This is a genomic window from Runella sp. SP2 (assembly GCF_003711225.1).
GTDB lineage: Bacteria > Bacteroidota > Bacteroidia > Cytophagales > Spirosomataceae > Runella.
Map to the genome: position 1 here is coordinate 4,032,627 of NZ_CP031030.1, position 115,343 is coordinate 4,147,969.

At 43.5% G+C, this 115,343-nt stretch carries 104 protein-coding genes, 1 other RNA gene and 1 pseudogene (2 of these 106 cut by a window edge); 66 read left to right on the forward strand and 40 right to left on the reverse strand.

Going from position 1 to position 115,343, the window contains the following annotated elements:
* On the forward strand, window positions 1-457 hold the 3' end of the coding sequence (locus tag DTQ70_RS15940; protein ID WP_122931728.1) for an acyl-CoA desaturase. 665 nt of this gene lie to the left of the window's left edge; the window shows 457 of its 1,122 coding nt (coding positions 666-1,122); its start codon lies beyond the left edge, outside the window; its stop codon occupies window positions 455-457.
* Between the two features lie 51 nt (window positions 458-508).
* Here the strand turns inward: DTQ70_RS15940 and DTQ70_RS15945 are convergent, their stop codons facing one another.
* The 3 genes from DTQ70_RS15945 to DTQ70_RS15960 form a co-directional block, all read right to left on the reverse strand.
* A complete protein-coding gene (locus tag DTQ70_RS15945; protein ID WP_122931729.1) occupies window positions 509-1,159 on the reverse strand; it encodes a response regulator transcription factor in 651 nt (216 codons plus the stop codon).
* A gap of 22 nt (window positions 1,160-1,181) precedes the next feature.
* Window positions 1,182-2,012 (reverse strand): sensor histidine kinase, encoded by an 831-nt coding sequence (locus tag DTQ70_RS15950; RefSeq protein ID WP_122931730.1) that lies wholly within the window; start codon window positions 2,010-2,012, stop codon window positions 1,182-1,184.
* Window positions 2,013-2,793: 781 nt separating this feature from the next.
* Window positions 2,794-3,177, reverse strand: coding sequence for a hypothetical protein (locus tag DTQ70_RS15960; RefSeq protein ID WP_122931732.1), 384 nt, complete (start codon window positions 3,175-3,177; stop codon window positions 2,794-2,796).
* A 359-nt stretch (window positions 3,178-3,536) separates the two neighbouring features.
* Here DTQ70_RS15960 and DTQ70_RS15965 point away from each other — a divergent pair, with 359 nt between their 5' ends.
* Window positions 3,537-4,292 carry a hypothetical protein gene (locus DTQ70_RS15965; protein ID WP_122931733.1) on the forward strand — a complete coding sequence of 252 codons (756 nt, stop codon included), beginning with the start codon at window positions 3,537-3,539 and terminating at the stop codon, window positions 4,290-4,292.
* Window positions 4,293-4,349: 57 nt separating this feature from the next.
* On the opposite strand, the gene nadC is transcribed toward DTQ70_RS15965, so the two are convergent.
* Genes nadC through arfB form a run of 3 tightly spaced genes read right to left on the reverse strand, consistent with a single transcriptional unit; the run spans window position 4,350 to window position 6,185 of the window.
* Entirely contained in the window at window positions 4,350-5,183 is an 834-nt protein-coding gene (gene nadC / locus DTQ70_RS15970) for a carboxylating nicotinate-nucleotide diphosphorylase (protein WP_122931734.1), read from the reverse strand.
* A gap of 51 nt (window positions 5,184-5,234) precedes the next feature.
* Window positions 5,235-5,780 (reverse strand): GNAT family N-acetyltransferase, encoded by a 546-nt coding sequence (locus DTQ70_RS15975; protein ID WP_122931735.1) that lies wholly within the window; start codon window positions 5,778-5,780, stop codon window positions 5,235-5,237.
* Window positions 5,781-6,185, reverse strand: coding sequence for an alternative ribosome rescue aminoacyl-tRNA hydrolase ArfB (gene arfB / locus DTQ70_RS15980; RefSeq protein ID WP_122931736.1), 405 nt, complete (start codon window positions 6,183-6,185; stop codon window positions 5,781-5,783).
* A gap of 161 nt (window positions 6,186-6,346) precedes the next feature.
* Here arfB and DTQ70_RS15985 point away from each other — a divergent pair, with 161 nt between their 5' ends.
* The gene (locus tag DTQ70_RS15985) at window positions 6,347-6,901 is read left to right on the forward strand and encodes an HD domain-containing protein (protein WP_164490071.1); all 555 of its coding nucleotides are present in this window, start codon (window positions 6,347-6,349) and stop codon (window positions 6,899-6,901) included.
* A gap of 75 nt (window positions 6,902-6,976) precedes the next feature.
* Window positions 6,977-7,447 (forward strand): Uma2 family endonuclease, encoded by a 471-nt coding sequence (locus tag DTQ70_RS15990; protein ID WP_122931738.1) that lies wholly within the window; start codon window positions 6,977-6,979, stop codon window positions 7,445-7,447.
* 114 nt (window positions 7,448-7,561) lie between these two features.
* Here DTQ70_RS15990 and uvrB read toward each other — a convergent pair whose 3' ends face one another.
* On the reverse strand, window positions 7,562-9,583 hold the full coding sequence (uvrB, locus tag DTQ70_RS15995) for an excinuclease ABC subunit UvrB (protein ID WP_122931739.1): 2,022 nt from the start codon (window positions 9,581-9,583) through the stop codon (window positions 7,562-7,564).
* Window positions 9,584-9,904: 321 nt separating this feature from the next.
* Here uvrB and DTQ70_RS16000 point away from each other — a divergent pair, with 321 nt between their 5' ends.
* The 3 genes from DTQ70_RS16000 (at window position 9,905) to DTQ70_RS16010 (ending at window position 14,326) form a co-directional block, all read left to right on the forward strand.
* Window positions 9,905-10,819 (forward strand): TIGR01777 family oxidoreductase, encoded by a 915-nt coding sequence (locus tag DTQ70_RS16000; protein WP_122931740.1) that lies wholly within the window; start codon window positions 9,905-9,907, stop codon window positions 10,817-10,819.
* Window positions 10,820-10,889: 70 nt separating this feature from the next.
* Window positions 10,890-12,827: a nucleoside-diphosphate sugar epimerase/dehydratase gene (locus tag DTQ70_RS16005; protein WP_122931741.1), complete on the forward strand. Its 1,938-nt coding sequence runs from the start codon at window positions 10,890-10,892 to the stop codon at window positions 12,825-12,827.
* Between the two features lie 8 nt (window positions 12,828-12,835).
* Window positions 12,836-14,326, forward strand: coding sequence for an NAD(P)H-hydrate dehydratase (locus DTQ70_RS16010; protein ID WP_122931742.1), 1,491 nt, complete (start codon window positions 12,836-12,838; stop codon window positions 14,324-14,326).
* Window positions 14,327-14,366: 40 nt separating this feature from the next.
* Here DTQ70_RS16010 and DTQ70_RS16015 read toward each other — a convergent pair whose 3' ends face one another.
* The 12 genes from DTQ70_RS16015 to rbfA all read right to left on the reverse strand — a co-directional run bounded on the left by DTQ70_RS16015 (window position 14,367) and on the right by rbfA (window position 33,407).
* The gene (locus DTQ70_RS16015; protein ID WP_164490072.1) at window positions 14,367-20,402 is read right to left on the reverse strand and encodes a hypothetical protein; all 6,036 of its coding nucleotides are present in this window, start codon (window positions 20,400-20,402) and stop codon (window positions 14,367-14,369) included.
* 112 nt (window positions 20,403-20,514) lie between these two features.
* A complete protein-coding gene (locus DTQ70_RS16020) occupies window positions 20,515-25,062 on the reverse strand; it encodes a collagen-binding domain-containing protein (protein WP_164490073.1) in 4,548 nt (1,515 codons plus the stop codon).
* 364 nt (window positions 25,063-25,426) lie between these two features.
* On the reverse strand, window positions 25,427-26,101 hold the full coding sequence (gene trmD / locus DTQ70_RS16025; RefSeq protein ID WP_122931745.1) for a tRNA (guanosine(37)-N1)-methyltransferase TrmD: 675 nt from the start codon (window positions 26,099-26,101) through the stop codon (window positions 25,427-25,429).
* A 31-nt stretch (window positions 26,102-26,132) separates the two neighbouring features.
* Window positions 26,133-26,705, reverse strand: a complete 573-nt coding sequence (gene rimM / locus DTQ70_RS16030) for a ribosome maturation factor RimM (protein ID WP_122931746.1) — start codon at window positions 26,703-26,705, stop codon at window positions 26,133-26,135.
* A 69-nt stretch (window positions 26,706-26,774) separates the two neighbouring features.
* Window positions 26,775-27,293: a 30S ribosomal protein S16 gene (locus tag DTQ70_RS16035; protein ID WP_122931747.1), complete on the reverse strand. Its 519-nt coding sequence runs from the start codon at window positions 27,291-27,293 to the stop codon at window positions 26,775-26,777.
* 144 nt (window positions 27,294-27,437) lie between these two features.
* Window positions 27,438-29,006 (reverse strand): OmpA family protein, encoded by a 1,569-nt coding sequence (locus tag DTQ70_RS16040; RefSeq protein WP_122931748.1) that lies wholly within the window; start codon window positions 29,004-29,006, stop codon window positions 27,438-27,440.
* Window positions 29,007-29,058: 52 nt separating this feature from the next.
* An RNA gene (rnpB, locus tag DTQ70_RS16045) (RNase P RNA component class A) lies at window positions 29,059-29,466 on the reverse strand.
* Window positions 29,467-29,561: 95 nt separating this feature from the next.
* A complete protein-coding gene (locus DTQ70_RS16050; RefSeq protein WP_122931749.1) occupies window positions 29,562-30,995 on the reverse strand; it encodes a DUF4403 family protein in 1,434 nt (477 codons plus the stop codon).
* A gap of 38 nt (window positions 30,996-31,033) precedes the next feature.
* Window positions 31,034-31,516, reverse strand: coding sequence for a glycoside hydrolase family 20 zincin-like fold domain-containing protein (locus tag DTQ70_RS16055; RefSeq protein WP_164490074.1), 483 nt, complete (start codon window positions 31,514-31,516; stop codon window positions 31,034-31,036).
* A 16-nt stretch (window positions 31,517-31,532) separates the two neighbouring features.
* Window positions 31,533-31,868 carry a tRNA-binding protein gene (locus DTQ70_RS16060; protein WP_122931751.1) on the reverse strand — a complete coding sequence of 112 codons (336 nt, stop codon included), beginning with the start codon at window positions 31,866-31,868 and terminating at the stop codon, window positions 31,533-31,535.
* 12 nt (window positions 31,869-31,880) lie between these two features.
* Window positions 31,881-32,954, reverse strand: a complete 1,074-nt coding sequence (gene pheA, locus DTQ70_RS16065) for a prephenate dehydratase (protein ID WP_122931752.1) — start codon at window positions 32,952-32,954, stop codon at window positions 31,881-31,883.
* A 69-nt stretch (window positions 32,955-33,023) separates the two neighbouring features.
* Window positions 33,024-33,407, reverse strand: coding sequence for a 30S ribosome-binding factor RbfA (rbfA, locus tag DTQ70_RS16070; RefSeq protein ID WP_122931753.1), 384 nt, complete (start codon window positions 33,405-33,407; stop codon window positions 33,024-33,026).
* Window positions 33,408-33,527: 120 nt separating this feature from the next.
* On the opposite strand from rbfA, the gene DTQ70_RS16075 reads away from it, so the two are divergent.
* Window positions 33,528-37,055 (forward strand): CotH kinase family protein, encoded by a 3,528-nt coding sequence (locus DTQ70_RS16075; RefSeq protein ID WP_122931754.1) that lies wholly within the window; start codon window positions 33,528-33,530, stop codon window positions 37,053-37,055.
* Window positions 37,056-37,068: 13 nt separating this feature from the next.
* On the opposite strand, the gene DTQ70_RS16080 is transcribed toward DTQ70_RS16075, so the two are convergent.
* Window positions 37,069-40,506 carry a methylmalonyl-CoA mutase family protein gene (locus tag DTQ70_RS16080; RefSeq protein WP_122931755.1) on the reverse strand — a complete coding sequence of 1,146 codons (3,438 nt, stop codon included), beginning with the start codon at window positions 40,504-40,506 and terminating at the stop codon, window positions 37,069-37,071.
* 77 nt (window positions 40,507-40,583) lie between these two features.
* Here DTQ70_RS16080 and DTQ70_RS31235 point away from each other — a divergent pair, with 77 nt between their 5' ends.
* The 6 genes from DTQ70_RS31235 (at window position 40,584) to DTQ70_RS16115 (ending at window position 46,378) form a co-directional block, all read left to right on the forward strand.
* Window positions 40,584-41,099 carry a tyrosine-type recombinase/integrase gene (locus DTQ70_RS31235; RefSeq protein WP_122931756.1) on the forward strand — a complete coding sequence of 172 codons (516 nt, stop codon included), beginning with the start codon at window positions 40,584-40,586 and terminating at the stop codon, window positions 41,097-41,099.
* A 38-nt stretch (window positions 41,100-41,137) separates the two neighbouring features.
* Entirely contained in the window at window positions 41,138-41,506 is a 369-nt protein-coding gene (locus tag DTQ70_RS16090; protein WP_122931757.1) for a single-stranded DNA-binding protein, read from the forward strand.
* A 99-nt stretch (window positions 41,507-41,605) separates the two neighbouring features.
* Complete coding sequence (locus DTQ70_RS16095; RefSeq protein WP_122931758.1) at window positions 41,606-42,190, forward strand: hypothetical protein; 585 nt, start codon at window positions 41,606-41,608, stop codon at window positions 42,188-42,190.
* Between the two features lie 457 nt (window positions 42,191-42,647).
* A complete protein-coding gene (locus DTQ70_RS16100) occupies window positions 42,648-42,989 on the forward strand; it encodes a hypothetical protein (RefSeq protein WP_122931759.1) in 342 nt (113 codons plus the stop codon).
* Window positions 42,990-43,406: 417 nt separating this feature from the next.
* Window positions 43,407-45,578 carry a TonB-dependent receptor gene (locus tag DTQ70_RS16110; protein WP_122931761.1) on the forward strand — a complete coding sequence of 724 codons (2,172 nt, stop codon included), beginning with the start codon at window positions 43,407-43,409 and terminating at the stop codon, window positions 45,576-45,578.
* Window positions 45,579-45,583: 5 nt separating this feature from the next.
* Window positions 45,584-46,378 carry a cation transporter gene (locus DTQ70_RS16115; protein WP_122931762.1) on the forward strand — a complete coding sequence of 265 codons (795 nt, stop codon included), beginning with the start codon at window positions 45,584-45,586 and terminating at the stop codon, window positions 46,376-46,378.
* A gap of 1,037 nt (window positions 46,379-47,415) precedes the next feature.
* Here the strand turns inward: DTQ70_RS16115 and DTQ70_RS16120 are convergent.
* A complete protein-coding gene (locus DTQ70_RS16120; RefSeq protein ID WP_122934435.1) occupies window positions 47,416-48,426 on the reverse strand; it encodes an IS110 family transposase in 1,011 nt (336 codons plus the stop codon).
* Between the two features lie 258 nt (window positions 48,427-48,684).
* Between DTQ70_RS16120 and DTQ70_RS16125 the strand changes: the two genes are divergently transcribed.
* The gene (locus DTQ70_RS16125) at window positions 48,685-49,395 is read left to right on the forward strand and encodes a hypothetical protein (RefSeq protein WP_206019531.1); all 711 of its coding nucleotides are present in this window, start codon (window positions 48,685-48,687) and stop codon (window positions 49,393-49,395) included.
* A gap of 19 nt (window positions 49,396-49,414) precedes the next feature.
* Here DTQ70_RS16125 and DTQ70_RS30730 read toward each other — a convergent pair whose 3' ends face one another.
* Window positions 49,415-49,660: a hypothetical protein gene (locus DTQ70_RS30730; protein WP_164490075.1), complete on the reverse strand. Its 246-nt coding sequence runs from the start codon at window positions 49,658-49,660 to the stop codon at window positions 49,415-49,417.
* Here DTQ70_RS30730 and DTQ70_RS16130 point away from each other — a divergent pair.
* The 10 genes from DTQ70_RS16130 to DTQ70_RS16175 all read left to right on the forward strand — a co-directional run bounded on the left by DTQ70_RS16130 (window position 49,650) and on the right by DTQ70_RS16175 (window position 60,442).
* Entirely contained in the window at window positions 49,650-50,252 is a 603-nt protein-coding gene (locus DTQ70_RS16130; protein ID WP_164490076.1) for a hypothetical protein, read from the forward strand. The two genes, DTQ70_RS30730 and DTQ70_RS16130, sit on opposite strands and share 11 nt — an antisense overlap.
* A 165-nt stretch (window positions 50,253-50,417) precedes the next feature.
* Window positions 50,418-51,134, forward strand: coding sequence for a phytanoyl-CoA dioxygenase family protein (locus tag DTQ70_RS16135; RefSeq protein ID WP_122931764.1), 717 nt, complete (start codon window positions 50,418-50,420; stop codon window positions 51,132-51,134).
* Between the two features lie 190 nt (window positions 51,135-51,324).
* Window positions 51,325-52,827, forward strand: a complete 1,503-nt coding sequence (locus tag DTQ70_RS16140) for a serine hydrolase (RefSeq protein WP_122931765.1) — start codon at window positions 51,325-51,327, stop codon at window positions 52,825-52,827.
* Window positions 52,828-53,171: 344 nt separating this feature from the next.
* Window positions 53,172-54,047: an AraC family transcriptional regulator gene (locus DTQ70_RS16145; RefSeq protein WP_122931766.1), complete on the forward strand. Its 876-nt coding sequence runs from the start codon at window positions 53,172-53,174 to the stop codon at window positions 54,045-54,047.
* 216 nt (window positions 54,048-54,263) lie between these two features.
* The gene (locus tag DTQ70_RS16150; RefSeq protein ID WP_122931767.1) at window positions 54,264-55,088 is read left to right on the forward strand and encodes a pirin family protein; all 825 of its coding nucleotides are present in this window, start codon (window positions 54,264-54,266) and stop codon (window positions 55,086-55,088) included.
* 457 nt (window positions 55,089-55,545) lie between these two features.
* Window positions 55,546-56,586, forward strand: a complete 1,041-nt coding sequence (locus DTQ70_RS16155) for an aldo/keto reductase (protein ID WP_229599953.1) — start codon at window positions 55,546-55,548, stop codon at window positions 56,584-56,586.
* A 53-nt stretch (window positions 56,587-56,639) separates the two neighbouring features.
* Window positions 56,640-57,548 carry an AraC family transcriptional regulator gene (locus DTQ70_RS16160; protein ID WP_122931769.1) on the forward strand — a complete coding sequence of 303 codons (909 nt, stop codon included), beginning with the start codon at window positions 56,640-56,642 and terminating at the stop codon, window positions 57,546-57,548.
* Between the two features lie 13 nt (window positions 57,549-57,561).
* Window positions 57,562-58,005 (forward strand): nuclear transport factor 2 family protein, encoded by a 444-nt coding sequence (locus DTQ70_RS16165; RefSeq protein ID WP_122931770.1) that lies wholly within the window; start codon window positions 57,562-57,564, stop codon window positions 58,003-58,005.
* A 240-nt stretch (window positions 58,006-58,245) separates the two neighbouring features.
* Complete coding sequence (locus DTQ70_RS16170) at window positions 58,246-59,787, forward strand: prolyl oligopeptidase family serine peptidase (RefSeq protein WP_122931771.1); 1,542 nt, start codon at window positions 58,246-58,248, stop codon at window positions 59,785-59,787.
* A 202-nt stretch (window positions 59,788-59,989) separates the two neighbouring features.
* Window positions 59,990-60,442 carry a GNAT family N-acetyltransferase gene (locus DTQ70_RS16175; protein WP_122931772.1) on the forward strand — a complete coding sequence of 151 codons (453 nt, stop codon included), beginning with the start codon at window positions 59,990-59,992 and terminating at the stop codon, window positions 60,440-60,442.
* Window positions 60,443-60,803: 361 nt separating this feature from the next.
* Here DTQ70_RS16175 and DTQ70_RS16180 read toward each other — a convergent pair whose 3' ends face one another.
* Window positions 60,804-61,727 (reverse strand): NADP-dependent oxidoreductase, encoded by a 924-nt coding sequence (locus tag DTQ70_RS16180; protein WP_122931773.1) that lies wholly within the window; start codon window positions 61,725-61,727, stop codon window positions 60,804-60,806.
* Between the two features lie 100 nt (window positions 61,728-61,827).
* Here DTQ70_RS16180 and DTQ70_RS16185 point away from each other — a divergent pair, with 100 nt between their 5' ends.
* The 13 genes and pseudogenes from DTQ70_RS16185 (at window position 61,828) to DTQ70_RS16245 (ending at window position 70,904) form a co-directional block, all read left to right on the forward strand.
* Window positions 61,828-62,196 carry a helix-turn-helix domain-containing protein gene (locus DTQ70_RS16185; RefSeq protein WP_122931774.1) on the forward strand — a complete coding sequence of 123 codons (369 nt, stop codon included), beginning with the start codon at window positions 61,828-61,830 and terminating at the stop codon, window positions 62,194-62,196.
* A 200-nt stretch (window positions 62,197-62,396) separates the two neighbouring features.
* Window positions 62,397-62,786 carry a VOC family protein gene (locus tag DTQ70_RS16190; protein WP_122934436.1) on the forward strand — a complete coding sequence of 130 codons (390 nt, stop codon included), beginning with the start codon at window positions 62,397-62,399 and terminating at the stop codon, window positions 62,784-62,786.
* 204 nt (window positions 62,787-62,990) lie between these two features.
* Entirely contained in the window at window positions 62,991-63,623 is a 633-nt protein-coding gene (locus tag DTQ70_RS16195; RefSeq protein ID WP_229599954.1) for a hypothetical protein, read from the forward strand.
* 15 nt (window positions 63,624-63,638) lie between these two features.
* Complete coding sequence (locus DTQ70_RS16200) at window positions 63,639-64,553, forward strand: NAD(P)-dependent alcohol dehydrogenase (protein WP_122931775.1); 915 nt, start codon at window positions 63,639-63,641, stop codon at window positions 64,551-64,553.
* Between the two features lie 143 nt (window positions 64,554-64,696).
* Window positions 64,697-65,071, forward strand: coding sequence for an iron chaperone (locus DTQ70_RS16205; protein WP_122931776.1), 375 nt, complete (start codon window positions 64,697-64,699; stop codon window positions 65,069-65,071).
* A gap of 56 nt (window positions 65,072-65,127) precedes the next feature.
* Window positions 65,128-65,748, forward strand: coding sequence for a hypothetical protein (locus tag DTQ70_RS16210; RefSeq protein WP_122931777.1), 621 nt, complete (start codon window positions 65,128-65,130; stop codon window positions 65,746-65,748).
* 48 nt (window positions 65,749-65,796) lie between these two features.
* Entirely contained in the window at window positions 65,797-66,372 is a 576-nt protein-coding gene (locus DTQ70_RS16215; RefSeq protein WP_122931778.1) for a Crp/Fnr family transcriptional regulator, read from the forward strand.
* 81 nt (window positions 66,373-66,453) lie between these two features.
* Complete coding sequence (locus DTQ70_RS16220) at window positions 66,454-67,191, forward strand: SDR family oxidoreductase (protein WP_122931779.1); 738 nt, start codon at window positions 66,454-66,456, stop codon at window positions 67,189-67,191.
* Between the two features lie 138 nt (window positions 67,192-67,329).
* A pseudogene (locus DTQ70_RS16225) lies at window positions 67,330-67,701 on the forward strand (subclass B1 metallo-beta-lactamase); the annotation flags it as partial.
* Window positions 67,702-67,743: 42 nt separating this feature from the next.
* Window positions 67,744-68,088 carry a cupin domain-containing protein gene (locus tag DTQ70_RS16230; RefSeq protein ID WP_122931781.1) on the forward strand — a complete coding sequence of 115 codons (345 nt, stop codon included), beginning with the start codon at window positions 67,744-67,746 and terminating at the stop codon, window positions 68,086-68,088.
* A gap of 414 nt (window positions 68,089-68,502) precedes the next feature.
* Entirely contained in the window at window positions 68,503-68,850 is a 348-nt protein-coding gene (locus DTQ70_RS31320; protein WP_409050430.1) for an NAD(+)--rifampin ADP-ribosyltransferase, read from the forward strand.
* Window positions 68,834-70,399 (forward strand): hypothetical protein, encoded by a 1,566-nt coding sequence (locus tag DTQ70_RS16240; protein WP_122931783.1) that lies wholly within the window; start codon window positions 68,834-68,836, stop codon window positions 70,397-70,399. Before DTQ70_RS31320 ends, DTQ70_RS16240 begins: the two co-directional genes overlap by 17 nt.
* Before the next feature lie 184 nt (window positions 70,400-70,583).
* Window positions 70,584-70,904: a helix-turn-helix transcriptional regulator gene (locus DTQ70_RS16245; protein WP_122934438.1), complete on the forward strand. Its 321-nt coding sequence runs from the start codon at window positions 70,584-70,586 to the stop codon at window positions 70,902-70,904.
* A 12-nt stretch (window positions 70,905-70,916) separates the two neighbouring features.
* On the opposite strand, the gene DTQ70_RS16250 is transcribed toward DTQ70_RS16245, so the two are convergent.
* Window positions 70,917-71,666, reverse strand: coding sequence for a DeoR/GlpR family DNA-binding transcription regulator (locus DTQ70_RS16250; RefSeq protein WP_122931784.1), 750 nt, complete (start codon window positions 71,664-71,666; stop codon window positions 70,917-70,919).
* A 174-nt stretch (window positions 71,667-71,840) separates the two neighbouring features.
* Window positions 71,841-73,022: an MFS transporter gene (locus tag DTQ70_RS16255; RefSeq protein WP_122934439.1), complete on the reverse strand. Its 1,182-nt coding sequence runs from the start codon at window positions 73,020-73,022 to the stop codon at window positions 71,841-71,843.
* An 84-nt stretch (window positions 73,023-73,106) separates the two neighbouring features.
* Between DTQ70_RS16255 and DTQ70_RS16260 the strand changes: the two genes are divergently transcribed.
* A complete protein-coding gene (locus DTQ70_RS16260; protein ID WP_122931785.1) occupies window positions 73,107-73,496 on the forward strand; it encodes a VOC family protein in 390 nt (129 codons plus the stop codon).
* Between the two features lie 67 nt (window positions 73,497-73,563).
* Window positions 73,564-73,767 (forward strand): putative signal transducing protein, encoded by a 204-nt coding sequence (locus DTQ70_RS16265; protein ID WP_122931786.1) that lies wholly within the window; start codon window positions 73,564-73,566, stop codon window positions 73,765-73,767.
* A gap of 20 nt (window positions 73,768-73,787) precedes the next feature.
* On the opposite strand, the gene DTQ70_RS16270 is transcribed toward DTQ70_RS16265, so the two are convergent.
* Window positions 73,788-74,129 (reverse strand): helix-turn-helix domain-containing protein, encoded by a 342-nt coding sequence (locus DTQ70_RS16270; protein ID WP_122931787.1) that lies wholly within the window; start codon window positions 74,127-74,129, stop codon window positions 73,788-73,790.
* 87 nt (window positions 74,130-74,216) lie between these two features.
* On the opposite strand from DTQ70_RS16270, the gene DTQ70_RS16275 reads away from it, so the two are divergent.
* The 8 genes from DTQ70_RS16275 to DTQ70_RS16310 all read left to right on the forward strand — a co-directional run bounded on the left by DTQ70_RS16275 (window position 74,217) and on the right by DTQ70_RS16310 (window position 80,217).
* Window positions 74,217-74,600: a DoxX family protein gene (locus DTQ70_RS16275; RefSeq protein WP_122931788.1), complete on the forward strand. Its 384-nt coding sequence runs from the start codon at window positions 74,217-74,219 to the stop codon at window positions 74,598-74,600.
* A gap of 21 nt (window positions 74,601-74,621) precedes the next feature.
* Window positions 74,622-75,449, forward strand: coding sequence for a pirin family protein (locus tag DTQ70_RS16280; protein ID WP_122931789.1), 828 nt, complete (start codon window positions 74,622-74,624; stop codon window positions 75,447-75,449).
* Entirely contained in the window at window positions 75,439-75,954 is a 516-nt protein-coding gene (locus DTQ70_RS16285; protein WP_122931790.1) for a DUF4269 domain-containing protein, read from the forward strand. The genes DTQ70_RS16280 and DTQ70_RS16285 overlap by 11 nt, the downstream gene beginning before the upstream one ends.
* Window positions 75,955-76,061: 107 nt before the next feature.
* Window positions 76,062-76,622 (forward strand): hypothetical protein, encoded by a 561-nt coding sequence (locus tag DTQ70_RS16290; protein WP_122931791.1) that lies wholly within the window; start codon window positions 76,062-76,064, stop codon window positions 76,620-76,622.
* Between the two features lie 21 nt (window positions 76,623-76,643).
* Complete coding sequence (abc-f, locus tag DTQ70_RS16295) at window positions 76,644-78,380, forward strand: ribosomal protection-like ABC-F family protein (RefSeq protein WP_310587998.1); 1,737 nt, start codon at window positions 76,644-76,646, stop codon at window positions 78,378-78,380.
* Between the two features lie 96 nt (window positions 78,381-78,476).
* Window positions 78,477-79,040 carry a DUF1572 family protein gene (locus DTQ70_RS16300; protein WP_122931793.1) on the forward strand — a complete coding sequence of 188 codons (564 nt, stop codon included), beginning with the start codon at window positions 78,477-78,479 and terminating at the stop codon, window positions 79,038-79,040.
* A 28-nt stretch (window positions 79,041-79,068) separates the two neighbouring features.
* A complete protein-coding gene (locus tag DTQ70_RS16305; RefSeq protein WP_122931794.1) occupies window positions 79,069-79,446 on the forward strand; it encodes a nuclear transport factor 2 family protein in 378 nt (125 codons plus the stop codon).
* Between the two features lie 222 nt (window positions 79,447-79,668).
* Complete coding sequence (locus DTQ70_RS16310) at window positions 79,669-80,217, forward strand: C40 family peptidase (RefSeq protein WP_122931795.1); 549 nt, start codon at window positions 79,669-79,671, stop codon at window positions 80,215-80,217.
* On the opposite strand, the gene DTQ70_RS16315 is transcribed toward DTQ70_RS16310, so the two are convergent.
* On the reverse strand, window positions 80,214-81,440 hold the full coding sequence (locus DTQ70_RS16315) for an NAD(P)/FAD-dependent oxidoreductase (protein WP_122934440.1): 1,227 nt from the start codon (window positions 81,438-81,440) through the stop codon (window positions 80,214-80,216). The two genes, DTQ70_RS16310 and DTQ70_RS16315, sit on opposite strands and share 4 nt — an antisense overlap.
* 130 nt (window positions 81,441-81,570) lie before the next feature.
* Between DTQ70_RS16315 and DTQ70_RS16320 the strand changes: the two genes are divergently transcribed.
* On the forward strand, window positions 81,571-82,644 hold the full coding sequence (locus DTQ70_RS16320) for a DNA/RNA non-specific endonuclease (RefSeq protein ID WP_122931796.1): 1,074 nt from the start codon (window positions 81,571-81,573) through the stop codon (window positions 82,642-82,644).
* Here the strand turns inward: DTQ70_RS16320 and DTQ70_RS16325 are convergent.
* From DTQ70_RS16325 to DTQ70_RS16335, 3 genes are all read right to left on the reverse strand, one after another.
* Window positions 82,634-83,362, reverse strand: a complete 729-nt coding sequence (locus DTQ70_RS16325; protein WP_122931797.1) for a carbon-nitrogen hydrolase family protein — start codon at window positions 83,360-83,362, stop codon at window positions 82,634-82,636. The genes DTQ70_RS16320 and DTQ70_RS16325 overlap by 11 nt on opposite strands.
* Window positions 83,363-83,374: 12 nt before the next feature.
* The gene (locus tag DTQ70_RS16330) at window positions 83,375-84,169 is read right to left on the reverse strand and encodes an N-acetylmuramoyl-L-alanine amidase-like domain-containing protein (RefSeq protein ID WP_122931798.1); all 795 of its coding nucleotides are present in this window, start codon (window positions 84,167-84,169) and stop codon (window positions 83,375-83,377) included.
* A gap of 193 nt (window positions 84,170-84,362) precedes the next feature.
* Window positions 84,363-84,782 (reverse strand): OsmC family protein, encoded by a 420-nt coding sequence (locus DTQ70_RS16335; RefSeq protein ID WP_122931799.1) that lies wholly within the window; start codon window positions 84,780-84,782, stop codon window positions 84,363-84,365.
* A gap of 187 nt (window positions 84,783-84,969) precedes the next feature.
* Between DTQ70_RS16335 and DTQ70_RS16340 the strand changes: the two genes are divergently transcribed.
* Genes DTQ70_RS16340 through DTQ70_RS16360 form a run of 5 tightly spaced genes read left to right on the forward strand, consistent with a single transcriptional unit; the run spans window position 84,970 to window position 89,751 of the window.
* Entirely contained in the window at window positions 84,970-85,731 is a 762-nt protein-coding gene (locus tag DTQ70_RS16340) for a hypothetical protein (protein ID WP_122931800.1), read from the forward strand.
* The gene (locus DTQ70_RS16345) at window positions 85,728-86,774 is read left to right on the forward strand and encodes an SGNH/GDSL hydrolase family protein (RefSeq protein WP_164490078.1); all 1,047 of its coding nucleotides are present in this window, start codon (window positions 85,728-85,730) and stop codon (window positions 86,772-86,774) included. The genes DTQ70_RS16340 and DTQ70_RS16345 overlap by 4 nt, the downstream gene beginning before the upstream one ends.
* Complete coding sequence (gene lipA, locus DTQ70_RS16350) at window positions 86,771-87,649, forward strand: lipoyl synthase (RefSeq protein WP_122931802.1); 879 nt, start codon at window positions 86,771-86,773, stop codon at window positions 87,647-87,649. Before DTQ70_RS16345 ends, lipA begins: the two co-directional genes overlap by 4 nt.
* Before the next feature lie 29 nt (window positions 87,650-87,678).
* Window positions 87,679-88,836, forward strand: a complete 1,158-nt coding sequence (locus DTQ70_RS16355; protein WP_122931803.1) for a lycopene cyclase family protein — start codon at window positions 87,679-87,681, stop codon at window positions 88,834-88,836.
* A 36-nt stretch (window positions 88,837-88,872) separates the two neighbouring features.
* Window positions 88,873-89,751, forward strand: coding sequence for a pirin family protein (locus DTQ70_RS16360; RefSeq protein ID WP_122931804.1), 879 nt, complete (start codon window positions 88,873-88,875; stop codon window positions 89,749-89,751).
* 186 nt (window positions 89,752-89,937) lie between these two features.
* Here DTQ70_RS16360 and DTQ70_RS16370 read toward each other — a convergent pair whose 3' ends face one another.
* Genes DTQ70_RS16370 through DTQ70_RS16380 form a run of 3 tightly spaced genes read right to left on the reverse strand, consistent with a single transcriptional unit; the run spans window position 89,938 to window position 92,554 of the window.
* Complete coding sequence (locus DTQ70_RS16370) at window positions 89,938-90,651, reverse strand: glucosamine-6-phosphate deaminase (protein WP_122931805.1); 714 nt, start codon at window positions 90,649-90,651, stop codon at window positions 89,938-89,940.
* On the reverse strand, window positions 90,632-91,360 hold the full coding sequence (locus tag DTQ70_RS16375; RefSeq protein WP_122931806.1) for a hypothetical protein: 729 nt from the start codon (window positions 91,358-91,360) through the stop codon (window positions 90,632-90,634). Before DTQ70_RS16375 ends, DTQ70_RS16370 begins: the two co-directional genes overlap by 20 nt.
* Window positions 91,361-91,402: 42 nt before the next feature.
* A complete protein-coding gene (locus DTQ70_RS16380) occupies window positions 91,403-92,554 on the reverse strand; it encodes an acyltransferase family protein (protein WP_122931807.1) in 1,152 nt (383 codons plus the stop codon).
* A 196-nt stretch (window positions 92,555-92,750) separates the two neighbouring features.
* Here DTQ70_RS16380 and DTQ70_RS16385 point away from each other — a divergent pair, with 196 nt between their 5' ends.
* Window positions 92,751-95,276, forward strand: a complete 2,526-nt coding sequence (locus tag DTQ70_RS16385) for a heavy metal translocating P-type ATPase metal-binding domain-containing protein (RefSeq protein WP_122931808.1) — start codon at window positions 92,751-92,753, stop codon at window positions 95,274-95,276.
* A gap of 50 nt (window positions 95,277-95,326) precedes the next feature.
* On the opposite strand, the gene DTQ70_RS31275 is transcribed toward DTQ70_RS16385, so the two are convergent.
* Window positions 95,327-96,007 carry a type II toxin-antitoxin system HigB family toxin gene (locus DTQ70_RS31275; RefSeq protein ID WP_310587999.1) on the reverse strand — a complete coding sequence of 227 codons (681 nt, stop codon included), beginning with the start codon at window positions 96,005-96,007 and terminating at the stop codon, window positions 95,327-95,329.
* Between the two features lie 82 nt (window positions 96,008-96,089).
* Window positions 96,090-96,854 carry a hypothetical protein gene (locus DTQ70_RS16400; protein WP_122931809.1) on the reverse strand — a complete coding sequence of 255 codons (765 nt, stop codon included), beginning with the start codon at window positions 96,852-96,854 and terminating at the stop codon, window positions 96,090-96,092.
* 172 nt (window positions 96,855-97,026) lie between these two features.
* Here DTQ70_RS16400 and ccoS point away from each other — a divergent pair, with 172 nt between their 5' ends.
* The 9 genes from ccoS (at window position 97,027) to DTQ70_RS16445 (ending at window position 106,982) form a co-directional block, all read left to right on the forward strand.
* Complete coding sequence (gene ccoS, locus DTQ70_RS16405; protein ID WP_084332276.1) at window positions 97,027-97,173, forward strand: cbb3-type cytochrome oxidase assembly protein CcoS; 147 nt, start codon at window positions 97,027-97,029, stop codon at window positions 97,171-97,173.
* A gap of 36 nt (window positions 97,174-97,209) precedes the next feature.
* Window positions 97,210-99,354 carry a cytochrome-c oxidase, cbb3-type subunit I gene (gene ccoN, locus DTQ70_RS16410; RefSeq protein WP_122931810.1) on the forward strand — a complete coding sequence of 715 codons (2,145 nt, stop codon included), beginning with the start codon at window positions 97,210-97,212 and terminating at the stop codon, window positions 99,352-99,354.
* Window positions 99,355-99,359: 5 nt separating this feature from the next.
* On the forward strand, window positions 99,360-100,421 hold the full coding sequence (locus DTQ70_RS16415) for a cbb3-type cytochrome c oxidase N-terminal domain-containing protein (protein WP_122931811.1): 1,062 nt from the start codon (window positions 99,360-99,362) through the stop codon (window positions 100,419-100,421).
* Window positions 100,422-100,473: 52 nt separating this feature from the next.
* The gene (gene ccoG / locus DTQ70_RS16420) at window positions 100,474-101,886 is read left to right on the forward strand and encodes a cytochrome c oxidase accessory protein CcoG (RefSeq protein ID WP_122931812.1); all 1,413 of its coding nucleotides are present in this window, start codon (window positions 100,474-100,476) and stop codon (window positions 101,884-101,886) included.
* 11 nt (window positions 101,887-101,897) lie between these two features.
* Window positions 101,898-102,332: a FixH family protein gene (locus tag DTQ70_RS16425; RefSeq protein ID WP_122931813.1), complete on the forward strand. Its 435-nt coding sequence runs from the start codon at window positions 101,898-101,900 to the stop codon at window positions 102,330-102,332.
* 53 nt (window positions 102,333-102,385) lie between these two features.
* Window positions 102,386-103,084, forward strand: coding sequence for a sulfite exporter TauE/SafE family protein (locus DTQ70_RS16430; RefSeq protein ID WP_122931814.1), 699 nt, complete (start codon window positions 102,386-102,388; stop codon window positions 103,082-103,084).
* 192 nt (window positions 103,085-103,276) lie between these two features.
* Complete coding sequence (gene hemN, locus DTQ70_RS16435) at window positions 103,277-104,638, forward strand: oxygen-independent coproporphyrinogen III oxidase (protein WP_122931815.1); 1,362 nt, start codon at window positions 103,277-103,279, stop codon at window positions 104,636-104,638.
* 39 nt (window positions 104,639-104,677) lie between these two features.
* The gene (locus DTQ70_RS16440) at window positions 104,678-105,919 is read left to right on the forward strand and encodes a PAS domain-containing sensor histidine kinase (RefSeq protein ID WP_122931816.1); all 1,242 of its coding nucleotides are present in this window, start codon (window positions 104,678-104,680) and stop codon (window positions 105,917-105,919) included.
* 4 nt (window positions 105,920-105,923) lie between these two features.
* Window positions 105,924-106,982 carry a response regulator gene (locus DTQ70_RS16445; RefSeq protein WP_028525340.1) on the forward strand — a complete coding sequence of 353 codons (1,059 nt, stop codon included), beginning with the start codon at window positions 105,924-105,926 and terminating at the stop codon, window positions 106,980-106,982.
* Window positions 106,983-107,115: 133 nt separating this feature from the next.
* Here DTQ70_RS16445 and abc-f (DTQ70_RS16450) read toward each other — a convergent pair whose 3' ends face one another.
* Window positions 107,116-109,029 carry a ribosomal protection-like ABC-F family protein gene (gene abc-f, locus DTQ70_RS16450; RefSeq protein ID WP_122931817.1) on the reverse strand — a complete coding sequence of 638 codons (1,914 nt, stop codon included), beginning with the start codon at window positions 109,027-109,029 and terminating at the stop codon, window positions 107,116-107,118.
* 66 nt (window positions 109,030-109,095) lie between these two features.
* On the opposite strand from abc-f (DTQ70_RS16450), the gene DTQ70_RS16455 reads away from it, so the two are divergent.
* Together DTQ70_RS16455 and DTQ70_RS16460 are read left to right on the forward strand one after the other, a co-directional pair.
* Complete coding sequence (locus DTQ70_RS16455) at window positions 109,096-111,294, forward strand: PQQ-dependent sugar dehydrogenase (RefSeq protein ID WP_122931818.1); 2,199 nt, start codon at window positions 109,096-109,098, stop codon at window positions 111,292-111,294.
* Between the two features lie 32 nt (window positions 111,295-111,326).
* Complete coding sequence (locus DTQ70_RS16460) at window positions 111,327-112,343, forward strand: GNAT family N-acetyltransferase (RefSeq protein ID WP_122931819.1); 1,017 nt, start codon at window positions 111,327-111,329, stop codon at window positions 112,341-112,343.
* Between the two features lie 48 nt (window positions 112,344-112,391).
* Here DTQ70_RS16460 and DTQ70_RS16465 read toward each other — a convergent pair whose 3' ends face one another.
* From DTQ70_RS16465 to DTQ70_RS16480, 4 genes are all read right to left on the reverse strand, one after another.
* Window positions 112,392-112,889: a universal stress protein gene (locus DTQ70_RS16465; RefSeq protein WP_122931820.1), complete on the reverse strand. Its 498-nt coding sequence runs from the start codon at window positions 112,887-112,889 to the stop codon at window positions 112,392-112,394.
* A gap of 93 nt (window positions 112,890-112,982) precedes the next feature.
* Window positions 112,983-114,356 carry a cell wall metabolism sensor histidine kinase WalK gene (locus DTQ70_RS16470; protein WP_122931821.1) on the reverse strand — a complete coding sequence of 458 codons (1,374 nt, stop codon included), beginning with the start codon at window positions 114,354-114,356 and terminating at the stop codon, window positions 112,983-112,985.
* Window positions 114,353-115,045, reverse strand: a complete 693-nt coding sequence (locus DTQ70_RS16475) for a response regulator transcription factor (protein WP_122931822.1) — start codon at window positions 115,043-115,045, stop codon at window positions 114,353-114,355. Before DTQ70_RS16475 ends, DTQ70_RS16470 begins: the two co-directional genes overlap by 4 nt.
* Window positions 115,046-115,153: 108 nt before the next feature.
* Window positions 115,154-115,343 carry the final stretch of a glutamine--tRNA ligase/YqeY domain fusion protein gene (locus DTQ70_RS16480; RefSeq protein WP_122931823.1) on the reverse strand. 1,493 nt of this gene lie beyond the right edge of the window, so the window shows 190 of its 1,683 coding nt (coding positions 1,494-1,683); its start codon lies off the right edge, out of view; the stop codon is at window positions 115,154-115,156.

Consider the following 115,343-nt stretch of genomic DNA (forward strand, 5'->3'; position numbering starts at 1 on the left):
CGTTTTTCTTGGGATTCCCTTGTTCGTATTTGAAGTACCAACCCAAACTTTAATCGCGGGTTTTCTACTTATGCACTTTATTGGCGGGATTATTTTGACGACGATTTTCCAACTAGCCCATTCAGTAGAAGGAACTACACACCCACAACCCAACTCGAAAGGAGAAATTGAAAATGATTGGGCAATTCACCAGATGAATACAACGGTCAATTTTTCACGCGATAATAAGTTGCTCTCGTGGTACGTAGGTGGGCTTAATTTTCAGGTAGAGCACCATCTTTTCCCAAAAATTTCGCACGTACATTACCCTGCCATTTCGCACATTGTCAAAGAAACTGCCGAAGAGTTTGGTATTCCTTACCTTGAAAATCCTACGTTTGCCGTAGCATTACGCTCTCATATCACAACCTTACATCAACTCGGGCATTTACCTGATCTCAACGAAGCATTTGGATAACAACTTTTTGCCACGTCGAACCTGAATTAGGAATTTGACGTGGCATTTTCATTACAATAAGTCGTTTTTGAAGGCATAAGCCACCAAGCCCGCGGTGTTTTTAGTTCCCGTTTTTTCAAGAAGCCGCAAGCGGTGCCCCTCCACTGTACGAGGGCTTACAAAGAGTTTTTCGCTAATTTCTAGCGTAGAAAGCCCCTCACATAGCAGCTGTAACACTTCCATTTCACGGGGCGAAATTTGAATTTTGCTATTGAACAACGGGGCTGGCGGATTGGCACGGGTAATTACTTTGCGGTGCAGCGCTTTTGACACAAAATCACTGTAATAAAAACCATCCGCCATGACGCGCCGTATGGCATTTTCTACTTCCCCTGGCTCCGAGTCTTTCAACAAATACCCATTGACTCCTTTTTCCAACAAATGAATAATAAAGCGATCTTCCTCGTGCATCGACACAATGATTACCCGTAAATTAGGAAAATGTTGTTGAATTTGCTCCGTCGCTTCTACCCCGTCCATGATGGGCATTTGTAAATCCAACAACGCAATATCAGGGGTTACCTTTTCTAAGAGTTCCAACAATTCTTTTCCGTTTGCCGCCTCGCCAATCAACTCAAAATCAGGAATTTGATTCAACATTGCAGTCATTCCCTTACGAAAAAGGTTGTGATCATCGGCAATCACGAGTTTTATCTTATTCATCTGTCCGTGCTGTAAATGTATGTTACTTTGCTGTTATCTTTTCAGGAGAAAGCGGCGAGTTCAAGGGCGTAAACTTAGGTAACCTCACCACCACTCGACATCCTTTATTCAGACCTGTTTCATAGTCAACTTTTCCGTTGATTACCCGCAACCGCCCCTCAATGCTGTCGAGTCCTAAGCCAGGTGACGGGCGCAAACGCACATCACTGAGGTCAAACCCAAGTCCATCGTCTTCCACAACAATGCAAAATTGCCGCGGAGGAAGTTCAATCTGTATGTGAACGTTTCGCCCACTCGAATGCTTGAGGGCGTTGTTTATCAGTTCTTGTACTACCCTATAAAGCATCAACTCAGTACGAGACTCTAAGCGAAATTCTTCATCGCCAAGGCAATCAAACGTTACTTTCAAGGCATGATGGGAATTACTTCTAGCCGCAAACTCCTGAATGGCAGCCGCTAATCCAAATCGTTCTAGAGTAGTGGGGACTAACTCGCGGCTGATACGACGAACGTGGCTAATGGTCTCGTCGAGGGCTTCGCGTACTTGTTGGGCGAGGCGCTCGGCTTGTTCTTTTGAGCCCAACTGGCTGTACAACGCATTGAATGTTAGCTTTGTAACTGACAAAAGCGCCCCAATGTCATCGTGCAAATCTTGGGCGATGCGCCGCCGTTCGGCTTCCGTAGAGGCCATAGAAACCTCTAGGAGTTTCCGTTGAAACTCCGCCTCCATATCTTTGACACGTATTCGCTGTTCAATCTGTTTGCGTTGGTAATACATCACAAACACGACAATGAACATTGCCATGATGAGCATGATACTTGTCCCGATAACAATGGCATAAGACGGCTCCATAGTGAAGGGTCAAAAACGACTGGCGTTATATACAGTCAAAAATACGGAGAAAAACGAGGGAAGCTATATTTTTTTAGTAAACGGCATATATTTCTCTTTAATATAGCCCAAGCCTAACTAGGGCGCGGTTTCATATACCAAACTGAAAACGTCAAGAAGATATTTAACACAACTGATAACAAGGCGTCCACGATCCAATATTGGTCTCTGGATGCCAAATTATTAAAAGTGTTATTTATAAAAATGTATGAAAATATTGTTCCTGAATAATAAAACAACGCCCCCGAACTAAACCAAAACAAAGGAGAAGACCCCAGTTTGGGTTCAGTTAAATATTTTAAAAGCTCAAAGTAATAAATAAGGATTAATAATATGGTAAAACTCCCCGAAGCATGATACGAAAAATTATTAAAACTTACGGTCTTAACGTCCACTAATGACGGTAAATCCAAACAAGCTATAAATATTGAAACGAATAATAACAATAAAGCAAGTCCTTTAAAGTAGCGGTTCTGAAAGGTTAAATAATACAAAACTGCTATCAGAACGAAACTAATTAAATTATACCAATTATAGATATAAATGTTAAAAACGCCTATTTCTGCTAAAATAGACGTTAAAACATTTCTCAATAACGTTAATAGTACAAATCCCAAGATAAGCTTGTTGGCTTTATCCAAATGTGCGATTGTTGATTTTTTTAATATCAACAAAGCAAAAACTACTGGAATTAGCACACTAAAATCTGCTACATAAGAAATAAATCGATGAATCATCCTTATTATGGATTACAGAAATTGGGACAAGGAACTCCCCCACCAGCTCCACCAGGCTCACCTTCTCCATCTTTTTCGCCAGTGGTGTCAATTTTAAATTTCATGTCGCGACCAAGGCCGTCATCGCCAATTTGTACAGGTACCAAGAACAAACGCGGCTGTTCGTTGCCTACAACCGAGAAGTCGATATCTCCTTCTTTGTTTTCGGGTGCGTGGCCATAATAAATCCGAATTCCATCGCAGCCATCTACCTTGAGCAGCGTCTCTAGTATCTCACGGCTAAAGTATTCGGCTTTACGCAAACTTTCTTGACCTTTATGTTTTGCTTCAAAGTTTTTACGACCCAGCGCAATCTCTTTGACAGAGAATATTTTACCAGCTTTTTTCATGAAGTTTGTAGGGCATTAGTTGTGAACAAAGTTGCAAGATATACTGTTGACCAAGGAAGTCCAAACCGTTAAATAAATTTTGACAAGTAGAGTTACGCGACAAAAAAACGCGTATTTCTACGCTAAAATTTATCAGCTCTAGCCGCGACCTTTGTAACGGGTTTGGTTGAATTAGCACTCAAAAGTGCCAACTTTTTCTCATAGGTTAGGTTAGAAGGAAAAAGCCGAAAACACTTGTTTTCGGCTTTTTTAGGTCTAAAGCGAAAAAAACAGCCGCTATTATTGGCCTTTGGCGGAGAAAGATGTTTTTTTGTGCAACTTACGGTTCTATCACGCCGTCACGTCTTTTTCCTCGATTCATGAACAAAAAAATTCTCCTCTATTCGTCATTAAGCGCATTGCTTTTTGCTTTCTCATCCACCACATTTGCCCAAACCACCGCCCGCCTCGTATCTTACGTAGATGTAGCAGGTGCATGGAACACCTCTGCTTGGTCTGCCAATGCTCAATATCATCAATACTTAAAAATTGACCGAAAGGGCTTATTTCAAGTCGGTTGGGGCATACGGGGTACTCATTTTCGTGGCAATGACCTTCCTTTTATCACCGCCTCTGCATCTCAATCTCGTGGAAAAACGGGCTTTAGCGCATTGAGTGCTCCATTACTGCTGCGAAACATTGACACATTGCAAGTATCGGCAGGCATCACTTCCTTTAATTTTAACTTAGGAATACAGCTTTCTGTTTTTGATAAAATAGACATTGGCGTCAATGCCGACATTCTTGGGCTGGCCCTCGGAGGTAAAAAATCGGGTTTTTATTCTTCAACAGTAGGGTATAACAAAGTAGATTCGCTCAATTTGCACCAGACTTATCAGCAAGCAAAGCCGACTTCGCCCAATGTACAACTCCTTGGCGACAATGCCGTTGGCAACCTTACGACCGAAATTTATGCCCGTTTACATATCACCGAACGACTCGGGCTAAAAGCTGGCTATGTCTTTAATACCAACGAGTACCGCACGTCCAACAAACAGCTTGTGGCCGATGTACGCCGTTTTCGGTATCGTTCAGATATGTTGTTGGTAGGAATTACGTTTAAAGTACTTCGGTAATCTACCTTCCCGAAAGCTTAGAGCTTTCGGGAAGTTTTTAACTTTCGGGAAGGTATGTTAATATGCTTTTAGACTCAAGTCCAAGCTTTTGATTTGGTGCGTCAAAGCTCCGCACGAAATATAATCAACGCCCGTTTCGGCAACGGCTCGAAGTGTTTCTTCCCTGATTCCACCCGAGGCTTCGGTCGGGTATTTTCCAGCCACTCGTTGCACAGCCGTGCGAAGGTCGTCGAGGCTAAAGTTGTCGAGCATGATGCGTTGAACCTGTCCAATCTGCAACACTTGTTCTAACTCCGCAAGATTGCGCACTTCAATTTCAATCTGTAGCTGTCGCCCCGTACGTTGCAAATACGCATTGGCTTGGTTAATAGCTGCCTCAATACCTCCTGCATAATCGACGTGGTTATCTTTGATGAGAATCATGTCGTACAACGCATAGCGATGATTCACAGCTCCCCCAATTTTAACCGCCATTTTTTCAAATAGGCGAAAGTTAGGCGTCGTTTTGCGCGTATCAAGTAGTTTAGTTGGCAAGCCGTCCAAAAGGCGTACCAGCGAATGGGTATAAGTAGCAATACCGCTCATTCGTTGCATCGTATTGAGTACCAGTCGTTCTGCTTTCAAAATCGACTGAGCATCTCCACTGACATGAAGCACAATGTCGCCTTTTTTGATGGCTTGCCCGTCGTTGATAAACAGTTCTACCTCCAACAACGGGTCAACTTCTTCAAAAATGATTTTGGCAACCTCAACACCTGCCACAATACCGTCTTCTTTGACGAGCAAACGCGCCCGTCGCTCTGCATCACGGGGGATGGTTGAGAGCGAAGTGTGGTCTCCATCGCCTACGTCTTCGGCAAGGGCCAAACGAATGTAATCACGTATATCCATACCGCAAATGTGCGGGTTTTCGGGAGAATAAAAAAGCGAAGAAGTGGTTTTTCAGTATAGCTCTTTTTGCAACACTACCATGCCTCGAAGCTCCGAGCGTAATCGGCAAAATACTTCATCGTCAAGGCGTGTTGTTGCTATTTTTACAAAACCCGCTTTTTCATAACTCTGAATCGTTTTTAGGGACGAGTCCATGGCCATCAACCAGACCTTATTGATTCCCCATTGGCGCGCTTGTTCATCTACCCACGCCATAGCTTTTTGACCTAAACCAAGCCCCGTTGCTTCTTTGAGGAAATAGATTTTTTCGAGGTACAAAAACGACTCTTTCGGCTGATTTTCAAAGGGTGTTTTGTGTTTTACAAGTTTAAGAAAACCCACGTTTTCGCCGTTGAGCAGCACTGCAAAATACAATAAATCTGGGTTTTCAAAATCCGCCTTGAGCGCATTGTCTCCGAAGCAGCGCTCCATGTACCATTCTATGCCTTGGGTGTCATACCACAAGTGGGTATAATGAGGAAAATACGTTCGAGAACCTAAATCTCGGATGGCCTCAAAATCATTAAGTTGCTGAATATCAAAGCTGTTTTCTATCATTTATTCTGTAATTTTTCTGCGCATGGCTTTGGTGTCTGACTGCCGTTGTTTTTCTTTCAGACGTTTTTCAATCACTGCGGCAGAGGGTTTAGTGGCTTTGCGGGGTTTGGCCACTTCAAAGCACTTTTTGATAAGTTCGTTAAACTTTTTGACTACTTTATCCCGATTAGCCAACTGAGAACGTTCGGTTTGGTGCGTCAACACCAGCACGCCTTCGGTTGTCAGGCGATTGGCTAGTTTTTGTAGCAAAAGCGCACGTTCGGTTTCGGTCAGTAGCAGCGATTGCGAAACGTCAAAACGCAGCTCAACTTTGGTCTCGACTTTATTGACATTTTGCCCTCCTTTGCCTCCACTGCGAGCAGTTTGAAAGACAAGTTCGGAATGGAGTTTTATTGGGTCAAACATGGTTAGTCTCATTGAAATTTTGCACAAAAATAGCAGTTTACGGTGCAAAGATTTGATAGAATACGACTTTTCAGTAATTTGTCGCAACCAACCTTCTTATCAGTGTTATTTTCTTTGAATCAATGGCACCTTTTGAGCGATTTTTAAAACTTAGACGGTTTGTGTTAGCCGAGCTTTCGCAGCAGCTTTCACCCAAACTAACCTACCACGGGATTCACCACGTCCGTGATGTGTTATCGGTTTGTCGTCAGTATATTAAACGGCTTTCGCTCAGAGAGCCCGAAGCCGAACTATTACTCACGGGCGCCCTCATTCACGATATAGGCTTTACAAAAACCTATCAGGGGCATGAAGAGAAAGGCATTGAAATTGCCAAAGAACTACTTCCGAATTTCGGCTTTACCAGTATCGAAATTGTGCTTATTAATGGGCTTATTATATCCACTAAAGTCCCACAACAACCGCTAAATTTAATCGAACAAATCTTGTGCGATGCCGACTTGGACTACTTGGGACGTAGCGATTTTAACCCCATTAGTGAAAGTTTATTTCAAGAACTTCAAAACATGGACATGCTCCACGACCGCAAAAAGTGGGACGAAATTCAAATCAAATTTTTGGAATCACACACCTACCATACTCCCTTTGCCAAAAAATACCGACAACCCAAAAAGGAACAACGAATCAAAGAAATCAAAGAACGGCTTCTGGGTTAAAACGCCAATTGGCAAGGAGTAGAAGCGTTGTGATGTTAGAGAGAATTCATTAAATTTGGAAAAACTATTTTCGTTATGGCTTCAACAACTTTTGACCTTATTGAAGAATTTCAATCCGAAAATATTATATCTGTCAATCACTCACGCCTTATTCACCGAATTGGGGTTGCTCTTGACAAATACGACGCAGAGTATGATATTTTTCCTGAACTGGAATTAGAACTCTCTACTGGCAAGTGTAAACCTGACATTTCGGTTTTCAATAACCTACCCGTTGATTGGCTCAACGACATTATTTTTTACAATCACCCTCCCATTCTAGCCATTGAAATTCTTTCGCCAAAGCAAGCATTAACCGACTTAACCCAAAAAGCTTTTGAGCTGTATTTTCCTGCGGGAGTCAAAAGTGTCTGGCTTGTTTTGCCTTCCGTTCGCATGATTATCGTTCTTACCCCTGATGGTCAAAGAAATACTTACACCGACGATGTACTCCATGACCCTGCGGTCAATTTTACGTTACCTTTAGCTGCTATTTTTCGGAAATAAAACCGTTGGGTGTGCGAAACTTTGCCTACAAATGTTGCGCCTCTACCGAGGCTGATTTGAATGACTTAAAAAATGTGTCGAGCCGCGATTAACAATTAACCTGTGCTTTAGCACTTAATCTTTCTTCAGTTTTTCTCGCAATTGCAACAATTCGTCGCGATAACGGGCAGCTTCCAAGAAATTGAGTTCTTTGGCGGCGGCTTCCATTTTGCGCTGTGTTTCCGCAATTAGCTTTTCCAATTCGGGTTTTGCCATGTATTGTACTACTGGGTCGGCAGCTACTCGAACCTCTTCTGGTTCTACGTAATAACGTTTTGCCGATGGTTTTGAATCGGCCACCGACGTTTGTTCCATGATGGCCTCGCGACTCTTGAAGACCGTCTTGGGCGTAATTCCGTGCTCTGCATTGTACGCCATCTGAATCTCTCGACGGCGATTGGTTTCTTCAATGGCCTTTTGCATCGAGCCTGTCATACGGTCGGCATACATGAGCACTTTTCCGTTTTCGTTTCGCGCCGCCCGCCCAATGGTTTGAATAAGCGAACGAATATCCCGCAAAAAGCCTTCTTTGTCGGCATCCATGATTGCCACCAACGACACTTCGGGCAAGTCCAGCCCTTCCCGCAAAAGGTTTACTCCTACCAGCACATCAAATGCACCTAAACGCAAATCACGCAAGATTTCGACCCGATCAAGGGTTTTTACTTCCGAGTGGATATATCGTCCTTTGATGCCTACCCGCTCCAAATACTTGCTCAACTCTTCCGCCATTCGTTTGGTCAAAGTAGTAACCAAAACGCGTTCATTTCGCTTAACACGTTTATCGATTTCTTCTAACAAATCATCAATCTGATTGAGGCTCGGGCGTACCTGAATTTCGGGATCAAGTAAGCCCGTTGGACGAATAATTTGCTCTACCACCACGCCATCCGTCCGTCGGAGTTCGTAATCAGCAGGAGTTGCACTCACAAAAATCGTTTGGCCTGCCAAGTCCTCAAACTCTTGAAAAGTCAGCGGTCGGTTGTCCATCGCACTTGGTAAACGAAACCCAAAATCGACCAACGACTCTTTACGAGAGCGGTCGCCGCCCCACATTGCACGGATTTGAGGCATTGTCACGTGGCTTTCATCCACCACCAGCAGAAAATCTTCGGGGAAATAATCGAGCAAGCAAAACGGCCGTTCGCCTGGTTTTCGATTGTCAAAATACCTAGAATAGTTTTCGATACCCGAACAGTAGCCCAATTCGCGCATCATTTCTAGGTCAAATTCCGTTCGTTCACGAATTCGTTGGGCTTCTAGCAACCGACCTTCTTTTTCAAAATAACTAATTTGCGCCACTAAATCGTCCTGAATATGGCGAATGGCATTTAGTAAAACGTCCCTTCCTGTCACGAATAAGTTGGCAGGAAAAATGGCCACCATCTTTTCGGACGAGATTTTTTTGCCGTTGGTGGGATTAATACGCTGAATTTCCTCGATTTCATCCCCAAAAAAAATGATACGATAGGCAAAATCAGCATAGCCTGGATAAATATCGACCGTATCGCCCTTTACCCGAAAGTTTCCGCGTGCAAATTCGGCTTCTGTCCGACTGTAAAGAATTTCAACCAAACGAAACAAAAACTGATTGCGGGTGATTTGCTCTCCAACGCCTACCCGCACGATACTTTTGCGGTATTCTTCGGGGTTTCCTGCACCATAGATGCACGACACCGACGCCACCACCAACACATCTCTTCGCCCCGACATCAACGACGAAACCGTCGAAAGCCGAAGTTTATCAATCTCTTGGTTAATGGCTAAATCCTTCTCAATGTAGGTATTGGTCGTTGCAATGTAAGCTTCGGGTTGGTAATAATCGTAGTAGCTAATAAAGTACTCGACCGCATTGTTGGGAAAAAACTGTTTAAACTCTCCGTACAACTGTGCAGCGAGGGTTTTGTTATGACTCAACACCAGCGTAGGGCGGTCGAGCTGCGCTACCACATTGGCAACGGTAAATGTTTTTCCCGAACCCGTTACCCCAAGAAGCGTTTGGGAAGGTTCGCCGTTCTGAATACCTTCCACAAGCTGTGCAATGGCTTGGGGCTGATCTCCAGTAGGCTGGTAGGTAGAAATGATCTCAAATGGCATATTAATAGTAGCAGTATAAACCTAGACAACACCCAAAATAGCCACAAAAGTTCTGTTTTTCAAAGACAACTTACAACCCTAAAAAAAACATGGCCCCGTTCCAATGAAACGGGGCTAATGCCAAATTACCCTACTCTATTATATTAATTCTTCTTGTACAAGCATCGTGCCAAGATTTCATTAAAAAACATTTTGACAACGTAGCTCGCTAAAAAGCATATTTTTATTCAACATATTTAAAATCTACACAACTTTTCTGGCCTTACCGCAACGATTCCCCCTTATTGGCAGTTATGATAGATGTACTTTACTCCTATTATTATGGCGGAAACTGTTTTAATTACTGGTGGTACGGGCTTAATCGGGCGCCGTCTTACCACCTTACTTCTCGAAAAAGGTTATCAAGTAGCTTACCTAAGCCGAAAACAACAAAACATCCCAAACGTCAAAATTTACCGTTGGGATATTGAAAAAAATTTCATTGACGAAAATGCCCTTCGCACTACGGATCACCTGATCCATTTGGCAGGGGCTGGAATCGCCGACCAACGCTGGACTGCCAGTCGTAAGCAAGAGATTATGCAAAGCCGTACCAAAAGCATTGAACTCATTGCGCGCAAACTTCAAGAGCGCCCGTACCACGTTAAATCTTGCGTGTCGGCTTCGGGAATTGGGTTTTATGGAGCCGATACGGGCGATGCCCGCGTATCAGAACACACTCATTCTGGAACTGATTTTGTGGCCCATGTGACGCGGCATTGGGAAAAATCTGTCGAATTGATTGAAAATATTGGGATTCGTACGACCAAACTCCGCACGGGCATCGTTTTAAGTACGCAAGCAGGAGCGCTCCCTAAAATAGCACTACCCGTTCAATGGGGCGTAGGGGCCCCACTTGCTTCTGGCAAACAATGGACTTCGTGGATACACATAGACGATTTGTGCCGAATGTACATTGAAGCCCTTGAAAACCCTACATGGCATGGAGCTTATAACGCCGTAGCCCCCACCCCTGTGACAAACGCCTTCCTCACCCGTCAAATAGCAGAAGTATTGAATCGCCCCCTTTGGTTACCCAACGTACCAAGTTTTGTACTCAAAGCTGTATTTGGAGAAATGGCAAGCTTGGTCATTGGAGGAAATTATGTATTGAATCAACGAATCAAGGCCGAAACCAACTTCACCTACCAATTTGAAGATTTAAAACAAGCCCTTAGCCACCTGTACGAAAAGTAAATTCTGGGTCAGTAAGTGAGGCTTATTGAAAATCATTTTTTACTTTTGAAAAAGTACGCCTTACCCAATTATGATTGAACGTATTCTGACCAAGTATTCTAACCATTTCGTATCCCGTCATCTCATTTTAGCGATTGACGGGGGCGTGGTTATTGGATCCTTCGTCATTGCTTGCATTTTACGATTCAACCTCAATGTTTCCAACATCAATTGGGCATTGTATAAGTACTATTTGGTGGCGTTGTTGGTCAATCGCTTGCTTTGCTTTCTTTATTTTCGGTCTTATACGGGCATCGTTCGGCACAGCAGCGTTGAGGATGCTTCGCTCATTTTTAAAGCCACGACTGCAAGTAGTATCTTGACTATTATTGGTTCCACTTTTTTAAGTCATAGTACCGACAATGCGGTTTTTTACATTCCGATTTCAATACTCATTATTGAGTATTTTATTTCATTATCGGTGATGATTTCGAGCCGTTTTTTGGTTAAAAATATTTACAAGACCCTGATTGCAAATGCCCCTGGCGAAAAAGTCAACGTTCTGATTTATGGAGCGGGTACACTTGGAATTTTGACGAAAAATACCCTCCTCCGCAATCGGCACAAAAAATATACAATTGTCGGATTCATTGATGACAACCCTTCCCTTAGCTTCAAAACCGTTGAAGGTGTGCCCGTTTATCCCGAAAGTGAAGCTATAAAACGCTTTGTGGAAGACGAAACCCCCAGCGACCTAGAAGTTGTTTTGGCCATTCATCAAATAAAACCTCACCGCAAAAATCAAATCATCGAACGGTTTTTGAAAAAAGACATCATCGTCAAAGTCGTTCCTTCCATGTACGAACGACTCAACGGCGACCAGCTTCGTTCGGACGACATTCGTAACATTCGGATTGAAGACTTACTTGAACGTGACCCTATTCTACTTGACAATCAAAACATTATCCGCCAACTATCAGAAAAAACCGCCCTTGTAACTGGCGCGGCGGGGTCAATCGGTAGTGAGATAGTTCGGCAACTCATTCGGTTTAAACCAGAAACCTTAATTCTTATCGACCAATCAGAATCAGGGCTATATGACCTTGAAAACGAACTGAAACAACATTTTCGCCGCTTCCTCGACAATGCCACGCGGGTGATTGTGCAAGTAGCCGACGTCACTGATGAAGTGCGAATGCGGCATATTTTTCGTCAATATACGCCCCAGTTTGTGTTTCATGCTGCCGCGTATAAACACGTTCCGTTGATGGAAGTACATCCTTACGAAGCAGTAAAGGTCAACGTTTTTGGTACAAAAATCATCGCTGATTTATCCGTTGAAACCAACGTCAGAAAGTTTGTGATGATTTCAACGGACAAGGCCGTCAATCCTACCAACGTGATGGGTGCAACCAAGCGACTGGCGGAAATGTACGTCCAAAGTCTCAATCATCGTTTTATCAAAGGCACCCGTTTTATCACAACCCGTTTTGGCAACGTACTTGGTTCCAACGGCTCCGTTGTGCCCCTTTTTCAAAAACAAATACGAGCAGGTGGGCCTATTACGGTGACTCACCCCGACGTCATTCGGTATTTTATGACCATCCCCGAAGCCTGCCAACTGGTGCTGGAAGCGGGTAGTATGGGCAACGGCGGAGAGATTTTTGTGTTTGACATGGGCGAGCCAGTTCGCATCGCAGACTTGGCCCAAAAGATGATAAAATTGTCAGGATTACGGGTCGATAAAGACATTCAAATTACGTACTCGGGATTGCGTCCAGGCGAAAAACTCTACGAAGAACTCCTCAGCGACAAAGAACATACCCTGCCAACCTACCACCCCAAAATTCAGATTGCCCAAGTCGATGAGCAACCATTTGGGGAAATTTCGGCGGCGCTACAAGACCTCAAAAAAGCACTTCGTGAGGGTGATAAAGCCCTGATGGTGACGTACCTTAAAACGGTTGTCCCTGAGTTTATCAGTAACAATTCGGAATACGAAGAGCTTGATGGTTTGGAATTGAGCTAAGTCAATCAATGAAACTATTTACTGTTCCCCAAATTCGGGCATGGGATGCTTACACCATTGCTCACGAGCCTATTTCTTCGCTCCAGCTGATGGAACGCGCCTCTACTGCTTTTGTCAAGTGGTTTTGTGAACGATTTGACGACCGTTGCACCATCAACGTCGTTTGTGGTATGGGCAACAATGGCGGCGATGGCCTCGTCATCGGGCGGTTATTACTCCAAAAATGCTACAACGTCCGCATCTTTGTGGTAAGGCACAGTTCGGGAGGTTCGGCTGATTTTGAAGCGAATTTAGTGCGGCTTCACGCAATGACAACCGTTCATTGGATCACAGAAAGCACGGATATTCCCCATTTTTCTGCCCAATCACTGGTCATTGATGCCCTTTTAGGCTCAGGGTTGTCACGTCCTACGCAAGGAATTTTAGCCGAAGTTATTCAAAAGATTAATGCTTCCTCGGCCACCATCATCGCAGTGGACATTGCCAGTGGGCTTTTTGCAGATACGCCCAACGCGCCATCGGACATCATTATCAAACCCGACTATACGGTTTCGTTTCAGTGCCCCAAATTAGCTTTTGTGCAGCCGCAGTCGGCCGAGTACGTAGGAGAATGGCAGGTAGTGGATATTGGACTGAGTGCTGCGTATGCCGAAGCCACCGCTACCCCTTATTTTTTCAGCACAGCCTCCTTCATTAACGATTTTAAAATCTCAAACCGACGAAAAAAATACGCCCACAAAGGTTCTTTTGGGCACGCGCTGCTTATTGGAGGCAGTTACGGAAAAATAGGCGCCATTGTGTTGTCTTCCAAAGCCTGCTTACGCTCGGGCGTAGGTTTATTGACTGTTCAAACTCCGCGTTGTGGTTACGACATTTTACAAACGAGCTTACCCGAAGCAATGGCCTTGCCCGACTGGCATTGGATGGTCAATACCACCGTACCTAACCTTGAGGGTTATAGCGTCGTAGGAATCGGGCCTGGATTAGGCAAAGACCCACTAACCCTTCAACTCCTGCGCGAACTTTTGCCAAAGCTTACCGCACCTACCGTCTTTGATGCAGATGCACTCAATTTACTCAGCGAAAACCGAGAGCTACTCACATTACTCCCGCCAAATTCCATTTTAACGCCACATCCAAAGGAATTTCAACGCCTCTTAGGGCATTCTTGGCAAGATGATTTTGACAAACTTTCTTTGTTACAAACATTTGCCCAACAACACCAAGTAATTGTCTGCCTCAAAGGGGCGCATACCGTGGTGGCATTTCCCAACGGCACCCTCTATTTTAATTCAACAGGCAACCCTGGCATGGCCATGGGAGGTAGCGGCGACGTTCTTACGGGAATCATCACGGGGTTATTGGCCCAAGGTATTTCTCCTCATCAAGCAGCTATTTTTGGGGTTTATCAGCACGGAGCAGCAGGCGACCGAGCCGCCCAAAAATGCACCCAACCTGGCCTTATTGCCTCCGATATTATAAACGAAATGGGCTGGTAATTACACCAGCCCATTCGCAACGCTCTATTTTTCTATCCTCTTACTTTCTCTTAATTGTCACCGTGTAAGGAATACATTTTGGTGGAGGACAACTACAATCTGGGGCTTTCACCGTCAATTGTGCCTTACAACTATCGCTTGATGTGGCCGTTACCACTGCGTCTTTGTTGATAGGTACTCCTGACACTGTGAATGTACCATTCTGATTGTTGGTTACCTGTCCTGCATCCGCCGTAACCGTTCCGTTCGATGTTACCGTAAAGCTATAGGTCTGACGATCTGCACTACATTTAGGTTGTTCACTTACCACAACTGTTGGGTTGGGGTAAAAAGTCAATGTCAGTGGAATACGCAAGCTAATACAGTTTGAACCGTCATTTTTACGAGCTTCTACCCAATACGTACCAGCCGCAGTAGGTTTAAACTCTAACGTACCATCGGCCAATTTGGTACCGCCTGTTTCACTGCTATACCAGTCAGCAGTTTCACCAGCTCCTACCACAACCGTCAATTTTGTAGCGCTATCGCCTTCGCAGAACGATTGACTAGAACCAATTGGAGGATTCACGGTAGGACAGTTACAATCTGGCGCAGCAATTTCGAGGGTTGTTTTACAATTGCTATTTGTAGCTGTTGCGGTCACTAGCACACTTTGCCCTGCTGGAATACCTGAAATGGTGAACAAACCACCGCCGTTATCTACCACTGCATAAGGAGGAGTTGTAGTGATAATTCCGTTAGAAATTACTTTCACTGAGTATGTTCCAAGGTTCAAGGCACAACTACGTTCTGACACTTCGAGGAGTGGCTTAGTTGTATCAGCACTTACGGTAGTAATACCTGTGCCTTTACAGCCGTTTGTTGTGTTGGTTACTTCAACAGAGTAAGTACCTGCCACACTTACGACAAAATTGGCCACATTACCTGGATTAGCCACCCCTTGTGGCACTTGCCAAGTGTAGGTAGGTGTTGTTCCGCCGTTGTTCACGGTTGCGGTCAATGTTCCAGTAGGAGTAGCACAAGTTAAGTTCAGCGGGTTAAGCGCTACAGTCACACGGTTGGTATCGTTTAACACAATCACACTTGCATTCCCACGGCATCCATTGAGGGTATTGATTACTTCTACTGTGTAAAGCCCCGCTACTGAAGCAACTGCCGTTGGGTTGTTACCAGGGTTGGTAGCACCCGATGGCACGCCCCAAATGTAGGTTGGCGATGTACCTGCATTTACGACCGTAGCAGTCAATGGTTGTGAAGGTGCGATACATGTCAATGTAATTGGGTTCAAGGTTACTGACACTTTTGTTGTATCAAGTACAACCGTTGTGCTCGCCGAAGCGCTACATCCGTTGGCACTATTGGTCACACTCACCGAATAAACGCCTCCTTGGCTTACCACCAAGCTATCAACATTGCCTGGATTGGTTACTCCGCTTGGCACACTCCATACGTACGTCGGGGTCGTACCTTCGTTATCAGCAGTCACTTTCAACGTTTTAGATGGAGTTGCACAAGTTAGTGTCGCACTATTTAACGAAACAGTCACTTTTGCGGTGTCTGCTGTTACGCCAGTACTTGCAGTAGCCTTACATCCATTGACGGTGTTTGTTACTTCAACTGAATAGAAACCTGGAGTTGAAACCACAAAGTTATTGACATTACCTGGGTTAGTTACCCCACTTGGTACCGTCCATGAATACGTAGGATTAGCACCTGCATTGGTAGCAGTTGCGGTTAATGTCTCGTTTAAATTTGTACAAGTCAATTTAATTGTATTGAGCGATACAACCACTTTGGCCGTGTCAGCAAGAACAGTAGTTGATGTCGTTGATTTACAACCGTTTGTGTTATTTGTTACTTCAACCGAATATGTTCCAGTATTGATCACACTAAAACTTGCCACATTTCCTGGATTTGTAGCTCCACTTGGTACTGTCCAAACATACGTAGGATTTGCCCCTGCGTTGGTAGCCGTAGCAGTTAAGGTTTTGCTTGGTGATGCACAAGTTAGCGTCACTGAATTAAGCGAAACTCTTACCGAGGCTGTATCAGCAGCGACGGTTGTTGTAGCCGATGCTTTACATCCGTTGGCGGCACTTGTTACTTCAACAACGTATGTTCCTACACTTGTTACGGCAAAGCTTGCCACATTCCCTGGGTTTGTTACGCCATTGGGCACCGTCCATGCGTAGGTTGGATTTGCTCCTGCATTAGTCACAGTTGCCGTCAATGTCTGACTAGGCGCTGCACACGTCAAGGTAAGCGGGTTCAAAGCGACGGTTGGTTTTAACGTATCTTGCGTCACAAGCGTACTTCCATTAACCGAACATCCATTCACAGGGTTTGTCACTACTACCGAATACGCCCCCGCCGTAGTTACGGCAAAGCTCGCTACATTGCCTGGGCTTGTCACGCCACTTGGTACAGTCCAAGTATAAGTTGGATTTGCGCCTGCATTGGTCGTTGTGGCTGTCAAGGTTTGGCTTGGAGATGCGCAAGTCAATTTAATCGTGTTCAATTCCACCGTTGGTTTCGTAATATCTTCCGTTACAATCGCGGTATCCGAAGCCGTACAACCGTTGATGGTATTTTTAACCGTTACGATATATGAACCAATGGTGTCCACCACAATACTTGCAGTGGTTAATCCATTCACTGACGGGTGGCCACTCCATACGTATGTCACCCCGCTAGACGCCACCGCCGTCAGAGTCAGTTCTGTTTTAATACAAGTGAGCACACCTCCTTCGACCGAAACCGTTGGGTTGGTTTTGTTTTCATCTACCACTACCGCATCCGTAGCCACGCAACCATTAGGCCCTGTTACAGTCAAGGTATAAGTACCTGGTACTGTCACGGTTGGCGTTGGATTTGAAGCATTTGGCGCAAATGTAGCACCCGCAGGTCCCGTCCAGCTATAAGTAACGCCTGGCGTTGTACTGCTGCCGTCCAATTTTACCGAAGTGACTTCACAAGTCAACGTTTTGTTTTGACCAGCGTCCACGTTTGGAAGAGTTTTGTTTTCACTCACTACTGCCGTATCTGATGCCGTACAGCCGTTGTCTGGATTTAAGACCGTTACGGTATAAACACCTACTTGTTGAACGGTAATAGAAGCATTCGTCGATGAAAAGTTGCTAGGCCCAGTCCATGAGTAAGTTACCCCTGGAGGCGCTGCTTCGGCTAAGATTGTCACTGACGATTTAACACAGTTGATTTCTCCACCATTTGCCACCACAATCGGACGGTTGATGTCTTGGGTTACTACAGCGGTATCGCTTGCCGTACAGCCACTTGACAGGTTAGTCACAGTTACTTGATACACACCTGATGACGAAACCGTAACATTTTGGCTTGTTTGGCCATTCACCCCTAAACCTGTCCAAGCATAGCTAACATTTTGTGAAGCATTTGCCGACAATGTTAAGTTTAAGGTTGAACACGTCAATTCACCTCCATCAACTTGAACAGTTGGTACCGTTTTATCTTGAGTTACTGTGGTTGATACATTTCTAGTACATCCGTTAGCTGAGTTTGTAACTACCACCGAATACGTGCCTGCCACTGTCACTGCAAAACTTGCTACGTTGCCAGGGTTGGTTACCCCCGCAGGAACAGTCCAAACATACGAGGCTGTTCCTCCGTTAAGACCACTAACGGTTGCCGTCAAAGTCTGGCTTGGTGCTACGCACGTCAATTTGATGGTGTTCAAACTAACCGTAGGTTGCGTTTTATCTTGCGTTACGGTTGTTGATGCTGATCTTGTACAACCGTTTTTAGAGTTTGTCACAACCACCGAATAAGTACCAACGACTGTCACGGCAAAACTTGCTACGTTGCCAGGGTTGGTCACACCTGCAGGTACTGTCCAAACGTACGAGGCAGTTCCACCCCCCAAATTACCCGCAGTAGCGGTCAAGGTCTGGCTTGGCGATGCACAGGTGAGTTTAAGGGTATTCAAAGAAACAGTTGGCAGTGCTTTGTCCTCTGTGACTGTCGTTGAAGCTGTTCTTGTACAACCATTTTTAGAATTAGTAACCACAACAGAGTATGTTCCTGGGGTAGTCACGGCAAAACTTGCTACGTTGCCAGGGTTGGTCACACCCGCAGGTACTGTCCACACATACGAGGCTGTTCCTCCATTTAAAGCACCTACCGTTGCTGTCAAGGTTTGACTGGCAGACGCACAGGTAAGCACAACTGTATTCAAACTTACCGTTGGAGGCGTTTTATCCTCAGTGACTGTCGTAGTCGCTGTTCTTGTACATCCGTTTTTAGAATTTGTCACTACGACAGAATACGTACCTGGGGTTGTTACGTTAAAACTAGCCACATTGCCTGGGTTAGTCACTCCCGACGGTACTGTCCAAGCATAAGAAGCTGTTCCACCGTTCAGGCCACCCACCGTTGCCGTTAAGGTTTGGCTAGTCGTTACACAAGTTAAAGTAACTGTATTCAATGAAACTGTTGGCTGGGCTTTATCTTCTGTTACTGTCTTAGAGGCAGAAGCAGTACATCCATTTCTTGAGTTAGTAACAGTTACTGAGTAGTTTCCAGCAGTGGTTACGTTAAAACTAGCCACGTTGCCTGGGTTAGTCACTCCCGACGGTACTGTCCAAGCGTAAGAGGCGGTTCCACCGCCTAAGTTCCCTACTGTAGCGGTAAGGGTACCACTTGTTTTTGTACACGTCAACTCTAAAGTATTAAGACTTACGGTAGGCGTAGAAACAATACTTGTAACAATGGCTGTATCAGTAGCAGTACAAGTTACGCCCGACTTCGTTGCCGAATACGTAACAGTATAAGTACCTGCAGCCGAAACCGACGGGTTGGCCGAAGCACTTGTAAAAGAGTTAGGCCCCGTCCAAGCGTAGGCAGAGGTTACACCGCTCGTTGGGCTACCTACTGCCGTAATTTGTACCGTAGATGGAACACACTTCAACAAGCCACCAGTAGCAGAAACGGTCGGCCTCAATACATCTACTTGGTATTTTACCCAAGGTTGGCAGGCAGCTGTTGCCCCCTTCAAACAAGCATACACATAATATGTTTTTACTTGTCCATTTACAGCAGGGAAGTTAGAAGAAGACAATGACGCCGAACCTGAATTGATAGCACCACTGCCTAAAATCGTTTTACCGTTTCCCGTAGCCGTGTATGGATTCGACACTTCTGAATCAAAACGAACCCACTCAATAGTCACAGGACTACGCGCTGTTGTACTGGCAGAAAATGCCACACTCGTACCAGGGCAAATTGTTCTCGCCGCTGATGGGTTCGGGTTGGTAACGGTTGGACAGGTTACTTGCAAACAAGCAAGATCGACCTTAATATAGTCTCCAGTTGCAGTGCCCTCTACTTGTACATACGAGGTATTGGCTGGCGCAGTGCCGCTCAAAAAGTACTGCTGTGTCAAAGGAGTTGGCCCAAAGTCCACATCTTTGTCAACCTGTACTTCCGTGCTACTTAAAAGCGTACTAGCAGAATTAAAAAATTTGAGTTTGATGCGGTGATCTAAGTCTGGACGGTGCGTACCTGCCCAAATAGACAACGATACCGTGCTTCCTGGCGTAATATTAACATTTTGGTAAAAACGAGCGCTAGAAGACGTTGCTTCCAAAAATGCGTTATTGTTTCCACAAACTTGGTAACCCGTACCACTGTAAAAGTTTCCTCCACTGGAACTCCAACCCGATACTCCCCCTTCAAAACTTGGATTGGAAAGTACGTTATTTGGGCAATTACAGCTTACCGTACATGTTAATTGTGCGTTAAGGCTGGAAGTTGGTGAAGTTCCTGTTCTGGTGTAATTTACGCCTGCATACGTAAATTCGATACGGACAGGTGTACCATTGGCTATAGAAGCCACATTATAACTTCCTAATGAATTGGTAGTTGCTGTACCAAGTAAGGCGCCAGTAGAGCTATTGACAACCCGTACGGGGATACTTGTCAATCCCTCACCATCATTGTAGGCATTATTACCGCTTTTATCGCAGTAAATACGACCACCTACATCGGTGGCTAGGGCTGTATGAGCAACAACTAGCATCAACACTCCTACCCACCAAGACACGGTCTTGGAGCTTAACAGGGTGGAGAAAATCTGCCTAGGTTTGACTCGAAATTTGCTTGTAAACGAAGTCATGGGGGGTAAAATTTAGATGTATTATAGAGCAGTAGATTTATTACTTTTTGATGGGCACACCGCCTTTTTTGGTTTGTTTAATCGTGAATGGCACGCACAAATCAGCAGGGCAGCAGTTGTTGCTGGCTTCAACAATGATGGGACAACATCCATCGGCTGGGCAGGCATTTGACGAGGCCGTAAATGTATAAGTACCTATTTCGGTAATAAGAATAGTGTTGCCTGTAGCCACGGGCGTTTGTCCACCATCTTTAAACCATTGTACATTTTGGTATTTTTCGGGAATAGATGCTTGAATCGCATCACCTAAACAAACTTCCAACGGAACCGTAAAGCACTCACTGTCAATATCATCTTCTTCGGTATTGCCATTGCAAGGTGTTGAATCTTGGTCTTTTTCGGTCATGGTACATATCTCAGCGGTATTAAACCACACGCCTTGTGCCACCACTTTGACAACCAATAACAGCACCGCTGTATCTCCTGGCGCGATTGAGCCGATTGTCCATGTTTTACTGTTAAAGTCATAATTTCCAGTTGCAGAAGCATAGGTAACGTACTCCACACCTGCGTTTAGGCTATCTTTAACCGAAACATTGGTAGCCGTTGATTGCCCCTCGTTCCATACCTTTATGGTGTAAGTGAGGTTATCCCCTACTTTGGCTACTTTTTTATCAATGGATTTACTAAGTGCTAGGTCGTATGCCCCTTCGCATGGCTTGAATGATGGCGAAGGCGCTACCGCCGCCGCCGCACATCCATTGGCATCTTGTACAAAAATGATGTTTCCACCCGTCGTTTTTAATTGCAAACTGGTCATTAGACCCCCACCCACTACCCCTGTAAGGGTCTGGGTTACACCTACTGGAATTGGGCCATTTCCGATGCTCGCTATACCAGTAGCCACTGTGACATTATAAGTACCTTGGCTCGAAATCTTGAGCGTAACCGTGTAAGTGGTATCACCCGTACAAGCAGGAATCGAATCCAACTCAAATTTGGGTAATGGCAGCACCGTGTAAACCTTTTCTGCAAACGGGAAACAGTTAGGTTCATTGGTAGGTGGCACACTCAGGATGGCATACATATAGTATTTTACTGGAGCAGTCCCGTTATTTACAGGCAAATTTAACCCAGGCACTCCGTTGGGAGCACTGGCAACAAAGTTCTGCGGTTTCACTTCCTCCAATAGCGTGCCCCCCGAATACATGTTATTTCCTGTTTGTGGCGAAGTGAAATAGACAAATTTTATAAATTTAGAAGTATCTGAAACCTGAACTGTCATACCCTCACCATAATAGCCCGAGCAAAGCGTATCGGTGGCATCAACCGCTGTAATGGTTGGACAGTTGCCGACGCATGGGGTAGGATTTACCACTACCGAGGTGTCTTTGTAACAACCTTCGTTGCTAAACACCCGTACATAGTAGGTAGTTGAGGCGGTTGTATTAGCAATATTTTGGGCAATGGTCGTAGGCAGGCTGCTGATTTCAGTACCTTCCGACGCTGCCGTTGGTAGCGTTGCTGCTCCTGTAGTGTTAAAAGCGAAGAACTGACCCACCGTAGCCAACGTAAGTGCCACACTACCATTATTCAAGGATGTACCACCTTGACAAGTCGGGTTTTGAGCTTGCACCGTAAACGTCGGTTTAGGACTGATGGCCAACGTCACTGGAATGCGCACGCCGTTTACTTCATTGTTACAACCTGAGGCTGTGCTTTTGGCCTGCATATAGTAAGTACCTACCGCTGTAACACTGAATGTGAGCGTATTAGAAGCCAAAAGCGTTCCTCCAGTGGCTGCACTGTACCAATCTACCGTGGTATTTTCACCTACTAATGCGGTGAAAGTCGGGGTAGGAATAGCGACTCCTTCACAAATTCCCACGTTTGCCGCCAATGCTGTCGGAGTCGTTGGAATACAAGCACAGTTAGGGGCAATGATAGTCGTATCCTTTGTACAGCCATTCAAAGTAGAAGTCAAGACCAGGTTCTGCCCTGCGGTTACGTTTGAAATGGTATAAGTCCCTGTTCCTGAAATGGTGGTTCCTGACGGTGAACTTACCGTCACAGTACCCGTAGAGGTAATGGTAATTGAGTAAATTGAATTACCTGCGGCACAATTGGCGATAACACCACTGAAAGTAGGATAAGGTTTCATTGTTACCCCAACCTGTACTCCTGTACTTTTACAGGTGGACGCCGTTGAACTAACACAAGCAACGTAATAATTGCGAGCCTGTGTCAAAGCAGGCGTTGTGAAGCTAATACCACTACCAACTTCTGTCGTTAATGCTGCTGAATCGTACCATTTTGGCACAGTACCCACTGCACAATTGGACGCTGTTAAAGTCGCTGTTGTACCTACACAAATCGCTACACTCGATGCAACAGGGGCTGCTATCGGTGGGCAGTTGGCACTACAAATGGGTTTATTTATCGTGAGACGAGTCCGACAACCGTTTAGGGTTGCCGTGATGGTATATTGTGTTGTATCACTTCCAACGGTGACAGTGAAGGTCGTGCCACTTCCGCTAACAAAGCCTGCGTTTGAGGTAACGACCGCCCCATTGTCAACGGTGACAGTGGTCGTATATTTTGACGTATCTGACGAACAAACGGACGACACCAAAGTAAGTGTTGGCGCAGGAAGTACCGTAACGGTGATTGTATCTTTGCCTGTACATTGGGTCTGCAACGACGTGACAGTGACGTAATAATCGGTTGTCACCAAGGGCTGTACCGTAATGCGCGCGGTGGTTACACCTGTATTCCAAGCGTAGGAGAAATTTGTGCTATCGGTATATCCAAAAGTCAATTGAGTGCCTGGACAAATTGGATTCAGCTGAATTTCGGGCACAACGACCGTCGTTTTTTGAACTCGTATGGTATCTGTACAACCACTGCTGTTGGTCAAAACAAACCGATAGAAACCTCTTTTATCCAAACTTGCGATATTACCCTGTGCGTCAATGGTCGCGACGTCGGTGTTTGAACTATTATTAGGGTCGTTGAAAGACAAAAACGACCATGTTTCACCCGTACCTGCCGCAACTACCTTGGCCGTAGTTTCACAAACGGTGATGTCTTGGCCCGCGTTTGGTTTGGGTGAAACCGCCACTTGAATCGTATCTCTAAATACACAACCCGTTGATGAAGATGTAACTTCCACACGGTAATCGGTAGTTTGGGTTGGGCTTACGGTAATCGTGGCTGTGGTTGCGCCCGTGCTCCATAAGTAACTGACATTCGACAACCCTTGGTAACCAAAAGTCAGGTTTTCTCCTGGGCAAATCGACTTATCAGTGATGGTTGGCAACAAAAAGCTAGATTTTGTCACAACGATTGTATCGTTACAATTGGCGTCTGATTGTCTTCTGAGCACAAATCTATATTGCCCCGAAACCGTCAAACCAGTAGCCAGGCCAGTGGTAAAAATGGTGGCGGCAGTGTTATTATTTGAAGAAAGAAACGCCCAAACTTCGTCCGAAGCTGGCGTTTTCAGCTGAATGGACGTCACACAAATTGTCGTATCTTTTCCTGCGTTGGGCTTTACACAAGTTACAACTCCGCAGTCAACATTCCCTTCAAATGGATAATGGTGCATTTCGCCCCCCGAATGCACAAAAGACTGTCCCACTAACTGTCCCTGAATATTCGATTGGTTGGCCGTTTTCACCACAGCAGCATTAGGCGCTAGGATACTACCTTCAATCGTTGCATTTCCTTCGATGTTGAGCGTTGTTGCACTAGGGAAATTCCAGATAATATACTTCATCGCCCCGCCCACATTCTGGTTTTTCACATTCCAAGTAAAGGAAGCACCGGTCGATACATTAATAACGAGGGGTTCGCTTGCCGTAGGCGTAAAGCGTAAGTTCAGTTCATTAATGGCGTTCAAATCCGCTCCCGATACATTCCAAATACGGGGCTTGCCCGCAATCGGGCTTGCAGGCAAATCTAAATATAGGTTTTGTCCCGAAATACCCGTCAAAACCTCCCCATTGGCATTCTCCGTTACGACATTCGTCCCTTGGCATTCTGCAAGCGACGAGGAATTGGCCTTTAGCGTAGTAAATGCGGATGCAAAATTGATAGAAGTGGTTTCACAAACGGGGTTATTGGTGCTGCTTACTTGGTTAGGTTGGGCATATCCAGCCCAGCCATCCGCTTGCGTATTAATTTGAATCCAGCTACTTGGAGAAGCATACCCTTCCGTATTTTTGGTGATACGTATTGGCGAGAAAGCGTTGTTGTTATCTCTATACCAAACCGTTAACCCTGTGCAATTTCCTATTTTAACGTACCCTTGGGTGTTCATTTGCAACTGCCCCGAAGTCAGCGTTACTCCACCACCTACCACAAGTCCAATCGGGATATTCCCTACTTGTAAATCACCCACATTGACCGTCGTTATTTGGTAATTACCTCCCACGGTCAAATTACCTCCGATGGCAACGGGGCCTTCACTTTCGTTGGTTGTCAATGTGGCATTACCTTGGGTAAAAATGTTAAACTTGCCCACACTGGCAAGTGGATTCTGCGCAGCTGTAAAGAAAGGAAGTGAGCAGAAAAGTACGGATGTCATCCATCCAATACTCAACTTTCTTGCAAGATGTCGAAGAGCAAGGCACGCAACAAAGCAAAGCCTTGAGTGGGGCTTGTAAATAAATAACATAATAGAGTAGAGTAAGTACTGTTAAACAAAGCACTCACGATGAAGCTATACAACAGCAACCAGAAGAAAATTTTTATAAAAAAATGGTTTTCTTTCAGGTGGCATTATACCACTTTAACGTCCCTATTTTTAGGACAAAAACTATACCAAAAAGAGAAAGATTGAAGCAACACCCTATAATACAAGAAGTTACGCATTATACTTTATTTTCACCAAAAATATAAGTATCAAAATCGGATGCCCAGGTATAGTCCACAAATTTTGTGCCATTTATTTAAGGCAGAAGGTCAGGACGCCGCGCTTGTGTGCGTTCTAACGATTGTTGAAAGCGCCAATCAGAAATTTTGGCTTCGTGCCCCGAAAGTAGAATGTCAGGAACTTTCCAACCTTCAAAATCAGCAGGGCGCGTATAAACAGGGGGCGCCAATAAATTGTCTTGAAAAGAATCGGTAAGGGCGGAGGTTTCGTCGTTTAGAACCCCTGGAATAAGGCGAATAATTGAATCGGCAATGACGCAAGCAGCCAACTCGCCACCAGATAGTACATAATCTCCAATGCTAATTTCTTTGGTAATAAAATGCGTTCTCACCCGCTCATCCACCCCCTTGTAGTGCCCACAAAGAATGATTAAATTTTCGGTGAGCGACAGGCGGTTGGATGTTTTTTGGTTGAGGCGCTCGCCATCGGGCGTTACGTAAATCACCTCATCGTAGGTGCGTTCGCTCTGAAGTTTTCGAATACAGCGCGCAATGGGCTCGATGGTGAGCACCATTCCAGCACCACCTCCAAAGGCATAATCATCCACTTGGCGTTGTTTGTTGAGACTATAGTCGCGCAAGTCGTGCACAACCACCTCTACATGCCCACCCTCTTGGGCACGTTTCAAAATAGAGTGTTCAAAAAAACTATCTAACAAACGAGGCAAACAAGTGATGATGTCAATGCGCATAGGTATATTTCTTACAGCTTTTCGTGGGAAATTAATCTTCTATTTCACTATCATCGTCATCAGCGACGGCGTTCGTTCCTTCGGTATAAACATCCACTAAACCTTCAGGAAGAACTACATTCATCACTTTTTCTTGGCGATTTACGCCTTTGATAATATCATCATTGACAGGAATGAGCACTTCTTGTCCCTGATACTCCATCGCAATCAGGTCTTGTGTAGCCATGGTATAGACAGTTGTCACCAAGCCTAGTGCACCCAACGTAGCGTCTAAAACTCTAAAACCAACAATTTCGTGGTAGTAAAACTTTGAACCGTCCAGTTCATCGAGGGTATCTTCTGGCAAGAAAAGTGGACAATTAATCAGCGGAGTAGCCTGTTCAATTGAATGAATATCTTCAAACTTCACGATGGCTTTATTTCCCCGTTGAATATTGATTTGCTGGATAAAATAAGGAATTAACTGCCCTTTTATTTCGACAAAGACAGACTCCATCTGCTCGTAGTCGTCAGGAAAGTCAACGTCCAGGAAGATAACCACCTCTCCTTTCGTCCCATGGGTACGGGTGATGTGGCCGAGTTGAAAACAATCGTTATGCTGCATGATGTCTAAAAAACAAAAAATGGTATGGGACTAACTGGATAGCCCCATACCATTTGTAAAAAGAGAAAATTATTCAGCTGCTCCTTCGGCTGGGGCTGCCTCTTCGGCTGCTGCCTCAACTTCTGCTACTGCTACTGCATTTTTCTGTGCAATAGCGGCCGCACGTGCTTCATTCACTTTGCGTTCTGCATCTAGTTTTGCCAATTTCTCATCTGCTTGTTTTTTGGTCAAGCCTTCAGATTTGGCATCATTACGTGAAGCTTTTTCTTGTTTCCAAGCTTCAAAACGAGCATCAGCAACTTCTTGAGTGATTGCCCCTTTTCTTACCCCTACTTGCAAGTGCTTACGCAACATTACACCTTCGTGGCTCAAAAGCGCACGAGTAGTATCTGTAGGCTGAGCACCATTTAAAAGCCATTTTACCGCTTTGTCAACGTTCAAAACAACTTTTGCAGGGTTAGCAATTGGGTTATACGTACCCAATTTTTCAATGAAACGACCATCACGTGGTGCTTTAGCATCTGCTACGACGATGTCGTACATTGCTCCTTTTTTGCGTCCGCGACGCGCTAAACGAATTCTTACCATTGTTTTTGTTCAGTTTACTATATGAAGGAACACGTCCTTCGTGTGTAACGTGGGCGCAAAAGTACGCGATTTTCCTTAAAAAACAAAATGGGCATTGTTTTTGAAACAATGCCCATTCGTAATTTTTATATGAACCGTTACCGATTATTTCTTCTTTTTAGGCTCTTTGGCTACTTTACTTGGCTCTTGGTCTTTCTTTTTACCCGTACGGAAGCCTGCAGGATAAGAAGAACGAATCGAGTTCATTGGCAAAATACGAATCTCTACCCGACGGTTACGGCTCATACCTTCCACTGACTTATTATCAGATACTGGGCGCAGCTCTCCGTAGTATTCTACCAATACGCGGCTTGGGTCTTGCATACCGTTACGAATCAGATAACGTTTGGCAGCTTCCACCCGGCGCTTCGACAACTGGAAGTTATAATTATCAGACGCACGGGCATCGGTATGGCCTACAATCACCGCGCGGCAGTTTGGACGCACGTTCAAGAGGTCAATTACTTGCTTCAAGATTTGCTGAGATGGGTCTTTGATGATGGCTTTATCAGTATCAAACTCAATATTACCAAACATCGCTTCGCACTCTTCTTTAGGCAAATTTTTCGCAATGATGTCTTTCACGTATTTTTCCAAATCCATCGCAACCCCGCCCCCAGACACGATGCTGTTGGTTGGTGTGTTGGGTTCTTTATCAAACAAATCAGCTACACCATCACCATCTGTATCGGTAAACAAGCGTGGATCAACTGGCTTAGGCATATTTGCTTTAGCAATCGAGTCTGCGTCGTTCATGGTAGGGTTATACGGCGGCGCAATCAAATCCAATGGGTTGGTGTAGCGCAAGTGGTAGCGACCTTTGGCAGGGTCATGTACCCAGTTTCCTTTGGCATCTTTTTTCGCCATCACCGCATTCTTGCCTATTTTATAAGTTAGCGAAAGGCCAACGCTTCCCCACTTATCTAATTTTGAATCGCCTTTTCTAAACAACCAAATATCTTGGCGAGGGTATTGTTCTGAACCACCTCCACCGTAAGTTACGTCTAATTTCTCCGTATTTACGTGATTGAGGGTAAAATCTAAACCAATGTCGATTCGAGGAGATGCTTCAAAATGAATGGCAGAACCAATTGGGAAAACAATTTCACGGGTATAAGTCGAACCGTCGCGTTCCCACTCACCTGCTGTTTTAGAGCTTCGGTTGGTATTGGTACGAATCAATTCAACTGATTTGCCAGTACCTAAGCGATACACCCGCGAGTTGAACCACATGTAGCCATAACCAGCATACACATCCCACTTCCAGCGTTTCAGTTTATTGTATCCAAACAAAATCGGCTTGAGGTTTGCGTGAGCGTTGATTGTGGTTTGTAAAAACCCTTTACTTTCAAAATGGGCGTTGTAAATACGCTCTTTTGAACCATTCAGGTTTCCAGTCCAAAAATTAAGACTAGCGCCAAAAATAGGCGTTACTTGCTTGTGGAGCGCAAGCCCAAGGCCACCCGTCAAATGTTCTTCGGGGCCGAGTTTAAAATCATACTGACGAAGATCCCCATAAAATTGGGTAAGAGCTGGGGTAATTGTAAGTGCCCATGTATTTAACTTGTTTGGACCTTCGTAGCCCGCGTTTTTAGGGCTAGGCGACTGCGCATTGGTCTTTGCGACAGCCAACGATAACAAAAATAGAGTGGACAGTAAATTAATTTTTTTCATGGGCAATGAGTGTTGTTTACTGCAAAATAGTATTACAAAACTTTTTTTTAATAGCGTAATCGGGCCTATAAGCCGGATTCTGTTTATCAATTTAACTTGACAATCTTATCATTTATCTGGCTTCAACGTTGCCGTTGAAATCTATCAACCTACCCATGCCGACACCTCCGAAGAGAATTAGAACGAGTAGCTCTAAAATCGACACTTATTTGGTCTTTCAGCCCGTAAGGTTTACCGTGCCCCGTCTGTCGCCAGCCGAGCGGTGGGCTTTTACTCCACCTTTTCACCTTTTCCATCTCTTATTCAGAAACGGTAGTTTATTTTCTGTTGCACTTGCTGTCAAATAGCCGTCGCCAACTATTTGCCTTCCCGTTAGGAAGTACGGTACTCTGCGCTGTCCGGACTTTCCTTCCTGCCTTCAACATAAAGCGAGAGCAGAACGATAAGACGGCCTCGATAACGCTATCGGGTACAAAGCTATAAAGAGTTCGCCTCTTTAAAAATCAAATAAAAAGAAAAAAATCGTAAATACCATGAATAGGGGCGCTTTTTACCCTACAATAAGCCGTCTATTTTGACGTCAATCTGTCCTTTTGCCACAATTAATGCTACCAAAGAGGTCGGCGTTAGATAGACTTGATCGGGGTCAAGACGGTCTAATCGTCCTCCAAATGCAACTCCTTTTGCCACTTTTCGGTTTGTAAGCTGTTGGCGAATAGCTTTTTGCGCTTCATCCACCTGATCACCTACCGAAAACACAAACTGCTGTTCTATCTGTTTGGCAAATTTTCCTTGTAAGAGCCAGTTGGCCGTTTTCAATAACACATTCTTGGTGTCTAAATCATAATCAACATTTTTCAACGATAACGTTCGTGACGCTGCATCATAATGCGGAATTCCTTTCAAATAAATGACGCCATTGATACTTCCCTTCACGCCTGATTTGATAATCAGCTTATCGTTCTGACCATAAATATCAACACTCGTCACCTCAATTTTGTATTTTCCTTCTTTAAAATCAAACCGTTTTCCTACAAATTGCGTAGCTGCTAGCTTCGACGCTTCTTCGTAAGGCACGACCCCAATCAAGCCAATCTGAAAGCCTTTGGGAATATCTTTCACAATCATCAAATTAGGAATTTCAGTCGCAGGTTTGATGGTTGGTTTTTCCCCCGTGAGGGTTTGGGTAAAGCCCCTGATGCCGATACTTGTACTGATTTTTCCTTTATCTACTTGGAACGGTGTCATTAAAATATCAGTCGGAGTAACAACCAGCCAAGTACGGTATTCTTCCGACAATTGGCGCGGCTCTCTGATAAGGTTCCATGCCTGCACTACGTATGGTTTTACTTCGATGCTCTCTTGAATGTTTTTATCAATGGCCTTGGAAAACGTCTCAAGGTTTTCGGAAATTTTACGGCTGATGATTCCCGTAATTGGGATTTCGATGTTGGCTACTTTAATGCTCGGCTTAGTCACCCAATCAAACCCTGCAGATACCGTCTGAGAACGCACTTTCCAGTCGGGGTCAACGCCAAAGCGCGTCATAAATTTGAGATTGATTTGAAATTCGGTCGCTTGTGCACCCGTAATTCCTAGCACTTGGTACGATTTTTCTCCCCAAATTTTCAGCGGAACAGTATAGTATAACAGCGAATCGCGGGCTTCCGCTGCAATGAGCGCCCTTTTCCACACTTTTATTTTAAATCCTTCTTGGCGGTCGTTATCTTCATAAATCAAGCCTTGCACTTGTGTATTGAGGTGGCGCGTCAGTTCGGCAATCGACAACTCGATGGGAACGTGAACCGTCGATCTATGTTTCTCACTCTGAATATCCATGTTCGTGTGTTTATACGATTCAGTAGGTGCTTTAGGCTGCGTGGTGGTGGATGGCTGGCAACCTGTTACTACTAAAAAACAAACTACGGGTAAAAAAAGCAACGACTTTGAAAAGTGAAAACAAATAACAAATGGCTGTTTTTGTAGCATGGCAGTTAGGTGCAAAAGCACGCGTTATTTGGGTTAAATTAAGGTTGGTCTTCGATGTAACAACAGGGTATTTTCCAATCAACTCCTTGTACGCGCTGAACTCCCATAATGGCCTGTGGCATCAGTTGTTTCAGGGCGTGGATACCCGCAGCAAATCCTTGTGGCTGCTCGGCTGTAATGACGATACGCTGGGGTGAAATGTCCAAAAAATAGCCTTTATGACCCAATTTTAGGTCTTTGCTTGGTACAAGATTGATGCCTTCTTTCACGCGAAAATTGCCCGCAAACACGCGCGTATCATGCCCCGACACCAGCCCAATGGTTTGCGCAAACTCTTCGGCAAAGTGGCGCAAGTGGGGGTCGGTACTAGCGACGGCAATCAGCAAAGTTTTGGGAAAAATAAAATGGCCATTTTTAGGCACTAAATGTGCTGGTTTGGGGACAATCGGGTAGGTTGACTGCGCCAAGGCTGTCCCCCAACTCGCTACGCTTAACCACAGATACAAGCAAACTTTTTTCACCTTTTTCGTTCTTGAATTAGGCCAAACGGGCTCCATTGGGGACGGGGCGCTCGGGCTGAGACAGCACCACTTCGCCATCGGGCAGCACAAATCCCGTCACGAGTATTTCCGACATAAAATCGGCCACTTGTTTTGGGGGAAAGTTGGTCACACAAATCACTTGGCGACCTAGCAGTTCTTCTTTTGTATAAAGCTTCGTTACCTGCGCCGAACTGCGTTTTATCCCAATTTCGGCTCCTAAATCAACCCAAATTTTATAGGCTGGTTTCCGCGCTTTTTGAAAGTCTTCCACCTGCACAATTGTTCCTGCGCGAAGTTCTACTTTTTCAAAGTCTTGCCACGAAATATCCATTGTCGCTGTTTTTTACGTGTTCTTAACGTAGCTACCAAGCAATTTGATATAGCTGCGGTGTTTTTTAAACACTTTCTGCACATTCTCGTCCTTGAAGTACCCCTCTAATTCAATAAAAAACCAAAAATTAAAATCCTCGCTTCCTTTATAAGGGCGGCTTTCGATTTTGGTTAAGTTGATATTAGCTCGTTTAAAATCTTGAAGAAAGCCTGCTAAAATCCCTGGCTTCTCGGTGTCAGGCAAACGCGCAATCAACGTCGTTTTATCATTTTCGCTTGGCTGATTGATAAAATCTTTGGCCAAAATAAAAAAGCGAGTGCGGTTGTTGCTATTGTCTTCGATGTTATCAAAAAGCACAGGTAAGCTAAACAAACGTGCCGCAATCACGGAGCAAATGGCCGCGCTTTCGGGGTCTTCGGAAGCCAATTTAGCCGCTTTCGATGTCGATTCTACCTGAATTTCTTCGGGCTGGGTTTGTTCAAAATACTTGTTTAAAAACCCACGACACTGACGAAAAGCAATGTCTTTTGAGTAAATACGCTTGATTTTAGAAGGGTTTTCACATTCTGTGGCAAGGGCAAAATGCACAGGAATTTTGAGCTCGGCAGCAATACTAATATTGGTTTCGTTTAATAAGTCAACCGTCTCATAAACAATCCCTTCTTGGTTATTTTCGATGGGAATTACCCCAAATTTTGCGCGTCCTGTATCCACAGCCTCAAACACCGACTTAATCGTTGGCAGGGTCATGTACTCGCTCATTGCCCCAAAACGACTTTCAGCCGCTTGGTGCGTGAAGCTCCCTTCAGGTCCCAAATAGGCAATGCGTTCGGGCAATTCAATATTTCTAGCAGTGGCAAAAATCTCCAGATAAATCGCCTCGATTGCCTCGGGCGTCAGCATCCCTTTGTTTTGTTTGTTAAGCCTATCCAAAATTGATTTTTCGCGTTCGGGGCGATAAATCACCGTCTTAGTAGCTCGTTTTAATTCTCCTACTTTATGCACCCACTGCATTCGTTGATTGAGGAGAATAAGTAATTGATCGTCAATGGCATCAATTTCTCGACGGATGTCTTCTAAAGTCATTTTTTGGTTGGGTTAAAAAACAAAACAGCGGTTAGTGGTCAGTGAAGAGTGGCCAACATAAAAAAGCTATTAATCGTTGTCGGGAGTTTCACCATCAACAGGCGGTGGAATGGTCAGTCCCGCAAAGAGTGAGTCCATTTTGGCGGCATACTCAGCAGTATCATCCAAGTAATAATGTAAATCAGGTACAATGCGGAGTTGGTGACGAATTTTCGTTCCTAACAACTGACGAATAGATTTATGACGTTCTTGGATTTGTTCAAGTAATAATCCTTTGTTTTTGGCGGCCAAAAAACTCAAATAGACCCTTGCGACGCTCAAATCAGGCGACATTCGCACGACAGTCACGGTAATAAAGGCATTATCAAACCATGAACGGCCTTCTTTTTGAAATATATCGCTCAAATCTTTTTGGATTTGACGCGCCACTTTTTGTTGTCTTTTCGATTCCATACATATAGGTTGATGAAACGTACATTTCATCTTTTTTGCAAAGGTACAAAATTCTAAAACGCGAAAGTGGTACGGTTTTTGTTCAGGAGCTAAAATAGCAAATCAGATCACTCAGCGACTATGCCTAAATTCTACACCTTTGGAATACTTTTTCTGATAATTGGGTCATTTTCTACTACCCTTGCGCAAACGTTTACCTCTTCCAATCTCCCCATTATCGTCATCACTACAGGTGGTCAAACCATTTCAGATGACCCGAAGGTAAATGTCAATATGGGCATTATTGACAACGGGCCAGGTAATCGAAATTATTACCGAAACCCCGCCAACAATAATCAACCCGACCCTTTCAATAATTTTAATGGAACCGTGGGCATTGAGCACCGTGGCTCATCTTCTCAATTTTTCCCCAAAAAACCCTATGGTTTTGAAACGCGCACTGCAATAGGCGACGACCTCAAGGTGTCTTTATTGGGAATGCCCAAAGAAAGTGACTGGATTCTGAATGCCAGCTACACCGACAAAACCCTCATGCGCGACGTACTGACTTACCATTTGTCAAACCAAATGGGGATGTATGCTACGCGTACCAAATTTGTTGAGTTGGTAGTTGATGGCGATTATAAAGGCGTTTATATATTGATGGAAAAAATAAAACGGGATGCCAATCGGGTCAACATTGCTTCGCTAAAACCCACCGATAATTCGGGCGATGCTCTTACGGGAGGCTACATCCTGAAAGTAGATAAAAATACGGGCAGTGCCGACGCTTATTGGAAATCGCCTTATCCTGCCAACAACCTGATGGAAATCAACATCATGCTTGAATACCCCAAGAAAGATGATATTACCACCGCGCAATTTGAATACATCAAAAACCACTTTACCAATTTTGAGCATACCCTCAACGGACCTAATTTTAAAGATCCAGTTAATGGATATGCCAAGTACATTGACGTCAACACCTTTGTAGATTATTTTTTGCTTACCGAACTCACCTACAACATTGATGCCTACCGCCTGAGTGTCTTTTTCTACAAAGACCGCGATAGCCGCGACTCTAAAATTAAGATGGGGCCAGCTTGGGACTATGACCACTCATACGGCAACGCTAATTATTGCAAAGGCTGGGAAACCAATCACTGGGCGTATGATTTTGTGCGAGAGTTTTGTCCACAAGACGATAAGCAAACCCCGACTTGGTGGGCACGTTTGCTTCAAGACCGTGAGTTTTGTCTCAAAGTCCGTGAACGCTGGCAGCAACTTCGGCAGAGTCAATGGACCAACAGCAACATTACCAATTTTGTGGACCAAAATGTAGCGCTCCTTGGCGAATCTCAAGTGCGCAATTTTCAGCGTTGGCCACTGTTGGGCGAATGGATTTGGCCTAATTACTACTGGGGAAACACCTATCAAGAGGAAATTGATTGGTTTAAAAACTGGACAGAACAACGCCTCAGTTGGCTCGATGCCAACATCCCCCGCGTGGGTGCCTTGGCCAATGAGCCCGCCGATTGCGCCTCGGTGACAAAACCAACCGTGAGTTCACCTGTCAATTATTGTATTGGGCAAACTGCTTCGGCACTTTCCGCAGGTGGCGTAAGCCTAAAATGGTACACCCAAGCAACGGGTGGCACTGGCAATACCTCCGCTCCTACTCCAGCGACGAGCAACGCGGGCACAACGTCTTACTATGTTACCCAAACCATCAATAATTGTGAAAGTACACGGGCGCAAATCGACGTGATAGTCGCCTCTCAAGCCACAGCACCTACGGCTACCACGTCCATCGAATACTGCCAAGGCCAAACGGCATCGGTCCTAACGGCCAATGGCTCAAACCTAAAATGGTACACGGCACCTTTTGGAGGAACAGGCACAACCACCGCACCTACCCCTTCAACTTCATCGGCTACTTTGACCAGCTATTTTGTTTCGCAAACGGTGAATGGCTGTGAAAGTAATCGTACTCAAATCAACGTAAATGTCAAAAATCGGCCAGATGTGCCACAAACAGCAGCAAACCTCAACTATTGCCAAGGCCAAACGGCACTGCAACTCTCGGCGAGCGGTACGGCATTGTTGTGGTACTCTGTAGCCACAGGAGGTACTGGCTCCTCAGGGGCTCCCATTCCATCGACAAGTACTGTTGGAACAAATTCTTATTTTGTCAGCCAAACCCTCAATGGTTGCGAGAGTAATCGCGCCGAAATCAAGGTCAATGTGGGCACAAAAACCACTGCTCCTAGCGCGTCTAATGTTGAATACTGTCAAGGACAAACAGCTTCGCCTCTCACGGCGGCTGGAAATGATTTGTTGTGGTACACTTCCTCTACGGGAGGTGAAAGCAGCACTACGGCTCCTACACCTTCCACTGCAAGTCCCAACATTTTGAGCTATTTTGTTTCACAAACCATCAGCGGATGCGAAAGCAACCGTACGCAAGTGATGGTGACCATTCGCAGCAAACCCAGCCTTCCAGAGGTGGTTAATCCACCAAGCTATTGTCAGGGAGATGCGACCAACCCACTTAGTGCCACTGGCTCAAACCTAAAATGGTACGACATTGCAGTAGGCGGAACGGCAAGTAGTACTGCCCCTAGCCCTTCGTCGGCCACAGCGCGCACTGTTGCGTATTACGTCAGTCAAACCGTTAATTCGTGCGAAAGTAGCCGCGCCATGATACCCGTCACCATCAAAGCCAAACCTGTTCCGCCTTCGGTTTCTGGTTCGGTCAGTTATACCCAAGGACAAGCCCCCGCTGCCCTGAGTGCCACTGGTAGCTCCTTAAAATGGTACAGTTCATCCACTGGTGGAACGGGCAATTTGACAGCCCCAACCCCTTCTACGACCTCCACGGGAAATACCTCTTATTATGTGAGCCAAACCGTAAACGGCTGCGAAAGCGACCGCTCATTGATTACGGTGTTGGTAAGCCCACCGTCTCAAGTAACGGCTTGTATCGAAACCAAAGTATTGTTAGAAGGCGCCATGAATGGAACCATCATGCACACCAAACTCAACCAACTTGGATTACTGCCTGGGCAAACGCCTAAGGATGCGTTGGCAACCAAAACCGCAGCTGGTCAGCCCTACAAAAATGCGCCTTGGAATTATCCTGGCAGCGAAGGTTCTGAAATTTATTCTCCTGATGTCGTTGACTGGGTATTGGTTTCGCTACGGACATCGCCCGAAGAAGCAAGTTCGACTATCTTTAAAACCTCGGGTTTACTTTTTAAAGACGGTACTGTACAAACCACGGGGGCTTGTCCCGTCGTTAATCCTACCCAAACACTGTTTGTAGCCATCGAACACCGCAACCACATCGGAGCGGTATCGCACGACGCCGTAGCGGTCATAAACAATAAAATTAGCTATGACTTCACCAAACGCCAATCGTACGTTCCTGCGGGACTTCCCGCGTCGGGGCAGTTGCAAGTTGGCAGTTTTTTCTGTCTTTTTGCCGCCGATTCCCATAAAACGTCTTTTGCCGAAGTGAATGCCAACGATGCTTCAATTTGGCTCAACGAAAACGGAAAATTTGGACTCTACAAACTCAGCGACTTCAACTTAGACGGTGAAATCAACGCCAACGACAACTCCATTTGGCGACGAAACAACGGCAAGTTTTCGGGAGTGAAGTTTTAGCAATACGCCACCATCACATATTTCGGCGGTACTGGCCACCAACTTGGTACAAGGCCGCCGAAATTTGGCCGAGTGTGCATACTTTCACCGTTTCCATGAGGCATTCAAACAAATTACCACCTTGCAGCGCTACTTGTTGTAGCTTCGCCAATGCCACTTGTGCTTGGGCTTCGTTGCGCTGCTGAAACGCTTTTCTCGACGCTACAGCGTATTGTTTTTCTTCGTCGGTCGAGCGGATGACTTCGGCTGGGAGAGTCGTGGGAGAGCCTTTTTCGTCCAAAAATGTATTGACCCCGATGATTGGCAACGCCCCCGTGTGCTTCTGCATTTCGTAATACATCGACTCCTCTTGGATTTTGCTGCGTTGATACATGCGTTCCATCGCACCCAAAACGCCACCGCGTTCGTTGATACTCAAAAACTCTTGGTAAACGGCTTCTTCCACCAAATCGGTTAATTCTTCTACGATAAATGCTCCTTGCAACGGATTTTCGTTTTTGGTCAACCCAAACTCGCGGTTGATAATCAACTGTATCGCCATCGCCCGACGCACGCTTTCTTCGGTAGGGGTCGTAATGGCCTCGTCGTAAGCGTTGGTATGCAGTGAGTTGCAGTTGTCATAAATCGCCAACAACGCCTGCAAGGTCGTTCGGATGTCGTTGAAAGCAATTTCTTGCGCGTGCAAACTCCGCCCCGACGTCTGAATGTGGTACTTGAGTTTTTGGCTACGGTCGTTGCCTTTGTACTTGTTTTTCATGGCTTTGGCCCAAATCCGACGCGCTACTCGCCCCAAAACGGTATATTCAGGGTCCATTCCGTTGGAGAAGAAAAAGGACAAATTAGGCGCAAAATCGTCGATGTGCATTCCTCGGCTGAGGTAGTATTCCACAAAGGTAAAACCGTTGGACAACGTAAAGGCCAACTGCGAAATGGGGTTCGCCCCCGCCTCGGCAATGTGATAGCCCGAAATCGAAACCGAATAGAAATTTCGTACTTGGTTTTCAATAAAATACTGCTGAATGTCGCCCATGAGTTTGAGAGCAAACTCTGTGCTGAAGATGCAGGTATTCTGCGCTTGGTCTTCTTTCAAAATGTCAGCTTGTACCGTTCCGCGTACTTGACGCAGGGTATCGGCTTTGATTTTTTGATAGACGTCGGTAGGCAGCACTTGGTCGCCCGTCGTGCCGAGGAGCGCCAACCCGAGGCCGTTGTTGCCTTCGGGAACCTCACCTTGGTAGGCAACCTCACCCCTAGCCCCTCTCCTTTCAGGCGAGGGGTATTTTTGTTCCCCTATTACCTCCCTCCCTACAGGGGAGGGACCGAGGGTGGGGTTTTGCAGGTACTTCTCACACTGCTGATCAATGGCCGCATTTAAGAAAAAAGCCAGTACAATGGGTGCGGGGCCGTTGATGGTCATGGACACCGAGGTGTTGGGGTCACACAGGTCAAAGCCGCTGTATAGTTTTTTGGCATCGTCGAGGGTACAGACACTTACGCCCGAGTTTCCGACCTTCCCGTATATGTCAGGGCGTAAGTCGGGGTCTTCGCCGTAGAGCGTCACCGAATCAAAAGCCGTGGAAAGGCGTTTGGCGGGCATTCCTTTGGAGACGTAGTGAAAACGGCGGTTGGTGCGTTCAGGACCACCTTCCCCCGCAAACATCCGCGTGGGGTCTTCGCCCTCGCGTTTGAGCGGAAATACACCAGACGTATATGGGTAAACGCCAGGAACATTTTCGGTCAGCAACCACCGTAAAATATCGCCCCAATCGTGGTACTTGGGCAACGCTATTTTGGGGATTTTGAGGTGCGACAGGGTTTCGTACCAAAGGTCTTGTTCGATGATACGATCACGGACTTTGAACTGGTACTTTTCAGCGCGGTATTGTTTCACCGTCTCGGGCCACTGTTCGAGTAAGCGTTTGCAGTCATAATGCAAACGAGCTTCCAAATCGCCATAGATGGCTTTGAGATCTTCCAATTTGTCAAAATTTGGAAGCGTTGACAACGTTTTTAGCGTACCATCCAACTGGTACAATTGCCGCGCAATGGCGCATTGGTCGTTGACAAACTGCTCATACGCACGGGCATTTTCCACAATTTCGGCCAAATACCGCACACGGTCAGAAGGAATGATGCCTTTGGAGTGATGAGAGATGAGTGATGAGTGATGAGTTTGATCTGTTTTTTTGCCACTTGCCCCTTGCCCTTCCCCCTTTGCCCATTGCCTCTTACCCTTTGCCCCTTGCCCTTCGCCCCTGCTCTCCAGCAACTCCAACACCTTGGCGTAGAGCGTGTTCATTCCTTCGTCGTTGAACTGACTGGCCATAGTTCCAAAGATGGGCAACTGGTCGTCGGGAACATCCCAGAGGTTATGATTGCGACGGTATTGTTTGCGTACGTCGCGCAGGGCGTCAAGCGAGCCGCGTTTGTCGAATTTGTTGATGGCAATGAGGTCGGCGAAATCGAGCATGTCGATTTTTTCCAACTGCGTAGCCGCGCCATACTCCGCCGTCATCACGTACAGCGAAACGTCGGAATGTTCGGTAATTTCGGTATCGGATTGCCCGATGCCCGACGTTTCGACGATAATTAGGTCAAAATGAGCCGCTTTGCAAATATCAATGGCGTCTTGTACGTGCCGACTCAGCGATAAATTGGACTGACGCGTAGCCAACGAACGCATATAAACCCGTCCTTTGGCGATGTCGGGGTGCAGGGAGTTCATCCGAATGCGGTCGCCCAACAAAGCCCCGCCCGTTTTGCGTTTGGAGGGGTCAACTGAGATGACTGCCAAGGTTTTATCTTCAAAATCGAGCAAAAATCGCCGTATCAGTTCGTCCACCAACGACGATTTTCCTGCCCCGCCTGTGCCAGTGATGCCAAGAACCAGCCCCCCGCCCCCCAATGGGGGAGTAAAAACGCCGCTTTCGGCCTGAGAAATCAGGCGTGCAATTGACTGATGATTGGAAGCCCCCTGGCCCCCAATGGGGGTATTCACTGTTCCCCCATTGGGGGTTAGGGGGCGTAACAAGTCATCAATCATTCCTTGCAACCCCATGGCGCGGCCGTCGTCGGGGGAGTAAAGGCGGGTGATGCCGTAAGCGTGCAGCTCGGCGATTTCGGAAGGCAAAATAGTGCCTCCCCCACCTCCAAAAATCTTGATATGCCCTGCCCCTCGTTCTTGCAGGAGGTCGTACATGTATTTAAAAAACTCGACGTGCCCACCTTGGTAACTGGTGATGGCAATGCCGTGCGCGTCTTCTTGGATGGCACACTCCACAATCTCCTGCACCGAACGATTATGCCCCAAATGAATCACCTCTGCCCCAGCGGCTTGCATGAGGCGGCGCATGATGTTGATGGCGGCGTCGTGGCCGTCAAAAAGACTCGCGGCCGTGACGATTCTGATGGGATACGTGAGTGAGATTGGGGGTTGAGTGACTTTTTCCATGTTCTGACGTTTACCGATAAAATTCACTGCGAAGGTAGAAGAAATGAGAGGTTTAAACAAAGTCAATCTATACACCCATGTACAGGGAGCGTTTTGGTCTCAAAACCGAACCCATAGGCAAAAAAGTTTTATTACACATCCATGAAGTAACTGGAGCAGCCGCGACTATTTTGCCATATTGTATCAAAACGCTCAAGCTCTCAGAAAGCACGATACACAGTAGAATCAACGGGGTGAAGTATTTATTGGCATACCCCGACCCAAGAAGTGAGCGAGGTGTGAATCTGAATTTTAAGGAGTATCACCCTCAAGAGTGGCTCTTTGAGGGGCAAATTGCGGGCGAGAAATACTCTGTGCGTAGCATCCAAAATATCTTTGGGGCGGCAGTAGAAAAAGCGGGTATAAAAAAAGACGTAAGCGTACACACCTTACGGCATAGCTTTGCGACCCACCTGCTCGAAAACGGCACCGATTTACGATACATACAGAGCCTTTTGGGACACGAAAGCTCCAAAACGACCGAAATTTACACCCACATTACTACCAAGGGTTTTGACCAAATAAAAAGTCCTTTGGATAAGTTGGATATTTAATTAAAAGTTTTTTTATTTGAGAAACAATTGTGATATGCGTGGACTTAACCGCGTCGGCGGTCCGAAAAGTAACACTCATTGGTAACTTAGGTAAAACCCCTGAGATACAGGCTTTAGAAGGCGGCACAAAGGTAGCTAAGTTGTCGTTGGCAACAACCGAAACTTATAAAGACAGCAAAGGGCAATCTCATACCAATACCGAATGGCACACAGTAGTTTTGTGGCAAAATTTGGCCGAGTTAGCAGCTACTTATTTGCAGAAAGGGAGTTTGATATACGTAGAAGGAAAGCTCAAAACACGGTCTTACGAGGACAAAACGGGCGAAAAGCGATACGTAACCGAGATAATTGCCGACAGTATTATCATGTTAGACAAACCACAACGACCACGCACAAATCGGAAATAGACGCCATAACAGCCGACAACAAACGTTTATAATCGTTTGAAAACGGTAGAGTGGCGTAAATACAATCGTTAGCACCAATTTTGAACAAAAATTAACTTAATGAAAAACATCAGACTTATTTTACTATTATTTATTTTCACAAATTGTGCCAGCTACAGTCGGAAAGAATTTAAAAATGAATTAGTGAAAATTGGAAGAATTGGATATTCAAGCTTAAATGGGAAATATGAATCAAAACCTTTTCGATATTTCGGAGAACAGTCAAACTGGAATACAGAAGACTCTTTGAAAACTAAAAATCTTTTAGGGGTATATGAAAGAATACAAAATAAAGCACCTTATTATGACAAAACGGAAATTTTAGATTACGAATTTATTAAATTAAATTTCAAGCCAAATGGGAAACTATTATATGAATTAATATTAAATGATTCAGTTATAAAAAAGGATTCTGTGAATTATAAAGTGAATAATGGAATGATTAAACTTAAAAACTCATTTTACAAATGTGAAGGTGTTCCTTTTTTATTAGGCGGTTGTAGAAATGGAAGAATTAGATTAGGTATTTCAAAAAATAATAATCTTATTTTAAACAAATCTTATGACCAATATGGAGCATTATTAATTATAATTGGAGCTGGATTAAATAACAACTCAACTTATGAATATAGAAAAATTGAATAAAAACTGGTGCTAACAAGGGTTTTGCGTCAGGCGGGCTGAAGTGCAAAATTCAACGGCAGTTTTTCAATTGAACTTTAGGAATAATACAAGCTTTTGTGCTCCGAAACCCGCCCGAACGCAAAGCCCCAAACCGTTAGCAGCAAGCGTAAAAAGACCGTGCAACCCTGACAGTAACGGACAGACAAACAAGAGAAGCGTAAACCATTTTGACAGATAAACAAAGACATACAGACCATATTACAAACGGACAAGAACTAAGCCGACACACCTTGCCGACTCTTCTGTATTTTTTCTTTTCCCCACCGCACATTTTTTTATTCAATTTTTTGCCACCGCACAATGGCACATTGGCTTTTGCCCCGACACACAAAAGCCCACGCTTCGGCAAAATCCAAAGAGCCATTTTTCCCAACGCTTTTTTAACTTTGCATTTATAAACATCTATATAGAGAACACTATGCTATCAACAGAGAAAACATTATCAGAAGTAATAGAAATACTAAGACAACGTGGTTATACAGAAGACTTTAACTTGTTGGAAGAAAACATATCTTACAAAAAAGGAGGCGAAAAAGTTGATTTGAACGACATCGTTATTGACAAAATATATCGTTTTACAGGACAAAACGACTTGGAAGACGAAGCTATTTTATACGCAATGACAAATCAGAAAGACGGAGCTAAAGGCGTATTTGTCAATGGGTATGGAACTTACACAGACTCAGGAGCAAACGCTGTTATCAGTAAGATAACTGTTAATGAAAATGATAATGATAATGACGATTGGACAATCAAATAATGAATTATACTAACTTTGCAGCGTGAAATATTTCTCCTTCATATTAGCCCTTTATGTTTTGTTGCTGACAGCAGTACCAAATTTGGTGGAGGACAAATGTTTTCAGGAGCAAACAACCGAACAATCACAAGACAATCAAAATGACAAAGATTGCAGCGATTGTTGTTCACCATTTATGAGTTGCAATACCTGTTTAGGTTTCACTTTTCCAATAGCAAATTTTTCAATACACTCTATCCTCACTTATTCAGACAAAAAAGTTTCTATTTACAAGGAAAATACAACGTCTGACTTTTTCTCTTCCATTTGGCAACCGCCCAAAATTAGTTAATGTTTCCGTGCCTTCGGCACAATAACAAATTGCGGTGCTACGCACCGCCAATTCTTATTTTTCAAACATTAATAATCATTTAGGCAATGAAGTTTAAAATCATTTTGCTACTAATGGTAGCATTCAACATAAATACCGTATTCGGACAGAATACATTTAAAGCGGTCATAAAAGACAGCGAAACAAAAGAACCGTTAATCGGTGCGACAGCTATTTTATCAGGAACGGCAACAGGAGCAACCGCAGACATTAACGGAATGATAACCTTAACCAATATCCCAAACGGAAAGCAGATAATTGAATTTCGTTACATCGGTTATGAAACAAGAAAAGACACGTTTGATTTTCCGTTGACAACATCAAACCTGATAGAGATTTTTCTCAAATCAAATGCAGACGAATTGGACGAAATTGTGATTTCATCTACCCGAAGTTCCAGAACCATAAAGGACATTCCGACAAGAATTGAATTTATTGCAGGGGAAGAATTAGAAGAAAAAGGAAATATGAAAGCAGGCGATATTCGTATGCTTTTAAGTGAAAGCACAGGCATACAAACGCAGCAAACTTCCGCAACGTCTGCCAATGCTTCTATTCGTATTCAGGGACTTGACGGACGATATACACAAATTCTTAAAGACGGATTTCCGCTATATGCAGGAGCAGCAAGCGGTTTAGGACTTTTGCAAACGCCACCGCTTGACTTAAAGCAAGTAGAAATTATTAAAGGTTCTTCATCTACACTTTACGGAGGCGGAGCAATAGCAGGATTGGTAAACCTTATTTCCAAAACACCGACAGATGAAAAAGAATTACGTTTTCATTTAAACGGAAGTTCGGGCAGAGGTTTTGACATTAACGGTTTTTACGGACAGCGATTTAACAAAATCGGGACAACTATTTTTGCTGCACATAACCGCAATTGGGCTTATACCCCATCGGGTGATTTTTCAGCTATTCCAAAATTTGACAGGTATGTTTTCAATCCTAAGTTATTTGTTTATTTCAGCGACAAAACAAAACTGAATGTTGGAATAAACACAGCTATTGAAAACCGTATCGGTGGCGACATACATTTTATACAAGGAAAAGGCGACACTATCCACAGTTATTTTGAAGAAAACAAAACACAACGCTATTCCACGCAATTGTCTTTTGACCATAAATTTAATGACAAAAGTTTCTTCAATTTCAAGAACAGTGTGAGTTATTTTAACAGGATAATCAATATTCCAAATTACAGTTTTGACGGCACACAAACAGCCACATTCAGCGAAGCAAGCTATACCAATATTCGGGAAAAAACAGAATGGGTTGCAGGTGTAAATCTTTGGTCGGATAACTTTCAGGAAAAGCAGACAGACACTTTTCCATTGAGAAATTATAACCAAATTACTTTTGGTTCATTTGCTCAAAATTCGTGGAAAGCAACCAAGTGGCTCAATCTTGAAACAGGTTTCAGAGCCGACTATGTTATTGATTATGGTATTGCTTTGCTGCCAAGAGTTTCAGCATTATTCAAAATAACCGACAAATTTTCTTCACGGCTTGGTGGTGGTTTTGGCTATAAAACACCAACCATATTTACAGAGGAAAGCGAACGCATACAATACCAAAATGTAATGCCCATTGATAAAAACATCAACAAATTGGAACGCAGTTACGGAGGAAATGTTGATTTTAATTATCGCACCGTATTTGGCGAAAAAGTAACGTTCAGTATCAACCAACTTTTCTTTTACACCTATTTGAATAACCCTTTGTTGCTTGAGTATCAAACAGGCGGATTATACCAATTTATCAATTCGGCAGGACACATTGATACAAGAGGAACGGAAACCAATATCAAAATCGGCTATGAAGATTTTAAATTGTTTTTGGGTTATACATTCACCGATACCCGCTTGCATCAAAACGGAATTTTGACAAATACACCGCTTACGCCAAAGCACAGGATAAATTCAGTTTTAATGTATGAAGTAGAGGACAAATGGAAAGTAGGTTTGGAAGCGTATTATTTCAGTCCTCAAAAATTGAGTGACGGTGCAACAGGAAAACAATATGTGCTTTGTGGTTTTATGGTTGAAAAGCTATGGGAGAAATTTTCGGTTTACATCAACTTTGAAAATTTCCTTGACGCAAGGCAAACCCGATTTGACACTATTTATACAGGCACACTAACTAATCCTGTTTTCAGGGACATTTACGCACCGCTTGACGGATTTTTAATTAATGGTGGTATCAAACTAAAATTGTAGCAATTATGCAAAAGACAATATTTAACATTACAAAAATGGATTGCCCAAGCGAGGAGCAATTAATACGGATGAAACTGCAAAAGTTTGATGAAATAAAATCATTGGAGTTTGACATTCCAAACCGAAAATTAGCAGTTCATCATAACGGAAAACCAGAGCCGATAAACTTAGCATTAAATACGCTGAACCTTGATACTTCTTTGGTTTCAACCGAAGAAAGCAAGGTGGAAATTGAAACCGACACAAGCAATAAACAACGGAAATTGTTGTGGACGGTTCTTATTATCAATTTTCTGTTTTTCGGATTGGAAATGCTGTTTGGAATTTTTTCCAACTCAATGGGATTAGTGGCAGACAGTTTGGATATGCTCGCAGACAGTATTGTTTACGGATTGGCATTATTTGCGGTAGGTGGAACAATAACGAGAAAAAATAACATCGCAAAATTTGCAGGATATTTTCAAATACTTCTTGCTGTAATTGGTTTTGTAGAAGTAGTCAGACGATTTATAGGAATTGAGAAAATGCCTGATTTTCAAACAATGATTATCGTTTCTGTTTTGGCTCTTATCGCTAATGTGATTTGTCTTTACTTATTACAAAAAGGTAAGAGCAAAGAGGCTCATATGCAAGCAAGTATGATTTTCACTTCCAATGACGTAATTATTAATTCGGGAGTAATCACAGCCGGACTTTTGGTTAATTGGCTTAATTCAGGTTATCCCGACTTGATTATTGGAGCAATCGTTTTTATAATTGTTGCAAGAGGAGCATACAGAATATTACAATTAGCGAAGTAAAAAGCCAACGCACACAAGCACACACATTTTGCAGCCGCTACAAGCCGACACGCAAACCAAAGCTGCAAAAAGAGTGTGCTTGTTTCCCTAAAAAAAATTGAATAAAAAAATTTTCCTGCCCTTCTGAAAAAGAAAAAATACCCGAACGCACAACCCGACACTTGGACGACATACAGACAATGGTTTACTAAGACGGTGGACAGAACGCCAGCTGCTAACAGCGGTTTGGCGTAATGGGGGCGGACGTTCTTCGTATGACAGTTTTTCGTAAATTTGAACTTTCGGCTTCGTATGAAGTTTTGTGCTGAAAAGCCCCCACTACGCCAAGCCGCATAACGTTGGTGGCTACCGCAGGACGAAATCTTAGTAAATTAGTGTAGCATCCTTAACCTTTTTTTCATTTTTAAACTTTAAACAAAATGGCAGAACACAAAAAAATGCAAGACCGTCAACTCATGACAAGCACACTAACCGTCAGGCAAAACCTGCAAAAAGAAATGAAACGCCCAGTGTAAAAGCAGCTCGTGAAAAATCTGAGGCAAAAATTGCTGCAAAGAAGGAAAAACGAAGTAAAGGATTATGCTTTATTACCACTGCGGTTTGTCAGACTCTGGGCAAACCTGACAATTGTATCGAATTAGAAACCATTAGAAGTTTTCGAGATAATTGGTTGGCAAAAACACCCAATGGACAGTAAATTATTGATGAGTATTATGAGATAGCACCTCACATAGTATCTTCAATAAATAAACTACCTGATAGTCGACATATTTTCCAAGAGATTTGGGAAAATCATTTGCAGTTGTTCTTTCAGCAAATAAGCGATTCTAAAATGGAGACAGCAAAAGAAACATACTTATCTATGGTAGCTTCCTTATCGAATAGATATGAATCTTAGTTGATTTTCAGTAGCTTTGCTTTCATGGAAGCAAAAAAGAAAAAACGCCAAGCGAACCAATACGACAAGATTTTTAAAGAGAATATCGAAGCCGTAATTTCGAGTATCATGCAAAATGTACCGCACGGATTTCCATGGTTTATGTAAGCGTGGATGTATAATTTTTATCATATTTCTGTTGGCGGTGAACCACAGCGCAAACACGATGAATTAATTTATTACGAACGGCATTCAAAACCAGCATTTTATTCTTGCCTTCAGCAACTTTACGCAAATAATAGTCCTGAATTTCGCCTTTGACTCGAATGGCAGACATTGACCCTAAATGAAAAAGGCTTTTCAAACGCTTTCTTGCCTGATGGTTAACTCTGGTTTTGCCCCTAATACTACTGCCAGATTGGTATTCAAAAGGAGCGACCCCTGCATGACAGGCTAATTTTTTAGGATCAGTAATGGTCGTAAATTCGTTAGTGGCAATAATTACCTCTGAGGCAGTACTTGGACCCACACCGGGAACAGAAGTGATCAATTCAAAAAGTTCTTTTAAATGGGAATCTTTATCGATAAGGTCTTTGATTTGTTTTTCAATCTTCTCAATGTCAAGATTGATGGCTTTCAATGATGCCTGACAGGTTTTGGTAAGTTGTTTTTGTAAAGCAGGAGTTACAAATCCCTGTTGCTCCTGCAAAGGTTGTTGCAATTGCTGACGCGCTGTCAAAAGTCTGTGGCGAACCGCACTCAGCGCTGCTAATCGTTGAATAACCTGACGGGGAGGTTGCCATAGACGCGTTTTATCTTTAAATCGGAAGGCGTATTCAGCAATACGAACGGCATCAATGGCATCCGTTTTGCCGCGTTGTAAGCCTCCCGCTCGTTTAATCTGTAAGCTGTTTTCTAACCAGATGGGATAATGCAGATGGTATAAACAATCCAGTAAATGAGTATTGTAAATACCGGTATGCTCCATGCAACATACAGACATGGAGCGCTCAAAGCCTGGTAAAGATTCAATGATTTTAAGTGTAGCTTTAATCGCCGCTTCTGAATTAGCAGATTGAGTCTGATAAATAATACCCTTTTGGATTGAATAAACAGCCCAATCTAAAGTTGCCTTTGAAATGTCAATGCCAATAAAATGTAGAGTCTCCATGAGCATTAATCTATTAAGAGTTATACTAAAAACTTACCCTATTTCTCAAACCCTTACTAATGGGCCATAATGCCCTAATTTCCATTTGAGTTTTAGTAAGCCATTTAGAGTGGGACCTGAATCCGAGCATAGAGTGAAAAATCTCTGCGACCCCTTAGGAAAACCCACTCTGGTATTGTTTGATAAAAATACTCAATCTTGAAATTTTACCATAGCACAAATCTAAAGGGCGGCCCCGTTGATATTACGGCTGTTTCTATGGAAGAACTGCCTGATGATATTCAACATACCAAAGAACGCAAACCCGATGTACTCAAAAAAGTAACTGATATAAAAGGCGACACTTTTGTACTTCAAATTGAGTTTCAAGTCAGAGATGAGCCAAAAATGGTTTATCGAATGGCAGAATACTTTATCATGCTTGAAAGAAAATATGAGTTACCTGTGAAGCAATTTGTCATTTTTCTTGGGGCGGACAATCCAAAAATGCCAACCGAACTTGACAGAGAACGGCTAAAATTCAGTTATCCGCTTGTTTCGCTTTCGACACTTGACTATCATATCTTCCTTAACTCAGACAAACCCGAAGAAATTATCTTGGGCACTTTGGCAAACTTTGCAGGAGAAAATCCCGAAAATGCCCTAAAACAGATACTTGTTCGTGTCAAGGAAACCACCAAAGGAGATTTTTCGTTAAATAGGTACTTTAATCAGTTGCGTGTGTTGGCTCAACTTCGTAACTTAGAACTAAATTTAAAAAACGCTATGGACAGCATCGCAGAATACATCAAAGAAGAAAGAGACGTTCTATTTTTGAGAGGTCTTGATAAGGGAGAAGCAAAAGCAGAAGAAAGGATTGTAAGAAATTTACTTTCTAAAATGTCTTTGACTTTTGAGCAAATTGCGGACATTGCAGGTACTACGGTGGACTTTGTTAAGTCGGTACACAGACAATTGACTGATAAATAGATACTTGTGGACTTTTTGCTCATGGAAACTTGGCTGGCGAAAAAACGGGGTCGCACGTGCGACGGCAGCCACCAACATTGTATTGAATAAATGGGGGCTGACGGAATAAATTGAGCATTCCTACTTCTATTTTACTTCTGTGCTTTATTCGAGCAGTCGTTTTCAAATTCCCCCACTTCTTCAATACCCGTCCGTTGGTGGCTATTTTACAAACGCTACCGTTCGACAAAAAACTTAAAGACAAAGACGACGTAATGGACGACATTATTTTAAGATATTCTGGCCCTGCGACAGTTCGACGCTCATATATGAATGAATTTCTGGTGCATTGTCCCAAGTGTGGACATTTGGCGACAGTGACGACTTCTCAGTCATACGACACGAGTAAGGATAAGTTGATTTGCCAAACTTGCAATCATGTAGAAAAGAGAAATGACCATACTAGATATAAAGCAGTGGTCAAACGAAATTGTGACAATTGTGGACAATCAATAGATGTAACCATTCCAAATAATAAAGAGAAAGTTGAAGAACTGACGCTTCCTTGTGCTAATTGCGGACAAGTTAGGACTTACAAACCAAGAAACGATGCTTATAGACTAATTTACAATAGCATTGGTGCTTGTGACCCAATTTTTCATTTACCACTTTGGTTTCAAATTGACATTAAAGGCGATACATTTTGGGCTTACAATAGGCTACATTTAGTTGAAATTAGAAGTTATGTTACAGCAAAGTTGAGAGAACGACAGACTACAACCCACACGACAATGGTTGAATGCCTTCCAAATTTCATTAAAGCAGCAAAGAACAGGATGATAATAATCAAGGCAATTGACAAGTTATTGAAAAAATAAAAACAGCCACCAACATGGGTTTGTGGCAAGTGGGGCAGACGGAAGTAATTTAACATTAGAACAAAATCGAATAGTGTGCTAAGGCTCAATTTGGGTGCTAAAATTCCCCACTTGCCACAAGCTCTATCCGTTATGCGGCAGCTTAAAAGACGACACTGATAGAAAATGACAGTAACTGAAAGACATAAAATTGACCTTACAGAAAATGGTTTCACGACTATTGACGATATCTATTCTGACAAGGAAATAGAACAAATTTTGTTGACTATTGACCAAGCCGACAATGACAAAGAAACATTTAGAAAGTCGGATGACATTTTCGCAATTAGACAGTTTTTAAAAGAAATTTCAGAGACAACAAACTTGGTGTTTAATGACAAATTAAAAAATGTAGTAGGGCAACTTTTCGGGGACAATTATTTCGTGGTTAAGAGTATTTATTTTGACAAACCTGAAACTTCAAATTGGTATGTTTCTTACCATCAAGACTTGACCATTTCAGTTGACAAAAAAGTAGAACTTGAAAACTTTGGACCTTGGACAACAAAGCAAAATCAATTTGCCGTCCAACCACCAATTGACATTTTAGAAAATATTTACACAATCAGAATTCACCTTGACGACACAGACGAAAATAACGGTGCATTAAGAGTAATTCCAAAATCACATTCAAAGAAAATTTATAGACCTGAAACAATTGACTGGACGACAGAAACTGAAACGTCTTGTAAAGTGAGTAAAGGCGGAATTATGATAACGAAACCTTTAATCTTACACAGTTCAAGCAGGACAACGAATAATAAAAAAAGACGAGTAATACATATTGAATTTTCAAACCAAGAATTACCGACAGAATTAAAATGGGCAGAACGACTGAATTGAGAGAAGAAAGCCGACCTCGCATAACATCGGTTTGGCAGTATGGCGGCTGAAGTGCTACTATGAAACATTTGTGCAAGGTTCAACAGCAGTAATTCTATTGAACTTTTGTGCTTCAAAATCCGCCACTTCGCCAAGCGCCAAAACGTTAGTGACAAGTCAAAATGGCAACCTCTTAACAAACTAAAATCAAATGACTAAGAATTTGTTTTTTACATTTTTTTTCTTGATATCTTTTGGCTGTAAAACAAATCAAGCAATAGCTCAGGCAAGGAAAAAGACTTTCGCAAGAGAACTAACTGAGCTCAAAGCATTTTTTCATATCCCAGCCATTTCTGTTATTATAAAAAAAGGCGATAAAACAATTTTTGAAGACTATTTAGGCTTTGTTAATTTAAAAACGAAAGTTGTAAACGACTCACTGACAACTTTTCCAATGGCTTCCTTAACCAAGATATTTTCTACGGTTTTAATTATGAAGTTGGTTGAGGAAAAGAAATTAGACTTAGACGAACCGATTAATAAATATGTTACTAATAGGAATATTGCTGATTCTATAAAAATCAAACATATTTTATCTCATACATCGCAAGGCGATATCGGGCAGCAGTTTTATTATAGCGGACGTTTTGGCTGGCTGACAACTGTGATTGAGAAAGCCTCTAGAAATTCTTTTGAAAAAGAAATTAACGAGAAAATAATCCAGCCACTTGGACTAAAAAACACATTTCTTTTGAAAGATACTCTACAGGTAAAGAAAGAAAACAGGAAAATTGCAATGCCTTATACCTATGAGGGTGAAATTACAGATGGATTTATTGACTTTGGTTATTCTGCAGCTGCTGGCATTTCGTCAACAGTACGAGATTTGGCAAAGTTTAGTAAAGCATTAGACGACAATTCTTTAATGACGGAAAATTCAAAGAAAAAGATGTTTGCTCCTTTCAAAAATAACTTGCCATACGGACAAGGTATTTTTTCTCAAAAATTTCAAAATAATGATTTGATTTGGGGATATGGGCAATACGATTGTTACTCAAGCTTATTTCTCAAAGTGCCAGGCAAAAACCTGACCTTAATTATTTCGGCGAATAATAACTTAATAAGCGACCCATCTCGATTAATTTATGGAGATATTACTTATTCATTATTTGCCTTAAGTTTTCTAAAAAACTATGTATTAGACTTGAATAATGAACCTCTTTTTGAAACTTCAACTTCTCTAAAAATCATAGAAAGTAGAATTAACTCAAAAAATTCATCATTTTATCGCAGAAAACTATTGGCACAATCTATTTCAGAAAGTTTTATGGCAAGGTATGACATCAGCCAAGGAGAAATGAGTACAGCTATTTTGGATAAAGTGTTCAAATTATATCCAGAGTATGAAAGTTATTCCGATTTAACTTTGTTACATAATTTAAGTTTTCTAAAAGCTATTTCTTCAGTTAAAAAGCAAGAGAATTTTACAAAATTTGATTCAGAACTTGAAAAAATTGCGATAAATCTATTGACAGCAGACAGTAAAAACCCGTATGCAAATTATTACTTAGCAACTTATTTTAGTAGTAAAGGGGCTAATGATATAGCCTTAAAGTATTATGAGAAGATTATTAATGCCAATAATTTTTCAAAAAACTGGTACACTTCTGAAGCAGAGAACTGGATAAAAGAAAATCAAAAAAAAAGTAAGTGACCCGACAAAAATGACCAGCCACTAACAACTAAGCTTTCGTGGTGGCCGAAGGCCAAGCCATGAAAGCTCGAACGCTTTCGGAATTGAACGAAACTCGGGCGGGTACCTGCTTTTTTCTTTTATAGTTGTTTATACACCATTTTTATGACAAAACGTTTTTGTCATGATTAATTTTAAGTTTAAATTGTTCTTCTATTCAACTTTTGTACAAATTTGAAGGTTTGTGCTTCGGTTTCCGCCACAACGCCAAGCCGTAAACCGTTTCTAACAAAGATACGAATGCCCTTGGTGATAACTAGCAATAGTTACCTGAGGTGTCCCCTTTAACGACACGCTCAAATAAATTGAAAGAAATTATTCCTACATATCAACTTGAAGAAATTAATGACCAAAACCAGTCATTAAATGACGCGTTTTTTACAGATGAAAAATTATTTGCTCTTGCCAATAAATTAAACAAACCTTACCGAAGTAATTACTACGGATTGGGTATATGTGTGTCTGGCACTGCCACGCTTGTGAGCAACTTAGACCACTATCTTGTACAACCCAACTCCATTGTAGCAATGTCGCCACAAGTGATTAAGCAGTGGAAAAATGTTTCAGAAGATTTTGAAACGCTTACTTTATTTTTTACTAAAGCATTTTTTTCTAAAATATTTGCCCATCAAAATTATCTAGATCAATTTCAATTTTTTGACCAAAACGCACAACACGTTAATCAATTCTCCGCTGACGATACAACGACCGTATTGCAGCTTTTTCAAACCATTAAATCGCACATCAATCGCTCTCACGCTTATCAAAACGAGATTTTAGCCAGCTACTTCAACATACTTTTACTGGAATATCAAATACTGTTTGAGCAACTGCATTTTAAAAATAGCTACAAAAAAAACCGAAGTCAACAATTGGTAGAAACGTTTAAAAACTTACTCAATTCTCACTTTCAACAACAAAGAAGCGTGCAGTTTTATGCCGACAAATTGTTTATTACGCCAAAATATTTAACCGAAATTTTAAAACAAGAAACAGGTAAAACGGCGAGTGAATGGATTAATGAATTATTGATTTTGGAAGCAAAAGTGTTACTATCGAACCCACAATTACAAATTCTTCAAGTTGCCGAAGCACTACATTTTCCAGATGCATCAACCTTTGGAAAATTCTTCAAAAATCTTTCGGGCACTTCGCCACTTCAATACAGAAAAACGCTGTAAACTAGAATTTTCCGAATTTTTGACTATTAATTCCGAATTTCTGCCCTTTTGTTGTCCGACAGTTTATGCCAACTTTGCATCATCAAAATAAAAGACATAATGCAAGCACCCAAAAAATGGAAAATGGCTTTACTGTTTAGTGTCATTTATGATTCCTATGGCAATTTCTCAAATTACTAAATTTTTCAATCAATAATTAATTAAAATTTTAATGCTATGTACAAACAAATAAAAAAAATAACCAACAGACAGCTTAAAGAAAATATAGCTGGCCTAAAAGCAGTAGATGCTTTTCATACCGAATACGGATTTGAACCCTTTTTGGTTTTTACTGAATTTTATATGAGTAAACCTATTTTTGGTCCGCATCCGCACGCAGGTGTTTCGGTAATGACGTATATGCTACCCGATAGCAAGGGGTCGTTTTTGAATAGAGACAGCGATGGTGACAAAAGCATTATAGAACCTGGCGGCATACACGTAACCCAAGCTGGAAGCGGCATACACCACGACGAAACACCAACAGTTTTGGGGGTAGATTGTCATGGTTTTCAAATTTGGATCAACCACGCCGACAAAGACCGATTGGTCGCCCCCAGAGCTTTTCACGCATCTGCGAAAGATGTGCCAGAATACAAAACTAAAAATTCACATATTAGAGTAGTGCAAGGGCAATACAATGGTTTGCAGTCGCCCATCGAGTTAGTTACGAAAACAACTTTGTTAGATGTTACACTGCAACCAAATACTACGATAGAATTGGATACCATGGAAATGGCGTTGGTATATTTGATTGATGGTGAAATAAAAATTGCTGACCAAGACATTTCAAGTAAAGCATTCATTAATTTTGAAAAAGATGGCGACAAAATAATTCTTCATTCAAAAAACAAAGCTGCACATTTTCTTTTTTTATCAGGCAAACCACACAAGGAACCCATCGTTCACGGCGGTCCTTTTGTAATGACCACCAAGCAACAAATGCTGGAAACACAGCAACGATTGCAACGAGGAGAAATGGGAGTTTTGAATCCATTATAAAACAGAATTAAGCAAAATGAGGCTGCTGCTAATAACTAAGGTTTCGGGCAGGCGGCCAGCGTGGCGGTGAGTACTCACAACCCTTTTCTTTTGTTATGGAGTTGCGGAGGGTCATCCCAATCGTCAAAGGGGCAACTACGTTGAGGTCAGGTATTTTAAGTTTAAATTGGCCTTAAAATTAACCCTTTTGGCGCGATATAGCTACCGAAGGTTTTGTTCAACACGGGTTTTGCGTCATGCGGGCAGACGTGCAAACTTGGAGCTTTGTACTTCTAATAAACTTTAGTAATAAATTGGGCATTTGTGCTAGGAAACCCGCCCGAACGCCAAGCCCTGTCCGTTAGCGGTAATGGTACTAGCCCCAACAACAACTTCATTTTGAACACAAACAACTGCATTTAGGACACAACTGACTTTTTTAAGATTCTGACCTTTGCACTTCACAATTAAATTAAAAATGATGAAGTACAAAATTTTAGGAAGCACAGGCTTGAAAGTTTCTACGCTGTGTTTAGGTACAATGAATTATGGCGGGAAAGGTTTTTTTGGCTACATGGGCAACCTTGACCAAAAAGCGGTTGATGAACAAATTAAAACGGTAACCGAGGCAGGAGTAAATTTTATCGACACTGCAAATATATATTCTGGAGGACTTTCAGAAGTTATGATAGGGCAAGCCATTAAAAATCTTCCTATCAACCGTGACGACTTGGTGTTGGCGACCAAAGTTAGGGGCTCTATGGGCAAAGGACAAAATGATTTGGGCCTTTCAAAAAAGCACATTATCCAGCAAGTAGAAGGAAGTTTAAAAAGACTCGGTACTGATTATATTGACTTGTACCAAATTCACACTGCCGACCCACTGACGCCCATCGAAGAAACCATCAGAACCTTAGACGATTTGGTGCGAAGTGGCAAAATCAGGTATTTTGGTGCCAGCAATATTTCAGCTTGGCAATTAATGAAAGGCTTAGCGTATTCACAATACAATCATCTGGATAGATTTGCTTCTTTACAAGCCAATTATTCGTTAGATGTAAGAGATGTCGAACGGGAAATTATACCCATGCTACAAGACCAAAAAGTAGGAATGATGGTTTGGAGTCCGTTGAGCGGTGGTTTGCTTACAGGCAAGTACAAACGAAACGGACAAAAAGAAGAAGGCCGATTAAATAGTTTTCCTTTCCCGCCTTTTCACGAAGAACGAGCCTACAATGTACTGGATGTGCTTACACCCATGGCAGTACAAAAACAGGTTTCAATTTCTCAGTTGGCCTTGGCTTGGCTATTGCATCAGCCTGTTGTAAGCAGTATCATAATTGGTGCAACTAAAATACATCAACTCCAAGACAATTTAAAATCGGTAGATGTTATATTTACAGCAGATGAATTAAACCAACTGAACGAGGTGTCGAAATTACCCATTGAATATCCCGCCAATGTGTTAGAAATAATGACCATGGACAGAAGTTTGGGAGTTGATTTTCAAAATGCTTAAATTCACCGATATTGAAGTAGGCAGAAAATAAAACTGCCTACTTGTTTATAATTATGAAAAATTCAGAGCAAAATATCACCAAAATAACTTCGATAAAAGAGCTGCATACTTATATGGGTTTACCAAGTCCATTAAACCCTTTGCTTACCATTATTGACCATTCTCAAATACCAAATCAAGAAATTAAACAAAAGTTGCTTTTAGATTTATACAACATTTCAATTAAAAAAAGTTTTAAGGGAAAATTGAAATATGGCAAAAATCACTATGATTTTGACGATGGAAGTATGTCGTTTATCGCGCCCAATCAAATAATAAGTGTCGATAGCCAAGAAGACAGAAACTCTGACGGCTGGTCTTTAATCTTCCATGTTGATTTAATTAGGCAATATCCATTAGGAAAATCAATAAAAAACTATGGCTTTTTTTCTTATGCTGTCAATGAAGCCTTACATCTTTCGGGCGAAGAAGAAAAGACCATTGAAGTAATTGTACAAAACATTCAAAACGAAATAAAATTAAGACTAGATACTTTTAGTCAAGATGTAATCGCTTCCAGCCTCGAATTGCTGCTGAATTATTGTAATCGTTTTTACAGCAGACAGTTTATTACAAGAAAGATGGCAACGAATGATTTGCTTACAAACTTTGAGAATATTTTAGCCAAATATTTTACTAACGATTCAGACTTGACATTACCAACAGTAGAAAAATTAGCGACTGAACTCAATGTTTCATCTTCGTATTTGAGTGATATGTTGCGTAGCTTGACAGGACAAAACACCCAACAACATATACACGAAAAAATTATTGAAAAAGCCAAAGAAATCTTAACCACCACTACCCTGACGGCAAGTGAAATTGCATACCAATTAGGTTTTGAGTATCCACAGTCATTTAGCAAGTTATTTAAAAGCAAAACTAATTTGACACCAATGGAGTATAGACAATCGTTCAATTAAAGCCATTAATAGTATGAAAAAAGCATTTTTTTTGTTTTTATGTTCAGTAATCACATTGTCATCTTGCAATGAAAAAAGCACAATTTCAAATAATGAAATTAAACAAATTATTGTTAAAAAGTACGAAAAAATGAGAACTACCCTGAAAAGTGGTGAGCCAAATTATGTCTTAAATATGCACTCAAAAGATGCTATTCTATTTCTACGAAATGGAACGGAAGTAGTTGGGATTTCTTCTTTGAAACCATTTTATGAAAAAGTTTCATCAACAAACATTGACATAAAAAGCACACCAATAACGGTAGAACTAATATCTGAAAATATTGCATTTGAAGTCGGAGTTTTAACATCAACTTCCAAAACAGGTATTCAGAATTCAGCCAAATATATCAATATTTGGAAAAATGTTGATGGAGATTGGAAACTATATAAAGCAATTGACCAAGCAAAATTGTAACCACAAAAACCACTACAGCTAACAACTAAGCTTTCGTGGTGGCCGAAGGCCAAGCTATGAAACCCCGAAAACTTTCGGGATTGAACGAAACTCGGGCGGGTGCCTGCTTTTTTCTTTTATAGCTGTTTATACACCATTTTTATGACGAAGCGCTTTTGACATGCTAAATTTTAAGTTTAAATTAACCTTAAAATCAACCCTTTTGACGCGATATAGCCACCAAATATAAAAACTAAAATAATGAGACTAACCATTTTTTCAATTGTATTATTTTTTCAAGTATGGACTTTAAAAGGGCAGACTTCATTAAAAGAAATAAACCTAAATAACGGAAAATACACAGTTGGTTTTAAGCATTATACAATAACTGATAGTACCAGAACTTACCGTATCCACAATGAATTTAACAATCAGATTATTAACAGACCTATTCCAATTAGTATTTGGTATCCCACAACAATTAAAAAAAATAATTCCAAGCAGTTGGCTGTTTTAGATTACCTAGAAATTCTAAAAGAAGAGGAAGAATGGAAAAATTTACCAAACGAGTTCTTACTAGATTGGTTTCCTTACCTATGGAATACACCTGAGAATAAGGCACATCTTTCAGAGAAAGTAATTGCCTTTTCAAATTCAGCTTTTTTAGACGGAAAATTTCCAGTTATAGTGTACGCACCAAGTTACCAAGCTACATCCATTGAAAATTTTGCATTATTCGAATATTTGGCCAGTAATGGTTTTGTTGTGATTTCAAGCCCTTCAAGAGGAACAGACACAAGATTGATGGAAGGAGGAACTACAAAAGATATGGAAACACAATCTAGAGATGTAGCGTTTCTTTTGAAAGAAATTCATAAATACAAAAATATAGACCTTGATAGAATAGCACTAATGGGATTTAGTTTTGGCGGACTATCCAATTCGATAACGATTATGAAACATAAGAAAATAAGCGCAATCGTAAGTTTAGATGGAACAGAAAGATATAATTATAGCGTATTGGAGAAATCACCTTATTTTAATTTAGATAATTTTACTGTCCCATATATCCATTTTGCTCAAAAAGAAATCCCAGAAGAAGTTTTGACCAGTGATAAAATCCCTGCCGAACTAAATTATAAATTCCAACTATATGACTCATTGCAATATAGTAACGCTTACAGTTATAGATTTCACGACCTAACTCATTCCTATTTTAGTACATTTGGTGTTTTATTTGCTAACAGAGATAAGAGACAAGACAAAAGTGATGCTAAAATAATGGCATCTTATAAACTACTTTCTGAACATACATTACAATTTTTAAATGCTACATTGAAAAACGATAAATACGCAAAGCAATTTATAGAAAATAGCCCTGATAAAAACGGTTTTTCTGATACTTTTATTTCAAAAAAAATGAAACAAGCAAATACAATCAAATTCGATTATAAACATTTTAATGACTTAGCATTCACACAAGATTACCAAGATTTAATTCCATTGTATAAAAGAACGATATCCAAACACCCAGAGATTGAACTTCAAGAAGGTATGTTGAACACATTAGGGCTACAATTGTCTTTTAATTCCAAAAAAATAGAACATAGCATTAATGTCTTTTTGTTAGCATTGCATATATATCCAAAATCAGCAAATCTATATGACAGTTTAGCTGAAACTTATTTACACAATAGGGATTTTAAAAATGCTATTTCTAATTACCGAAAGTCATTGGAGTTAAACCCTGAAAATCAAAATGCAATTGATAAATTAAAACAACTAAATAAATATATTAAATGACATAATTTTGTCAAAATGGCGGGTTTAGTGCTAAATTGAGCATTTGGTTTTAATTCAAGTTTTGTGCTATATCGAAAATAATCCCTTCTAAATCAATCACTTCTACAAGCCGAGACTCATTAGCGGTCAAGCCAAAACGGCATAAAAACAACTTAACAATTTGTACGACCTGTTGACAGAAACAAAATCAACGAAACTGAATATGATTATTAGAGAAGCTGAAATTGACGACATAAAACAGATTCAAATCGTAAGAAATTCTGTAACAGAAAACACTTTGTCAAACCCAAATCTGGTGACAAACGAAGATTGTGAAGAATTTATTACAGTTAGAGGAAAAGGTTGGGTCTGTGAAATTGAAAAACAAATTGTAGGTTTTGCAATTGCTGACTTGAAAGAAAACAATATCTGGGCTTTATTTTTAGACCCTAAATTTGAGAAGAAAGGTATCGGACAACTATTACACAAGACAATGTTGGATTGGTATTTTACACAGACAAAAAATAAGGTTTGGTTAGGAACAGCTTTTAACACAAGAGCAGAGAAATTTTATAGAAAAGCTGGTTGGACAGAAGTTGGAATTCACGGAACAAAAGAAATAAAATTTGAAATGACATATGATGATTGGAAAAAAGTCCGAACCACCAATAACTAAGCATTCGTGGTGGCCGAAGGCCAAGCCATGAAGGTCCCGAAAGCCTTCGGGATTGAACGAAGCTCGGGCGGGCGGCTAGCCTAGCGATGAGAGCTCACCAAATCCTTTTCTTTTGTTGCGGAGTACCGCCCCAGTCGTCGGGTGGGTAACTACGCTGAGAGTAGGTTTTGGCCTGCTTTTTTTCTTTTATAGCTGTTTGTTGGTTGTTTGCATGGGTTTGGGGTAGTGCAAAATACGCCTGCCCATTCCGTTAACTAACGGGGCGGGGCTTTGGGGGAGCAAATGACCATGTACGGAACCTGACGAAGGGACTGTATGGAATCATTCAGCCGTATTTTGCTACGCCCCAACAGTATCTCAATTAGTTTACCGTCAAAACTACTTTACCATTCACGCCACCAGCCGCGAGAAAATCTTGGGCTTGTGCTGCTGCTTCCAATGGAAACGTTTTGGTAACAACGGGTTTGATTTTACCTTCTTTCACAAGTTGCAATCCATTTTCTAGATTTTTAGCCATGAGGTTTGCAGATACAAATCGGGCTTCTACACCATGTTGCTGGGCTAATTCTGGTGAGGGCATTCCTGCAATACTCAACAATTTTCCCCCTTTTTTAAGCAACTCAAACAATTGGGCTTGTGATTGTCCTCCAGCACAATCAGCTACCAAATCTACTTCAATATTTTGTGCAATTATATCCGTTGTTTTATAATCAAAAACTTCATCGGCCCCTAATTCTTTCACCATTTCCACACCTTTTCCTGATGCAGTGGCATACACATAAAGGCCCTGGTTTTTTGCTAATTGCACCATCGTAGCACCTACTGCACCAGCCGCTCCCTGTATAAACACTTTTTGGCCTTTTTCCAATTTCCCTTCAGTAAACAATATATTTTCTGCGGTGCCGATGTTTACCGCCAAAGAGGCCGCTTTTTCAAAAGATAGATTACTCGGCTTGTGAGAAACAAATTGCCGATGCACAACGACAAATTCGGCATACGCATTCGCCATAGTTACGGCCATTACTTCGTCGCCTACTTTAAAATTCTGCACCTTATCGCCCACGGCCACCACAATGCCCGCAGCATCCAGTCCAGGGATAAATGGCAATTGAATAGGATATATTTGTTGCATATATCCCATACGAATTTTGAGATCTAAAGGGTTGATACTCGCGGCTTTTACCTGAATTAAAATATCGTCTTGCGTTTTGATTTCTGGTTGAGCAACTTCGCTAAACGCTATCACATCTGATGCCCCAAAATTTTGGTATTGTATTGCTTTCATTATAAAAACTGTTTAAAGTACTAACGGGGCAAATTTATTACCTTTGCCTAAATAATCTGTATAAACAAAAAATATGTACATAGGCTAAAATAATAGACTAATGAAAAACACGGCCGTTAGAAAGACAAAAGAGTTTACACCAGGGAATTGTCCTGTGGTGTATTGTATGAATATTATTGGTGGGAAATGGAAACCAAGTATTCTTCACATGATAAGAACAGACAGAAACCGCTATAGTATTTTACTTAAAAATATTACTGAAATAAGTAAGCAAACGTTGACCAACCAGCTAAGAGAATTGGAGACCGATGGAATCATTGAAAGGATAATTTTTCCAGAAATTCCACCAAGGGTAGAATATACCATCACTGACTATGGTAAAACGTTGCTCCCCATCATTGACAGTATGTACAACTGGGGGCGAGAAAATATGAAAACAGATAACAAAGGCTACTGTGATAAAAAATAAAACTACCACCCATCACTAAGGTGTTGTTCAATAGGAGTTTGTGGCCAGTGGCGAGGCAACTCGTAAAAAATGGGGCTTTGTGCTTGTAAAACCGCCCGTCGTAAAGCCTAAGTCCGTTGACGGTAACTATCAAGGACACCGCCAGTTTAATTAAATATCGAGTACCATTTAAGATGACAAAACCTAAAAACAATTTTTTCATGAAAGATAATTACATGACAACAGTGAAGCCTTTTTTGACAGTAAACAATGGAAAAAAAGCTGTCGAATTTTATATTTCTGCTTTTGGAGCCATTGAAAAACAAAGATTTGAAATGCCAGACAAAAAACTGTCATCAGTAATTGAAATTGACAAAGCAGAATTTTATGTTGGCGACGAAGAACCGAATAATGGTAATCTAAGCCCCGACCAGAATTCAAGTAGCCCAGTTAGAATAATACTACAAACTAAAAATGCTGACGAATTATTCAAAAATGCACTAAAGTTCGGTGCAACAGAAATTTGTCCAATGACAACTGAAGATGATTGGAGAATAGGAAAACTGAAAGACCCATTTGGACACATTTGGGAAATTGGTTGCATCTTATAAGAATGGAAACAATTTTGACATTACCGTCAATCAAAAGCAAAGCCCCCCAATAACAAAGCCTTCGTAGTCGCTGAAAGCAAAGCCATGAAGCGCCCAAAACTTTGATTAAACATAGCTTTCTACACCGAAAAGGTGCATTTCTTAACTTAAGTGAACGAAGTCAGACATTTCCCCAATCTACCTTTGCAGCATCGTTTAACATGAATGAAAACCGATATGCAAAAGAAGATTTTATGGATTGGACTTATCTTAATGTTGGCAAGCAGTTTGCCGATGAGTGCACAAGATGCCAAAAAAGACAGGACGTATAAAAAATGGTGGGTTGGCAGCACTTTGTGGTTATTGGGTAATTTTGACAAAACAAATAACCCTGAGTATATCCAATTGAATGTTGGCTATCGAATAACCCCCAAAGATATTATTTCCTTCAGATTTAAACGCTCCATTTATTCCTGGCCAATAGGTATCCCTTTTAGTTCATCCTCATTTGATGCCCCAGGAGAAAACTACCCTGGCCATGCGCGCATATTGGCACCTACCATAGGCTATCAGCGGTTTTGGTGGAAGGGAGCTTATGTATCTGTTCAAGCATTGAATGCTTTTGAAAAATATATGGATAAGAATGGGAAAAAAATTGGAAATGGCTACACGTTGTATGTGGATTCTTATTTGGGGTACCAGTTTAAGTTTTTTAAAAACCGTTTCTTTTTTGAACCAGCTATCGGAATTAGCTATTGGCCTATAAGAACCAATGTTCCTGCATCTTTTAAGGCAGTAGAACAAAAATGGAATAACTACTTTATTCAACCTGGGTTTGATTTTGGTTTTAATTTTTAATCTTAGAAAGAACAAATGAAAGCCGTAATCTGTCCCCAATATGGCCCTCCTGAGGTTTTGCAGCTTCAGGAGGTTGCCAAACCAATACCTAAAGACAGACAAATTCTTGTCAAAATAGTTGCTACTACCGTTAACTCTGGTGATGCTAGGGTAAGAAGCCTTCGTATAGCGGGATTTATGAAGGTCATTATGCGGCTGGTTTTAGGTATTTCAAAACCTAGACAACCGATTTTGGGAACAACTTTTTCGGGTATTGTTGAAGCGGTTGGAGACAAGGTTTCCAAATTTAAAGTTGGCGATAACGTATTCGGAATGACAGGCTTTAAATTCGGGACTCATGCCGAATATATAGCCGTTGACCAGAACAGTCATGTGCTTGAAATGCCTAAAAATGCTACCTACGAAGAAGCCGCAGCCATCATTTTTGGTGGACATACAGCTACTTATTTTTTAGAAAAAGCAAAAATTGCCGAAAAACCAACAAAAAAAATCCTGATAATCGGGGCAACAGGTTCAGTAGGAACGGCAGCCATCCAGATAGCCAAACATTATCAGGCTGATATAACCGCAGTTTGCAGCTCCAGAGGGCAAAAACTTGTGGGTGAACTAGGTGTCACAAGCATCATTTTATACGACAAAGAAGACTTTACCAATCGAGCCGAAAAGTTTGATATAATTTTTGATGCCGTTGGGGCATTCAATCGAAAAAAATGTGCCGCACTCTTAAGCGAAAACGGAATTTATAAGAGTGTAAATGAATATGCTTCGGAAACAATACATCAATTAGAGTTATTAAAGGAGTTATTTGAAAAAGGGGCATTTAAGGCGACAATTGACAGGACTTTTAAAATGGCTGAAATAGTAGAAGCACATAGGTATGTTGACGAGGGGCGAAAAAAAGGGAATGTCGTACTAAAAATAAGTGGCTGAATAGCGCTACTCTAAAAGCAGGTTTTGGCCTGCTTTTTTGCTTTTGTAGCTGTTTTGATATAGCTTTCTCACTTCGATAACACAAGCGGGCGCACTTGCGCTATCAAAAAATAACCAAATAAAATCCAGCAAACAAAAACAGAATGAACGAAGTCGAAACATACATTCAGCAGTTTCCCGACAATGTGCAGGAAATATTGGGAAACATTAGAAAGCTAATAAAGGACAATGCCCCCGAAGCAGAGGAATCATTTGCTTACGGAATGCCTGCCTATAAGACACACAAAAAACCATTGGTTTATTTTGCGGCATTTAAAAACCACATCGGATTTTACGCTACGCCATCGGGACATGACGAATTCCAGGCCGAACTTTCAAAGTATAAACAAGGAAAAGGCTCGGTGCAATTTCCGCTTGACCAACCCATGCCCTACCAACTAATGGAAAGGATTGTAAAATTCAGAGTGAGCGAAAACAACGCCCGAAGCACTTCTAAAACATTTGGAAAATCGGAATGACCTTACCCTTCAGATATTAAACAGGCTGGAAGCTTTTGAGACAAAAAAATGACCGCATGAAAAAACACCTTGTTTTATTATGCCTTGTCCTCTCGGTGGGCTTCATTTGTACGGGTGCTTACGTTTACCCTGGCGGCTCCCTGTACGACAAAAACTCCGTCGGATTTGACTGGACTCAAAATTTCATTAGCAATTTGTTTCAACCCAAAGCCCTCAATGGCGCCGACAACCCGTCGAGAGTTTGGGCGACCATTGGCATGGCTTTTAATTCCTTGGGCTTTGGTCTATTTTTTATAAATATGGCCAAAAAGATGTCCAACAAACACGCCTCATTGGTCTTAACAATTGTTGGCTTCAGCGATATTCTCTTCAACTTCCTCATTGCGACTCCGTTGCACGACATCATGGTAACCCTCTCCAGCACATCTTCTTTGCTTGGGCTGTTTTACATAACGGTTTTTACCCTAAAAACGAAATTACATTTCTTCAAAATCAGCTGCATTCTTTGCATGGGCATCTTTTATTACTCCTTGTTTCTTTACGGCTTTGGCGATTGGGGTTTATTAGCAATTATGCAGAAAGTAACTCTAATCTGCTCCATGCTGCTCGTTTTGGGGTTTGAGTATTTCACTGACAAAGAAGACTTTAGACCAAATTCAGAGGTTAAGAAACTATAAAATTTCTAGATGACTGTTTAAACAAAAACGTTTTAGAAACCCACCAAAATGACCGATTTTAAAACATTCTTCCAGCGACTGACTCCTGTTTCACCCGAGAATTGGGAGCGATTTGCGGCATTGTTTACCCCTAAAACATTGCTAAAGGGAGAGTATTTCATTGATGACGGACAGGTGGCCAAAGAAATCGGTTTTTTGGAGAAAGGCATCCTTCGGGCGTTTTACCGAAATGCCGAAGCTGTCGAATACAACAAACACTTTTTTGTAAATCCTTGCTTCGTAGGTGGCTACGCATCGCTCATCACGGGTCGCCCCAACCAAATCATCCAACAAGCCCTTACCGACTGCATCATTCTTGTAGCGTCGTTTAAGGACATTCAGCATCTCTACCCTACTTGTCCCGACATCGAACGCGGCGCGAGGGTATTGGCCGAACAGTTTTTTGTGCAAAAAGAACAACGGGAAATCGAAATCGTACTGCTGGACGCCGACAAACGTTATCAATTATTCAGACAGGAGTTTCCACAGTTGGAGCAGCAAATTCCCCAATACCACATCGCTTCTTACTTGGGAATTACCCCCACGCAACTCAGTCGAATACGGCGAAAAATGGCGGGCAAGTAGCATTTATCAACCTATGTAAATGAAAAAGGATGAGGTATTCCGCAGCTTTGTGACGTCATCTTACTAATCATTTTACATCCAATGAATACTTCTGGAAACACCATCTTAATCACGGGCGGTTCTTCGGGAATTGGGCTTGCTTTAGCCACCCGTTTTTTGGCTCTCAACAACCAAGTCATTATCACTGGTCGCAATCAAGAAAAATTGGAAGAAATACAAGCCAAGTACCCCGACATCGACATTTTTGTGGGCGACCTCACCAATAAGCACTCCTTGGACGAATTGGTGTTGTTTATTGAGCAAAAGCATCCCGACTTGAATGTTTTGATTAATAACGCAGCCGTTCAGTACAATTATCATTTTACGGACGAGCCTAATCTTACGTACAAAATCGACTACGAAGTATCAGCCAACCTCACTGTCCCCCTCCAATTGACTGGTTTATTGCTTCCATTGCTACTCAAAAACCCAAACAGCGCCGTCGTCAATGTAAGCAGCGGGTTGTTCATTGCTCCTAAAAAATCGGCGTCGGTGTATTGTGCTACCAAAGCCGCCCTACACAGTTTCAGTAAAACACTGCGGTATCAGTTGGAAGAAACAGGCATCAAGGTTTTTGAAATCATTCCTGCTTTGATAGACACCCCCATGACCACAGGGCGCGGAAAATCAAAAATTACTGCTGACGAGTTAACCGACGAATTTTTGCGTAATTTCAAGGCCGATATATTTGAGAGTTACATCGGCAAGACCAAATGGCTACGACGCATCCACCGACTTTGGCCAAAGCTTGCCGATAAAATCATGAAAAACGGACTATAAACCACGCTAATCGAAAACAGCCCAATGAAACCCCTCTTCAAGCCATTGCTATTCTTGCTAATTGCCTGCTCGTTATTCTCCGCCAACGCCCAAAAACGCCCTCACTTCAAAGCCAAAGTAGTTTATAAATCTTTTCCCCAAGAAAACAAGTATGTTGTTCCCCAAAATAGCTTCCGCGATTCGCTAGTTTTAAAAGTGGGAAACGAAACGATTGTCGCCCAATCGTTCGGAGAAGGCCATACCAGAGACAACGTTGTTGGGTATTTTGCCAAAGAAAATATCCTATTTGGAGGGTGTTTACTCAAAGAAATGGGTGCCAGCAAAGGGTATCTGGGTGATGCCAACGTGGCTGAGTGGTCGAATACGGTGAATAGAATCAAAAACCAGTACCCCAACCTGCAAATTGTAGTGCCTGGGCACGGAAAATACGGCGACAAACAACTGCTCGATTACACCATTGGCCTCTTCAAAACCGAGATGTTTGGCGAGCAACTTTTTAAAAAAAACTAACCCTGTTCAGAACATTCTGTTCTGTTTATTTTTCAGTCATCAATGAAAAAAAGCAAAGAATCATCCGAGCATTATACTTGGGGACAAAACTGCGACGGCTGGCATTTGTTAAAAACCAACTCCCTGAGTATCATTCAAGAACGAATGCCGCCCCATACGTCCGAAGCCTTGCACTACCATCAAAAAGCGCAGCAGTTTTTCTTTATTTTGGCAGGAAAAGCCACATTTGAAATCGAAGGCGAAGTTTTTGAGGTAGAGTCCAACGAAGGTTGTCATGTAGAGGCCCACAAAAATCACAAAATCAAGAACGAAGGCCCTGATGACCTACATTTTTTAGTCATCTCCGAACCCAAAGCCCACGGCGATAGAATCGATGAACCGATTTGAAACTCCCAAAACCATCCAATGGAATTTGCACCTTTCAACAACATTGTTAAACGCAGCCTTCAAGGAATGGAAATGGAGGCCAAGGGTAGCTCCGAAGAAGCCAAGCATCTATTTCGACAAGGCTGGGAAGAAGCTACCAACGATTTTGAAAAGTTTCTTGCGGCCTATTACGTGGCACGTCACCAACCCATCGTTTCCGACCGCTTACAATGGCTAACCCTTGCGTTAGAACATGCTTTAAAGGCTGAGAATGAGGCTACCAATAGCGCCCTCCCCACGTTATACGCCCAAATTGCTGCGTGTTATGACGGCCTGAGTGATGTGGAAAACGCCAAAAAGAACCGTGATTTAAGTACTTTATATGGACAAGCACCTTCCGACAAAGGCCCTTTTTATCATGGAACAAAAGCCGATTTGCAAGTAGGTGATTTGTTGGTAGCAGGTGGGCTTTCCAACTACCAATCTGAACTGGTAATGAACCATATCTATTTTACTGCGCTGGTCAGCGGTGCAGGTCTTGCGGCAGCACTGGCCAAAGGCGATGGCCCCGAACGCGTGTATATCATCGAGCCTACGGGTAGTTTTGAGCATGACCCGAACCTCACTGATAAAAAATTCCCTGGCAACCTGACTCGTTCTTATCGCTCGCAAGCCCCTTTAAAAATTGTGGGCGAAGTGACTGAATGGGGCAAACAAACACCGCAGGTAATTCAAAAATTTCGTGAAAAAGTGGACAACAATAAAGGTGAAATCATTAATTAAACTGCCTTTCTTTTTGTTACTGGTGTTGTTTTCGTTCGTAAAAGCAACCGCCCAATCTCCCGAAAAAATCAACTTTGTTCGGCAGGGTGTTCGTCGGTTTATTTTTGATGAAACGCAACAACTGCCGTTGGCTGCCCTGCACCCCCGCGAAATCATTGGTTTGTCGGCCATGTACCCTGTTCGTCATGCTTTACCAACGACTGCGGACGTGAACGTACTTTCTCAACAATTATCCATTCAGTCAACGTCCGAAACTCAAACGTCCGTTTGGTTTGGAGGCTTTAATCCGTTTGCTACCTATGTGATAGACCCCGCCCGTTGCCAAGGCCAAGGAGAGATGGGTTTTGAGTTTACGGATGCTGTCCAAAGCGAACAATTTATTGTTAAGCTTGTTTTTAAGGACGAACAATTGCTGGACGTACGCCAAAAAATAGTGAAAAACGCGCAGATAGTTGCGGAGTCTTCCATTGCCACAAAAAACAGCAAAAACGCCCAAATCAAAGGTAAAATCATCCTCCAAATGCTCGGAAGTGGCCTGACACTTTTCCTGCAAAACGACGGTTTACCGCTTCCCGTGGGGCAGTTTGACTTTGGTCAAATCCTAGATTTACGCCATAAAAAATACCTCCATTCGTTTCAATCTCGCCTGTACGTGGGGCTGCAAAGCGGGCAAGTGCTTATTAAGAAAGTGGAATCGGTACTTAGTAGCGGCATGGGACTGGCCGACATTCGCGCCATCACCTACGAAGATGGCAGTCCGCTTTTGGACAAGGGGCGGCTTTGGTACACCATGACAATCCGAGGACGCGCCTTGCCCCACCACGTTCAGGGGGTATTTAGCCTCGACCCAACCACCTTCGACCTCCGTTTGGAAGGCGTGATTGTCTTTGACCGAAACGACGGTTTGCTTCGCAATGAGGTGGCTTCTCACCTGTTTTATGACCGAAAAGTAAAAACTTGGCGGGGGCTTACGACGGGATTTAGTGCGTATGCAAAGCCCGAAGAGAAAAAACAACTCTTGGCCATCGAAAGCCAGCGCGACCCTCGGTTTGGGTTTTCGGTGATGAAAGCCATCCCGTTTGGCCTCGTGGGCGACATCGAAGACCCGCACGTTGTTTTTGATTCCACAGCCCGTAAGTGGCGGATGCTCACCTGCGAAAACCAAAACGGTTACAAGGCCATCATGCTCGAATCGGAGGAGTGGAACAAAGGGTATCGGCGCATTGCAGGCCCCGTTCAGCACAATTCTACGGGAACGTCTATTCAGAAAATTGGGAACGAACGGTATTGCTTTTCGGGAAGTCAGGAACGGCAACTATTTATTTACTCCTACCCTACGCTTCAAAAAATTGGTACCCTCAAAATGGATTTACCTCCGTGGGACGCTACCTCAGGTACAAGGGTATGGCCCAACGTCGTTGAACTGCCCGAAGGATCCCCTTTTCGGTATGTGGCGCTGATGATGGATCGCTTCAATTTTCCTGGGCTCGAAGGCCCTAATTGGACGTACGGAGCGTTGTATTTGTATCACGGCTACGAGGATGAATAAGGTGTCATCAGTATGCTATTATCGACGATTTTAGCACACTGATGACACTGATTTAACGGATTCACACGGATTAAACCTTCGGGTTCAATAACCCCAAAACCAAAAAATTTACAAAAAGAACTTGCGAAACCAAAAAGTTGCATATAAGTTTACAACCAGTTAGTTTCACAAATAAATAACGATGATGAGAAGAGATGTGTTTCAGGCCATAGCTGACCCTACCAGACGGGCGATTATTGCGTTGATTGCGTTGCAAGCGATGACACCCAATTCGATTGCTGAACATTTTGACACCACCCGTCAGGCAGTTTCCAAACATTTACGCATCCTGACCGAGTGTGAATTGGTAAAACAGGAGCACAAAGGCCGCGAAATTTACTATACCCTTGAGCTAGAACGAATGAAAGAAATCGACAAATGGCTTGAGCAGTTTAGGAAGATTTGGGAAACGCGTTTCAGCCAGCTTGATACGTTATTACAAACCATACAAAACCAACAAACGTAAGCAGCCTTCTGATTACAAAATCTCAATATCAAACTTTCGGTAGTTGTCGAGTGCGGGGTCGTTGCTCGGCAAGTCGGTGATGAGAGCGTCGATGGCCGAAAGTTCGCATACCTTAAAAAAATCGACGGTTTCGAGCTTTTCTTTGTTGCTCAATACGATTGTTTTTCGGGCCGAAGCCATCAGGATTTTCTTCACTTCCCCTTCATCTTGGATAGAGGCGGTAATTCCGATTTGGCTGTCTATTGAACATGCGCCCATAAAATACACATCAGCTTGGTACTTTTGGGCTTCGAGGCACGTTTGAACGCCCACGTTGGTTTGCGTACTTCGGTTATAATTTCCCCCTAGTACAATCACTTCTATTCCATGGTGCACCGACAACAGCGGAAGCAAGGCTATATTATTGGTTATCAGTCGAAAATTCGCATCAATCGGAATACTTGAAACAAACGCCAACATGGTCGTGCCTCCGTCGATAAACACGGTTTTGGCTCCCACGAGCTGTTGTTGGGCTTTGAGTGCAATTACTTTTTTAGCGTCGGGAAACATATCCGCGCGGTCTTGAAACGAAAGCGGACTCGCCGAAGGGCTAATGGCTCCGCCTCTTACTTTCACCAGCAATCCACTCTTTGCAAGTACTTCAATATCCCGACGAACGGTATCTTCTGAGACGTTCAAACTCAACGCCAACTCTTCAAACGAAGCTTTATTGGTCGCTTTTATGACTTTCAAAATATGGTCAAAACGCTCCTCTTTTAGCATTTTTTGAGTTTTTTTTATTTTTTCAAACGTGTTGAGGGTTGCTCACAACCCGCCCCTTTTCAATATTGGCGTGCGTTAAATCGGGTTGTGAGCAACCCTCAGCACAGGCAAAATCGGGTTGTAAGCAACCCTCAGCACAGGCAAAATCGGGTTGTGAGCAACCCTCAGCACGGGCTATTTCCTACCATACGCTACACCCACCAACAACAGCAAAAAGCCCGTAAAGCCAAAGGCTATCGACAAGGACGTTTGTTGGGCAATAAACCCTAGAATCGCTGGGCCTGCCAATTGACCAGCGTAGCCCATGCTCGTAATGGCCGCAAGAGCGACCGAACTTGGCACGTTTTTGAGTCGTCCGCCTTCACTGAAAAACACAGGAACAATATTGGCCGCGCCGATTCCTACCAAAACAAACCCTACAAAAGCGCCAATAAGCCAAGGAGTTCCGACAATGAGGGCAAAACCTGCGACCCCCACAAACGCGCCTCCCGACACCACCGTTTTGGTATCAAGTTTTGAGACCACTTTGTCGCCCACCAAACGCATGACCGCCATGGCAACTGAAAACGCCGCGTAGCCTACTCCCGACAATGCCTCCTCTACCCCTCGATTGTCGCGGAGAAAAATGGCGCTCCAGTCGAGCATGGCCCCTTCGGCCAAAAACACCGCAAAACACATGGCTCCCAAGAAAAGCACTTGGGCATTAAACCACGATGCACCTCCTGAGCTTTCTTCGCTTTTTTCAGGAGCGAAACGGCGATTCACTTTCACTTCGGTAGCGGCATCCATCAAAAAACGAAACTGAGTAAGCACGATGAGCATCATTAATCCTGATACAGAAATGGCCGCCACCAACGGCGTTATACCCAACTTTATCAACAACCCAATGGCCAGCGGCCCTACCAGTCCCCCTACGCTAAAAAAGCCGTGGATGGACGACATGATGGGTTTTTCCGACAAATTTTGAATCTGAACCCCGTGGGCATTCATGGCGACGTCGATACTACCAAGACCTGCCCCAAACACGAAAAGCATGACCGCCATGGCCACCGAAGAATCCATAAGCAACAGCAGCGGCAACGCTACCGACATCACGATGGCAGAAGCAATCATCGTTTTTAGAGAGCCTATTTTGGAAATTAGCCAACCCGAAATCGGCATGAGGATAATTGCCCCTGCGCCTAAAAACAACAGCAAAATACCCATCCTGCCGTCGTCGAGGCCAAGTCGATCCTTGGTATAAGGAACCATCGGCGCCCAGCTCGAAATGCCAATACCGCACACCAGAAAAATGGCTTTGAGGGCAAATCGTGCTTTTTTCAAATCTAATTCGATGGCATCGTCACGGAAGTTCATGCTTGTACGAGATTTTTTGGTAGAAAACTCCAATTAATTTGCAATTATAAGCAAATTTGCAAAATATTGCAAAAAACAAAATCTATGAAAATCGAACACGTTGCCATTTGGGTACAAAACCTTGAACAAATGAGGGCTTTTTACGAAACTTATTTTGGGGCCGTTTCTAGCGCCAAATACCACAACCCAGCCAAAAACTTTCAATCGTATTTTTTGTCTTTCGAGCAAGGAGCACGCCTCGAATTGATGCACAAACCTGAAGTAAACAACATATCCCAAACCGTTGAAAATCAACGATTAGGAATTATACATTTGGCTATTTCGGTCGGGAGTAAAGAACAAGTGGATAGGCTAACTAAAAAGCTCCAAGAAAATGAATTTCAGGTAGTTGGAGAACCAAGAATGACTGGAGATGGTTATTATGAAAGCGTGATTTTAGATCCAGAAAACAATCTTATTGAAATTACTGAATAGGGATAAAAAGTAGTTATTCGACATATACCTCTTTAGTACCTTTGTAAGGTTTATCTATCGAAAGGCAATGGAATTTATCGAAATCTACAGCGGAACTTGGATACAATGCCAAATGGCCAAAAAACTTTTGGAAAGCGTAAAAATCAAGGCCATTCTAAAAGACCCAAACATGGGCTCAAGTTCTACTTTTTGTCGCCCGAGAGGCAATATAAAACTGTTGGTACTCGATTCGGACTACGAATCGGCTACCAACATTGTCACTAAATTGTAAAAAAGCTAATCCTGGCTTTTTTAACGAATCATCTTCCTGCGATGTTCGACGCCCCAATGCTGCATCGAATTCAATACCTCATTTAAGCTTTCACTATAAGGCGTAAGGGAGTACTCCACCGTGATTGGTTTCGTATTTTGAACAGTACGGTTCACCAACTCGTTCATTTCTAACTCCTGCAACTCTTTCGACAAAATTCTCGGCGAAATCCCCGCCTCCCGCGACAATTCTCTAAACCTCCGCGGCCCCGTCATCAGAATGGTCAGCAAAATAAGCTTCCACTTTCCTCCCACGACATCCAATGTATCTCGAATGGCCAAAATCGACTTTTGACAGGTTTCTTTTGTGTGTATGGTATCCATTTTGTAATCGGTATCCTTTTTGTAACAGGTTACAAATGTATAGCATTTTAAAAAGAACTTTGTCCCGAAATAAAAAAATTAAAAACCATGTCATCCAAATCAATTAAAATTACGGGCTGGGTCTTAACCGCTATCTTAGGGCTACTGTTTGCTTTTAGTGCTTTCCTAAAAATTACCCAAAACGAAGCCGCTATCGCCCAAGCGAGCGCCATTGGCATCGATGCCCATACGTACCGTCTCATCGGATTTATTGAAATTGTGTCGTTGGTATTGTTTCTCATTCCACGAACGGCCATCATTGGTGCTTTCTTTCTCATCGCCTACATGGGCGGTGCCATCGCAACGCACCTCCAACACCAACAACCTGTCGGAATGGCCATCGGCGTGCAAGTGATTCTCTGGATTACCATTGCCGTACGCTTCCCCGATTTGCTCCAACGCGTATTTTCGCCTAATTTAACAACGCATTAAATACTACAATCAACTACAGCTATGAACCAACGTACCATTAAATTTGCCTTTACCCCCAAATTCCATCAAGGTTTTTTAGGGAAAGGCCATGCTGCGGCAGCACTCATTGACGGGCAACATTTCCCCCAAACCGACCCGTTTTTTTTACTCATGGACGACCAGCTCAACCTACCTGGTGGCCCACCCGTAGGAGGTCCGCACCCACACGCGGGTTTTGAAACCGTCACTTTTGTGGTCAATGGTGACGATAAGGAATGGAAAACAGGCAGCCTAGAACTCATGACGGCAGGACGAGGGATTGTTCACACCGAAGAAATCAAGGAACAAACCACGCTCCGGATTTTACAATTGTGGTTGGTTTTGCCGCCCGAAAAACGGTGGATAGAACCTTCTTGGCAAAAATTAACGCTCGACAATGTACCTACGCTCCAAAACGAGCAAGGTACGATACGGGTATATAGTGGAAGTAGCCATGGCCTCACCTCGCCTTTGCACAACCACACCCCTTTTACCTTGGTTGATTTCCAACTCAATGCCACCTCGGAAGCCACCCAACAGCTACCTGCACACTACAACGGATTTGTTTACGTTCTTGAGGGAAGTGTAAAAGTTGGCGGTCGCCAGCTAGAGAAAGGCCAAGTAGGATGGCTGGATTCATTGAACGAAACGGAAAGCGAACTCCATTTTCAAAGTACCGAACAGGGCGCTCGTTTTGTATTATACGCAGGACAGCCTCACCAAGCTCCCATCGTCAGCCACGGGCCGTTTATTGGCGATACGCAGGAAGACATTGTACGACTGTATCGCGAATACCGTCAAGGTAAAATGCCTCATTTGAATGAAATTTGACACCATAGACTATTTACAAACAGGAAACGAGCGGCAGCAACGCGCGTATGACGTACTGACCAACCACCGAATTTTGGCACAACTCGCGCCATTTTCGCCTGTGTTGGTCGGTACGATTCCTATCAATATTGACATCGAAAGCAGCGACCTCGATGTCATTTGCCAGTGGTCAGACAAAAGCGAATTTGCGACGGCGCTCCATTCGTTGTTTGGCCATTATCCCAATTTTACCTTTTGGGAAAATCCCACTCATCAAGCCGTCGTTGCACATTTTATAGTCGATGGGTTTGAAATTGAGGTATTTGGCCAAAACATTCCCATCAAAAATCAAAACGCCTACCGCCACATGCTGGTTGAAGACAAACTCCTCGCCCAACACGGCGAAACTTTTCGGCAGCAGATTGTTTCACTGAAGCAGCAAGGCTACAAAACCGAGCCTGCCTTTGCCCTAGCCTTAGGTCTGGAAGGAGACCCTTACCTTGCGCTCCTTGCGTTGGAGGTTTAGACTTTCCAAGTTTGTACTTCGCAAATCTAAAAACTTGGCAAGTCTTTAGTCTTCTTGTTATCCTTGTAAGACTGTTTTTCGACTATCGTTTGTAAACAAACATTCTTATGACTTTTTGGTACAACGCCATCGCTCCCTTTACGCCTCAGTACCACGCTCTTGGACATTCATGGGATAACTATGCGGCTTGGTACGGGTTACATCATTTGAAAGAAATGGTTTCTTTGGACGCGTTGCTCAACCCCTCTGTCGTCGAACCAGACTACAAAAACAGTGAGGACTGGACATATATTATTTGCGATGGCGTCTGGTTGACTGGCTTTTATAGCTCTATTGATTACGTACTTCAACGAACAAAGTCTCTTCATTATCAATTGATTGCGGTCGTAAAAGAGCCTACCGAAGCTTGTCATCAAATAGCGCTCGATGGCTTTGAATTTATAGGTTATGACCTACTGGATGACGCCTATTCAATCAGTACTTTAACCAATTGTACGGGAATAGCAAGCACCCTCATGCCAGACGATTTTAATGAACACGGACTTATCAGTGATTACAATCGGGCGATTTTGGCCCAAAAAGAATTTGTTGAATTTAACCCCAATGAACCACACTCACGGTGTTATCTGATGGCGGTTTGGCGGCAAAAACTTGAGATGTTTTCCTAAATATTAAAATTCCCCTTACCTTTGTCGCATCATTTCGGCGTCAGATACAACAGCCCCTCTGCGTCCAATTTACTACTTCCATGTGAGATTCACTTTCTTTCCGATTCAATAAATAGCCCCGTCGCGATGCGGCGGCACATGCTTTTTTATTCACTCCTAAAGAAAGAAATCATGCTGATTCTCCAGAATATTTCCTATACACATCCCAACAAATCGCGGTTGTTTGATGACCTTCATTTGACCGTAAATACCCACGAAAAAATCGCTTTGATTGGCAACAATGGCTCAGGGAAATCAACCTTGTTGAAAATTATTGCGGGTGAACTGAATCCTTCTACTGGCCAACGGGCAATACAAGCTGCGCCCTATTATATACCACAAGTAGTGGGACAATTCAACCACCTGACGGTCGCTGAGGCACTTGGCGTCGCCAAAAAACTAACTGCTTTGCAAGAAATATTGGCAGGCAATGTCACCGAAAAACACCTTCTTGTACTCGACGACGATTGGACGCTAGAAGAACGGATTCAAGAGGCTTTTGCCTATTGGCAGCTCACTGAGATTGGCCTTACAGAATCGTTAGCGACCTTGAGTGGCGGGCAAAAAACAAAGGTATTTCTAGCAGGAATCGATATTCACAATCCCGACCTTGTTTTGCTCGACGAACCTAGTAATCACCTAGATACGGCAGCTCGACAATTGCTTTACGACTTTATTGAGTCCACCTCCAAAACGCTCATCGTCGTCAGCCACGACCGCACCTTGCTCAATTTGCTTGATACCGTTTGCGAACTTGGGAAGCGAGGAATTACGGTATATGGCGGCAATTATGATTTTTACGCCGAACAAAAAGAAATCCAGTCGAATGCCCTCCAGCATGACGTTCAAAGCCGTGAAAAAGCACTTCGAAAAGCCAAAGAAAAGGAACGAGAAACCCTCGAACGCCAACAAAAACTGGATGCGCGCGGAAAACAGAAGCAAGAAAAAGCGGGCGTGGCGCGCATTATGATGAATACCCTGAGAAACAATGCCGAAAACAGCACCTCAAAGTTAAAGAGTGTTCATAGCGAAAAAATTGACGGCCTTGCCCAAGAACTTCGCGAACTCCGCTCGTCCCTTCCCGACATCGACAAGATGAAGTTTGGGTTTAACAACTCTTTTTTGCACAAAGGAAAAATCTTATTTACGGCCGATCAACTCAATTTTGACTATGGTCACAAGTCGCTTTGGTTGGAAAACTTAAACTTCCAAATCGTTAGCGGTGAGCGCATTGCGTTGAAAGGATTGAACGGTTCGGGCAAAACCACCTTGATAAAACTCCTGTTGGGTTCGCTCCAGCCATCGGCTGGAACGTTGCATCGCGCGGTGGGGCAAGCGGTGTATATTGATCAAGATTATTCATTGATTGATTCGCGTTTGAGCGTTTTACAACAAGCACAACGTGCCAACAGCGCGGCGCTGCAAGAACACGAAATCAAGATTCGTTTGCATCGGTTTTTGTTTGACAAAGAAACCTGGGACAAGCCTTGCGGCGCGTTGAGTGGCGGCGAGCGAATGCGCTTGATGCTGTGTTGCCTCACGATTGGAAGCCAAGCTCCTGACCTGATTGTGCTGGACGAACCGACCAACAACCTTGATATTCAAAACATTGACATTTTGATTGCGGCCATCAATGAGTACCAAGGCACACTACTCGTAGTTTCGCACGACGCGCATTTTTTGGAACAAATACGGGTTGAACGTACAGTATCGCTTTGAAAAAAACGTCGAAGAATGTTATCAAAAATTAGTTACTTTTAGACAGAAATAACATCAACTCTGTCAAATCACGTTTGTCCAACCTCTTCTTTTGCCATGCAAAACGATTTTATTGAAAGCGCTCGTAAGCAATTTGAATACTATAAACTGCTGGGCGATAAAACCATGCAACAGCTCAGCGACGAGCAGCTGTTTTGGAACTACAACGAAGAAAGCAACAGTATAGCAACCATTGTAAAGCACCTTTGGGGCAATATGCTTTCACGTTGGACCGACTTTTTGACCACAGATGGAGAAAAGGAAAGCCGCAACCGCGATGCTGAATTTATCAACGATGCCACCACCCGTCAAGAAGTATTTGAACAATGGGAAGAAGGCTGGGCCTGCCTTTTTCAAGCCCTTGATGCTCTGAGTTCTGACGACCTCACTAGAATTATTTACATCCGCAACCAAGGCCATACTGTAACGGAAGCCATTCATCGGCAACTGGCACATTACCCCTACCATGTGGGGCAAATAGTTTTTATTGGCAAAATGCTTGCTACACAGTGGGCTTCATTATCGGTACCGCGCGGAAAATCAAGTGATTTTAACCAAGAAAAATTCTCCCAACCAAAACTACGTGTCCATTTTACGGACGAAATTTTGAAAAAAACGTAAAATTGCACTCACATTATCCCTAATTTCTATGCAAGAACGCGAACAAATCATACAGGCGTACGTCGAAGCCTACAACCAATTTGACGTAGAAGGGATGTTGGCTCACCTCGACGAAAATGTGCAGTTTGAGAACGTTGCCAATGGCGAAGTCAATCTTCATTTAGAAGGGAAAGAGGCCATTCGTCAGCAAGCAGAGCAGTCAAAAGGCTATTTTTCAGAACGTTGCCAAACCATCATGTCTTTCAAACACGAAAATGACTCTTGTGAAATTGAAGTGGATTACGAAGCCGTTTTGGCCATGGATTTACCAATGGGACTCAAAAAAGGCGACAGAATTCAGTTAGAAGGCCGCTCTATTTTCCAATTTAAAAACGACAAAATCATCGCCCTGACGGATATTAGCTGATGTTTGGTTTTTAGTTGAGGGTTTGGGGTTTCATTGCCTCTTCACATTTTAGAAGCGGTTTTAGACTTCTCCTATCGTCGAGGTGACAAAGCCCCTTTACCAATTTGCCCATTTACCATTTGCCCCTTACTCTTTGCGCCCTTGCCCATTTGATTAATTCCCCTTTCACACGCTATTTCATTTATTCTTACGTTATTTTTGTAAATCCTAACCCAGTACGGAATGACGCGTTTTGTAGGCATAATTTTAGTCGCTTTTTTTGGTTTGTTGGTGAGTGCTTGTGCCGTGTTCAAGTCATCGCCTCCGCCTGCTAGAACAACCACCAAAACACCTGCTACCAAACGTCCCCTACTGACCAAACCCAAAGGCGCTTACCAAAATTACGTGCGCGACATCGTGCGCACGGCTCGTGCTTACACAGGCACGCCTTACCGCAGCGGCGGCAACGACCGCAAAGGCATCGATTGCTCAGGGTTGATTTGCTCGGTTTATACCGAAGTGGGGCTCAAAGTTCCGCGCATCTCGTGGCAGCAAGCCGAGTTTGGCACCGAAATCGAAGAAGTACACGACATCCGTCCTGGCGACTGGATTTTCTACGTACCCGATGCGGGCAAGGCAGGCTACGTTTCGCACGTGGGCATTGTGACGGAAGTGCACGGCAAAAACGACATTCTATTCATTCATGCTTCGTCGTCCAAGGGTGTCCGCGAAGACAACCTCTTTTCTAAGTACTTCAAAAACCGTTTTGTGAAGGCCATGCGGCCGTTTTAACCCCCAATATTCCGCCCCGCAATCACTCCCGTAGTCCAAGCAGCTTGGAAGTTATACCCGCCTGTGATGCCATCAACATCAAGCACTTCACCCGCAAAAAATAACCCACGGACGTGGCGGCTTTCGAGGGTTTTGGGATGGAGATTGGCTAAATTGACGCCCCCGCAGGTCACAAATTCATCTTTAAACGTGGTTTTTCCCTGCACTTCCAACTGAAAATTGGTCAGTTGCTCTACCAAGCGGTGGAGGTTTTTGGCGGGCAAATCGGCCCAGCGCATGGTATCGGGGATATTGGCGAGCTCGACCAATTGTTTCCAAAGGCGCTGTGGTATTCCAAAGGGGGCTTGGGTTGGAACAAATTTCCCTTTCCACTGCACGTCGCGCTGCATGGAGGTCAGTTGCTCTTGTACTTCGTTCGGCTTCTGGTTGGTAAAGTTGATTAAGGAGATAAATTGGTAATTTTTAGAAGCCAACTCCCGCGCGCCCCAAGCCGACAAACGCAGTACCGCAGGCCCACTTACGCCCCAATGCGTAAACAACATCGGCCCCGCTTCGGTCAGTTTACTTCCCGCCAATTTTACGCCTACTTTCCCTACCGATACTCCCATCAGGTCTTTCAAGGGCAATTTGGGTGCATTGAAAGTAAACAAAGAAGGCACGGGCGTTTCGATTTCTAACCCCAACGTAGCCAACCAATCGTAGCCCGACAACTGCGGATGCCCTCCCGAAGTCACCAAAACTCTATTTACTTTCAGCTCTTCTCCCGACTGAAACCTTAGCAGAAACTGCTCTCCATCAGCCACAATGGCGTTGACGCCCGCACTCGTGCGCACCTCCACGCCCGCCCGCTGCGCCGCTTGTTGCAAACAGTCGATAATCGTTTCGGAACTGTCAGTCGTGGGAAACATCCGCCCGTCGGGTTCGGTTTTGAGGGCGACGCCTCGGCTTTCAAACCACTGAATGGTGTGTTGATTGTTGAAAATTTCAAACAGCGGTCGTAAAAACTTTGCGCCGCGCGGATAGCCTTTCACCAGTTCGGGGAGCGATGGCGCAGCATTAGTGACGTTGCAACGGCCCCCGCCCGACACCTTTACTTTACTCAGGACGTTGCGGCTTTTTTCAAAAATAGTCACCTTGGCGGTGGGAAAAGTCTCGGCGGCGGTGATGGCGCCCATAAATCCAGCGGCCCCGCCGCCAATAACTGCGATGTGTAGTGATTGCACGTTTTGTTGGTCTAATATCGGCTCGAAAGTGCGGAAACTTTTGGGAAGTTCAAAAAAAACGTTGCGTTGTTCGACCTTCTGTACCGTTCTTTGCGTTTTATACCAAAAAACAGAGAACAAACATTTCAGCATGTATTATCGAAAAGGCTTGCGTTGGGGAAACACCCTGATTTTGTTATTTACTTTTATTGCCATCGGGCTGGTGCTTCATTACCGTGGCCGTACCAAACCGCTAGTTTCGTTTTGGAACGACGTAAAAAGTGTATTTATATACCAAGAACGCTCCTCGGATAGAAATAACCCCTACAAAAACCCTGAACCTACCAGCACGGCCTCCGACGACCGAACGTCGTATGAGGATGTAGCCTCGGACGACCGTACCGCTTCTAGCAAAGATGACCGTAGTTTATTAGAAAAAGAAGGAATTTCTTCACGCTCCGAAAGCACTACCTCTTCTGACGACGATGAACCTGAACCTACTTCTTCCAATGCAGGCGATTATTCAAAAACAAAGGATTTTGGTTTACCCGCCATTGGTTCCAACGACCAAATCATCCGCCACCACCGCATCACGCTTCGGTACCGCGAACAATACGAGCAAGCCGATTGGGTCGCCTATAAATTGCTGGGCGACGAAGCCCGCGCGTACCTTTCTCGCGATGGCAACAAGTTTGTCCCCGACCCGCTCGTAAAAACAGGTTCGGCTACGCACGCTGATTATACGCGCTCGGGCTACGACCGTGGGCACTTAGCACCTGCGGGCGATTTTAATATTTCGCCCGACGATAAGCAAGAAACGTTTTACATGAGCAACATCAGTCCGCAAGTGGGTGATTTTAACCGTGGGATTTGGAACGATTTGGAGCAAAAGTTTCGTCAATGGGCGCAGCGCGACGAAGAATTGTACATTGTTACGGGACCCGTTTTAAAACCTGGTTTACCTACCATTGGTAAAAACAATGAAATTGCCGTTCCCGAAATGTATTATAAAATTGCATTGTGCCTCACCGACCGCCAACCGCGCATGATTGGGTTTCTGATGAAGAATGAGTTTTCGAGCGAAAACCTTAAAACATTTGTGGTCAGTGTGGATGAAATTGAGCGCCTCACGGGCATTGATTTTTTTCCTAAACTTCCCGACGCACTGGAGAAAAAACTGGAAAGCTCAACGACGACTCAAGGCTGGTTTTCGGCTAGAAATTAATTCTGACATCGACTTCGTGGGTTTTGGTATCGACCACCAAAACCCCTTCCGTTTCATCGTCAAGCTGTTTTAGTAATCCTTCGGGTGACCAAGCTGCACTTTTCCCAATTCCTACAAAATCTTCGCACGGCCCCAAACAATTGGCAATCAACACCGTCATTGAATGCTCTTTCGCTAATTTGGAAAGAATTTCCGCCGATTTTTCCATGCCCGATGCGGTTTTAGCTACGCTGGCTACGTAAACTTTTGCCCCGCTGTCGATCGCACATTGGGCATGTTCTGCCACCGACAACTCATAACAAATCGCTAGCGCAACCGACTCGCCGTTTACCTCAATCGTTGGGAAATTTTCACCACTGACAAAAAACGGCTCTTCGTCGGCGTGAAGGTATTTTTTGGAATAAACCAAACGCGTTTGATACGGTCGAAACAACACCAAACTGATGTGTACGCCAGCCGCACTTCGGGTGGGCATCCCTACCCCAATTGTCATGCGATGTAGGTTACTCAGTTCTTGAAATTCCTCCAACGACGCATCGTCACTCTCCACCGCCAGACTTTCGGCCAAAAGCGGCTCGTAATTAGTCAACGACAATTCAGGAAACACTAGGAAATCTGCTTGTTTCTCCGCCGCAAGCGCCACAAAACGCAGGTGCTTTTCTTTGTTTTGGGCAATATTTCCTTTGAGCGATTTTAATTGTGCTACTGCAATTTTCATAAAAAACTAAGCTTATTTAATGCGTAAAACCACAATTCCGCTGTGCTTTTTGACCCGTTGAAGGTAATCTGACAAGGTTTCAGTCGCCAAAATCACTTTTTTAGTTTCGAGCGAAGCATGCAACAAATACGCTCGGCCGTTGCGTTTTACCACAAATCCTTCGTGGTTAAAATCCAATCCCTCAATGCCCGATGTGATGCCAACGATGTCACCGTCTTGTAGTTTTGGTTCAATGCTTTCTACCTCTTTTTTGGGAAGATAATGCCACGATTTGCCTGACAGCTTTGCCTCCACTTCTTGGGTCGTCTGAAAGTCTTTTTCTTCGGCCAAACCCGCATAAGCCGAGCGGTGCGACGTCATAAAATTGATGGAAGGTTGAATTTTTGTCCCTCCTAATTCTTCCGTCACATCGTCAAAAAGTCCCTTGGCTTCGCCCTGAATTTTCCATTCCAAAAAATAATGCAAACGCGAACCGTAGCCATCAATGATGCCGTTTCGGTAACGCATTTGCACCAATTGATTTTGGAACTGCATGTAAGATTTTTGGTGGTGACGGGCATGAGTTATTGCCAACACCGACTCCACAAAAGTATAACAGTCAAATTCTCGAAGGTTACACACCAAGTTTTCGGGCGAACGCTCTAGGGTATGCGCTACGTAGGGAGTTCCCACAAAACTTTTAGCCACTGCTATAGCCGTAGCGGTTTTTGTGGTTCCTTTCTCAACTTGAATTTTTTCCGCAAAAATGGTCTGATTCAAGTCAATAACGACCCATATTCCCAAAAATAAACTCAGTAGCGTCTTCATTTTTTTGTTTACTATTTGTGCTGTGTTGGGTTTACTGTTCGTGTGGGGGGTTGCTCACAACCCGTTTATCGTGCTAAGGGTTGCTCACAACCCGGCTACCTTACAATCGTCGGGTTGTGAGCAACCCTCCACACACAGAAAGCAACCCTCTCCACAAACGTGCGCAACCCTCCACACACACATGAGCAACCCTCTATCCCACCTTCCATTCAAAAGTGATGGCTTGCTCAATGTCTGGATGTAAGCTCAGTGCTACGGGGCAAGTGTACGCCGCTCTCTCCAATTTGGCTTTTTCAGCCTCGCTTAGCTCCGTGCCTGTGAGCATCGACAGCTTCACTTCTACTTTCGCAATTTTACGCGGAGGCTCCGCCGACATTCCTTTCGTGATTTCCATTTGTGAACCTTTCAAGTCGATTTCATCACGACGGGCTACAATCCCCATGATGGTCATCATACAGCTTCCCAAAGCAGCCGCCACAAGGTCGGTGGGAGAAAACGCTTCTCCTTTTCCATTATTGTCGGTGGGAGCATCAGTTATAATAGTAGTACCCGACTGTAAATGAACAGCTTCGGTGCGCAATTCTCCGAGGTAGGTGGTTTGTACGGTTGGCATTGTTATCTAGTTATAAGGTGTATTGATGTGCAATTTACGGTTTATGAAAAAAATCTGAACCACTCGTACCCGAAAATAGTTTATCTTGCACACTTACAAACGCAACTTTTTTATACCTTTTCACGTAAGTTAACTTGACTATAACAGGTATTTTTGGTAGGTTTAAGTAAAATTTTTGGAAAGTCAGATGAAAGCTGTTTCGACCATAACCATCGCTTTGCTCTTGCTTGTACAAGCTGCATGGAGCCAACAACGCCGTACTAAAACCAATGCCGAAGAAGACGGCGAAGAAGAGTACAGTTCCATTACTACCTATGGAGTAACCACAAACACTAACTCAGGTTTGTTGGGTGGTTTTGTGTTTCGTCATTCTTCTCAAATCGACAAAGAGCTTTTTGGTCGCCATCAATACCGCTATTTAGGTCTTGAGCTTGTCAATGTTCGTCACCCGAAAGAATTGTCGCAGTCAAGCAATACAGGCGCACGTTTCACGCCTGGCAAACAGAACTATCTTTTTGTCTTACGTCCACAATATGGTCGTGAAATTATCTTGTCGAATCGCAACAACGACGAAGGAATTTCTATTAACGGTATTCTTGCCGCGGGTGTGTCACTCGGTATTTTGAAGCCCTATTATATCCAGTACCAAGTCCGTCCTGGCGTAGTTCGTACTGAAGCTTATGACCCCCTCAAACATACCGATTTGGGCAACATCCTTGGTTCAGGTAATATTCTTCAAGGCTTAGGTAATTCTACAATTATTCCTGGTATCAACGCCAAACTTGGCTTTAGTTTTGAGTTAAGCGCCTTCCGTAGCAACCTCACAGGCGTAGAAATTGGCTTCTTAACTGAGCTTTTTGGGAAAGCTCCCGTCATCATTCCTTTTGCCGAAAACCGTAGCTTATTTACCTCGGGCTACGTGACGTTGTTTTTTGGAAATAAAAAATGAAGTCCCTGTTTCAGAACGCTTTACTCTTTTTATTCTCTTGCATCGTCACTTTAGGGATTGTTGAAATGGGCATGAGGTTCTTTGCCAAAAAGGGCCTCAGTTACCTCCAATCTGATTCGTATTTGGGCTGGATTACCCAACGAAACGTCCGCTATGAGCTTACCAAAGTAGATGGCTGCGGGCAGCCCTATTCGCTTTCTTACACCACCAATCAAGACGGTTTTCGTCGGTTTGGTGATACAGCATCTACCCGTCCCAAAGTCCTTTTTATCGGCGACTCTTTCACCCAAGCCATTGATGCTTCCAATGATAGCACCTATTTTTCGCTCTTAGGAAAACAACTCTCTTTTGAAGTATTTGCCAACGGCACGGGCGGGCACGGCACGCTTCAAGAAGCCATGCAACTCGAACAAGTCATTGGCAAAATCAATCCCGACGTAGTAGTTCTTCAATTTTGCGAAAACGACTTTATCAATAACAGTTTTGACCTAGAAAAAGCGAGTATTTACCATAACAACCAACAGCGACGGCCCTATCTCAACCTCCAAGGAAAGATTTATTATGCCAATCCCGTTCAAAACTCCCTTGCCCGTTTTTTGGTCAATCACTCCAAGCTGCTTTCGTTCTTACTTCCTAAAATAAAGATTTTGCTCGAAGGCTCGCTCTCTCAAAAATCCGCTAATCAGGCTCAACATGAGGCATTTAACCCAAAACATTACCTTCAAGCAGAAAAAATAACTGACTTAGGCATTCAAAAAATTAAGTTAATTTGTAAAAAAAACAATGCCACACTCGTTAGCTTTCCCGTGGATGCACCGCTGCTTCGTCCCACCCAATCAAAAACACCCTACGAAGTCTTGATGCAACAAAATGGAATTGAGATACTTGGCAACGTACCAGAAGCGATTGCGAAACTAGAACGCGCTGGAATTTGTTGTCGAGCCAAGGATGAGGCGCATTGGAACCACCTCGGGCACCGAGTATGTGCCCAAGCCTTAATGAACCGTTTACAATTCGTGATAAATCACGCAAAAAAGCAATGATAGAACTTCCTGTTATCGCATCTGAGCGTAAAAAACGCCCCGATTGGCTAAGAGTTAAACTTCCGACTGGGCCAGAATACCGTAAAGTTCGGACGATTGTTGATACCAATAAGCTCCATACCATTTGTGAAAGTGGAAACTGCCCCAACATGGGCGAATGCTGGGGCGAAGGTACCGCTACGTTTATGATTTTGGGTAATGTCTGTACACGCAGTTGCTCGTTTTGTGCCGTAGCTACGGGCCGTCCCAACGAATATGATGCCGACGAACCGCGCCGCGTAGCAGAAGCCATCAAAACGATGGGCGTAAAACATGCCGTTATTACGTCGGTCAACCGCGATGAGTTGAAAGACCGTGGCGCCGAAATTTGGTACCAAACCGTCGTTTTGACCAAAGAACTCAGCCCCGCTACCACCATCGAAACCCTCATTCCAGATACCAAAAGCAACTGGGAAGCGCTTGAGCGCATGATTTCGGCAGGACAAGAAGTGGTGTCGCACAACGTAGAAACTGTGGCTCGGTTGTACCGTGCCGTACGTCCACAGGCCAAATACGAACGTAGTTTGGAACAAATCAAACGTACCAAAGCCTACGGAAAACGTACCAAATCGGGCATCATGCTTGGCTTGGGCGAAACCCAAGACGAAATGTTTAAAGCCATGGACGACTTAGTCGCGCACGGCTTAGACGTTCTTACGCTGGGTCAGTATTTGCAACCGACCAAAATGCACCATGAAGTGATTGAGTGGATTCACCCTGATACCTTTGCGATGTACCGCGAAGAAGGGCTCAAACGGGGCTTAAAATACGTGGAATCAGGGCCGCTGGTGCGTTCGAGCTACCACTCTGAACGCCACGTCAACGTGCCGATTTAAAACTCGAAGGCCACTATGAATAATAGTACATGCAAAACTACGACTTCATCATCGCAGGAGGGGGATTAGCAGGACTTAGTTTGGCCTATTACATGAACCAAACGGTACTGCGCGATAAATCCATCCTCATTATTGACCAAGACACCAAGTCCCAGAATGATCGGACTTGGTGTTATTGGGAAAAAGACCCTCAAAGTCCGTTTGATTCGATTGTGCATCGCCAGTGGAATCAAGTGTATTTTCATGGAACAAATTTTTCGTCGGCGCTTGAGCTTGGGCCTTATTCCTACAAATGGCTGCGGGGGATTGATTTTTATACGTTTGTCAAAACCGATTTAGCCAAAAACCCCAACATTACTTTTGTTCAAGAACGCATCGAACGAATCAAAGACACGCCTAACGGTGGTTTTATCATCACTGAAAATAACCAATACCTCGGTGGCTACGTCTTCGACAGCACCTATTCGTTGAAGCTCAATTTACCCGATTGCCATAACCTGCTGCAACATTTTAAAGGTTGGGAAATCGAAACTGACGTGCCAGTTTTCGACCCTAACTGCCCCGTGATGATGGATTATCGGGTGGAACAACGCGGCCTCGGTGTACGGTTTATGTATGTGTTGCCCGAAAGTCCAACGCGGGCAATGGTCGAATACACCATTTTTTCAGACAAACTTCTCCCCACAGCCGAATACGACGCCGAACTTCATGCTTACATCAAGGAGTTCCTAAAAATCAGCGATTTTCGGATTGAACACGAAGAATTTGGTGTCATTCCAATGACCGACGAACCTACGCCTTCGCTGGAGGGAGAACATGTTTTTCGCATTGGTACGGGAGGAGGCTACGTCAAAGCTTCGACGGGCTATGCGTTTCAGCGTACGCAGCGATTTACGCGTGAATTGGTCAAAAATTTGGTCACCATTGGAAAACCTCTTCCCCCAAAACGCTCCCTCAAAAAACGCTTTAAAGACCTGCTTGACAGCACCTTGCTAAACGTTCTTCTCAAAAGCCGTGCTTCGGGCAAAGAGGTATTTACCGCGCTTTATCAGAAAAATCCTACGCCGCGCTTATTTGCTTTTCTGGATGAAGACACTTCGCTCATGGACGATTTAAAAATCATGTCAACCGTTCCACTAAGTGCTTTTACCAAAGGCATCTTTGATGTTCTACGCAAAAAAATCTAAGCGGGAAGCTTCAACCAACCTATCATCTGGTAAATTATGTCAAACATCCGTTTAATCATAGAAGAACGAGCAGCCAGCATTGGCAACTTTATGGTAGGGCGGCTACTTCCTTTTCGCCAAAAAAGGTCGGTGGGGCCGTTTGTGTTTATTGACCACATGGGCCCCGTAAAAATGAGTGAGCGGGAAAATATGGATGTTTTACCTCACCCACATATTGGGCTTTCTACCCTAACTTTTTTATTTGAAGGAGCGATCCTCCACCGCGATAGTATTGGTAGTGAACTAGAAATACAACCTGGTGCAGTCAATTGGATGACGGCAGGCAGTGGGGTTGTGCATTCTGAGAGAACACCAGAACGGCTAAGAAATTCCTCCAAAAGTCTTCACGGTTTACAGATTTGGGTGGCTTTACCAAAAGAGTTGGAAGAAATATCACCTTCCTTTACCCACATTCCTGCCGAAGATATACCGCATTGGGAAGATGGCAATTTGTCATTTAAGCTAATTGCAGGCGAAGTATTTGGGCACACTTCGCCTGTTCCTGTTCATAGCCCTCTTTATTTTATTGAGATAAAAAGTAAAGAAGCAGCCCGTGTCAGCCTTGGCGATATACTTTATGGCGAAAGCGCTTTGTATATCCTTGATGGCTCCATTTCAAGCGAAGGAAATGTGTATGAACCAAAACAAATATTGATTGCCAAAGACACAAAACTTTGCACATTTAATATGGCTGCAAATTCTACAGTCTATATTTTTGGCGGAGAAGCATTTCCTGAGGAAAGATTTATTGATTGGAACTTCGTCTCATCAAGAAAAGAGCGATTGGCGCAAGCAAAGCAGGATTGGAAAAATCAAACTTTCCCTAAGATCTCGGGCGAAACTGACTTTGTTCCTTATCCAACATTTAAAATTTAAAAAACAATTCGACCATGACTATTGAACAATTTAACAGAGAATCCAAAGGATTTTTTAAAGCATCGGAAGATGGCAAAGAGGCTGGTAGAAAAACTTAAAGATCATCCCTTTATGTCCGTTTGCCAAAAGTGTTTTTGACAAGAAAGAGGAGATAAGGGATGTTCTCTAGTAAATGAGGTATAAAACCTAAGCAGGATTAGCCGCCGCATCCACCCACAAATGGCTATTAGCGTGCAGTTTTAAGGCCGAAGCGGGTAGGTTTTCGCCTACGGGTTCGTTGAGGACGCGCTCAATAATGGCTTTTTTCTTCGCACCGTTGGCAATGACAATGGCTACTTTTGCCTCCAACACATGGCGCAGTCCCACCGTAATTCCTTGGGTTAATGGAGTGTTTGACTCAAAATATTTTTGCCCCACCGAAGCCGTTACCTCCTCTAAATCAGACACGTGCGCATAGGTATCAAACGACGTTCCAGGCTCGTTTAAACCTAAATGCCCGTTCATTCCAATTCCTACCATAATCACATCCAAGCCACCACGGCTTGCGATAAATTCATTGACGCGGTCGCATTCAGCGGTCAAATCATCGGTGAGGCTATCAAAAAACGAAACGCGCTCGGCAGGTATGCCAAGAGGTTTAATCAACGGCCCGTCAATATACGAGCGGCAACTCCCAGGGTTGTCGGGTGAGATACCCACCCATTCGTCCAAACCCACAAAAGTCGCTTGGTCAAAATCGCCAGGCTGGGCTTTGGCTACAATTTTTTGGAAAGTCAACAACGGTGTTTCGCCCGAGGCCACACAAATCGTCGCCGTCGGTTTTTGGCGAACATAGTTCAAAATAAACTCAGAGGCGTGTTCTGAAAGGGCTTCGTAATCGTCAAATACGTGGTAATTCATGCGTTCTTTTTTCTAATTCAGTGATGAGTTGTTGGATGTGTTGGGGCGAAAATAGCTTTATTTTTCCTTTGTTTTGTTCGTTTCTGGGCAAATCAAAAAGTACAATCACTTCTTGTTCGGACGTTGTGACATGGCGACTGTATTTTTGCTCTTTAAACTGCCTAGCCCGTTCAGAATTGAGCATGACTGCCACTCGAAACGTTTTATTGAGGTACGTTAAAGTCAGATCTACTCCGTTGAAATAGTCGTCGCGCAAGGAATATTTCACCTCTTGAAACCGCCCTGATTCTTGGCAAAGTACAAAAAAATGAAAATCCCGAATCAGCGACGGAAAACTGCGCAACAACCTTGCTTTCACCGCATCGGCGTTGTAAATACGCCACGTCCCTTTCCGAAAATAGTGAATCCGAGTTTCGTCCAGTACCCCGAAATGTGCGCTTAGGTACTGCGTCCACAGTTCTTGCTCGGTAGGAAGTTGCCCTTTGAAGAACAAAAACTTATAAAACGCTAACGCAAAAGGCGGCAACTTTGCCTTTTCTACCTCTGCATCGCGCACAAGATTTTCGCCCGAATAGTTCAACGTTGCTACTTGCTGCTCAATCAACCCCGACGTCCACGTAATTTTCCGCTCATAAAGCACACTTTCTTTTTCTAATCGAATTTCGACCGTGGTGCCGTCGGCAAAAGTTTCGGGGAGCGGGTATTGCATAGGACTGAATGTTTAGCGTCTCTGACGCAAACTGCGAAACTATTACTTCAATCCAAAGAAGACGCGCAAAATTTTTATTCGCTTGATAATCAACCAATAAAGCCCTATACTAATAAGTAAAGACAACGTACTTACCAAAAGAAAACCAAGCCAAACGCCGATGTTATACTTTAGGATATAAAAACCAACGACGACAATGACGGTTTGGTGCAAGATGTAAAAAGGATAAACCGCCTCGTTGAGTTGGCTGAGCGCAGGATGCGGGCGGTTGAGGTATTGATAGCCGTAGGCGACAGTCGCTACGACCGAAAACCACGTCAAACAAAAAGCATTGATGTCCCAAACAACGTCGTACCAAGTCACATCGTCCCACTCAGGATAAACGAATCTACGTAAGATGTATAAAGTATATAAAACAATCGTCGAAAGTAGCGTAGCACGGCCATACATACGACGTTGGCGCGCCATTTCTTCCCAAAGTACCCGCCGACTTACCAACAAATACCCACCCCAAAATAGCAATAAATTAAACGTAAAATACGCCCAATCGTCCACCAGTGCGTGAGTTTCGTCGGGGAAATACGGTTTGAGCGCCACTTGACTCACAATCAACACCAATGCGTAGCCCAATGCACCGCCTTTGTAAGAAACCCATTTTTCGATCGTCTGACCAAAACGTTCGCCTTGGGGAGTTTTTAACCAATGAAATAAAGGAATGCTACCAAGAGAATACAAAAACAAATAGGCAACAAACCATAAGTGATGCCAGCTAAAACTTCCTTTGGGATAGGCAACAAAGTCAAATACGGTTCGATAAAAATCGGCGTAAGAAGCAAAGTGAATTCCGTTAAAAATTCGTTCGTAATAAATTTGGGGAGGCACAACGACGAACATCCCAAAAACGAGCGGTATAAACAATCGCTTTACTCGCTCAGACGCATACCCACCCAACGAACGCGTACGAAGAGCAAAGTAAGTACCCGCACCCGAAATAAAAAACAACAGTGGCATCCGCCAATAATGCAACCAAATCATCACCCAGCGCATGACTTCGCTTTTTTCGGTGCTTTTGATGTGCCAATCCCAAGGCACGTAAATCATCCCGACGTGGTAATAGAGCAAAATAATGATACAAATAACCCGCAGCCAATCGAGGTCATAGCGGCGGAGTGAAGAAGATGAGGGTGTTTTCATAGATGTTTATTTTTGGGACAAAACAACCTCATTCCGCCCATATCCTCCCTATTTGCCGTTAAAATCGAAGTTCGTTCTTATCGGGAAGTATGAAAACCCGTAAATCCTGACCAATATTAGCCCCCAAAACTGACTTTGGTCATATCCTTCCGCTCGGTTGTGTTGCATTTTTGACTAATTACAAAATGCCCATCCTATGTCGCAATCTATTTCACCCGTCGTAGAAGTTCAATGTTACCACTGCGGCGCCGACTGCGAAGACCACGTCATCGTGCATGACGATAAGCCGTTTTGCTGCGAAGGTTGCAAAACCGTTTATGAACTTCTTCAAGAAAATCAACTCTGCAACTACTACGACCTGACGCAAAACCCAGGCGTATCGCCCGATAAAAATTACTACGCAGGCAAATACGCGTACTTAGACCTGTCCGAAGTTCACGATAAAATCATTGAATTTACCGACGGTCGCCAAACGCACGTCAACTGGTTTTTTCCTCAAATGCACTGTAGTTCGTGCGTGTATTTGTTGGAAAATCTCCACCGCTTGCACGAAGGCGTGATTTCGTCGTTGGTAAATTTCCCCGAAAAGAAAGCCCGTGTTGTTATCGACGAACAAAAAATTAGCCTTAGCAAACTTGCCGAGTTACTTACTTACATCGGCTACGAACCTTATATTAGTTTGCAAGACATCGAAGCACAACAAGCTCCCAAAACCAACCGTACGCGTTTGTACAAAATCGGGATTGCGGGTTTTGCTTTTGGCAACGTCATGATGATGAGTTTCCCCGATTATTTTGGGTTGGGCGATACGCATCTGGACCACCATTTACAAACGATGTTTAGTGTATTCAGTGTGGTATTGGCTTTGCCCGTATTTTTTTACAGCGCTTCCGACTTCTTCGTTTCGGCTTGGAAATCCATCCGCGAACGCTTCCTCAACATTGATGCGCCTATCGCATTGGCTATTTTGGTCACTTTCGTGCGGAGTTTGTACGAAATTGGCACCCAAACGGGCGTCGGTTACCTCGACTCCATGACGGGCATTGTGTTTTTTATGTTGTTGGGTCGGTATTTTCAAGACAAAACGTACTCCGCTATTTCGTTCGACCGCGATTATAAGTCCTACTTTCCAGTAGCAGTGACGTTATTGAGCAGAGGACAAAGGGCGAAGGGCGAGGGGCAAGGGGCAGCAGACTTCCCTTCTGTCATACCGACGAAGGAGGTATCTAACACAAATAACCAATCCCCAGTCACCAATCACCAATTATTAGTAACCGACTTACAGCCTGGCGACCAGATTTTGATTCGTAATAAAGAATTGATTCCTGCTGATGTACGCCTTGTGAGCGAACGCGCGATGATTGATTACAGTTTTGTTTCGGGGGAATCTACGCCCATTGAAAAAACGCGTAATGAACTCATTTATGCAGGTGGCCGCCAAATCGGGGGAGCGATTGAGGTCGAAGTGACCAAGCGGGTATCTCAAAGTTATCTGACGCAGCTTTGGAACAACGACTCGGCCACGCAACAACAGCAAAATGCCCAACAAACGATGGTGGGTAAAATCAATTATTACTTTTCGTGGGCGTTGTTGTTCTTAGGATTTGGGGCTTTGGCGTACTGGGCCGTTTTGGGCGATTTACCAAGAGGCATCAACGCCATTACGACGATTTTGATTGTGGCCTGTCCTTGTGCGCTGTTACTTTCCGATACGTTTACCAACGGTAATATGTTGGGTATGTTTGGATCGAATAAACTGTACCTCAAAAACGCCCAAATCATTGAAAATCTGTCTAAAATCGATACGGTTGTTTTTGATAAAACAGGAACACTTACGTTGCCTGACGCAGCTCACGTTCAATTTATTGGCAAACCACTTACGCACATTCAACAACGAATCGTCCGTACCCTTTGCGAGCAATCGTCGCACCCGTTGAGCCGATTGATTGCCAAGTCGTTACAGCACGTTCCGCACGAACAAATGGTAAGTGATTTTCAGGAAATAGAAGGAAAAGGCGTTGAGGGAAAGCTAGGCGAGTATGTTACGGTACGGCTAGGCTCTGCGACGTTTGTTTCTAATGATAGTCAAGAAGTTACTCCACTTCAAGACAGCAACAGCAGCCACGTTTATTTTTCATTTGATGGCAAAGTATTGGGTTATTTTGACATTCAAAGCCAGTACCGCGACAACCTCGTTGATACCCTCAAAAGTCTGAAACAAAAAAATTACAACACCTATTTATTGTCGGGCGACAAGCCTACCGACGTCGAAATGTTGAGTGAATTATTTGGTTCGCTCAAGCAGCTAAATTTCAATCAAAAACCCGACGATAAACTTCGATTTATTGAGAAGTTACAACAACAAGGCCACAAAGTCTTGATGGTAGGCGATGGCCTGAACGATGCGGGGGCACTCATCAAAAGCGACGTAGGCATTGCCGTTTCCGACAACATCAACAACTTTTCACCCGCTTGCGATGGGATTTTGGAAGGAAGTCAACTTTCAAAGCTACCTCAGTTTGTTCGCCTAGCCCAAGCAGGCCGCAACATTGTGATTCAGAGCTTTATCATTTCGGTGGTGTACAACATCATTGGGTTAAGTTTTGCCCTTACGGGAAATCTTTCGCCCGTCATTGCCGCGATTTTGATGCCCGCCAGTTCGATTTCGATTGTCTTGTTTACCACGATTTCCAGCCGCATCGCCGCTTTGCGGAGGTTGTGAGGAAGGAGACGGGCTACCTCTTTAAAAAGAGCGGCGGCAAACTCATGGGATTAGTTTAGTAGAACTTGTGCGGGGATTCCAAGTCTTTCGTGAAAAAGTTTCGCAAGTTTTAATGTCAATGGCTTTTTACGATTCAGCAATGCCGACACATAGCTTTTGCTCCCAATCCAGTCTGCTAAATCCTTGCTTTTTAACCCCCTTTCTTCCATTTTTAATTTTATAGCATCAATCGGATCAGGGATAGGTATCTGAAAATGAACGTCTTCATAGGCTTTCACCAACAACAAAGCAACCTCTAAATAGTCTCCTTCTGGCGTATTGAGAGCGGGCTTGCGTTCAAATTGTTCATCAATCCATTCCATCATAAGTTCATATTCTACGTCGTTTTTAATCGGTTTAAGTTCCATAATGTCAGGATTTTGTTTAGGTTGATATTTTACCGTTTTTACATCTATTTTATCGTATTCTGTGTGAGTACCGAACCACTTAATCTGAATCACTTTATAGTCAAAAACCATTCTGACCACCAGCCGATAATGATTCCCCATGATATTAAAAACAACACGGTCATCTCCTACTAAACTGGCGTTTCCGTAAACTGCCTTCAAATCCTGAAAGCTTTTGAACTCGCATAGGATCATTTCGTTGTACCATTCTTGCAAAGCATGGGCTGCTTTTGGATACAGAAGGCAGTACGATAGTAGCGTTTTTCGTGCTATGATATTAAACATACCTGTTCGTCTTAAAAACAAAAATACAAAAAGTTCTCTAAAAGTAAACTTTCATTGTATAAATCTATAATCTACCGAATTTTTACCCCCACACGCGGCTCGAAACAAGGTTAATCACCGCATTGACCACCAGCGCGATCAGAAACGCTACTACGACCGAAAATTCGTGAAGCAAAAACGCCTGCAAAAATAAGAAGGTCGTGAAGCCAACGAGGCCAATCATAATGCCTCGCAAGACCGTTATTGCCGCCGTACTGCCTTGTAAATAATGGTTAAAAATGGCCAAAATCGACGTCAGAATAGGAAAAGGTGTCAGAACACCGCTCCAACTTGGCCCCAAAATCGCTGCCAGCCCTGTGATGGTCAACACAAAAAGAGTCGCTACCAACATCCGAAACAATAAATCATACTTCGGAGGCTTCGCTCGGGAAGGAGCCGTTTGTCCCACCGAAGGGCGGGGAAAATAATACAAAGCAATCGTAATCACGACCAAAGCCAAACCGTAAATCCCCCAAATTGTCAGTGGAATTGCATCCAACACAAGGGCAGTGAGGGCAAAAGCCACGTATGAAATCAACAGCGTTGGTAACCACTTCAACCGTTTGGAAAACAACGCATAGCAGTAACAAAAACTGACCAGCGAGATAATTCCCATCAAAATACCTGGAATAGAGCGTATGCCGAAGTCTTTACCCTGTTCCAAAATAAAAAACACCAAGATAGGCCCCGCCACCCACGGCATACTCCCGACCACTCCCCCTACCCGATTTCCCCACTTACGGCTAATCAGCGTAATCAGTCCAATGACCAACGGAATAATGGTCAGTTTAAAAAATAAGATATTCATCAATAAACGTAGCTAGTTGGGCAAAGGTACATAGATATACCAAAACTGACCAAAGTCACTTTTGAGGACTGACTTCCCTCATCTTAATCCCGACCCACCAAACCTACTTTTGGGAGGTCGTCAGTCCTAACAAGCTGGTTCAATTTCAACATTCTCAAACATACACACGTCTATGAGTGCTCTCATCATCCTGCTCTGCATCAGTCTGTTTGTCGCAGGCGGCTTCTTAATCGCCTTTGTATGGTCGGTACGCCAAGGGCAATACGACGACGATTACACTCCTTCGATTCGGATTTTATTCGACGACAACGAAAAATAGTTCATCTTTTTTAATCATAAACTCCTCAAATTCAACATGGAACCAATTTCCAAAACAACCTCAACCGTTGACATGGAAGAGTTTCAGTATGATAACACCATCGTACGGAATTTCGCCATTGCTTCTATCGTGTTTGGGATCGTCGGAATGCTGGTGGGCGTACTTATCGCGTTTCAGTTAGCATTTCCTGCCCTCAACCTCGATATTCCCTACACTACGTTTGGTAGGTTACGTCCCCTTCACACCAACGCCGTCATTTTTGCTTTTGTCGGTAACGGCTTTTTTATGGGGCTTTATTATTCGGCACCACGGGTACTCCGCACGCCGATGTACAGTAAGTTGTTGTCCAACATCAACTTCTGGGGCTGGCAACTTATCATCGTAGCCGCCGCCATTACACTTCCATTAGGACTTACCACAGGAAAAGAATACGCCGAACTCGAATGGCCGATTGACATTGCCATTGCGGTGGTATGGGTAGCAGCCCTTCTTAACCTCGTCATGACCATGATTAACCGCCGCGTGCAGCACATTTATGCTGCGGTTTGGTTTTACTTGGCTTCGTTTGTCACAGTAGCGATGTTGCACGTCGTCAACAGCGTTGAACTTCCAATTTCTCTTACTAAAAGTTATTCTTGGTACGCGGGTGTGCAAGATGCCTTGGTACAATGGTGGTATGGTCACAATGCCGTAGCGTTCTTCTTGACGACGCCTTACTTGGGTTTGATGTACTACTTCTTACCCAAAGCAGCCAACCGCCCTATCTATTCGTACCGTTTGTCGATTGTTCACTTTTGGTCATTGATTTTCTTATACATCTGGGCAGGCCCTCACCACTTGCTTTATACCTCTTTGCCCGACTGGGCACAATCGTTGGGTACGGTGTTCTCTGTAATGTTGATTGCTCCTTCGTGGGGAGGGATGATTAACGGTCTGTTTACCCTTCGTGGGGCTTGGGACAAAGTTCGTGAGGATGTGGTTTTGAAATTCATGGTAGTAGGGGTAACTGCCTACGGGATGGCGACCTTTGAAGGCCCTATGCTTTCGTTGAAAAACGTAAACGCCATTGCTCACTATACCGACTGGATTGTAGCGCACGTTCACGTAGGAGCACTTGGATGGAACGGTTTTATGACGTTTGCCATCATGTACTGGTTGTTCCCACGATTGTACGGACGTCCGTTGTTTTCTCAAAAATTGGCCAATTTTCACTTCTGGATTGGCACCTTGGGTATCATTTTCTACGCCGTGCCGATGTACTGGGCAGGTTGGACTCAATCGTCGATGTGGAAAGAATTTACTGAAGAAGGTTTCTTAAAATACCCTAACTTCCTCGAAACCGTTACGCAGCTTGTGCCTTTCTATATTTTACGTGGAATTGGTGGTACATTGTTTTTGGTAGGTTTCTTGGTAGGTACGTACAACTTAGCCATGACGGCCCTTAGCGGTAAGCTCATTGCCAACGAAACAGCACGTGCGGCTTCGCTCAAATCTATCTGGAATCCTCCTGCCAACGAATTTTGGCACAGCCGTATTTTTGAACGCAAGCCTGTGTTCTTTACCGTTATCTCGTTGGTAGCCGTCATCATCGGGGGTGTCATTGAACTTGTGCCAACCTTCATGGTAGAGTCCAACGTACCAACCATCGAAAGCGTGAAACCTTACACCGCACTTGAACTCCAAGGCCGCGACATCTACGTTCGTGAAGGCTGCTATACGTGTCACTCTCAAATGATTCGTCCGTTCCGTTCCGAAACCGAACGCTATGGCGAATACTCAAAAGCAGGTGAGTTTGTTTATGATCACCCATTCCAGTGGGGTTCAAAACGTACAGGACCTGATTTGCACCGTCTTGGTGCCAAATACCCCGATTCATGGCACTACAACCACATGGAAGACCCAACGAGTATGTCGCCTGGTTCTATCATGCCCAAATACCCTTGGTTGCTTGAGGATGCGCTTGATTTGAGCACCACTCCTGCCAAAATCAGCGCCATGCGTACCCTCGGCGTTCCTTACGAAGACGGGTTTGAAGACCAAGCCATTGCCGACGCTCAAAAACAAGCCGATGGCATCGTGGCTAGTTTGAAAAAAGACGGTATCAAAGCCAAAGCTGACAAAGAAATCATTGCGCTCATTGCCTACTTGCAACGCTTAGGTACTGACATCAAAAAACAATAAAAATCATGAAATTCAGAAACTATCTCCAGACGATTGACGGAGTGGCGATATATCCGCTCATCGGACTACTGATTTTTGCGGCCGTTTTTGTAGGATTGGTATGGTACCTTGTAAAACTTGACAAGAAAACCGTCCAAAAAATAAGCCAACTGCCCCTCGAAGACGGCACTGTTCGCCGTGGACTTGCAACGCTTACGTTACTTTTTGTTTCATCAATGGTGTTTGCCCAAGCCGCCGAAGCTCCCAAAGCAGGCGACAAAGAGTTGGTTAACTACCTCATAGTTATGTTGCTGGTTGTGGTCATTTTGGCTGTGCTCGTGCTCTTGGTGCAAGTGATGATGCTTCTCCGTAAAATCTCTGCTCCTCAAGGCAATACCGAAGTAAAAGAAGATTTACGCGGCGAATCGGCGCCGATTTTCAGTGAACGTTGGTGGCAACGTTGGACGGGTTTTGGCGTAAAACTCGCCGACGAGCAACGCATCCTTATCAAAGGCCACGACTACGACGGCATCCACGAACTCGACAACCGTATGCCTCCTTGGTTGGCATTCTTGTTCCAAGGTACGATTGTATTTGCCGTGATTTACCTTATCATTTACCACATGTCGGGTTGGGGCGATTTACCGATGGCCGAGTTGGAAAAAGAAAGCCAAGTGGTAGAAGCGAAGAAAACCGCGTTCCTTGAAAAAGCAGCGGCCAAAATCAACGAAAATACTGTTACGTTGGCCACTGACGCGAAGACAATTGAGGAAGGGAAAGCCATTTTTACGGCCAACTGTGCCGCTTGTCATGCTGCTGATGGTGGCGGTTCGGTAGGGCCAAACCTCACTGACGAGTACTGGCTCCACGGCGGTGGTATCAAGAATGTCTTCAAAACCATCAAATACGGTGTACCCGAAAAAGGGATGATTGCGTGGGAAAAGCAATTGAACCCACTCAAAATGCAACAGGTTGCTAGTTACATCATCTCCATCAAAGGCACAAAGCCTGCGACTCCGAAAGCTCCTCAAGGAGAAATTTATACCGAAGCTCCCGCTGCGGCGGATAGTACCGTAGCCGCAAAATAAGTCACCTCAACCCCGTCCTTCGGACGGGGTTGAGGTTAAACGAATTCTCATCATGCAACCCCTCGATACACACCCCGACTTCGACGAATCGTTCCGCGATAGTTTTGCGGCTGTCGATGATACCACTGGGAAAAGAAACTGGTTTTACCCTCAAAAACCAACTGGAAAATGGCATAACCGCCGCGTTTGGTTTACCATTTTTCAGCTCACTGTAATGTTTGCCTTGCCGTTTATCAAAGTAAATGGCCAACCCCTCTTCTTGTTCAACATCCTAGAGCGTAAGTTTATCGTTTTCGGAATTTTCATTGGCCCACAAGATTATTGGCTTTTTGGGCTAATGATGATTTCTTTCTTTGTATTTATTGTACTTTTTACCACCGTTTTTGGGCGAGTTTGGTGCGGATGGGCTTGTCCGCAAACGGTATTTATGGAAATGGTTTTCCGTAAAATCGAGTACGTCATCGAAGGCGACTGGAAAGCCCAACGTGCCCTTGCCAAAGCGCCTTGGAACAGCGAAAAAATCACCAAAAGAACCCTCAAAGCGGTTATTTTCTTGGCATTATCGTTTGCAATTGCCAATCTGCTGTTAAGCTACTTTGTGGGTATTGACCGCCTCGAACGCATCATCTTAGAGCCAATATCAGAGCACTTGACTTTATTTTTGGGTATCTGCGCTTTTACCCTAGTTTTCTTTTGGAATTTTGCCTGGCTACGCGACCAAGCTTGTACCGTTGTGTGTCCTTACGGACGCTTGCAAGGGGTATTGCTTGATAAAAACTCAGTCGTGATTGCCTATGATTATAAACGTGGCGAACCGCGTGAAAAACTTCGTAAAGGTGCCGAACGTACCGCTGGCGATTGTATTAACTGTTTTCAGTGCGTGAATGTATGCCCAACAGGTATCGACATCCGCAACGGTACCCAAATGGAGTGCGTCAATTGCACGGCCTGTATCGACGCCTGCGACAACATCATGGAAAAAGTGAACCTGCCCAAAGGCTTGATTCGCTACGACTCGGAAAACAATATTTCTGCGGGTAAAAGTAAACTCATTACCACCCGTACCATTGCTTACGCAGTCGTATTGACGGCGCTTTGGGTGGGTCTAGGCTATGCTATTTTTACCCGAAACGACACCGAAACAACGCTTTTGCGCGCTCCAGGTTCTCGATTCATCGAAAACCCCGACGGTACCATTAGCAATCTTTATACCTTCAAATTGTTTAATAAAACCAATCATCCCATCCAGCCTGAGATGAAGTTGTTGTTCCCCAAAGGCACCTTAAAATTTGCGGGAATCCCTAACCTCAACCTCGAAGCCGCAGGAATGGTCGAAGGTTCGGTATTTATTACCATTCCAAAATCCGAACTCTCCAAACGCCGCACCGACGTTTCCTTGGGAATCTACGCCGACGGCAAGCAGTTGGAAGAATTTAAAACAACGTTCATTGCACCAGAAGAATAAACATTACAATTATGAAACTATCTTGGGGAACGGGCATTTGGGCATTTTATGGCTTATTTGTCTTAATGATATTAGCGATGGTCGGAATGAGCATCGTCCAAAAAATTGACCTCGTCACCGACAATTATTACGAGGAAGAAGTAAAGTTTCAGGGCAAAATTGATAAAATCAACCGCGCCAAACAACTAACTACTCCCCTATCTTGGGAAGTAACCGACGCAGGCATTCGGATTCATTATCCTACTGAATTAAAAGGCATTAGCGGAAAAATTAACCTTTATTGTCCTGCCGACAATCGGAAAGATATGTCAATGCCAATACAGGTTGGAACCGACGGTACGCAGTTTATTCCGAGTCAGAAGATTCATACGGGTCGCTACCAACTCCAAATCGACTGGCAAGCCAACGGCATCGGATACTGGAACGAAGGAACACTCAATATTTAAGGGTGGCAAGGGTTGCTCACAACCCTCAACACATAATCTCGACATTCAAAACCATGTTTTACCTAGCTTTTTCCCTCGGACTAATGAGCAGCCTACACTGCGTGGGGATGTGTGGGCCGATTGCACTGGCACTCCCCGTACACCAACGCTCAAAATGGGGAAAGTTGGGCGGAATTCTGTTGTATAACCTTGGTCGAGCTACTACTTACGCCCTCCTCGGTTTTTTGCTCGGTTTTGTTGGTAATGCGCTCAATTTGGCAGGACTCCAGCGTAGTTTGTCGATTGGTACAGGAATAATTATGCTGGCCGCCGTGGCGTACTCTTCGCATTGGCTAGACCAACTCGGAACACCTTCTTTTCTTCAAAAAAGTGTTCAATGGTTAAAAAAACAATTAGGTACGCTCCTCCATCAACGCAGTTTTAGCTCCCTTTTTATGCTCGGTACACTCAATGGACTTCTGCCCTGCGGGCTTGTCTATATGGCACTCATTAGCTCCATAGCCACGGGAGGCCCTACCGACGGGGCGCTTTTTATGGCTACCTTTGGACTTGGTACTCTTCCCGCTATGAGTGCCGTGGCGTTTGTAAAAAATCTTTTTTCTAATTTTCTCCGCAGCCGTGCCCGCCAATGGATGCCTGCTTTTGTGGCCGTTGTCGCCATCGTGCTCATTCTCCGTGGCTTAGAAGTAACAGGCTGGCCGATTTTAGGTTTAGAAAACCGTGAGATTCCTGTTTGTCATGGCGGGAGGTAGGTTTGTTTTCATATCTTTTGCTACAAACGTTATGCCTCTCCGAGGCTAATCTTTAATCGTTTCACTGAAACGATTAAAAGCGTTTTCGCCTATTTTAATAAAAACAGCCATTGACATTTTTCCAATCAGCCTGACCAATGTCATATTTTACTTTTCCAATAGCTTGCATTTTTGGTAAAACACCTATTTACCATGAACACGCAACTACTTCAGAAATACAACGTGCCTGGGCCTCGCTACACCAGTTACCCGACAGTGCCTTATTGGGACAAAACCCCACTTACCGAAACCCGTTGGAAAGACTTGGTAAAAGATATATTTGAAATCAGCAATACGTCCGAAGGAATTAGCCTCTATATTCACTTGCCGTACTGCGAAAGTTTATGCACCTACTGTGGCTGCAATACTCGCATTACGGTCAATCACAAAGTAGAACAACCGTACATTGCAGCCGTCTTGAAAGAATGGCAGCTTTATCTTGATTTTCTACCCAATCGCCCCCAAATCCGTGAGTTACACTTAGGAGGAGGAACGCCCACATTTTTTAGCCCTGAAAATCTCCGAACGCTGATTTCGGGTTTGTTTGAAAAAGCCGACATCCATCCTAACCACGAATTTGGGTTTGAAGCGCACCCAGCTAGTACTACCGACGCGCACCTCCAAACGTTGTTTGAACTAGGTTTTCGTCGGATTAGCATTGGGGTTCAAGATTTCAATCCCGTTATTCTTGACCTCATTAATCGCCCTCAAACGTACGAACAAGTCAAACATGTAACCGAAAAGGCGCGTGAAATTGGTTATACGTCGGTTAACTATGATTTGGTTTATGGTTTACCACGGCAGCAAGTAGAAGGAATGACCCAAACCATCGGAGAAGTGATTCAGCTTCGTCCCGACCGCATTGCGCTTTACAGCTACGCCCACGTACCTTGGGTAAAACCAGGTCAACGCAAATTTACCGAAGCCGACTTACCAGATGCCGCCAAAAAATTAGCGATTTATGAAGCCTGTCGTAATGCCTTAGAGTCAGTGGGGTATCACGACATCGGGATGGATCACTTTTCACTCAAAACAGATACACTTTATCAGGCCCTTGAAGATAAAAAACTCCACCGCAATTTTATGGGCTATACCACCACCCAGACGCGTTTGCTGGTGGGCTTGGGCGTGTCGGCCATCGGGGATTGTTGGTGGGGCTACGGTCAAAACGAAAAAACGGTCGAGAAATACTACGAACGCCTCAACGCAAACGAGTTACCGATTTTCAGAGGCCATGTTCTGACGCGGGAGGATTTGATTCTACGACGTCATATTTTGCAGTTGATGTGTCATTTTGAAACCACTTGGTTCGATTCCAAAGACCAATGCCAAGCGCTTTACGAAGCCCTTGCCCGACTGGAAGAACCCGAAAAAGATGGCCTTGTTAGCATCGAGCCCTATCACCTCAAAGTAACGCCCGAAGGCCGCTCTTTCATCCGTAATATCAGTATGGCATTTGACGCGCGTTTGTGGGGCGATATACCACAAACAGCCATTTTTAGCCAAACATTTTAAAATTCTTTTGGAAAAATCACCGTAACCTCCGTATTTGGTATGTTAGAAATATTCATTCAGCAAACCCAAGCGATGAGAAGACACGTCGAAATGTTAGATGCACTCTTTAAAAGTGCAACGGAGGGAATTATTGTCGTGGATTCGTGGGGAGCTATACAGTTGGTCAACCCCAAAGCCGAAGAATTATTTGGCTACGATGAAGACGAGTTGATTGGTAAGAAAATAGAAATTCTTATTCCTCAACGATATGCCCGCAATCACGTAGATCACCGCATGAATTACTCCCAGCATCCCAAGGCAAGGAACATGGGGAGAAACCTAGACCTCAATGCCAAGCGTAAAGATAATTCGGAGTTTCCTGTCGAAATCAGTTTAAGTCCGTTTGCCACCAGCGATGGCGAATACATTGTAAGTTTTATTATCGACATTTCGCTGCGCAAAAAACAAGAGGAGGCATTGCTAGAAGCACACCGCCAAATCCAAAGCCTTAACGCCGACTTGGAAGAGCGCGTGCAGCAACGCACCCGTGAACTGGCACATGCGCTAGAGGAGATTGAGCAGTCGAAACAGGAAGTGATGCGGGCGCTGGAGAAAGAGCGCCAACTCAACGACATGAAGACGAAATTTGTGACGATTGCCTCGCACGAATTCCGTACGCCATTGGCGACTATTCTCTCTTCTGCGTCTTTGATTGGACGTTATACGCACGCTGAAGAAGACGAAAAACGTCAAAAACACGTCCAACGTATCAAATCCACGGTAACAAACTTGACCGAGATTTTAAACGACTTTTTGTCGCTCGGCAAACTCGAAGAAGGACAAATCCGCAACGTGCCGATTGTGTTTCCTGTTACTGATTTTTGCAAAGAATTGGTGGACGAACTCAAATCAGTTTGCAAAGAAAACCAGCAGATTATATACACCCACGAAGGTGATTCTGAAGTGTGTGTCGATCGTCATTTGCTCAAAAATGTACTCATCAATTTGCTTTCAAACGCCTCCAAATATTCGGACGCGGGCAAGCAAATTTTCTTACGTTCATCTAAAAAAGAAAAAACCGTTCGCTTTGAAGTACAAGACCAAGGCATTGGGATTCCCGAACAAGACCAAGCGTATGTGTTTGACCGCTTTTTCCGCGCACACAACTCTGGGACGATACAAGGAACTGGCCTTGGGCTAAACATTGTAAAAAAATACATTCAGTTGATGCAAGGCGAAATCCAGCTTACGAGTCAACTGAATCAAGGAACGACGGTGTCTCTCGACCTTCCGAATTGTTAGCCACATGAAGACCATTCTACTGATAGAAGACAATCCCGACATGCGGGAGAATACGACCGAAATTTTGGAGTTAGCACACTACAATGTACTAACGGCAGAAAACGGCAAGAAAGGCATTAAAATCGCTCAAGAACAGCAGCCTGACCTGATTATTTGCGACATCATGATGCCCGAACTCGACGGCTACGGGGTGTTGCATTTGCTCAGTAAAGAAGCTGAAACGGCCAGTATTCCCTTTATTTTCTTAACGGCCAAAGCGGAAAAAGCCGATTACCGCAAAGGAATGACCCTTGGGGCAGACGATTATTTGACCAAACCTTACGACGACGTAGAGCTGCTCAGTGCGGTAGAAACGCGCTTGCGTAAAAACGATTTGCTCAAAACAGAGTATTCACGTACAGAAGAAGGTCTGACGCAGTTTTTGAACGAAGTAAAATCGTTTGAATCGCTCAAAAAACTGTCAGAAAACAAAAAAACGAAGCTCTATAAAAAGCGCGAAACGGTGTATTCGGAGGGAAGTTATCCCAATGCCGTTTATTTCTTAAAAAGTGGAAAAATCAAAAACTCAAAGACCAATGAGTTTGGGAAAGAATACATTGTAGAGCTTCACAAACCTGGCGATTTTTTTGGGTATTTAGATTTATTGGAAAACACGCCCTACCAAGAATCGGCCGTGTCGCTGCAAGACAGTGAAGTGGTTATCATTCCCAAAGATGAATTTAATAGCCTTCTCTACAACAACCGCGACGTAGCCACGAAGTTCATCAAAATGCTTTCCAATGAAGTGCGCGAGCGGGAAGAGCGATTGCTGAAACTTGCCTACAACTCCGTACGAAAACGCGTAGCCGAAGCGCTGATAATGCTAGCCAATCGCTACCAAGAAGATAAAACAAAGCCTTTTGCCATTGCCATCACCCGCGAAGATTTAGCGAGTATCGTGGGCACCGCGACCGAAACGGTTATTCGCACCCTTTCTGATTTCAAAGACGAACATCTTCTCGAAATGAAAGGAAGCCTGATTACGGTACTCGATTATGAGAAACTATCTCGAATGAAGAATTAATAGTGCCGTGATGAGGGTTGTGGTAAGGGTTGCTCACGAAGTGATGAGGGTTTCTCAAAACCCGACGAAACGACGAGTATATGCTGAGATGAGACCCTCCAAGTTTTCAAAACTTGGAGGGCCTTTGTTTTAACTACCCCAACTCCTCCATTTCCATCATGGCATTTTCCCACGCGTCGGTGGTCGCCGCAATTTTTTGCTGGACTTCGGTGTATTTTCTATTCACTTCGGCCAATTTCGCCGCATCACTGTAAATGGCAGTGTCAGCCAACTGTGCTTCCGCTTCTTTCTTACGTTTTTCCAACTCGTCGATTTCTTGTTCGAGTTGGGTGATTTTTTTCTGAAGCGTCTTTTGCTGGTGCGACGAGCCCGAAGACGTATTCTTCGTAGGCACAGGCGCCGAGCGTTGCGGTACTACCACAGTTTCCGCAGGGACTGCTACCACTTCTTCTTGGCGTTCTTCTTGCCACCACTCGTACTCTTGGTAGGTACCAGGGTATTCTTTCACTTCTTTTTCTTCGATGTACCAAATTTTCTCCGCAATGGCTTCCACAAAGAAACGGTCGTGAGAAACCACCACAAACGACCCTTCGTACTGACGAAGCGCCTGAATGAGGATATTCACCGACTGCATATCCAAGTGGTTGGTAGGCTCATCGAGCAACAAGAAATTGGCTTGAGACACCAACACTTTTGCCAACGCAACCCGCGATTTCTCCCCTCCCGATAACACCTTAATTTTCTTAAAAACATCGTCACCCGTAAACAAAAAGCACCCCAAAATCGTCCGACATTCGGTTTCGGTTTTGGTCGGATTGGCGTATTTTAATTCTTCTAAAATCGTATGTTCTATATTAAGCGACTCCAACTGGTGCTGGGCATAAAAGGTAAAGAGCACATTATGACCCAGTCGCCGCTCCCCTTCGACAGGCTCGGTGCCTGCAATGACCCTCAACAACGTGGATTTTCCTTTACCATTGGCCCCGATAAGCGCAATTTTGTCGCCGCGCTCCATCGTTATATTGGTATGTTTCAGGATTTCCTTTTCGCCGTATGCTTTCGAAACATCCTCCAATTGAAGCACATGACGGCCTGGCTGGGTCGTAAATTGGAAACGAAAATGCACCTTGGCATTTTCATCCACTACAGCCTCCACCCGATCCATTCGTTCCAACATTTTGGCGCGGCTTTGGGCTTGTTTTGCTTTGGTTGCTTTGGCCTTAAAGCGCTCAATAAAGCGCTCCGTTTGGCGGATTTTAGCCTGTTGGTTTTCGTAAGCTCCTTTTTGAATCTCGTTACGAAGGGCTTTTTCTTCGAGATAAAATGAATAATTCCCGCCGTAATAGTTTAACTTTTGGTTGCTTACTTCCACCATTGTATCGCAGACATTGTCCAAAAACTCACGGTCGTGCGAGACCACAATCACCGCATTTTCGTAGCTCTGAACATACTTTTCCACCCACTGAATCGAAGGCAAGTCCAAGTGGTTGGTAGGCTCATCGAGCATGAGCAAAGAAGGTTTTTGTAACAGCAACTTGGCCAGCATCACGCGCATTCGCCAACCTCCCGAAAACTGCCGCAGCGGTTTTTGTAAGTCACTTGTCGAAAAACCAAGTCCTTCCAAAATCTCCTCAGCTTTCGACTGAATGGTATAGCCGTCCAATGCCTCAAACTCCTCTTGCAGGCGCGCAAGTCGATCCACCAGTTTATCTTCGTAATTGGTTTCCATTTGATGAATTACTTCATCTATCTGGCGTTGAAGCACCAATTGGCGCTCAAAGGCTTGCAAAGCTACCGTCAAAATAGGCTCATCACTTTGGTAAGAGAGCAAATCTTGGTTCAAAAACCCAATGGTACAACCACCTGCTTTTGAGATATTTCCTGCATCGGGCTGGTAGTTACCCACAATCAAATGCAGCAGGGTGGACTTCCCTGTTCCGTTCAGACCAATAAGGCCAATTTTATCTTTGGGCTTGATATGAAGCGAGGCGTTTTCGTACAAAGCACGGTCGCCGAGATAATACGAGAGGTTGGTAATCGAAATCATGCTACAAAGTTAGCGGTTTTCAAGTAAGGTATTTATATTTGGGTACTACCAAACCGTTTCTAAATCATGAAAAAGGCAGCGTTATGTCTATTTTTATTTTTTCTCTTCTCATATACTCTAAAATCGCAGAACCAAATACCTCAAATTCAATTAACCGAATATGCAGCCGGATTTAATCAACCAAGTGATATTGAAACTGCGGGCGATAATCGCTTGTTTGTTTCTGAGCTTACGGGGAAGATTAAAATCATTCAGAATGGGATTGTTCATCCAACACCTTTTTTAGATATAAGTATGACTGGAGCTTCGATTTATAGCTTCTGTTTTTCTCCTAATTACTCTTCTAATGGTATTTTTTTTGTTTATTATCGAAAACAAGACGGGCTAGGGCAAATTGTAATGTTCAAGAGAAACCCTTCCAATCCTAATCTTACCCTCACTGGGTCAGAAGCCAAGATTCTTACCTTACCCTATTTAGTTCCTGGTGGACATACAGGTGGAGAAATTGCTTTTGGGCCAGATGGATACTTATACATCACAACAGGAGATGATGGTTTAGGGACGCGTAAAACCATGGGAGATTCTCCAGGCAATGCCCAAAACCTCAAAACTGTACTGGGAAAAGTTCTGCGAATTGATGTCAGTACTGCACCCAATTATAAAATTCCAACTACCAATCCCTACCAAACCCTTGGAGATAGCATTCCTGACGAAATTTGGGCACGCGGTTTACGTAACCCTTGGCGAATGAGTTTTGACAAGCAAACAGGTGATTTGTGGATTGGAGACAACGGCGCTGACCATTGGGATGAAGTCAATTTTTTAGCCCACCCTAATTTAGGCGGGGCTAATTTTGGCTGGCGATGTTATGAAGGTAGTCACCCTTATTCCTCTAATGGGTGCAGTGATACTACTCTTCTTATCTATCCAATTCAAGAATATCAAGGCTGGGTATCTGATACTACAAGTGGTGCTTCGGTTATGGGCGGATATGTCTATCGGGGAAACCTATATCCCGCCCTACGAGGGCATTATTTATATGCAGATTGGGTCATGGGTAAATTTTGGACACTTTTTCGTTCCCCAAATGGTCAGCGCATCAATACATTTCAAGGTATTCTCACTTCCTCTCCTGTCACTTTTGGCCAAGACACCAGCGGAGAATTGTACGTTGCGAGCTTAGATGAAGGGAAAATTTATCAAATTGGGCTTAAATCTACCCTTTCAACTCCTACTATTAATGTTGCAGCAGTACCTGCAAGTTGCGGATTAAAAGGCCAAAGTGTTAATAATGATGCTAAGCTAACAATCCAAGGTAATACTATCACTGATAGATATGATTTTACATTTGGCATTAACTACACAGGAACTGCCAATTATACAGTAGGTTCAAAAACTATTCCTTTAAACGGTGTTTTAGTCGCAGACCTACCTAATCCAATTTCCCCGCAAACCATTACTGTACGTATTTTCAGTATTACAAATTCTCACATAGACATTACTACCACACTTGCATCTACAACTTGCATACCATGCCAATTCCCTGCTCCGCAGCCACAATCCATTGATACAAGCGCTTGCATAGGCACTATTCTCAATATCTCAGTAAAAGGGTGTAGTGGACTGTACACTTTAAAAGCTTTCAGCGACTCTCTACTCACTCAATTATCAAGCCTTACGGTGAATAATAATTTTATAACTACACCCACACTCACTAGCCCATTAAAAGTATATACTGCGTGTGTACATACGACCTATCCTGAATGTAAAAGTAACTACGCTCTATTGTCAGTAAAAACTCATGATATCCCCGTTGCCTTCAATGCTCTCAACATTACAAATACATCCTTTGACATTCGATGGCAGGCTTCTAGAAACGAAAGTTATTTACTCAAATATCGTGTAAAAAACACTACTTCCGACTGGATAACCCTTCCTGTACTGACAGCAGATTCTACAGGAATATTTTCCACAATGCTATCTTCGCTCAATCAGGCAACAATTTACGAATGGGCCGTATCTAATGTTCATTGTCACAACTTTACGATTCAAGAAACACGAACTCTGTCTTGTCCTCCCACAATAACTCAGCTAGTTGGCCCAGTTGCCCCCGCAACCTATCAAGCCCACGAAGTCATTCAAAGTAAAGGAACGCTACTGGGCGGAAGTACTTCATTTTATGCAGGAAAAACCATTATCCTCGCACCTGGGTTTCAAAGCGCCTCTAATAGTACTTTTAGTGCTCAGATTAAAGGTTGTGATTAAGTTCTTATCTTTGCCCGACAACACACGAACGAATGACACACCTTCTTCCAAAAAATAAGGTTCAGGCCACTATTCAGCGGGCTTTTTCTTCGTTGGTGTTCGTCAATGACCCCGATGCGCTTACCCGTTTTCGGGGTCGTTGGTCGCCTTGGCTCTTCAATACGCCCTTGCACGTCGTTCACCAACAAGCCGAGCAAGTTTATACTTTTGTGCTCACCGATGCCGAGACGCAGCAAGAACTTCACGGTTTTTTCCATCTTTTTGTCCAAAATCAGCAAGGGATTAGTCCGCTAAGGGCATCGTTTGGGTCGTTTGAAGTAGCCGAAGTTGTCAGCCATGCCGATTTTAGTGTTTGGTTAAACTCCATTGAATCTTTTGCCGTATCGCACGGCATCACGTCGCTGTCGATTCGTCATTACCCAAGCTGTTATCATCCTGCCCGTAGTTCGTTTATCAAGCGCGGATTGGTGCGGCACGGTTTTCAGATAAACCAGTCCTCTATCAATCACTACATTTCGGTAACCTCGCAGCCTTTTGAGACAGAGCTTCACGCCTCCGAACGGCGACGATTACGAAAGTGCCAGCTAGCAGGTTTTCGATTTGAAGAATGGGTAGCTCCTGATGCCAAACAAGTGTATCAGTTTATTGCCCATAACCGCCAACGACTCGGGTATTCGCTTTCTTTTCGTGAAGAGCAGCTGCGGCTTTGGTTGACCGTTTTTCCTGAAATTTTTCGGGTATTTTGCGTCAAAAATGGCGAAGAAATTGCCTCATTAGGGCTAACTGTCCGCGTTGGAAAAAATGTACTCTATCACTTCTGTCCCGCCGACAACCTGACCTATCGACAGTACAGCCCCTCGGTGTTATTAACCAAAGGTTTGTACGAATTTTCCCAGCAAGAAGGTGTAACCATTTTAGATTTGGGCATCTCAGTTGACGCCACTGGCCAGCCTAAAGCCAGTTTGGCTCGTTTCAAACGAAACCTTGGCGCTCAAGAATGCGATAAATGGCACTTTGAAAGAAAAATCGGCATTTCTACCAAAATGTAAAAATGCCGATCGAGTCACGCGTGGGTCAATCTATAATGTAAGTCTGAATCAATGATTAGCTATTTCAAGCCCAAAATAGTTAAAAAGAGTGCTCAAGGTTTTTCGTTCAGCCACAACGCTTTCCCCGCCTACCTCTTGGTAAGACACCCTTGATTTTTTTAATAATGGAGTAGGGTCAAAACCTTTTTTGCCAGGTTTTAATTTATAGTTTTTGGAGAAATAGATTTTTTCAATATTTCGAGCCTCTAGGAAATTACTCAAGGCATTGGCACTATACCCATGAAAAAGCTCAATACTAATACTTCCCAAAAGAGATTCATATCTATTCTTGATAATAGCAATTGCTTCTTCAAATTCAGTTGTTTTCAGGGTATCCACCATTTCATCTGGCGAATAAAACAAAAAATCCGATATGGAATCTGTAGGAATTTTGGCGTACATCAACACCACATTTACTTTTCCCGCATTGATGGTATTCAATGCCAGTCTGAGGGCATTTAGCGACTCAACTTTAAAATCTATCGGCACTAATATTGTTCTTTCCATGCGCTTAGTCGTTTTTAAAACCAATGCAAAGGTGCTACCCCCGACTAAGAATGATTTAAGAAGCAGATTAGAATTCGATAAGAAATGATTTTTTTACGGAATTTTTGCCAAAGGAATCCTAATTTGAACCGTCGTCCCTTCATTGACGACTGAAGAAAGCTGCAATTGACCGTTATGAATTTTGATGATATTACGGGTCAAAGGCAATCCGATACCATAGCCTTCAAAGTTTCGGGTGTTGGAAGCCCTAAAAAACGGGTCATAAATAAACGGAAGTTCTGACTCGGGAATCCCAATCCCGTGGTCCGTAAATGCCAAAAAAACTTGGTCATCGCTGGAGGCAATCGTCACCACAACGGGCTTATTGTTGGAATACTTGCAAGCGTTTGTTAATATATTGGTAAACGCCAGCGAAAGCAGCTGGCGGTTGCCCATCACTTTCAATTTTTTGGGATTCTCGGGCAACAAGCTAAAGTCCACTTGGATGTTATTCTTAGGATTGAGTTTATCAATCATCTCCTTGACTTGCCAAATCAGGTCGTCGGTTCGTAGAATTTCAAAATTAACCCGCTTGTTGGTATAACCCGTTTGAGCCAAATACAGCAACGTTTGCGTGATTTGGTTCAGGCGCTCAGCTTGGCCCAAAATACTCATCAACGACTGCTGGTATTCTTCGGGCGAGCGCTGTTTCATCAGCATCACTTCGGCTTCTCCCATGATAGACGTGAGTGGCGTGCCAAACTCGTGCGAGGCATTACTAACGAAATTGTTTTGGGTTTCAAACGAAGTCTCAAGCCGATCTAGGAGGTCATTGAACGTAGAAATCAATTGGCTAATTTCGGCATCATTTTTTTTCTCTTCGATGCGCAAATGAATATTATCCTTGCTTATTTGTTTCACCCGATCAGTAATGTGCTTGATAGGGTCGAAGATTCGCTTTGAGAAAAAGAAAGACAAATAGGTGGTTATCAAGGCAATAAAAAGAACACCAAGTAAAATCACATTGCGCATAAACAACAAGTGATTGGAGGCATAGTAGTTTTTGGCCGATACTACCACAATGTGTGTTTGATTGTTGCTCTCGTGCCGAATTCCCGTAAAAAAGGTTTCGCCCATCTGACGCGTGGCTTTCCCTTTGTTCAAAATCTCCTTCAAAAACGTCATCGGGAGTTCTGATTTTTTTACCATTTCAGCTAAATCGTTATCATTTTCGACCCTATACAGATACTCTTTTTCGTCCGACAGCTTTTCGAGGTGTTCTTTACGGATAATTTTAAACGGCTCGGCATTGATTTTATCGGCATCAAAATTATACTTCGCCGCAATCGTCGCCCGCGTTTCTAGTCGTTTATAAAAGTCAGTGTAGGAATAATTATACAAAAAATAATAGATACTTCCCCCAAACAGAAGCAGCATCAGGCTGTTGGTAAAAATCAGGAAAAGCGCTATTTTCAGTTGGGTTTTCATGCTTCTCTTAACACATAGCCCATGCCAATCACGGTATGAATCAGCTTAGGCTCGTAGGCTGAATCAAGTTTTTTTCTCAAATAATTGATGTAAACATCCACGACGTTCGTGGCTAGGTTAAAATTGATGTCCCACGCACTCTCCAGCAAATCCACCCTTGAAAGCACTTTGCCTTTGTTTTTTAGCAAAGTAACCAGCAGTCGATATTCGGTAGCAGTGAGGGAGATAAGCTCCCCATTTCGTTCTACGGTTTTGGAGTCATCGTCCACTTTCAAGTTGGCCACCACATACACATTCTCTTTGACCTTGGCCTCGTTCCCACCCTGGCTTGCTCGCCGCAAAAGTGCCTTTATACGTGCTACCAACTCAATGAATTTGAAGGGCTTAGCCAAATAATCGTCTGCCCCAGAATTAAGCCCCAACGCAATATTATCGGCGGTATTGAGGGCCGTCAAAAACAATATCGGTACCTGAATCTGGTTGTTGCGCAGCTCTTTACAAACCTCAATTCCATTTTTGTCGGGAAGCATAATGTCAAGAATAATCAAATCATAGTCACTGCTCGAGGCCATTTGAACCCCCGAATTACCGTCTAAAGCCACCGACACTTCAAAATCCTCCTCGGTCAAGCCTTTTTTTATAAAGCTCACAACATTGACTTCGTCTTCCACTAACAAGATTTTCTTCATAGCTCTACTGGGGCCTTTTCCAAAACATTCCCTTGCAATTTAACCACAAAAAACGGCACTGCAACTTCTAAAGCTACAATGCCGTTTTTCTATCAAAACTTCAGAAATTTATTTCCCTGCTACTTTTCCCCACGTATCTTTCAACCCTACTGTGCGGTTGAAGATAAGTTTATCGGGTGTAGCGTCGGTATCTAAACAGAAATAGCCTTTGCGAACAAACTGGATTTTGGTGTCAACTGTTGCTTCTTTGAGCGATGGCTCGGCGTATCCCGTAATCACTTCCAAAGAATTTGGATTG

Coding starts and splice junctions, on each gene's coding strand:
- DTQ70_RS15945 (WP_122931729.1), bottom strand. CDS start 1,159: ATGAATAAGATAAAACTCGTGATTGCCGATGATCACAACCTTTTTCGT.
- DTQ70_RS15950 (WP_122931730.1), bottom strand. CDS start 2,012: ATGGAGCCGTCTTATGCCATTGTTATCGGGACAAGTATCATGCTCATC.
- DTQ70_RS15960 (WP_122931732.1), bottom strand. CDS start 3,177: ATGAAAAAAGCTGGTAAAATATTCTCTGTCAAAGAGATTGCGCTGGGT.
- DTQ70_RS15965 (WP_122931733.1), top strand. CDS start 3,537: ATGAACAAAAAAATTCTCCTCTATTCGTCATTAAGCGCATTGCTTTTT.
- nadC (WP_122931734.1), bottom strand. CDS start 5,183: ATGGATATACGTGATTACATTCGTTTGGCCCTTGCCGAAGACGTAGGC.
- DTQ70_RS15975 (WP_122931735.1), bottom strand. CDS start 5,780: ATGATAGAAAACAGCTTTGATATTCAGCAACTTAATGATTTTGAGGCC.
- arfB (WP_122931736.1), bottom strand. CDS start 6,185: ATGTTTGACCCAATAAAACTCCATTCCGAACTTGTCTTTCAAACTGCT.
- DTQ70_RS15990 (WP_122931738.1), top strand. CDS start 6,977: ATGGCTTCAACAACTTTTGACCTTATTGAAGAATTTCAATCCGAAAAT.
- uvrB (WP_122931739.1), bottom strand. CDS start 9,583: ATGCCATTTGAGATCATTTCTACCTACCAGCCTACTGGAGATCAGCCC.
- DTQ70_RS16000 (WP_122931740.1), top strand. CDS start 9,905: ATGGCGGAAACTGTTTTAATTACTGGTGGTACGGGCTTAATCGGGCGC.
- DTQ70_RS16005 (WP_122931741.1), top strand. CDS start 10,890: ATGATTGAACGTATTCTGACCAAGTATTCTAACCATTTCGTATCCCGT.
- DTQ70_RS16010 (WP_122931742.1), top strand. CDS start 12,836: ATGAAACTATTTACTGTTCCCCAAATTCGGGCATGGGATGCTTACACC.
- DTQ70_RS16020 (WP_164490073.1), bottom strand. CDS start 25,062: ATGACATCCGTACTTTTCTGCTCACTTCCTTTCTTTACAGCTGCGCAG.
- trmD (WP_122931745.1), bottom strand. CDS start 26,101: ATGCGCATTGACATCATCACTTGTTTGCCTCGTTTGTTAGATAGTTTT.
- rimM (WP_122931746.1), bottom strand. CDS start 26,705: ATGCAGCATAACGATTGTTTTCAACTCGGCCACATCACCCGTACCCAT.
- DTQ70_RS16035 (WP_122931747.1), bottom strand. CDS start 27,293: ATGGTAAGAATTCGTTTAGCGCGTCGCGGACGCAAAAAAGGAGCAATG.
- DTQ70_RS16040 (WP_122931748.1), bottom strand. CDS start 29,006: ATGAAAAAAATTAATTTACTGTCCACTCTATTTTTGTTATCGTTGGCT.
- DTQ70_RS16050 (WP_122931749.1), bottom strand. CDS start 30,995: ATGCTACAAAAACAGCCATTTGTTATTTGTTTTCACTTTTCAAAGTCG.
- DTQ70_RS16060 (WP_122931751.1), bottom strand. CDS start 31,868: ATGGATATTTCGTGGCAAGACTTTGAAAAAGTAGAACTTCGCGCAGGA.
- pheA (WP_122931752.1), bottom strand. CDS start 32,954: ATGACTTTAGAAGACATCCGTCGAGAAATTGATGCCATTGACGATCAA.
- rbfA (WP_122931753.1), bottom strand. CDS start 33,407: ATGGAATCGAAAAGACAACAAAAAGTGGCGCGTCAAATCCAAAAAGAT.
- DTQ70_RS16075 (WP_122931754.1), top strand. CDS start 33,528: ATGCCTAAATTCTACACCTTTGGAATACTTTTTCTGATAATTGGGTCA.
- DTQ70_RS16080 (WP_122931755.1), bottom strand. CDS start 40,506: ATGGAAAAAGTCACTCAACCCCCAATCTCACTCACGTATCCCATCAGA.
- DTQ70_RS31235 (WP_122931756.1), top strand. CDS start 40,584: ATGTACAGGGAGCGTTTTGGTCTCAAAACCGAACCCATAGGCAAAAAA.
- DTQ70_RS16095 (WP_122931758.1), top strand. CDS start 41,606: ATGAAAAACATCAGACTTATTTTACTATTATTTATTTTCACAAATTGT.
- DTQ70_RS16100 (WP_122931759.1), top strand. CDS start 42,648: ATGCTATCAACAGAGAAAACATTATCAGAAGTAATAGAAATACTAAGA.
- DTQ70_RS16110 (WP_122931761.1), top strand. CDS start 43,407: ATGAAGTTTAAAATCATTTTGCTACTAATGGTAGCATTCAACATAAAT.
- DTQ70_RS16115 (WP_122931762.1), top strand. CDS start 45,584: ATGCAAAAGACAATATTTAACATTACAAAAATGGATTGCCCAAGCGAG.
- DTQ70_RS16120 (WP_122934435.1), bottom strand. CDS start 48,426: ATGGAGACTCTACATTTTATTGGCATTGACATTTCAAAGGCAACTTTA.
- DTQ70_RS16125 (WP_206019531.1), top strand. CDS start 48,685: ATGGAAGAACTGCCTGATGATATTCAACATACCAAAGAACGCAAACCC.
- DTQ70_RS16130 (WP_164490076.1), top strand. CDS start 49,650: ATGGACGACATTATTTTAAGATATTCTGGCCCTGCGACAGTTCGACGC.
- DTQ70_RS30730 (WP_164490075.1), bottom strand. CDS start 49,660: ATGTCGTCCATTACGTCGTCTTTGTCTTTAAGTTTTTTGTCGAACGGT.
- DTQ70_RS16135 (WP_122931764.1), top strand. CDS start 50,418: ATGACAGTAACTGAAAGACATAAAATTGACCTTACAGAAAATGGTTTC.
- DTQ70_RS16140 (WP_122931765.1), top strand. CDS start 51,325: ATGACTAAGAATTTGTTTTTTACATTTTTTTTCTTGATATCTTTTGGC.
- DTQ70_RS16150 (WP_122931767.1), top strand. CDS start 54,264: ATGTACAAACAAATAAAAAAAATAACCAACAGACAGCTTAAAGAAAAT.
- DTQ70_RS16155 (WP_229599953.1), top strand. CDS start 55,546: ATGATGAAGTACAAAATTTTAGGAAGCACAGGCTTGAAAGTTTCTACG.
- DTQ70_RS16160 (WP_122931769.1), top strand. CDS start 56,640: ATGAAAAATTCAGAGCAAAATATCACCAAAATAACTTCGATAAAAGAG.
- DTQ70_RS16165 (WP_122931770.1), top strand. CDS start 57,562: ATGAAAAAAGCATTTTTTTTGTTTTTATGTTCAGTAATCACATTGTCA.
- DTQ70_RS16170 (WP_122931771.1), top strand. CDS start 58,246: ATGAGACTAACCATTTTTTCAATTGTATTATTTTTTCAAGTATGGACT.
- DTQ70_RS16175 (WP_122931772.1), top strand. CDS start 59,990: ATGATTATTAGAGAAGCTGAAATTGACGACATAAAACAGATTCAAATC.
- DTQ70_RS16180 (WP_122931773.1), bottom strand. CDS start 61,727: ATGAAAGCAATACAATACCAAAATTTTGGGGCATCAGATGTGATAGCG.
- DTQ70_RS16185 (WP_122931774.1), top strand. CDS start 61,828: ATGAAAAACACGGCCGTTAGAAAGACAAAAGAGTTTACACCAGGGAAT.
- DTQ70_RS16190 (WP_122934436.1), top strand. CDS start 62,397: ATGAAAGATAATTACATGACAACAGTGAAGCCTTTTTTGACAGTAAAC.
- DTQ70_RS16195 (WP_229599954.1), top strand. CDS start 62,991: ATGAAAACCGATATGCAAAAGAAGATTTTATGGATTGGACTTATCTTA.
- DTQ70_RS16200 (WP_122931775.1), top strand. CDS start 63,639: ATGAAAGCCGTAATCTGTCCCCAATATGGCCCTCCTGAGGTTTTGCAG.
- DTQ70_RS16205 (WP_122931776.1), top strand. CDS start 64,697: ATGAACGAAGTCGAAACATACATTCAGCAGTTTCCCGACAATGTGCAG.
- DTQ70_RS16210 (WP_122931777.1), top strand. CDS start 65,128: ATGAAAAAACACCTTGTTTTATTATGCCTTGTCCTCTCGGTGGGCTTC.
- DTQ70_RS16215 (WP_122931778.1), top strand. CDS start 65,797: ATGACCGATTTTAAAACATTCTTCCAGCGACTGACTCCTGTTTCACCC.
- DTQ70_RS16220 (WP_122931779.1), top strand. CDS start 66,454: ATGAATACTTCTGGAAACACCATCTTAATCACGGGCGGTTCTTCGGGA.
- DTQ70_RS16230 (WP_122931781.1), top strand. CDS start 67,744: ATGAAAAAAAGCAAAGAATCATCCGAGCATTATACTTGGGGACAAAAC.
- DTQ70_RS16245 (WP_122934438.1), top strand. CDS start 70,584: ATGAGAAGAGATGTGTTTCAGGCCATAGCTGACCCTACCAGACGGGCG.
- DTQ70_RS16250 (WP_122931784.1), bottom strand. CDS start 71,666: ATGCTAAAAGAGGAGCGTTTTGACCATATTTTGAAAGTCATAAAAGCG.
- DTQ70_RS16255 (WP_122934439.1), bottom strand. CDS start 73,022: ATGAACTTCCGTGACGATGCCATCGAATTAGATTTGAAAAAAGCACGA.
- DTQ70_RS16260 (WP_122931785.1), top strand. CDS start 73,107: ATGAAAATCGAACACGTTGCCATTTGGGTACAAAACCTTGAACAAATG.
- DTQ70_RS16265 (WP_122931786.1), top strand. CDS start 73,564: ATGGAATTTATCGAAATCTACAGCGGAACTTGGATACAATGCCAAATG.
- DTQ70_RS16270 (WP_122931787.1), bottom strand. CDS start 74,129: ATGGATACCATACACACAAAAGAAACCTGTCAAAAGTCGATTTTGGCC.
- DTQ70_RS16275 (WP_122931788.1), top strand. CDS start 74,217: ATGTCATCCAAATCAATTAAAATTACGGGCTGGGTCTTAACCGCTATC.
- DTQ70_RS16280 (WP_122931789.1), top strand. CDS start 74,622: ATGAACCAACGTACCATTAAATTTGCCTTTACCCCCAAATTCCATCAA.
- DTQ70_RS16285 (WP_122931790.1), top strand. CDS start 75,439: ATGAAATTTGACACCATAGACTATTTACAAACAGGAAACGAGCGGCAG.
- DTQ70_RS16290 (WP_122931791.1), top strand. CDS start 76,062: ATGACTTTTTGGTACAACGCCATCGCTCCCTTTACGCCTCAGTACCAC.
- DTQ70_RS16300 (WP_122931793.1), top strand. CDS start 78,477: ATGCAAAACGATTTTATTGAAAGCGCTCGTAAGCAATTTGAATACTAT.
- DTQ70_RS16305 (WP_122931794.1), top strand. CDS start 79,069: ATGCAAGAACGCGAACAAATCATACAGGCGTACGTCGAAGCCTACAAC.
- DTQ70_RS16310 (WP_122931795.1), top strand. CDS start 79,669: ATGACGCGTTTTGTAGGCATAATTTTAGTCGCTTTTTTTGGTTTGTTG.
- DTQ70_RS16320 (WP_122931796.1), top strand. CDS start 81,571: ATGTATTATCGAAAAGGCTTGCGTTGGGGAAACACCCTGATTTTGTTA.
- DTQ70_RS16325 (WP_122931797.1), bottom strand. CDS start 83,362: ATGAAAATTGCAGTAGCACAATTAAAATCGCTCAAAGGAAATATTGCC.
- DTQ70_RS16330 (WP_122931798.1), bottom strand. CDS start 84,169: ATGAAGACGCTACTGAGTTTATTTTTGGGAATATGGGTCGTTATTGAC.
- DTQ70_RS16335 (WP_122931799.1), bottom strand. CDS start 84,782: ATGCCAACCGTACAAACCACCTACCTCGGAGAATTGCGCACCGAAGCT.
- DTQ70_RS16340 (WP_122931800.1), top strand. CDS start 84,970: ATGAAAGCTGTTTCGACCATAACCATCGCTTTGCTCTTGCTTGTACAA.
- DTQ70_RS16345 (WP_164490078.1), top strand. CDS start 85,728: ATGAAGTCCCTGTTTCAGAACGCTTTACTCTTTTTATTCTCTTGCATC.
- lipA (WP_122931802.1), top strand. CDS start 86,771: ATGATAGAACTTCCTGTTATCGCATCTGAGCGTAAAAAACGCCCCGAT.
- DTQ70_RS16355 (WP_122931803.1), top strand. CDS start 87,679: ATGCAAAACTACGACTTCATCATCGCAGGAGGGGGATTAGCAGGACTT.
- DTQ70_RS16360 (WP_122931804.1), top strand. CDS start 88,873: ATGTCAAACATCCGTTTAATCATAGAAGAACGAGCAGCCAGCATTGGC.
- DTQ70_RS16370 (WP_122931805.1), bottom strand. CDS start 90,651: ATGAATTACCACGTATTTGACGATTACGAAGCCCTTTCAGAACACGCC.
- DTQ70_RS16375 (WP_122931806.1), bottom strand. CDS start 91,360: ATGCAATACCCGCTCCCCGAAACTTTTGCCGACGGCACCACGGTCGAA.
- DTQ70_RS16380 (WP_122931807.1), bottom strand. CDS start 92,554: ATGAAAACACCCTCATCTTCTTCACTCCGCCGCTATGACCTCGATTGG.
- DTQ70_RS16385 (WP_122931808.1), top strand. CDS start 92,751: ATGTCGCAATCTATTTCACCCGTCGTAGAAGTTCAATGTTACCACTGC.
- DTQ70_RS31275 (WP_310587999.1), bottom strand. CDS start 96,007: ATGTTTAATATCATAGCACGAAAAACGCTACTATCGTACTGCCTTCTG.
- DTQ70_RS16400 (WP_122931809.1), bottom strand. CDS start 96,854: ATGAATATCTTATTTTTTAAACTGACCATTATTCCGTTGGTCATTGGA.
- ccoS (WP_084332276.1), top strand. CDS start 97,027: ATGAGTGCTCTCATCATCCTGCTCTGCATCAGTCTGTTTGTCGCAGGC.
- ccoN (WP_122931810.1), top strand. CDS start 97,210: ATGGAACCAATTTCCAAAACAACCTCAACCGTTGACATGGAAGAGTTT.
- DTQ70_RS16415 (WP_122931811.1), top strand. CDS start 99,360: ATGAAATTCAGAAACTATCTCCAGACGATTGACGGAGTGGCGATATAT.
- ccoG (WP_122931812.1), top strand. CDS start 100,474: ATGCAACCCCTCGATACACACCCCGACTTCGACGAATCGTTCCGCGAT.
- DTQ70_RS16425 (WP_122931813.1), top strand. CDS start 101,898: ATGAAACTATCTTGGGGAACGGGCATTTGGGCATTTTATGGCTTATTT.
- DTQ70_RS16430 (WP_122931814.1), top strand. CDS start 102,386: ATGTTTTACCTAGCTTTTTCCCTCGGACTAATGAGCAGCCTACACTGC.
- hemN (WP_122931815.1), top strand. CDS start 103,277: ATGAACACGCAACTACTTCAGAAATACAACGTGCCTGGGCCTCGCTAC.
- DTQ70_RS16440 (WP_122931816.1), top strand. CDS start 104,678: ATGTTAGAAATATTCATTCAGCAAACCCAAGCGATGAGAAGACACGTC.
- DTQ70_RS16445 (WP_028525340.1), top strand. CDS start 105,924: ATGAAGACCATTCTACTGATAGAAGACAATCCCGACATGCGGGAGAAT.
- abc-f (WP_122931817.1), bottom strand. CDS start 109,029: ATGATTTCGATTACCAACCTCTCGTATTATCTCGGCGACCGTGCTTTG.
- DTQ70_RS16455 (WP_122931818.1), top strand. CDS start 109,096: ATGAAAAAGGCAGCGTTATGTCTATTTTTATTTTTTCTCTTCTCATAT.
- DTQ70_RS16460 (WP_122931819.1), top strand. CDS start 111,327: ATGACACACCTTCTTCCAAAAAATAAGGTTCAGGCCACTATTCAGCGG.
- DTQ70_RS16465 (WP_122931820.1), bottom strand. CDS start 112,889: ATGGAAAGAACAATATTAGTGCCGATAGATTTTAAAGTTGAGTCGCTA.
- DTQ70_RS16470 (WP_122931821.1), bottom strand. CDS start 114,356: ATGAAAACCCAACTGAAAATAGCGCTTTTCCTGATTTTTACCAACAGC.
- DTQ70_RS16475 (WP_122931822.1), bottom strand. CDS start 115,045: ATGAAGAAAATCTTGTTAGTGGAAGACGAAGTCAATGTTGTGAGCTTT.